Annotated in this window: 77 protein-coding genes and 6 pseudogenes; 45 read left to right on the top strand and 38 right to left on the bottom strand. The window is 67.2% G+C overall.

Going from position 1 to position 88,067, the window contains the following annotated elements:
• From HMPREF2914_RS17885 to HMPREF2914_RS17875, 3 genes are all read left to right on the top strand, one after another.
• Positions 1-1,336, top strand: a 1,336-nt coding sequence (locus tag HMPREF2914_RS17885) for a DUF1302 domain-containing protein (protein WP_070603798.1), incomplete at its 5' end; no start/stop codon positions are given.
• Between the two features lie 60 nt (positions 1,337-1,396).
• On the top strand, positions 1,397-2,764 hold the full coding sequence (locus HMPREF2914_RS17880; protein WP_003103009.1) for a DUF1329 domain-containing protein: 1,368 nt from the start codon (positions 1,397-1,399) through the stop codon (positions 2,762-2,764).
• 333 nt (positions 2,765-3,097) lie between these two features.
• Positions 3,098-5,818 carry a winged helix-turn-helix domain-containing protein gene (locus tag HMPREF2914_RS17875; protein ID WP_070702837.1) on the top strand — a complete coding sequence of 907 codons (2,721 nt, stop codon included), beginning with the start codon at positions 3,098-3,100 and terminating at the stop codon, positions 5,816-5,818.
• 31 nt (positions 5,819-5,849) lie between these two features.
• Here the strand turns inward: HMPREF2914_RS17875 and copA1 are convergent, their stop codons facing one another.
• Entirely contained in the window at positions 5,850-8,228 is a 2,379-nt protein-coding gene (gene copA1, locus HMPREF2914_RS17870) for a copper-translocating P-type ATPase CopA1 (RefSeq protein WP_003132619.1), read from the bottom strand.
• 503 nt (positions 8,229-8,731) lie between these two features.
• Here copA1 and HMPREF2914_RS17865 point away from each other — a divergent pair.
• Both HMPREF2914_RS17865 and HMPREF2914_RS17860 read left to right on the top strand, forming a co-directional pair.
• Positions 8,732-10,123, top strand: coding sequence for a PhoH family protein (locus HMPREF2914_RS17865; protein WP_003093038.1), 1,392 nt, complete (start codon positions 8,732-8,734; stop codon positions 10,121-10,123).
• A 116-nt stretch (positions 10,124-10,239) separates the two neighbouring features.
• Positions 10,240-11,016 (top strand): CHAD domain-containing protein, encoded by a 777-nt coding sequence (locus HMPREF2914_RS17860; RefSeq protein WP_023092466.1) that lies wholly within the window; start codon positions 10,240-10,242, stop codon positions 11,014-11,016.
• Positions 11,017-11,025: 9 nt separating this feature from the next.
• On the opposite strand, the gene HMPREF2914_RS17855 is transcribed toward HMPREF2914_RS17860, so the two are convergent.
• Together HMPREF2914_RS17855 and HMPREF2914_RS17850 are read right to left on the bottom strand one after the other, a co-directional pair.
• Positions 11,026-11,208 (bottom strand): hypothetical protein, encoded by a 183-nt coding sequence (locus HMPREF2914_RS17855; protein WP_003110789.1) that lies wholly within the window; start codon positions 11,206-11,208, stop codon positions 11,026-11,028.
• A gap of 162 nt (positions 11,209-11,370) precedes the next feature.
• Positions 11,371-11,799, bottom strand: coding sequence for an arsenate reductase ArsC (locus HMPREF2914_RS17850; protein WP_003093032.1), 429 nt, complete (start codon positions 11,797-11,799; stop codon positions 11,371-11,373).
• 217 nt (positions 11,800-12,016) lie between these two features.
• On the opposite strand from HMPREF2914_RS17850, the gene moaC reads away from it, so the two are divergent.
• The 10 genes from moaC (at position 12,017) to HMPREF2914_RS17800 (ending at position 21,796) form a co-directional block, all read left to right on the top strand.
• Positions 12,017-12,499 carry a cyclic pyranopterin monophosphate synthase MoaC gene (gene moaC / locus HMPREF2914_RS17845; protein WP_003093030.1) on the top strand — a complete coding sequence of 161 codons (483 nt, stop codon included), beginning with the start codon at positions 12,017-12,019 and terminating at the stop codon, positions 12,497-12,499.
• Positions 12,496-12,747 (top strand): molybdopterin converting factor subunit 1, encoded by a 252-nt coding sequence (gene moaD / locus HMPREF2914_RS17840; RefSeq protein ID WP_023084006.1) that lies wholly within the window; start codon positions 12,496-12,498, stop codon positions 12,745-12,747. Before moaC ends, moaD begins: the two co-directional genes overlap by 4 nt.
• Before the next feature lie 4 nt (positions 12,748-12,751).
• Positions 12,752-13,204, top strand: a complete 453-nt coding sequence (gene moaE, locus HMPREF2914_RS17835; RefSeq protein ID WP_003093025.1) for a molybdopterin synthase catalytic subunit MoaE — start codon at positions 12,752-12,754, stop codon at positions 13,202-13,204.
• A gap of 101 nt (positions 13,205-13,305) precedes the next feature.
• Positions 13,306-13,863 (top strand): molybdenum cofactor biosynthesis protein B, encoded by a 558-nt coding sequence (gene moaB / locus HMPREF2914_RS17830; RefSeq protein WP_003093023.1) that lies wholly within the window; start codon positions 13,306-13,308, stop codon positions 13,861-13,863.
• A complete protein-coding gene (glp, locus tag HMPREF2914_RS17825) occupies positions 13,860-15,083 on the top strand; it encodes a molybdopterin molybdotransferase MoeA (RefSeq protein ID WP_003114306.1) in 1,224 nt (407 codons plus the stop codon). Before moaB ends, glp begins: the two co-directional genes overlap by 4 nt.
• A gap of 113 nt (positions 15,084-15,196) precedes the next feature.
• Positions 15,197-16,192 carry a ubiquinone anaerobic biosynthesis protein UbiU gene (locus HMPREF2914_RS17820; RefSeq protein ID WP_003110917.1) on the top strand — a complete coding sequence of 332 codons (996 nt, stop codon included), beginning with the start codon at positions 15,197-15,199 and terminating at the stop codon, positions 16,190-16,192.
• A gap of 11 nt (positions 16,193-16,203) precedes the next feature.
• Entirely contained in the window at positions 16,204-17,094 is an 891-nt protein-coding gene (locus tag HMPREF2914_RS17815; RefSeq protein ID WP_023092467.1) for a U32 family peptidase, read from the top strand.
• Complete coding sequence (locus HMPREF2914_RS17810; RefSeq protein ID WP_023092468.1) at positions 17,088-17,603, top strand: ubiquinone anaerobic biosynthesis accessory factor UbiT; 516 nt, start codon at positions 17,088-17,090, stop codon at positions 17,601-17,603. The genes HMPREF2914_RS17815 and HMPREF2914_RS17810 overlap by 7 nt, the downstream gene beginning before the upstream one ends.
• A gap of 251 nt (positions 17,604-17,854) precedes the next feature.
• Entirely contained in the window at positions 17,855-19,417 is a 1,563-nt protein-coding gene (locus HMPREF2914_RS17805) for an alkaline phosphatase D family protein (RefSeq protein ID WP_003104245.1), read from the top strand.
• 36 nt (positions 19,418-19,453) lie between these two features.
• Positions 19,454-21,796, top strand: coding sequence for an endonuclease/exonuclease/phosphatase family protein (locus HMPREF2914_RS17800; protein WP_003132624.1), 2,343 nt, complete (start codon positions 19,454-19,456; stop codon positions 21,794-21,796).
• 319 nt (positions 21,797-22,115) lie between these two features.
• On the opposite strand, the gene tsiT is transcribed toward HMPREF2914_RS17800, so the two are convergent.
• From tsiT to HMPREF2914_RS17770, 6 genes are all read right to left on the bottom strand, one after another.
• Positions 22,116-22,835, bottom strand: coding sequence for a type VI secretion system immunity protein TsiT (gene tsiT / locus HMPREF2914_RS17795; RefSeq protein ID WP_003161898.1), 720 nt, complete (start codon positions 22,833-22,835; stop codon positions 22,116-22,118).
• Positions 22,832-23,617, bottom strand: a complete 786-nt coding sequence (gene tseT, locus HMPREF2914_RS31765) for a type VI secretion system effector protein TseT (RefSeq protein WP_003104240.1) — start codon at positions 23,615-23,617, stop codon at positions 22,832-22,834. The genes tsiT and tseT overlap by 4 nt, the downstream gene beginning before the upstream one ends.
• Positions 23,614-23,997 (bottom strand): hypothetical protein, encoded by a 384-nt coding sequence (locus tag HMPREF2914_RS17785; RefSeq protein ID WP_003132626.1) that lies wholly within the window; start codon positions 23,995-23,997, stop codon positions 23,614-23,616. Before HMPREF2914_RS17785 ends, tseT begins: the two co-directional genes overlap by 4 nt.
• Positions 23,990-24,517 carry a DUF4123 domain-containing protein gene (locus HMPREF2914_RS17780; protein WP_003093008.1) on the bottom strand — a complete coding sequence of 176 codons (528 nt, stop codon included), beginning with the start codon at positions 24,515-24,517 and terminating at the stop codon, positions 23,990-23,992. Before HMPREF2914_RS17780 ends, HMPREF2914_RS17785 begins: the two co-directional genes overlap by 8 nt.
• Positions 24,514-24,909, bottom strand: coding sequence for a PAAR domain-containing protein (locus HMPREF2914_RS17775; RefSeq protein WP_003093006.1), 396 nt, complete (start codon positions 24,907-24,909; stop codon positions 24,514-24,516). The genes HMPREF2914_RS17780 and HMPREF2914_RS17775 overlap by 4 nt, the downstream gene beginning before the upstream one ends.
• 384 nt (positions 24,910-25,293) lie before the next feature.
• On the bottom strand, positions 25,294-26,877 hold the full coding sequence (locus tag HMPREF2914_RS17770) for a peptide chain release factor 3 (RefSeq protein WP_003093004.1): 1,584 nt from the start codon (positions 26,875-26,877) through the stop codon (positions 25,294-25,296).
• A gap of 220 nt (positions 26,878-27,097) precedes the next feature.
• Between HMPREF2914_RS17770 and ivy the strand changes: the two genes are divergently transcribed.
• Complete coding sequence (gene ivy, locus HMPREF2914_RS17765) at positions 27,098-27,559, top strand: lysozyme inhibitor Ivy (protein WP_021265075.1); 462 nt, start codon at positions 27,098-27,100, stop codon at positions 27,557-27,559.
• A 95-nt stretch (positions 27,560-27,654) separates the two neighbouring features.
• Here ivy and fecA read toward each other — a convergent pair whose 3' ends face one another.
• The 4 genes from fecA to mdrR1 all read right to left on the bottom strand — a co-directional run bounded on the left by fecA (position 27,655) and on the right by mdrR1 (position 32,545).
• Positions 27,655-30,009 carry a TonB-dependent Fe(3+) dicitrate receptor FecA gene (gene fecA, locus HMPREF2914_RS17760; RefSeq protein ID WP_019484967.1) on the bottom strand — a complete coding sequence of 785 codons (2,355 nt, stop codon included), beginning with the start codon at positions 30,007-30,009 and terminating at the stop codon, positions 27,655-27,657.
• Positions 30,010-30,103: 94 nt separating this feature from the next.
• Positions 30,104-31,057, bottom strand: a complete 954-nt coding sequence (locus tag HMPREF2914_RS17755; RefSeq protein WP_003110908.1) for a FecR domain-containing protein — start codon at positions 31,055-31,057, stop codon at positions 30,104-30,106.
• Positions 31,054-31,563 (bottom strand): sigma-70 family RNA polymerase sigma factor, encoded by a 510-nt coding sequence (locus HMPREF2914_RS17750; RefSeq protein ID WP_003092999.1) that lies wholly within the window; start codon positions 31,561-31,563, stop codon positions 31,054-31,056. Before HMPREF2914_RS17750 ends, HMPREF2914_RS17755 begins: the two co-directional genes overlap by 4 nt.
• A gap of 100 nt (positions 31,564-31,663) precedes the next feature.
• Entirely contained in the window at positions 31,664-32,545 is an 882-nt protein-coding gene (gene mdrR1 / locus HMPREF2914_RS17745) for an efflux pump transcriptional regulator MdrR1 (protein WP_023980194.1), read from the bottom strand.
• 125 nt (positions 32,546-32,670) lie between these two features.
• Between mdrR1 and HMPREF2914_RS17740 the strand changes: the two genes are divergently transcribed.
• A complete protein-coding gene (locus HMPREF2914_RS17740; RefSeq protein WP_003092997.1) occupies positions 32,671-33,573 on the top strand; it encodes a DMT family transporter in 903 nt (300 codons plus the stop codon).
• Between the two features lie 17 nt (positions 33,574-33,590).
• Here HMPREF2914_RS17740 and HMPREF2914_RS17735 read toward each other — a convergent pair whose 3' ends face one another.
• Together HMPREF2914_RS17735 and HMPREF2914_RS17730 are read right to left on the bottom strand one after the other, a co-directional pair.
• Positions 33,591-34,568, bottom strand: a complete 978-nt coding sequence (locus tag HMPREF2914_RS17735; RefSeq protein WP_023092469.1) for a 2-hydroxyacid dehydrogenase — start codon at positions 34,566-34,568, stop codon at positions 33,591-33,593.
• A gap of 94 nt (positions 34,569-34,662) precedes the next feature.
• Positions 34,663-35,616 carry a LysR family transcriptional regulator gene (locus HMPREF2914_RS17730; RefSeq protein ID WP_003092994.1) on the bottom strand — a complete coding sequence of 318 codons (954 nt, stop codon included), beginning with the start codon at positions 35,614-35,616 and terminating at the stop codon, positions 34,663-34,665.
• A gap of 245 nt (positions 35,617-35,861) precedes the next feature.
• Here HMPREF2914_RS17730 and HMPREF2914_RS17725 point away from each other — a divergent pair, with 245 nt between their 5' ends.
• Genes HMPREF2914_RS17725 through HMPREF2914_RS17710 form a run of 4 tightly spaced genes read left to right on the top strand, consistent with a single transcriptional unit; the run spans position 35,862 to position 40,679 of the window.
• Positions 35,862-37,352, top strand: coding sequence for an efflux transporter outer membrane subunit (locus HMPREF2914_RS17725; protein ID WP_003105655.1), 1,491 nt, complete (start codon positions 35,862-35,864; stop codon positions 37,350-37,352).
• The gene (locus tag HMPREF2914_RS17720; RefSeq protein ID WP_003092992.1) at positions 37,349-39,544 is read left to right on the top strand and encodes an FUSC family protein; all 2,196 of its coding nucleotides are present in this window, start codon (positions 37,349-37,351) and stop codon (positions 39,542-39,544) included. The genes HMPREF2914_RS17725 and HMPREF2914_RS17720 overlap by 4 nt, the downstream gene beginning before the upstream one ends.
• Positions 39,534-39,734, top strand: coding sequence for a DUF1656 domain-containing protein (locus HMPREF2914_RS17715; protein ID WP_003082823.1), 201 nt, complete (start codon positions 39,534-39,536; stop codon positions 39,732-39,734). The genes HMPREF2914_RS17720 and HMPREF2914_RS17715 overlap by 11 nt, the downstream gene beginning before the upstream one ends.
• A gap of 36 nt (positions 39,735-39,770) precedes the next feature.
• A complete protein-coding gene (locus tag HMPREF2914_RS17710) occupies positions 39,771-40,679 on the top strand; it encodes an efflux RND transporter periplasmic adaptor subunit (protein WP_003113767.1) in 909 nt (302 codons plus the stop codon).
• Between the two features lie 127 nt (positions 40,680-40,806).
• Here the strand turns inward: HMPREF2914_RS17710 and HMPREF2914_RS17705 are convergent, their stop codons facing one another.
• From HMPREF2914_RS17705 to HMPREF2914_RS17690, 4 genes are read right to left on the bottom strand one after another with little or no spacing between them, the layout of a single operon-like run.
• The gene (locus HMPREF2914_RS17705) at positions 40,807-41,970 is read right to left on the bottom strand and encodes an osmoprotectant ABC transporter ATP-binding protein OsmV (RefSeq protein ID WP_003113768.1); all 1,164 of its coding nucleotides are present in this window, start codon (positions 41,968-41,970) and stop codon (positions 40,807-40,809) included.
• Positions 41,971-41,982: 12 nt separating this feature from the next.
• Positions 41,983-42,645: an ABC transporter permease gene (locus tag HMPREF2914_RS17700; protein WP_003092985.1), complete on the bottom strand. Its 663-nt coding sequence runs from the start codon at positions 42,643-42,645 to the stop codon at positions 41,983-41,985.
• Entirely contained in the window at positions 42,645-43,580 is a 936-nt protein-coding gene (locus tag HMPREF2914_RS17695) for a glycine betaine ABC transporter substrate-binding protein (protein WP_023092470.1), read from the bottom strand. Before HMPREF2914_RS17695 ends, HMPREF2914_RS17700 begins: the two co-directional genes overlap by 1 nt.
• Entirely contained in the window at positions 43,580-44,302 is a 723-nt protein-coding gene (locus HMPREF2914_RS17690) for an ABC transporter permease (RefSeq protein WP_023092471.1), read from the bottom strand. Before HMPREF2914_RS17690 ends, HMPREF2914_RS17695 begins: the two co-directional genes overlap by 1 nt.
• Before the next feature lie 441 nt (positions 44,303-44,743).
• Here HMPREF2914_RS17690 and HMPREF2914_RS17685 point away from each other — a divergent pair, with 441 nt between their 5' ends.
• Positions 44,744-46,018, top strand: a complete 1,275-nt coding sequence (locus tag HMPREF2914_RS17685) for a cation:proton antiporter (RefSeq protein ID WP_003092979.1) — start codon at positions 44,744-44,746, stop codon at positions 46,016-46,018.
• A 58-nt stretch (positions 46,019-46,076) separates the two neighbouring features.
• Here HMPREF2914_RS17685 and HMPREF2914_RS17680 read toward each other — a convergent pair whose 3' ends face one another.
• The 10 genes from HMPREF2914_RS17680 to narX all read right to left on the bottom strand — a co-directional run bounded on the left by HMPREF2914_RS17680 (position 46,077) and on the right by narX (position 53,827).
• Positions 46,077-46,322 (bottom strand): YgjV family protein, encoded by a 246-nt coding sequence (locus HMPREF2914_RS17680; protein ID WP_003092978.1) that lies wholly within the window; start codon positions 46,320-46,322, stop codon positions 46,077-46,079.
• A gap of 30 nt (positions 46,323-46,352) precedes the next feature.
• Positions 46,353-47,252: a TIGR01459 family HAD-type hydrolase gene (locus tag HMPREF2914_RS17675; protein ID WP_019726670.1), complete on the bottom strand. Its 900-nt coding sequence runs from the start codon at positions 47,250-47,252 to the stop codon at positions 46,353-46,355.
• 104 nt (positions 47,253-47,356) lie between these two features.
• Positions 47,357-48,013, bottom strand: coding sequence for a tyrosine phosphatase TpbA (tpbA, locus tag HMPREF2914_RS17670; RefSeq protein WP_003111594.1), 657 nt, complete (start codon positions 48,011-48,013; stop codon positions 47,357-47,359).
• 94 nt (positions 48,014-48,107) lie between these two features.
• Positions 48,108-48,494: a hypothetical protein gene (locus HMPREF2914_RS17665; protein ID WP_009313425.1), complete on the bottom strand. Its 387-nt coding sequence runs from the start codon at positions 48,492-48,494 to the stop codon at positions 48,108-48,110.
• A gap of 20 nt (positions 48,495-48,514) precedes the next feature.
• Positions 48,515-49,345, bottom strand: a complete 831-nt coding sequence (locus HMPREF2914_RS17660; protein ID WP_014604019.1) for an SDR family oxidoreductase — start codon at positions 49,343-49,345, stop codon at positions 48,515-48,517.
• An 87-nt stretch (positions 49,346-49,432) separates the two neighbouring features.
• Entirely contained in the window at positions 49,433-50,182 is a 750-nt protein-coding gene (locus HMPREF2914_RS17655; protein WP_003092974.1) for a class I SAM-dependent methyltransferase, read from the bottom strand.
• 15 nt (positions 50,183-50,197) lie between these two features.
• The gene (locus HMPREF2914_RS17650) at positions 50,198-50,662 is read right to left on the bottom strand and encodes a hypothetical protein (protein ID WP_003092973.1); all 465 of its coding nucleotides are present in this window, start codon (positions 50,660-50,662) and stop codon (positions 50,198-50,200) included.
• Positions 50,663-50,822: 160 nt separating this feature from the next.
• Positions 50,823-51,218, bottom strand: coding sequence for an anaerobic/virulence modulator AnvM (anvM, locus tag HMPREF2914_RS17645; RefSeq protein WP_003092971.1), 396 nt, complete (start codon positions 51,216-51,218; stop codon positions 50,823-50,825).
• Between the two features lie 84 nt (positions 51,219-51,302).
• Positions 51,303-51,962 (bottom strand): two-component system response regulator NarL, encoded by a 660-nt coding sequence (gene narL, locus HMPREF2914_RS17640; protein ID WP_009313427.1) that lies wholly within the window; start codon positions 51,960-51,962, stop codon positions 51,303-51,305.
• Positions 51,959-53,827, bottom strand: coding sequence for a two-component system sensor histidine kinase NarX (narX, locus tag HMPREF2914_RS17635; protein ID WP_003092966.1), 1,869 nt, complete (start codon positions 53,825-53,827; stop codon positions 51,959-51,961). Before narX ends, narL begins: the two co-directional genes overlap by 4 nt.
• Before the next feature lie 174 nt (positions 53,828-54,001).
• On the opposite strand from narX, the gene HMPREF2914_RS17630 reads away from it, so the two are divergent.
• The 8 genes from HMPREF2914_RS17630 to moaA all read left to right on the top strand — a co-directional run bounded on the left by HMPREF2914_RS17630 (position 54,002) and on the right by moaA (position 65,481).
• Positions 54,002-55,297, top strand: a complete 1,296-nt coding sequence (locus tag HMPREF2914_RS17630) for a nitrate/nitrite transporter (RefSeq protein WP_003105298.1) — start codon at positions 54,002-54,004, stop codon at positions 55,295-55,297.
• Between the two features lie 12 nt (positions 55,298-55,309).
• Complete coding sequence (gene narK2 / locus HMPREF2914_RS17625; RefSeq protein WP_003092963.1) at positions 55,310-56,716, top strand: nitrate/nitrite transporter NarK2; 1,407 nt, start codon at positions 55,310-55,312, stop codon at positions 56,714-56,716.
• A 75-nt stretch (positions 56,717-56,791) separates the two neighbouring features.
• A complete protein-coding gene (locus HMPREF2914_RS17620; protein ID WP_023092472.1) occupies positions 56,792-60,577 on the top strand; it encodes a nitrate reductase subunit alpha in 3,786 nt (1,261 codons plus the stop codon).
• Positions 60,578-60,588: 11 nt separating this feature from the next.
• Positions 60,589-62,130 (top strand): nitrate reductase subunit beta, encoded by a 1,542-nt coding sequence (narH, locus tag HMPREF2914_RS17615; RefSeq protein ID WP_003092958.1) that lies wholly within the window; start codon positions 60,589-60,591, stop codon positions 62,128-62,130.
• Positions 62,131-62,135: 5 nt separating this feature from the next.
• Entirely contained in the window at positions 62,136-62,876 is a 741-nt protein-coding gene (narJ, locus tag HMPREF2914_RS17610; RefSeq protein WP_003092956.1) for a nitrate reductase molybdenum cofactor assembly chaperone, read from the top strand.
• A 2-nt stretch (positions 62,877-62,878) separates the two neighbouring features.
• Positions 62,879-63,562 (top strand): respiratory nitrate reductase subunit gamma, encoded by a 684-nt coding sequence (gene narI / locus HMPREF2914_RS17605; RefSeq protein WP_070702836.1) that lies wholly within the window; start codon positions 62,879-62,881, stop codon positions 63,560-63,562.
• Positions 63,563-63,616: 54 nt separating this feature from the next.
• The gene (locus HMPREF2914_RS17600; protein WP_003159377.1) at positions 63,617-64,435 is read left to right on the top strand and encodes a peptidylprolyl isomerase; all 819 of its coding nucleotides are present in this window, start codon (positions 63,617-63,619) and stop codon (positions 64,433-64,435) included.
• Between the two features lie 56 nt (positions 64,436-64,491).
• Positions 64,492-65,481, top strand: a complete 990-nt coding sequence (moaA, locus tag HMPREF2914_RS17595; protein ID WP_003092949.1) for a GTP 3',8-cyclase MoaA — start codon at positions 64,492-64,494, stop codon at positions 65,479-65,481.
• 356 nt (positions 65,482-65,837) lie between these two features.
• On the opposite strand, the pseudogene HMPREF2914_RS17590 reads toward moaA, so the two are convergent.
• The 3 pseudogenes from HMPREF2914_RS17590 to HMPREF2914_RS17580 all read right to left on the bottom strand — a co-directional run.
• Positions 65,838-66,371: pseudogene (locus HMPREF2914_RS17590) on the bottom strand (AAA family ATPase); the annotation flags it as partial.
• Between the two features lie 16 nt (positions 66,372-66,387).
• A pseudogene (locus HMPREF2914_RS17585) lies at positions 66,388-67,961 on the bottom strand (IS481 family transposase); the annotation flags it as partial.
• Positions 67,942-68,516 (bottom strand): annotated as a pseudogene (locus HMPREF2914_RS17580) (recombinase family protein). The pseudogenes HMPREF2914_RS17585 and HMPREF2914_RS17580, both read right to left, overlap by 20 nt.
• A gap of 328 nt (positions 68,517-68,844) precedes the next feature.
• On the opposite strand from HMPREF2914_RS17580, the pseudogene HMPREF2914_RS33015 reads away from it, so the two are divergent.
• From HMPREF2914_RS33015 to HMPREF2914_RS17570, 5 genes and pseudogenes are all read left to right on the top strand, one after another.
• Positions 68,845-69,478, top strand: a pseudogene (locus HMPREF2914_RS33015) (hypothetical protein); the annotation flags it as partial.
• Positions 69,469-70,848 (top strand): annotated as a pseudogene (locus HMPREF2914_RS33185) (S-type pyocin domain-containing protein); the annotation flags it as partial. The pseudogenes HMPREF2914_RS33015 and HMPREF2914_RS33185, both read left to right, overlap by 10 nt.
• Entirely contained in the window at positions 70,831-71,139 is a 309-nt protein-coding gene (locus HMPREF2914_RS33180) for a colicin E5-related ribonuclease (protein WP_171902132.1), read from the top strand. The pseudogene HMPREF2914_RS33185 and the gene HMPREF2914_RS33180, both read left to right, overlap by 18 nt.
• Positions 71,139-71,477 (top strand): hypothetical protein, encoded by a 339-nt coding sequence (locus HMPREF2914_RS31755; RefSeq protein ID WP_011666557.1) that lies wholly within the window; start codon positions 71,139-71,141, stop codon positions 71,475-71,477. The genes HMPREF2914_RS33180 and HMPREF2914_RS31755 overlap by 1 nt, the downstream gene beginning before the upstream one ends.
• 979 nt (positions 71,478-72,456) lie before the next feature.
• Entirely contained in the window at positions 72,457-73,248 is a 792-nt protein-coding gene (locus HMPREF2914_RS17570) for an ABC transporter substrate-binding protein (RefSeq protein ID WP_023092475.1), read from the top strand.
• 23 nt (positions 73,249-73,271) lie between these two features.
• Here HMPREF2914_RS17570 and dauR read toward each other — a convergent pair whose 3' ends face one another.
• From dauR to rhlB, 4 genes are all read right to left on the bottom strand, one after another.
• A complete protein-coding gene (dauR, locus tag HMPREF2914_RS17565) occupies positions 73,272-73,904 on the bottom strand; it encodes a transcriptional regulator DauR (RefSeq protein WP_003092943.1) in 633 nt (210 codons plus the stop codon).
• A gap of 62 nt (positions 73,905-73,966) precedes the next feature.
• On the bottom strand, positions 73,967-75,094 hold the full coding sequence (dauA, locus tag HMPREF2914_RS17560; RefSeq protein WP_023092476.1) for an FAD-dependent catabolic D-arginine dehydrogenase DauA: 1,128 nt from the start codon (positions 75,092-75,094) through the stop codon (positions 73,967-73,969).
• A gap of 22 nt (positions 75,095-75,116) precedes the next feature.
• Positions 75,117-76,064, bottom strand: coding sequence for an NAD(P)H-dependent anabolic L-arginine dehydrogenase DauB (dauB, locus tag HMPREF2914_RS17555; RefSeq protein WP_023092477.1), 948 nt, complete (start codon positions 76,062-76,064; stop codon positions 75,117-75,119).
• 160 nt (positions 76,065-76,224) lie between these two features.
• Positions 76,225-77,748 (bottom strand): ATP-dependent RNA helicase RhlB, encoded by a 1,524-nt coding sequence (rhlB, locus tag HMPREF2914_RS17550; RefSeq protein ID WP_023980190.1) that lies wholly within the window; start codon positions 77,746-77,748, stop codon positions 76,225-76,227.
• Between the two features lie 283 nt (positions 77,749-78,031).
• On the opposite strand from rhlB, the gene HMPREF2914_RS17545 reads away from it, so the two are divergent.
• Positions 78,032-79,930: an acyl-CoA synthetase gene (locus tag HMPREF2914_RS17545; RefSeq protein ID WP_004355692.1), complete on the top strand. Its 1,899-nt coding sequence runs from the start codon at positions 78,032-78,034 to the stop codon at positions 79,928-79,930.
• Positions 79,931-79,945: 15 nt separating this feature from the next.
• On the opposite strand, the gene HMPREF2914_RS17540 is transcribed toward HMPREF2914_RS17545, so the two are convergent.
• On the bottom strand, positions 79,946-80,593 hold the full coding sequence (locus HMPREF2914_RS17540) for an alpha/beta hydrolase (protein ID WP_004355695.1): 648 nt from the start codon (positions 80,591-80,593) through the stop codon (positions 79,946-79,948).
• A 296-nt stretch (positions 80,594-80,889) separates the two neighbouring features.
• On the opposite strand from HMPREF2914_RS17540, the gene HMPREF2914_RS17535 reads away from it, so the two are divergent.
• The 9 genes from HMPREF2914_RS17535 (at position 80,890) to HMPREF2914_RS17495 (ending at position 87,902) form a co-directional block, all read left to right on the top strand.
• The gene (locus HMPREF2914_RS17535) at positions 80,890-81,915 is read left to right on the top strand and encodes an amino acid ABC transporter substrate-binding protein (protein ID WP_023092478.1); all 1,026 of its coding nucleotides are present in this window, start codon (positions 80,890-80,892) and stop codon (positions 81,913-81,915) included.
• Between the two features lie 112 nt (positions 81,916-82,027).
• Positions 82,028-82,744 (top strand): phosphatidylcholine synthase, encoded by a 717-nt coding sequence (pcsA, locus tag HMPREF2914_RS17530; RefSeq protein ID WP_003105024.1) that lies wholly within the window; start codon positions 82,028-82,030, stop codon positions 82,742-82,744.
• A 70-nt stretch (positions 82,745-82,814) separates the two neighbouring features.
• A complete protein-coding gene (locus HMPREF2914_RS17525) occupies positions 82,815-83,297 on the top strand; it encodes a nuclear transport factor 2 family protein (RefSeq protein WP_003092923.1) in 483 nt (160 codons plus the stop codon).
• A 66-nt stretch (positions 83,298-83,363) separates the two neighbouring features.
• Complete coding sequence (locus tag HMPREF2914_RS17520; protein WP_003092922.1) at positions 83,364-84,065, top strand: glutathione S-transferase C-terminal domain-containing protein; 702 nt, start codon at positions 83,364-83,366, stop codon at positions 84,063-84,065.
• Positions 84,058-84,372: a GIY-YIG nuclease family protein gene (locus HMPREF2914_RS17515; protein WP_003119275.1), complete on the top strand. Its 315-nt coding sequence runs from the start codon at positions 84,058-84,060 to the stop codon at positions 84,370-84,372. Before HMPREF2914_RS17520 ends, HMPREF2914_RS17515 begins: the two co-directional genes overlap by 8 nt.
• Positions 84,373-84,400: 28 nt before the next feature.
• A complete protein-coding gene (locus HMPREF2914_RS17510) occupies positions 84,401-85,090 on the top strand; it encodes a CatB-related O-acetyltransferase (protein ID WP_003092917.1) in 690 nt (229 codons plus the stop codon).
• 120 nt (positions 85,091-85,210) lie between these two features.
• Positions 85,211-86,146: a glutathione S-transferase family protein gene (locus HMPREF2914_RS17505; RefSeq protein WP_003092916.1), complete on the top strand. Its 936-nt coding sequence runs from the start codon at positions 85,211-85,213 to the stop codon at positions 86,144-86,146.
• Positions 86,147-86,149: 3 nt separating this feature from the next.
• Positions 86,150-86,902 carry a VIT1/CCC1 transporter family protein gene (locus tag HMPREF2914_RS17500; protein ID WP_023092479.1) on the top strand — a complete coding sequence of 251 codons (753 nt, stop codon included), beginning with the start codon at positions 86,150-86,152 and terminating at the stop codon, positions 86,900-86,902.
• 88 nt (positions 86,903-86,990) lie between these two features.
• Positions 86,991-87,902 carry a hypothetical protein gene (locus tag HMPREF2914_RS17495; RefSeq protein ID WP_003092910.1) on the top strand — a complete coding sequence of 304 codons (912 nt, stop codon included), beginning with the start codon at positions 86,991-86,993 and terminating at the stop codon, positions 87,900-87,902.
• Positions 87,903-87,944: 42 nt separating this feature from the next.
• On the opposite strand, the pseudogene HMPREF2914_RS32420 reads toward HMPREF2914_RS17495, so the two are convergent.
• Positions 87,945-88,067, bottom strand: a pseudogene (locus tag HMPREF2914_RS32420) (nucleoid-associated protein YejK); the annotation flags it as partial.

Genomic DNA, 88,067 nt, shown 5'->3' with positions numbered 1-88,067 from the left:
GGAGATCAAGGAAGGCCTGATCCCGGTGAACATGTTCTACCTGTCGCAGAACCTCACCGACAACCTGTCCGCCGAAGGCTTCTACCAGATCGAGTGGGACCAGACGGTGGTCGACAACTGCGGCACCTTCTTCTCCCAGCCGGACGTGGTGGCCGATGGCTGCGACCAGAACCTGGCGGTGCTGACCAACAACAAGGCGTCCATCAACCTGCTCAACAACGTGCTCGCCGGGGCTGGCCTGAGCGTTACCCCGTCGCCCTGGGACGAGGGCATCCTGGTCCGCCGCGGGCCGGACCGCGACGCTCGCGACAGCGGCCAGTACGGCTTCGCCCTGCGCTACTTCGCCGACGAACTGAACACCGAGTTCGGCGCCTACTACATGAACTACCACAGCCGCCTGCCGATCTTCAGCGGCCAGGGCGCCTCGGCCAGCACCATGGCGGCGATCAATGACCTCGCCACCCGCCTCGCCGCGATCAACCCGGCACTGGCCGCCCAGGCCGCGGCGGCGGCCACCGCCGGCAACTCCAGCTACTTCATCGAGTACCCGGAAGATATCCGCATGTTCGGCCTGAGCTTCTCCACCACGTTGCCCAACGGCACCGCGTGGAGCGGCGAAGTCAGCTACCGGCCCAACGCGCCGGTGCAGCTGAACACCACCGACATCCTCTTCGCCGGCCTCGACCCGGTGAGCATCGGCGGCAACCGCCCCTACGACAACGCCTCGGTGCTGAACGGCCAGGCCGGGCAGGACCTGCACGGCTATCGGCGCAAGGAGATCACCCAACTGCAGACCACCCTGACGCACTTCTTCGACCAGGTGATGGGCGCCGAGCGCCTGACCCTGGTGGGCGAGATCGGCTGGACCCACGTCGGCGGCCTGGAAAGCACCTCCAAGGCACGCTACGGGCGTGACCCGGTCTTCGGACCGGGGCCGCTGCCGGGGACCATCTCCGGCCTGGCCAGCTGCCAGGCGCTGAACGTCAGCACGCTGGGCACCGCCGAAGCGAACAACGTCAGCCGCTACTGCGAGAACGATGGCTATACCACCTCGGACGCATGGGGTTATCGCGCCCGTGCGATCTGGGACTACAACGACGTGTTCATGGGCGTGAACCTCAAGCCCAGTGTGGCCTGGTCGCACGACGTCGATGGCTATTCGCCCGGCCCCGGCGCCAACTTCGAGGAAGGCCGCAAGGCGGTCAGCCTGGGGGTGGACGCGGAGTACCAGAACACCTACACCGCGAGCCTCTCCTACACCAACTTCTTCGACGGCAAGTACACCACCGTGGACGATCGCGACTTCGTCGCGCTCAGCTTCGGCATGAACTTCTGATGTACGCCGGCCCGGTGCGAACCGGGCCGGCGAGCAGGACTTAACGAGGACGACGAGCGAATGAAAACAACGAAGATTCTTCTGCATACCGGTGTACTGGCCCTGAGCCTGCTGGCCACCCAGGTGATGGCGGCGGTATCCGCCGACGAGGCGGCCAAGCTCGGCACCAGCCTGACTCCGTTGGGGGCGGAGAAGGCCGGCAACGCCGACGGCAGCATCCCCGCCTGGGATGGCGGCCTGGCGACCAACGCCGGCAGCGTCGACAGCCGTGGCTTCCTCGCCAACCCCTATGCCAGCGAGCAACCGCTGTTCACCATCACCGCGCAGAACGTCGACCAGTACAAGGACAAGCTGACTCCCGGCCAACTGGCCATGTTCAAGCGCTACCCGGATACCTACAAGATCCCGGTATACAAGACCCACCGCAGCGCCACCGTCCCGGCGGCGGTGCAGGAGGCGGCCAAGCGCAACGCCACCACCACCAAGCTGGTGGAAGGCGGCAACGGCCTGGAGAACTTCGATACCGCCAACCCGTTCCCGATCCCGCAGAACGGCCTGGAGGTGATCTGGAACCACATCACCCGCTATCGCGGCGGCAGCGTCCGGCGCCTGGTGACCCAGGCCACTCCGCAGGTCAACGGCTCCTACCAGCTGGTCTACTTCCAGGATGCCTTCACCTTCCGTACCAACCTGAAGGACTACAACCCGAACAAGCCGAGCAACGTGCTGTTCTACTTCAAACAGCGGGTCACCGCGCCCTCGCGCCTGGCCGGTAACGTGCTGCTGGTCCACGAGACCCTCAACCAGGTCAAGGAGCCGCGCCTGGCGTGGCTCTACAACGCCGGCCAGCGCCGCGTGCGGCGGGCTCCGCAGGTGTCCTACGACGGTCCCGGCACCGCCGCCGACGGCCTGCGCACCTCGGACAACTTCGACATGTACAACGGTGCGCCGGACCGCTACGACTGGAAGCTGGAAGGCAAGAAGGAAATCTACATTCCCTACAACAGCTACAAGCTCGACGATCCGAAGATCAAGTACAGCGAAATCGTCAAGGCCGGCCACATCAACCAGGACCTGACCCGCTACGAGCTGCACCGCGTCTGGCATGTGGTCGCGACCCTGAAGCCGGGCGAGCGGCACATCTACGCCAAGCGTGACTTCTACATCGACGAGGACACCTGGCAGGCCGCCGAGATCGACCATTACGACGGTCGCGGCACCCTGTGGCGCGTGGCCGAGGCGCATGCCGAGCAGTACTACGACAAGCAGGTGCCCTGGTACGCGGTGGAAACCCTCTACGACCTGCTCTCCGGCCGCTACCTGGCGCTGGGCATGAAGAACGAGGAGAAACAGGCCTACGACTTCAACTACAGCGCTTCGGAAAGCGACTACACTCCGGCGGCGTTGCGCCAGGAAGGGGTACGCTGAGAAACGGCGTTCCTAGCCACGAAGAAACCGGCCTTGTGCCGGTTTCTTCGTTTTCGCGGGTGGCGCTGCCGCTCCGGCCGTCAATTCATTACAAAGTGTTTTCCCGCCTCGCCCGCGGATTCCGTCGTCGCCATCCTCCCGGCGGGCACCTGTGTGGCCGGGAAACGTTTGCCGCGCCTGGACCGCGCCGGGAAACCGGTCTTTCCTTGGTTATCGAGCTGAAGCGCCGGTGCGCTATTTCGTCCGAGCCGATGGATAGTGCTTCAAATAGCCATCACTTGTGGTTAGTCTCCGGAGCGTTCACGCCCCATACATAAACCAAGAAACCGGGTGATGACTGACTTCTCGCGTACCTTCTCGGGCACTCCATCCGCCGTCCTGCCGACGGCCAACCGCTTTTTCCGCCCCCCGCTGCCGTCGGCCCATGTGGCGCGCCCGCGTCTTTGCCGTCGACTGCGCGACGGACTGGACGGTCGCCTGCTGCTGATCGCTGCGCCCGCCGGATTCGGCAAGAGTTCCCTGGCCATCGAGTTCTGCGAAAGCCTCGACCCGCGCTGGCAGAGCCTCTGGCTGGGACTGAGCAGCCGCGAGAGCGATCCCGGACGTTTCCTCGAACGCCTGCTCGATGGCTTGCGACAGTACCACCCGACCCTGGGCGAAGAGGCCCTTGGCCTGCTGAAGATGCGCCAGCGCCACCAGCCGTTCGCCTTCGAGACCTGGCTCGACGACCTGCTCGACGAACTCGGCCCCTGCCTGGACCCGCAGCGTCCCCTGCTGCTGGTGCTGGACGACTACCACCTGGCCCAGGGCGCGGTGCTCGACCGCTGCCTGCAATTCCTCCTCAACCACCTGCCCGAAGGCCTGGTGCTGCTGGTCACCAGCCGGCAGCGGCCGGACTGGCACCTGGCGCGCCTGCGCCTGTCGCGGCAATTGCTCGAACTCAGCGAACAGGACCTGCGCCTGACCGCCGAGGAGAGCGGGGCGCTGATGGCCGCCAGCGGCCTCGAACTCGACGAGGACGCGCTGGACGCGCTGCTCGAGCGCAGCGAAGGCTGGGTCGCCGGGCTGCGCCTCTGGCTGCTGGCGCGCGGCGATCCAGAGGAGCAGGTCAGTCCCGGGGTACACGGCGCCGACGAGCTGATCCGCGACTACCTGCTGGAGGAGGTGATCGAGCGGCAGCCGTCCGAGGTCCAGGCGTTCCTCGCCCAGACCGCACGCTTCGAGCGCTTCTGCGCCGAACTCTGCGATACCGTGCGCGAGGCCGGCGACAGCGCGGCGATCCTCGACCACCTGCAGCAGCACCAGGTCTTCCTCGTGCCGCTGGACGAAAACGGCCAGTGGTTCCGCTACCACCACCTGTTCTCCGACCTGCTGCTGGCGCGTCCCTTGCCCGACTTCGGTCCGTCCGCCGGCTCCCTGCACCTGCGCGCCTGCGGCTGGTTCAGCCGCCATGGCCTGCTCGACCAGGCGGTGGAGCAGGCGCTGCGCGCCGGCCAGCCGGACGTGGCGGCGAGCCTGGTGCAGAACCTGTCGGAAGAGCAACTGCTGGCGGAGCAGAACATCGCCACCCTGCTGCGCTGGAAGATGGACCTGCCGGGCAGCCTCCTGGCGAGCACGCCGCGCCTGATCCTGCTGTACGGCTGGGCGCTGGCGCTGGCCTGCCAGCTGGATGCCGCGGAAGAGCTGGCTGGCCAACTGGCGCGTTTCCTGCCGGCGCCGGACGAGTCTGCGCAGCGCGACCTGCTGGCCCAGTGGCAGGCCCTGAGCGGGGTGATCGCGCGCGGCCGCGGCGACATCGACAAGGCCGAGGCGCACTGCCGCGAGGCCTTGCAGGACCTCGCCGGGGAGCGCTATGGCACCCGCCTGCAATGCCTGTCGACGCTGAGCAACCTGGCGGTGACCCGTGGCGACTTCTGGCAGGCGCGCAACTACAACCGCGACGCCCTGGAGTTCGCCCAGCGCTACGGCAACCCGCTGTTCGAGGCACTGGTCCATTACGACCGCGCCCGCGTCCTCCAGGCGCGCGGCGAGGTGGCGCGCGCTGAGGAGGAGGTGCGCCAGGGCCTGGAACGCCTCCAGCACCTGCCGGCGCAACGCCGCTACGCGGTGCGCGGGCGGCTCCTGCTGTACCGCGGCTACCTGCGCAGCCTGGCGCTGCAGCCGGACGAAGCGCGCAAGTGGATCAAGCAGGGAATCGAGGAAACCCGCAGTTGCCGGGATGTCAGCCTGGTGATCGGCTATTGCGTCCTGGCCAGCCTGGAAGGGCGCCTGGGCAACTACGCGGCGGCGTTCGCCCGGCTTGGCGACGTCGAGCGGCTGATGCATGCCTGGGATATCCCGCCGATCTACTACCTGGCGGCGATCACCCTGATCAAGTGCGAACTCTGGCTGGCCCAGGGCCAGACCGAACTGGCCGGCGTCTGGCTACAGCGCCTGGGCGGCACCTACGGCGGGCAGGCGGCCACGCCGCCGGAATGCAGTCCGCTGCTGCCGCTGCATGTGGAGTTGCTCCAGGCCGGCCTGGAGCGCCGCGAAGGACGCCCGGAGGAGGCCGCCCGGCGTCTGGATCGGCTGGCCCGCTCGACGCGGGAGAACGGCGCATTGCTGCCGGCTCGCCTGGCCCTCGGCCAACTGGCCGCGCTGCACCTGGAGCAGGGCCGCGAGCGCGAGGCGCTGGCGACCCTGCAACAAGCCATGGAGGGCGCAGTCGGCGGAGCCTTGCTGCCGCTCCACGAATTGCTCGTGCAGCAGCCGGAATGGTTGCGCGAACAGTTGCAGCGCTTCCCTGCCTGTCCCGGCGCCCAGCGCATGCGCGCGCTGTTGCCGGAGCCGCCCGCCGAGCCCGTGGGCAGTGCGGGCGAGGTGCTCAGCGGGCGCGAACTGGCGGTGCTGGAGCTGATCGCCCAGGGGTTGTCCAACCAGGAGATCAGCGAGCGGCTGTTCATCTCGCTGCATACGGTGAAGAGCCACGCCCGCCATATCAACGACAAGCTCGGCGTCGAGCGCCGCACCCAGGCGGTGGCGCGGGCCAAGCACATGGGGTTGTTGCGCTAGGCGCGCCACCCCATGTGCCTGGCGTGCTGGCTCAGGGCTTCCAGCGTCGCAGGAGCAGGGCGTTGCCGACCACGCTGACGCTGGAGAAGGCCATCGCCGCGCCCGCCACCATCGGGTTGAGCAGGCCGAAGGCCGCCAGCGGGATGCCGATCACGTTGTAGATGAAGGCCCAGAACAGGTTCTGGCGGATCTTCGCGTAGGTCCGCCGCGAGATGTCCAGCGCCGCCGGCACCAGGCGCGGGTCGCCGCGCATCAGGGTGATGCCGGCGGCGTGCATGGCCACGTCGGTGCCGCCACCCATGGCGATGCCGACGTCTGCGGCGGCCAGCGCCGGGGCGTCGTTGATGCCGTCGCCGACCATCGCCACCACCCGGCCCCGGCCTTTCAGCTCGGCGACCGTGGCGGCCTTGTCCGCCGGCAGCACTTCCGCGTGTACGTCGTCGATGCCCAGGGCCTTGGCCACCACCGCCGCGCTGCCGCGGTTGTCGCCGGTGATCAGGTGGCTGTGGATATCCCGTTCGCGCAGGGCCTCCACCGCTTCGGCGGCGCCGTCCTTGAGGCTGTCGCCGAAGGCGAACAGGCCGAGCACGCGTTTCTCCGGAGCCAGTTCCAGCAGCCAGGACAGGGTGCGGCCCTCGGCCTCCCAGTCCGCGGCGGCACTCGCCAGCGCGCCGGGCTTGAGTTCCTGCTCGTCGAGCAGGCGGCGGTTGCCTAGGGCCAGCCGGCGACCCTCGACCTCGCCCTGGATGCCGCGACCGCTGAGGGCCTGGCTGGCGTTCACCGGCGGAACCTCCAGGTCGCGCTCGGCGCAGCGCTCGAGCACGGCCTTGGCCAGCGGGTGCTCGCTGCCGCGTTGCAGGGCGCCGGCGAGCCTGAGCAGTTGCTCCTGGTCGTCGCCGCCGAGGTGGATGATCTGCGGTCGCCCGGAGGTCAGGGTGCCGGTCTTGTCGAAGGCCACGCTGGTGACCGCATGGGCGACTTCCAGGGACTCGGCGTCCTTGATCAGGATGCCGTGGCGTGCGGCCACGCCGGTGCCGGCCATGATCGCGGTCGGGGTGGCCAGGCCGAGGGCGCAGGGGCAGGCGATCACCAGCACCGCCACGGCGTTCACCAGGGCCTGCTCCAGGCCGACCCCGGCGACCAGCCAGGCGCCGAGGGTGACCAGTGCGATGAGGATCACCACCGGGACGAAGACCTGGCTGACCTTGTCCACCAGCTTCTGGATCGGCGCCTTGGCGGCCTGGGCGTCTTCCACCAGGCGGATGATCTTCGCCAGCACCGTTTCCCCGCCGAGCGCGGTGGTGCGCAGGAGCAGGCGGCCTTCGCCGTTGATCGCGCCGCCGGTGACCTTGTCGCCGGGAGCCTTGGGCACCGGCAGGCTCTCGCCGGTGATCAGCGCCTCGTCGGCGTGGCTGCTGCCGTCGAGCACCTCGCCGTCCACCGGGAAGCGTTCGCCGGGACGCACCACCACCTCGTCGCCGAGGCGCAACTCGGCGATCGCCACCTCTTCCTCGCGACCGTCGCGCAGGCGCACCGCGCGCTCCGGGCGCAACGCCTCGAGGGCGCGGATGGCGCTGGCGGTCTGGCGCTTGGCGCGGCTTTCCAGGTACTTGCCGAGGAGGATCAGGGCGATCACTACGGTCGAGGCTTCGAAGTAGAGGTGCGGCATGTGGCCGGGCGGGGCGGTCAGCCAGAGGTAGACGCTGAGGCCGTAGCCGGCGCTGGTGCCGAGGGCGACCAGCAGGTCCATGTTGCCGGCACCGGCTTTCACCGCGCGCCAGGCGGAGACATAGAAGCGCGCGCCGATGACGAACTGCACCGGGGTCGCCAGGAGGAACTGCGCCCACGGCGGCAGCATCCAGTGCAGGCCGGCCCATTCCACCAGCATCGGCAGCACCAGCGGCAACGCCAGCAACAGCGCGGCGATCACCCACCAGCGTTCGCGGCGCAGGCGGCGCTCGGCATCGTCCTGGCGTGGTTGCCCCGCGTCGAGCAGGCGGGCCTTGTAGCCGGCCTGTTCCACCGCCTGCAGCAAGGCCTGGCTGTCCACGGCGCCGAGCAGCTCGAGGTGGGCGCGCTCGCTGGCCAGGTTGACGCTGACCTCGCGTACGCCGGGCACCTTCTTCAGCGCCCGCTCGACCCGGCCGACGCAACTGGCGCAGGTCATGCCCTCGATGGACAGTTCCAGGCTGCGCGCCGGAACCTGGTAGCCGGCCTGCTCGACCGCCGCCACCAGGGCCGGCAGGCTGTCCGCCGGGGCCTGTACGCGGGCCTGCTCGCTGGCCAGGTTGACCGAGGCGGCCGCGACCCCGGGCACTTTCTTCAGGGCTCGTTCGACACGGCCGGCGCAGGACGCGCAAGTCATGCCGCTGACCGGCAGATCGAGCTCGGTTAGCGTGGCGCTGTTCATGAGTCCTCCTTGGAATGGACAGAAGTGGCACCGCAGGCGCCCTGGGGGGCGCCGGTGAGATCTGTCGCCAGGTTCAGCCTTGACATCGTGTCAAGGTCAAGCTCCGGATTCATACAGGAAGGCGGCGCAGGGGGCAGTGGCGGCTTTATGTCGCAGGAGCAGGGGGGAGGGGGAATGGCGCTGGAAAACCGTTGCGGCACGGAAAAGCGGAGGGTTTTCACAGGGGTGGGACCGATAACACTAGACCTCGCGAAGGGCTGCGCCAAGGTATTTCGTCGCTTGCGGAAAAAAAACCTGCTGATGACGAAAAGTACTTTTTACCGTCATATTTTTTGCGGTATTTGTGGAACCGTAGACCGCCGAACCCTGCAGCACAGGTGGCGGCCCCGGCCCTCACCTCTGCTGTCAGGCTCTCCCCACCGGAAGAGAGAAGGCGGCTCGCCCCCCGGCGGAGCGCCGACCCGGCATTCCGTCGCCAGGCCCTTAGCAGAAGGTGATCGCGTATGGATGACCACGGACGTTCCCGCCCCACCCAGCCCACCCTGTACGTCCTCGATACCAATGTCCTGATCCACGATCCGAATGCCCTGTTGAACTTCCAGGAACACCGCGTCGCGATCCCGATGACGGTGCTCGAAGAGCTGGACAAGCTGAAGACCGGAAAGCACACCATCGCCGCCGAGTGCCGCCAGGCCATCCGCCTGATCGACCAGGTACTCGGCGAGGCCACGCCCGAGCAGGTCGAGGGAGGGGTACCGATCCAGCGTGGCAAGAACGGCCCCAGCGGCAGCCTGTCGATCCTCATGAGCAAGCGTGCCGAGCCCATCACCTGGCTGCCGGAGCACCTCAACGACAACAAGATCATCAACCAGTTGGTCGAGCTGAAGAGCCGCCACAGCGGCGTGCGCGTGGTGCTGGTGACCAAGGACATCAACATGCGCCTGAAGGCGCGCGCCTGCGGGGTGGACGCGGAGGACTACCACACCGACCAGCTGATCGACGACGTGGCCCTGCTGTCGCGCGGCTACCATTCCCTCGCCGGCTCTTTCTGGGACCGCGTGAGCAAGGTCGAGACCCGCCAGGACCACGGCCGTACCTGGCATCGCGTGCAGCTCACCGACAACCTGCCGGCGGTGCACATCAACGAGTTCATCGTCGACGAACAGGGCTTCGTCGGCTGGATCAAGGGCATCCAGCAGGACGAGCTGACCATCCTCGACCTGCACCAGGAACCGCTCCTGCACCAGGAAGCCTGGGGCCTGCGGCCACGCGACGTGTACCAGTCGCTGGCGCTGTACGCGCTGCTCGACCCGGACATCCACCTGGTCAACCTGTCCGGTGCCGCCGGTTCCGGCAAGACCATCCTGGCGCTCGCCGCGGCCATCGAGCAGACCATGGTCAGCAAGCGCTACCGGCGCATCATCGCCACCCGCAGCGTGCAGGGCCTGGACGAGGACATTGGCTTCCTGCCCGGCACCGAGGCGGAAAAGATGGAGCCCTGGCTCGGCGCCATCACCGACAACCTCGAAGCGCTGCACATGGACGACGAATGCACCCATGGCAGCGTCGACTACATCCTCAGCAAGGTGCCGTTGCAGTTCAAGTCGCTGAACTACATCCGCGGGCGCAGCTTCCAGCAGAGCCTGATCCTCATCGACGAATGCCAGAACCTCACGCCGCACCAGATGAAGACCATCATCACCCGCGCCGGCAGCGGTTCGAAGGTGATCTGCCTGGGCAACCTGGCGCAGATCGACACGCCCTACCTGTCCGCCACCAGCTCCGGCCTGACCTACCTCACCGAACGCTTCAAGGACTTCCCCCACGGCGTGCACGTGACCCTGCAAGGGGTGCCGCGCTCGGTGCTGGCGGAGTACGCCGAGGCGCATATGTAACCACGCGGCGTCGCAGGCGTTGCGCTGCGCCCGGCCTCGAGCCGGGCGCAGCGGCTGGCGTTCACGGATCTGCAACATGTCCTAGACTTCGGGCCCCAGTTCCGGGAGTCCGCCGTATGGCTTTCGCCGCATCCGTGATTCGCACCGTTTCCGGCCTCGAAGTCGAGGTCATGCATGCCTATGCCAGGATCGTCGAGGGCACCGACCCGGAAGCGCTGCACGATCTGCGCGTCGCCGCCAGGCGCCTGCGCAGCCTGTTGAAACCGTTGCGCCTGGGGGCTCTGGCCGAGGACCTGGATCGCGCGGCGAAAGCCCTCGGGCAGGCCACCAATCCGATCCGCGACATGGAAGTGATGGCGGCCGAGCTGGAGCGCCATGGCCTGCTGATTCCGGCTTCGCTGCGCAGGCAGGCGGTGCTCCGCTGGTATCGGCAGGCAGGGAGCAGTCCACAGATCAAGGATTTGCTGGACGCGCTGGACGCCTGGCCGGACGGTGTCCGGCGGGCGATGACGGAAGGTCGCCTCGACGATCTCGAGGCGGAGGCGAGCAAGCGAATCAGGCACCAGTTGCGCAAGCTGCTGGCGGCGCTCGACGATCCCGGACACGATCTTCACGACATCCGCCTGTTGGTGAAGCGCGCACGTTATTCGCAGGAGGCCTACCCGGACCTCTGCCCCCTGCCGGGAAAGGTGCTCGACACGCTGAAAACGCTACAGACCATGCAGGGGGATTGGCACGACCACCAGCAATGGTGCCTCAGGGCCGAAGAGCAGGCCGACCTGCGCCCCCTGAGCGCGGAATGGCGCAGGTCCGAGGCCGCCGCCCTGGACCGGGCCGAGGAATCCGTTCGGCGCCTTGCCAGGTTGCTGGGGAAAGCCATCGGCCGCACCTGAGCGGGTCGGCTACCTGGCCTGGCGGATTATCCGGGGCTTGGGCGAACCGGGCAGCGCGTGGGGGGCTTCGATCCGCTCGCGCAGTTTGCGCAGATATTCCCGACCTTCCCGTTCGGTATGGAAGGGGATGCGATAGGCGCCGACCTGGACGATCCATCCGCCCTTGGTCGAAGGGTGCATTCGCAGTTGCATGGGGCACCTCCCTGTGGGCCCTGTCCAGCGCTCCCGGCGCGGTATAGGTATTGACCAACGCTAGTCGAGCTTTCTCGACGACGTCATCAAACCTTCATCTACCTGTCAGGACTGGCAGGTCGCCGGGAGGCACGGCGACTGGGGCGTCGCTGGTGGCGCGGCTCAGGAGCGTTCCCCATGGGGGCGGTTCTTCACTGCCAGGAACAGCCGGACCCGGTCGTTCAGCTCCTGCAGGACATGGCTGAATCCTTCCAGGCCTTCCTGGAGGGTCGGGTCGCTGCAGCTCCAGGCGAGGGTCTGGGCGGAGTGCGGCAACTGTGCGAGTTCGTCGGTGTCTTTGTCGCAGAGGTCGATGAGATAGTCGAAGGACTCCCCGGCGAAGGTCTCCAGCGGCTTGCTACTCAACCCTTGGGTCGGGATGCCGGCGTGTTCGAGCACGCTCAGGGTGCGCGGGTCGACGCCAGCGGGGCGCACGCCGGCGCTGAACGCGGCGAAATGTTCGCCGTCGGTGTGCCGCAGGATGGCCTCGGCGATCAGGGAGCGGGCGTCATTGGCGATACAGACGAAGAGTACGCGCAGTCGGTCCGTCATCTTTCCGTTCTCCGGAGCGGGAAGCCTGTTGCGATCTTAGTCCGATCGTCACGGACCGGCAGGGCTGTCAGGAAAATTTCACCGGGTGGTCATTCGCCAACGAGGGCATACCTCTTTCTGTATACAATCATTCCCCTTCAGAATCCGGCCAAACCATCCCCGCTCGCGTCCCAGGGCTTACAATGACTGGCCAGTACCTTCCATCAGGAGCACCCACGTGCTGACCCATCTCGATTCCCAGGGCCGCGCCAACATGGTCGACGTCACGGAAAAGGCCGTGACCTCCCGTGAAGCCACGGCCGAGGCCGTGGTGCGCATGCGCCCGGAAACCCTGCAACTGATCCAGGACGGCGGCCATCCCAAGGGCGACGTCTTCGCCGTGGCGCGGATCGCCGGCATCCAGGCGGCCAAGCGCACCCACGAACTGATCCCGCTGTGCCATCCGCTGCTGCTCACCAGCGTCAAGCTCGAACTGCAGGCCGAGGCGCCGGACGCCGTGCGCATCCGCGCGCGTTGCCGGCTGGCCGGGCAGACCGGCGTGGAGATGGAGGCGCTCACCGCCGCCAGCGTCGCGGCCCTGACCATCTACGACATGTGCAAGGCGGTGGACCGCGGGATGGTCATCGAGCAGGTCCAGTTGCTGGAGAAGCTCGGCGGCAAGAGCGGCCACTACCGCAAAGAGGAGGAAGGGCAGGCATGATCCGCGTGCAGTATTTCGCCCGTTACCGCGAAGCCCTCGGCGTCGACGGCGAGCAGTTGAACTGGGACGCCGGGCTGGCGACCCTCGGCGCCTTGCGCCAGCTCCTGGTGGAGCGCGGCGGGGTCTGGGAGCGTACCCTCGGCGAGCAGAACCTGATGTGCGCGCGCAATCAGGAACTGTGCGGCCTCGACGAGCCGTTGCAGGACGGCGACGAAGTCGCCTTCTTCCCCACCGTCACCGGAGGTTGAACCCATGGCCATCCGCGTCCAGCAGGCCGCTTTCGATCCGGGGCAGGAGCTTAACGCCCTGCATGCGCAGAACGTCGGCATCGGCGCGGTGGTCGGCTTCGTCGGCTACGTGCGCGACTTCAACGACGGTCGCGAGGTCGGCGGGATGTTCCTCGAACATTATCCGGGCATGACCGAGAAGGCCCTCGGCAAGATCGCCGCCGAGGCCGGGCAGCGCTGGCCGCTGCTGCGCCTGGAGATCCTCCACCGCATCGGCCGCCTGGAGCCGGGCGAGCCGATCGTCTTCGTCGGTTGCGCCAGCGCCCACCGGCAGGCGGCGTTCGACGCCTGCAACTTCGTCATGGACTACCTGAAGACCCGCGCGCCGTTCTGGAAGAAGGAAGACACCGCCGAAGGCCCGCGCTGGGTCGAAGGCCGCTGCAGCGACCAGGCCGCCGCGCAGCGCTGGGAGGAGTGACGGCTACCTCCTCGCGCCGCCGGCTTACCTCTTCGGAGGAATAGCCAGCCGGGGGCCCGCGGTTCAGGCTGAGGCATCGCCCGTTCCGAGGACTCCCTTCCATGAGCCACCTGGCCACCTCCACCTTCCAGCCGCTGAACATCGCCATCCTCACCGTCAGCGACACCCGTACCCTGGAAACCGATACTTCCGGCCAGACCCTCGCCGACGCGCTGCTGGCCGCCGGTCATCGCCTGCACCAGCGGAGCCTGAAGACCGATGACATCTACCAGATCCGCGCGGTGGTCTCGGCCTGGATCGCCGACCCCGAGGTACAGGTCGGCCTGATCACCGGCGGCACCGGCTTCACCGCGCGGGACAACACCCCGCAGGCGGTCGGACCGCTGTTCGAGCGCGATGTCGAGGGCTTCGGCGAACTGTTCCGCCAGGTCTCGCAGCGCGAGATCGGCACTTCCACCATCCAGTCGCGGGCGCTGGCCGGGCTCAGCAACGGCACCCTGGTGTGCTGCCTGCCCGGCTCGCCGGGCGCCTGTCGCACCGCCTGGAACGAGATTCTCCTGGCGCAACTGGACAGCCGCACCCGCCCGTGCAATTTCGTCCCGCACCTGAAGACCCCGCCAGCCGTGGCGCCGGTGGCCGGCTGCGGGTGCCGCTCGTGAGCGCTTGCGCCTGCGATGGCGGCCAACTGCGCCCGCTCGACGAGGCGCTGGCCGAACTGCTGGCGCGCGCGCCGCGCCCGCCAGCCTGCGAGAGCCTGGCCCTGGAGCGGGCGCTGGGACGAGTGCTCGGCGAGGACCTGCTGGCGCCGATGGACCTGCCGCATTGGGACAACAGTGCGATGGACGGCTACGCCTTGTGCTCCGCCGACCTGCCGCGCAGCGGCGGCAGCCTGACGGTCGGCGCGCGGATCGCCGCCGGCGACACCCGCGGCATGAGCCTGCCGCTGGGCCAGGCGGCGCGGATCTTCACCGGCGCGCCGCTGCCGACCGGCGCCGACTGCGTGGTGCCGCAGGAACTCTGCGTGGTCGACGGCGAGCGCGTGCAGTTGCCGCCGGTGAGCGCCGGCCAGCATGTGCGCCGGCGCGGCGAGGAGTTGCGTCGCGGCGCGCCGGTGCTGCGTGCCGGACAGCGCTTGCGCCCGCAGGAACTCGGCCTGCTGGCGAGTCTCGGCGTCGCCACGGTCTCGGTGCGTCGGCGCTTGCGCATCGGCCTGCTGAGCAGCGGCGACGAATTGCGCGAGCCCGGCCAGACACTGTTGGCCGGGCAGATCTACAACGCCAACCGTTACTGCATCGGCGCCTTGCTGCGCGGCCTCGGCTTCGAGGTGCACGACGAGGAAGTGCTCGCCGACGAACTGGTGGCCAGCCGCGATGCGCTCAGCCTGGCGGCCTCCGAATGGGACGCGCTGGTCACCAGCGGCGGTGTCTCGGTAGGCGAGGAAGACCACCTCAAGCGCGCCATCGCCGAGCTTGGCGAGGTCAACCTGTGGCGCCTGGCGATCCAGCCGGGCAAGCCGTTCGCCTTCGGCTCCGTGGCCGGCAAGCCCTGGCTGGGGCTGCCCGGCAACCCTGCGGCGGCGCTGGTCACCGCATTGCTGGTGGCGCGTCCGTTCCTGCTTCGCCAGCAGGGACTGTTCGACGTAGTGCCGCGGCCGCTGGCGCTGCCGGCGGCCTTCGACTGGCCGCAACCGCGGGCGCGTCGCCAGTACCTGCGGGCGCGGCTCGATGAACGGGGGCGGGTGGAAATCCACCCGCAGCAGGGCTCGGCGATGCTGCTTGCCGCCAGTTGGGCGGACGGGCTGGCGGTGATCGAGCGCGGCGCCACCCTGGGCGTGGGTGATGCGATCGACTTTCTGCCGTTCTCCGCACTGATGGCCTGAGGCCTTCTTGATCCCGGTCAAGCGCCGACCGGGAGCGTCTTTCTAGAGTGTGGCGCCTGTGCCCCGGGTTGCCCACTGCCGCGGAGCGCGTTTTTCGCCAGAGGAGCAACCCCATGCAACTGGTCTGTCCGGCGGGCAGCCTGCCCGCCTTGAAGTCGGCCCTGCGACAGGGCGCCGATGCCATCTACGTCGGTTTCCGCGACGACACCAACGCCCGCCATTTCGCCGGCCTCAACCTTGACGAACGCCAGTTGCAGGAAGGCCTGCGGCGAGTCCACGAGGCCGGGCGGCAGCTCTACGTAGCGGTCAACACCTATTCCAGCGCGCAGGGCTGGGAGCGCTGGCAGCGCGCGGTGGACCAGGCCGCCGACCTCGGCGTCGATGCGTTGATCGCCGCCGACGTGGCGGTGCTCGGCTATGCCGCGAAACGTTATCCGCGGCTCAATCTGCATCTGTCGGTGCAGGGCTCGGCAACCAATGCCGCGGCCCTGACCCTCTATCACGAACGCTACGGCATCCGTCGCGCGGTCCTGCCTCGCGTGCTATCGCTGGCGCAGGTACGCCAGGTGGCGGCCGGCAGTCCGGTGCCGGTGGAGGTATTCGCCTTCGGCAGCCTGTGCATCATGGCCGAGGGCCGCTGCCACCTGTCCTCCTACGTCACCGGCGAGTCGCCGAACCTCTGCGGCGTCTGTTCGCCGGCCAGGGCGGTGCGCTGGAGCGAGGAACCGGAGGGGTTGACCTCGCGCCTCAACGAAGTGCTCATCGACCGCTACGCCGCCGGCGAGGCGGCCGGCTACCCGACCCTCTGCAAGGGCCGTTTCCTGGTCAATGGCCAGCGCTTCCATGCGCTGGAGGAACCGACCAGCCTGAACACCCTGGACCTGGTCCCGCAACTGGCGGAAATCGGCGTGGCGGCGGTGAAGATCGAAGGCCGCCAGCGCAGCCCGGCCTACGTCGAGCAGGTCACCCGGGTCTGGCGCCAGGCGCTGGACAGCTACGCCAGCGCGCCGGGCGCCTATAGCGTGCAGCCGCAATGGCAGCGCGCGCTGGCCGGACTTTCCGAAGGGCACCAGACCACCCTGGGCGCCTATCACCGTTCCTGGCAGTGAGGACCGCCGCGATGAAACTGAGCCTGGGACCGCTGCTGTTCTACTGGGACAAGCGGCAGATATTCGATTTCTACGCCGAGATGGCCGGCCAGCCGCTCGACGTCATCTACCTCGGCGAGACCGTCTGCGCCAAGCGCCGGGCGCTGTCCCTGAATGACTGGCAGGCGCTGGCCCGCGAGCTGGCGCAGGCGACCCGTGCCGAGTTGGTGCTCTCCGGGCTGGCGCTGATCGAGGCCGCTTCGGAGCTGTCCAGCCTGCGCCGGCTATGCGAGAACGGCGAACTCCGGGTCGAGGCCAACGACATGGCCGCCGTCTATTACCTCAGCCAGCGCGGCGTGCCCTTTGTCGGCGGTCCGGCGCTGAACCTCTACAACGGTCATGCCCTGGCCGAACTGTATTCCTGGGGCATGCGCCGCTGGATTCCGCCGGTGGAAGTCTCCGGCAAGCTGCTGCGCGGGGTGCTCGTCCAGGCTGCGCAGCTGGGCCTGGAGCAATTGCAGACCGAGGTCTTCGCCTACGGTCACCTGCCGCTGGCCTACTCGGCGCGCTGCTTCACCGCGCGGGCGGAGAACCGGCCCAAGGACGACTGTCAGTTCTGCTGCCAGCAGTATCCCGAAGGTATCCCGCTGCTCAGCCAGGAGGGCGAGGCGCTGTTCACCCTCAACGGCATCCAGACCATGTCCGGCAAGGTCAGCAACCTGCTGGCCGACTACCGCTCGCTGGAACATAGCGGCGCCGACCTGCTACGCCTGAGCCCTCGGGCGCAGGGCATGGCCGAGGTGATCGCGGCCTTCGACCGGGTACGCCAGGGTGCCGCTCCGCCGCTCGCCGTGGAAGGCTGCAACGGCTACTGGCACGGCCGGCCGGGGATGCTGCGGGCAGAGGAGGCGGGGCTATGCTGAACCGCCAACGCCTGCTCCTCGGCGTCGCCGGACGCCTGTTGCCGCTGGCGGCGAAGGTTCCGCGCGGGCTCCAGCACCTGGTCCTGCAACGGGTCGCCAACCGGCTGTTCGCCCAGCCGCTGGAGGAGGGCGCCTTCGACCTGCTGGAAGGTCGCTGGCTGCGCCTGGAAGTCAGGGACCTCGGCGTCGGCTGGTGCGTCACCCGGGTGCCCGGCGGCCTGCGCCTGGTCGAACGGCCACGGGCCAGCGTGACCATCCGCGGCGACTGGCGCGACTTCCTGCTGCTGGCCAGCCGGCATGAGGACCCGGATACCCTGTTCTTCCGCCGCCGCCTGGTGATCGAGGGCGACACCGAGCTGGGCCTGGCGGTCAAGAACCTCCTCGACAGCCTCGATCCGGAGCACCTGCCGCCCTGGTTGTGGAACGCCGTGGAACGGGCCGGGCGGGCAGTGCAGGAGGAGCGCGGCGAGGCGTCCCAGGGGCCGGTTCAGGGGGCGCGGGGCGGCTGAGGTCGGTGGAAAGGGGCGTATAGCGACGCCAATGTCGCTGGGCGCGCCCCTCCGATTGGGTGTATTCCCTGAAGCCTGAAACTCACTGAAGCTCTTTTCAGCGAGGCAACGCCCGGTTCGTTGCCGCATGGGCGGCGCGGAGCGAATGGGCGTTTCCCCTGACCAAACGGATAGCCTGTCTGTCCCCGTAACGCCCCTGTCAACTTGCCCCGGTAAACCGGACCTTCGTGAAGCCTGCGGAGAACTCCGGTATGAGTGGGATGGACCTCAAGCGCCGCCGCGTCGTGCAAGGCCTGGGCGCTGGACTGCTGTTGCCGGCGCTGGGCGCGCCGGCGGTGATCGCCTCGCCCAGGGCGCGGCCGAAGCTGACCGATGGCGTGCAATCCGGCGACGTGCAGGGCGACCGCGCGCTGGTCTGGAGCCGCACCGACCGCCCGGCGCGGATGATCGTCGAATGGGACACCCGTAGCGTCTTCAGCGAGCCGCGTCGGCTGGTCTCGCCGGTCACCGACGAGCGCCTCGACTACACCGCGCGCATCGACCTGCGTGGCCTGCCAGCCGACCAGTCGATCTTCTACCGGGTGCGCTTCGAGGATGCCCGCGACGGCAGCCTGAGCAAGCCCTGGTTCGGCCACCTGCGCAGTGCGCCGAGCGAGGCGCGCAATATCCGTTTCGTCTGGAGCGGCGACACCTGCGGGCAAGGTTTCGGGATCAATCCGGATATCGGCGGCATGCGTATCTACGAAGCCATGCGCCGGCGCCAGCCGGATTTCTTCCTGCACAGCGGCGATACCATCTATGCCGATGGGCCGATCCCCGAACGCATCGAGACCGAGAGCGGGCGCATCTGGCGCAACCGGGTGACCGAGGCCAAGAGCAAGGTCGCCGAGACCCTCGACGAGTTCCGCGGCAACTACCGCTACAACCTGCTCGACGACAACCTGCGCCGCTTCAACGCCGAGGTGCCGCAGATCTGGCAATGGGACGACCACGAGACCACCAACAACTGGTCCTCCAGCAAGCAGCTCGACGAGCGCTACCAGGTGAAGGACATCGACGTGCTGGCGGCCCGCGCGCGCCAGGCGTTCCTCGAATACGCGCCGCTGCGCTTCCAGCGCCAGGGGCGCGACGGGCGGATCTACCGCAAGGTCGCCTACGGCCCTTTGCTCGACGTGTTCGTCCTCGACATGCGCAGCTACCGCGGCGGCAACAGCGCCAACCTGCAGGCGCGGCGCAGCGCCGCCACCGATTTCCTCGGCCGTGAACAGTTGCAATGGCTCAAGCGTGAGTTGCGCGGTTCGCGCGCGCAGTGGAAGGTGATCGCCGCCGACATGCCGATTGGCCTCTGCGTGCCCGATGGCAAGGACGCCCAGGGGCGCGACCGCTGGGAGGCCATCGCCAACGGCAACGACGGTGCCGCCCTCGGCCGCGAGCTGGAGATCGCCGACCTGCTGCGCTTCGTCCAGCGCGCCGAGGTGCGAAACACCGTCTGGCTGACCGCCGACGTGCATTACTGCGCTGCCCACCACTACAGCCCGGAGCGCGCCGCGTTCAAGGACTTCGCGCCGTTCTGGGAGTTCGTCGCCGGGCCTCTCAATGCCGGTAGTTTCGGACCCAACGCGCTGGATGGCACGTTCGGCCCGCAGGTGATGTTCCAGAAGGCCCCGCTGGTCCAGAACAGTTCCCCCTTCGCCGGCTACCAGTTCTTCGGCGAGGTGGAGATCGATGCGCAAAGCCGCGCGCTCACCGTCACCCTGCGCGACCTCGACGGCGAGCCGGTGTTTTCCCAGGAACTGCAGCCCGACGGCGCCTGAGCCGCGGCTACCCCATTCCGATAAAGGAGTATCCCGATGCACCCCTTGCGTAACGCCGCCCTGCTGGGCGGCCTGGCCCTGCTGGGCCTGCCGGTGGCCAACGCCGCCGAGCTGATCATCTCCGAGTATGTCGAAGGCAGCGGCAACAACAAGGCGCTGGAGTTCTACAACAGCGGCAGCCAGGTCCTCGACCTCTCCGCCTACCGCGTCGAGTTCTATTTCAACGGCGCCAGCGCGGCGGGCCGCAGCATCGACCTGAGCGGCAGCCTGGCGCCGGGCAAGACCTTCGTCCTCGCCAACGGCGTGGCCGACCCGGCGTTGCTGGCGCTGGCCAGCCAGCGGGTGGAAGGCAGCTGGTTCAATGGCAACGATGCGGTGCTGCTGCGCCGGCGCAGCGGCGAGATCCTCGACAGCCTCGGCCAGGTCGGCTTCAACCCCGGCACGACCTGGGGCAGCGGCGATGTGCAGACCCTTGACCGGAGCCTGGTGCGCAAGGCCGACATCCGCGACGGCGACAGCGATCCCAGCGACGCCTTCGACCCGGCGGCGCAATGGCTGGGCTACCCGCGCGACACCTTCGCCAACCTCGGCCAGCATGGCGCTGGCGAGCCCGGCGGCGGCGAGGAGGCCGGCCTGCGACCGATCCACGAGGTGCAGGGCGCCGGCGCCGAAAGTCCGCTGGTGAACCAGCGGGTCGCCATCGAGGGCGTGGTGGTCGGCGACTTCCAGAACGCCAGCGAGCTGAAGGGCTTCTACGTGCAGCAGGAAGATGCCACGGTGGACGGCGACCCGGCGACCTCCGAAGGCATCTTCGTCTACGACGGCGGCAACGGCAGCGACGTCAAGCTCGGCGACCGCGTCCGGGTGACCGGCCAGGTCCGCGAGTTCAACGGCCTCACCGAACTGGTCGGGCCGCTGCAGGTCAGCGTCCTGGCGAGCGGCGTGGCCTTGCCGACGCCGGCCGGCATCAGCCTGCCGCTGGCCAGCGCCGATGCGCTGGAGCGCTACGAAGGCATGCGCGTGCAGCTCCGCCAGACGCTGACCGTCAACGAGGTCTACAACCTCGGCCGCTACGGCGAGGTCCTGCTGTCCTCCGGCGGCCGCCAGATGACTCCGACCAACGTGGTGGCTCCCGGCGAACAGGCCAAGGCCATGCAGGCGCGCAACGACCTCGACCGGATTCTCCTCGACGACGGCCGCAGCGGGCAGAACCCCGACCCGATCCGCTACCCGGCGCCGGAACTGAGCGCCTACAACAGCCTGCGCGTCGGCGATCGCACCAGCGCCATCGACGGCGTGCTCGACTACTCGGCCGGCAGCTACCGTATCCAGCCGTTGCAGACGCCGACCTTCGAGGCGGCCAATCCGCGTCCGGCCCAGCCGGCGGTGGAAGGGCGCCTGCGGGTGGCCAGCTTCAACGTGCTCAACTACTTCAACGGCGATGGCAAGGGCGGCGGTTTCCCCACCTCGCGCGGAGCCAACACGGTCGAGGAGTTCCAACGGCAGAAAGCGAAGATCGTCGCGGCGATCCTCGCCTCGAAGGCGGACATCGTCGGCCTGATGGAGATCGAGAACGACGGCTACGGCGAGTTCAGCGCCATCGCCGACCTGGTCAACGGCCTCAACGCCAGCCTGCCCCAGGGCCAGCGCTATGCCTTCGTCAACCCGAACCGGGCGAAGCTGGGCAGCGACGAGATTGCCGTGGGGCTGATCTATCGCGGCGACAAGGTCCGCACCTATCGATCCGCGGCGGTGCTCGACAGTTCGGTGAACCCGGAGTTCGACGACACCCGCAACCGTCCGACCCTGGCCCAGACCTTCCAGGAGATCAATGGCGGCGAACGCCTGACCATCGCGGTGAACCACCTGAAGTCGAAGGGCTCGGCCTGCGACGGCGACCCGGACACCGGCGACGGCCAGGGCAACTGCAACCTGACCCGGGCGCGCGCCGCCCAGGCCCTGGTGGACTGGCTGGCGGGCGATCCGACGGGCGCCAAGGAACCTGACCGCCTGATCATCGGCGACCTCAATTCCTATGCCAAGGAAGACCCGGTGAACGTCATCCGCGGCGCCGGCTACACCGACCTGGTGGCACGTCAGGCGGGCGCAGGAAAGGGCTACTCCTACGTGTTCTCCGGGCAGTCCGGCTACCTTGACCACGCCCTCGCCAACGCCAGCCTGGCGCGCCAGGTACGCGGCGCGGTGGAGTGGCACATCAACGCCGACGAGCCCCGGGTGCTGGACTACAACGTCGAGTTCAAGACCCCTCGGCAGCAGGACAGCCTGTACAACGCCGAGCCGTACCGGGCCTCCGACCACGACCCGGTGGTGATCGGTATCGACCTGCGCCGGGTGGCGATGAAGAAGCACCGCAGGTAGGCAGCGGATAGCGCCCGTGGCGTTGGTCGCCATGCAGAAAGGCCACCCGAGGGTGGCCTTTCTGCATGGCACGTGGGCCTGTAGGGCGAATAACCGCTTGCGGTTATCCGCCGTTGCGGCGGGATACCGGCGGATAACGCCGGTGGCGTATTCGCCCCACGGAACGGAGCCCCCTCCAGGGTGCCCTTCCAGTGTGGCACGTGGGCCTGGTAGGGCGAATAACCGCCTGCGGTTATCCGCCGTTGCGGCGGATGCCGGCGGATAACGCCGGTAGCGTATTCGCCCTACGGAACGCAGGCGGCTTTTGCTTCGTACGTCGTCAACCGCGCAGCGGCGGCAGGTAGCCCAGTTCCATCAGCTTGATGTCCGCTTCGCCGACGCGCTCGAAATGTTCGCGACGGGTTTCGTCCATCGGTTCGCGGCCGTTCAGCAGCAGGGTGCCACGGCCGGGAATGTCGACCAGCTCCGTAGCCGCCGGGAAGTCCGTGGCCCTTAGCGGATGCGGGCAGAAGCCGATCCAGCCGATGCTGCGGCGGTCCGGGAAGGTCCGCTGGTGTACGAAATACGTATGCGGAGCGAGCATGCCCCAGGTCGTTTCGGGCCAGATTTCCAGCGCCGCGAGGAAGATCGCGACGAAGGAGGAAGCCGGTGCGTCGAACACCTGCAGCAGGCTGCCGGCATCTTCCAACTGGAGCCTGGTCGAGACGGCCCTGCCGCTGGCCTCGTAGTCCAGCGACAACCCGCCCTTGAGCGGATCCTCCTCGCCGTTCCATAGCACCAGTTCCACCGCCCGGGTGCGTCGGTCACGCGACAGGGCCTTGGCGAGATCCTGGCGGTGCTCGGTGACGTTGTGGCTGAGGGCATCGCGCAGGGAGTCGCCGCACAGGTACCAGTTCTCCAGCACCGGATGGAGGGGCGCGAGGGCATCGAGGAAGCGCTCTATCCGTTGCAGGTGCTGGTCGTCGTCCAGTTCGAGGAGCCGTGCCGGATCGAAGTACAGCTCGAATATGTAGCGCCTGAAAGCCTTGGCGTCCGTCATGCGCAATACCCCGGGTTCTCTTCGCAAAACCTTTTCATCTCTTCCTGTTCCTTCGCGCGGGTTTCCTGGTAGTCGTCGTGCTCGTCCGTTCCCGGCATCGGATTCCAGAATGCCTTCAGGTTGGCCAGTCCCATGCGCAGGTACTCCGCGGCGCAGTACTCGTAGACGATCCGCTGCAGGAAGTGCCATTCGACGAACACCGGCGGGGTCGGTCGGGCCTTGTCGCTGTGGACCTCGGCCTTCTGCAGCAGGTCCGACTTCACCTTGGCCCGCGCCCAGGGCCTGGGCACGCCGAGCAGCGGGACGAACAGGAAGGCGTAGTTGGCCTTCGCCTCCAGCAGGGTGCAGCGCGGCTCGTCGAAGCCGTCCCACCAGGTGCCGCTCCAGAACCATTCGTGGGGAAACGGGAAATTGGTCACCCACTGCTGGTAGCGCGCGGACAGGTCCGACATGCTGTGGCCCTTGCCGTTATTGGCGATGGCCATTTCGCCCCGGGACGGCGGGCACTCCACGCAGTCCTTGTCGCGGCCCTGGCTCTTGCTGCAATCGCGCTCGGCTTCCCGGGTCCGGTCGCGGCTCAGCGTGCCGGTCTCGGTCCTGGGCAGGGTCTGCGGCACCGGCATCGGACGCGGTACCGGCCTGGGCAGCGCGCCGGGGGCCGGTCGCGGCAGCGGGCGCGGCGCCGGCATCGGCAAGTGCGGCCGGGGCGGCGCGGGTAGCTCGAAGGGCAGCCGCGGGCCCATGCGGGGCAGCGGTCGGAAAAGCGCGCCTATGCCGCTCATGCCGGTCTCCCCGAGGTTTCGTACGCGCGCCATTTCTGGCTGGCCAGGCGAAACTCGACGATCCGTTCGTAGTCCTGGAAGCGTTGTTCCGGGCTGTCAGCCAGCGGCCGGCGCATGTGCGCGAGAAACGCCGGCGTGTCCTGGAAGCCGGGGAAGGCCAGGCCGTGCAGGAGAAAGCGTTCGATCGTCCCGGGCTCTTCGATACCCAGCTCCAGCGCCGTCGCGCGCAGCTCGCCGAGTTGCCGGATGGCGGGCAGCAGGCCGCGTCGTTCGAGCCAGGCGGGAGCCTCCCGGCGTACCTCCAGCAGGACCCGCTCGATGACTTCGTCGTCGCGGACCCGCTGCAGGCGATCCAGTTGGCCGGCATCCAGTTCAAGCATCGGCGGTCCGCTCCGTTTCCCGGTCATAGACGAGATAGCCGCCCTGCAGGGGCTGCCAGACCTGCCAACGCTCCAGCGGCGCCATCACTTGCGTCCATTGCCGCGCGGTCATGACCTGCTCCAGCGCCCGGCGCACTTCCGGGCTGTAGTAGCGCAACAGCGCCCGGCGGCCGTCGGGCATGCGGGTGAAGAGCAGCCCGGCGAAGTGTTTCGCGAGGTTTTCGAAGGACGCCCGGCTCCACAGCCAGGAGGTCATGGGCGAGCGGCGGTCCCAGTCGCGCAGCCAGCCGAGGAATTCGCCCGATGACGAAAGCGAGGCGCTGTCCATGAATTCGATCAGGACCGGCCCGGCATGGGCGATTTCGTCCAGCTCGCTCCCGGCCAGCAGCCAGCGCGAGCGGATTTCCCCCGCGGCCTTTTCCAGGCGGGTGTCCAGGGTCAGGTAGCGGGCGCCGTCCGCCAGGGCGAACAGACGGCTGTCCGGCGTAGGCGCCGCGAGCGCCGGCTGGAGCCGGCTCACGGTGCGCCGCCGAGGCTTTCCAGGGGCACCAGGGCCTGGTTGCGGCGTGCCGCCAGCAGCAGGCATTGCAGGCACAGCTTCGGTGGGGCGAGGGCGAGAGCGGGTGCGCCGCCGCCGCTGTTGCCGATCAGCACCGTGCCCGCGCCGCCGACCACCAGGTTGCCGTGGGTGCCGACGCTACCTACCACGGTGGCGGGCTTGCCGTTGATCAGTACGTTGGCGATGACGTTGGCGCTGAGGGTGGCGCCGCAGGCGGTGGCGTCGCCCTGGCGGGCGGCGGACCGATGGTCGAAGAAGACGTCGGGCGAGCCGCCGACGATCGGGTTGCTGCCGTGGCCCGGCAGCGGACACGCGGTCGGATCGCCCAGGCGCGCAGCGGGTTTGCCGCTCATGCTCAAGTCCCTATGAGATAAACCCTGGCACTCTGCCGTGCCACTCGGGGGCGGACAACCTATCTGAACTGCTCAGGAGGCACCTTCGGAAACGGCTTGGGCAACCGCGTCCTTGCCTGGTTGCGCTTGAAGGGATTTCCTACCTGGAAGTCTCGTCACCCGCCTGCGAAAGGCGCAGGCGTACGGAGCGATGGCGCGATGGGGAGGGGAGCCTGGGAGGAGGGAAGGAGGCGTTTCGCGCAGCGTCGCGTTCGCTTTGCCTGCGCAGGGGCTGTCCGCCGATACCGCGCTGGAGCGACGGATAGCCGCGATAGGGTTATCCGCCCTGCGCCGAGACCGCCGCGGGAGGAGACAGGGAGGCTGTTCCTGGCTCCTCCCGTGCGATCAGTGATGCTCGCGCGTCGCGCGGAAGCGGATGTCCGGCCAGCGTTCTTCCATCAGGCTGAGGTTGACGCGGGTCGGCGCCAGGTAGGTGAGGTGCCCGCCGCCGTCCACGGAGAGGTTCTCGAAGGCCTTGTCCTTGAACTCCTTGAGCTTCTTCTCGTCGTCGCACTCGATCCAGCGTGCCGACCAGACGTTGATCGCCTCGTAGGCGCACTCGACCTTGTATTCCTCCTTCAGGCGGCTGGCGACCACGTCGAACTGCAGCACGCCCACCGCACCGAGGATGATGTCGTTGTTGCGCTCGGGGAAGAACACCTGGGTCGCACCTTCCTCGGCCAGTTCCTGCAGGCCCTGGCGCAACTGCTTGGACTTCAGCGGGTCTTTCAGGCGCACGCGGCGGAACAGTTCCGGGGCGAAGTGCGGGATGCCGGTGAAACCGAAGTTCTCGCCTTCGCTGAAGGTGTCGCCGATCTGGATGGTGCCGTGGTTGTGCAGGCCGATGATGTCGCCGGCATAGGCCTCTTCCAGTTGCTCGCGCTCGGAGGAGAAGAAGGTCAGCGCGTCGGCGATCTTCACGTCCTTGCCCAGGCGCACGTGGCGCATCTTCATGCCTTTCTCGTACTTGCCCGAGCAGATGCGCATGAAGGCGATGCGGTCGCGGTGCTTGGGATCCATGTTCGCCTGGATCTTGAACACGAAGCCGGAGAACTTCTCCTCGGTCGGCTCCACGCTGCGTTCGTGGGTGGCGCGCGACAGCGGCTGCGGCGCCCAGTCGACGATGCAGTCGAGGACCTGGTCGACGCCGAAGTTGCCCAGCGCGGTGCCGAAGAACACCGGGGTCATCTCGCCCTTGAGGAAGGCGTCCTTGTCGAATTCGTGGCAGGCGCCCTGCACCAGCTCCAGCTCTTCGACGAAATTGTCGTAGAGATCGCCGAGGTGGGCACGGGCTTCGTCGGAGTCGAGCTTTTCGATGACCTTGGTCTCGATGCGCTCGTGGCCGTGGCCCGGGACGTAGACGATGATCCTGTCGTCGGCCAGGTGGTAGACGCCCTTGAAGTCCTTGTAGCAGCCGATCGGCCAGGTGATCGGCGCGGCCTTGATCTTCAGCACCGCCTCGATCTCGTCGAGCAGCTCGATGGGGTCGCGGATGTCGCGGTCGAGCTTGTTGATGAAGCTGACGATGGGCGTGTCGCGCAGCCGGCAGACTTCCATCAGGGCGATGGTCCGCGGTTCGACGCCCTTGCCGCCGTCGAGCACCATCAGCGCCGAGTCCACCGCGGTCAGGGTGCGGTAGGTGTCTTCGGAGAAGTCTTCGTGGCCGGGGGTGTCGAGCAGGTTGATCATGTGCTCGCGGTAGGGGAACTGCATCACCGAGGTGGTGATGGAGATGCCGCGCTGCTTTTCCATCTCCATCCAGTCGGACGTGGCGTGGCGGTCGGACTTGCGCGACTTCACGGTACCGGCGACGGCGATCGCCTTGCCCATCAGCAGGAGCTTCTCGGTGATGGTGGTCTTACCGGCGTCGGGGTGGGAAATGATCGCGAAGGTACGGCGCTTCGCGACTTCGGCGGCCTGAGTGGTCATGGATGCGTGCCTGCTGGAATCCGTTGGCGTGGGCGCGGGACGGCCCGGAAAAACGCGGGATTATAGCGGTAAAACGCGGCGCGTCGGGATGCCTGTCATCCGGCGATCGATGGAATTGCCGGTGGACAGCGAACTTGTCGCAGTCGTGCCGTTCCAAGCAGCCAGCGGCGGCCACCGCCGGATAGACTGCTTTCATTTCACCCGATCGAAGGAAATCACCATGAACGGAGTATCCAGACTGCTCTCCCTGGCGTTGCTGGGCGCGGCGCTGCACTGGGCGCCGGCGCAGGCCGAGGAGCAGCCGCGGCTGTTCGAACTGCTCGGCCAGCCCGGCTACAAGGCCACCTGGCACGCCATGTTCAAGGGCGAGAGCGACGTGCCGAGATGGGTTTCCGACGCCAGCGGCCCGAGTTCCCCGTCCACCAGCCTGAGCCTGGAGGGCCAGCCCTACGTCCTGGCCAACAGTTGCAAACCCCACGATTGCGGCAACAACCGCCTGCTGGTGGCGTTCCGTGGCGACAAGAGTGCCGCCTACGGGCTGCAGGTGAGCCTGCCGGACGAGCCCGCCGAAGTCATGCAGACGCCGAGCAAGTACGCCACCTATCGCTGGTACGGCGAACCCTCCAGGCAGGTCCGCGAGCTGCTGATGAAACAGTTGGAGAGCGATCCGAACTGGAAGTGACGCCGGGCCTGAGGGGAACCAGGCCCGGCGGCGGGGAGGGCGGATGATCGCTGGCGATCGTCCGCCGTTGCGCCATGCGCTCCCGCGGTCTTCCTTCAGAAACCGACCGAGGCCTGTACGTACAGGGTGCGCGGCTGGCCGACGTAGAGGCCCTTGTTGTTGTCGTCGAACGAGCGGGTGTAGTAGCGGCGATCGAACAGGTTCTTCACCCCCAGGCCGAGCTTGAGGTCGTTCAGTTGCGGGCCGAAGTCGTAGGTGCCGCGCGCGCTCCAGACCATCCAGCCGGCGATCCGCCCGGTGCTGCCGTCGGCGCTTTCGCTCTCGGTGTTGGCGTTGTCGGCGTACTGGCTGGTCTGGAAGCTGCCGTCGAGGTTGTAGCTCCAGGCACCGGTGCGGTAGTTGGCGCCAAGGGTGCCCTTGTGCTTCGAGGAGAACGGCACCTGGTTGCCCTTGTTCGGCCCGTCCTCGCGAATGCTCGCGTCGACGTAGGCGTAGCTGGCATAGACGTCGAAGCCGGAGAGCAGCGGGTCGAGATCGGCCAGGTCGTAGGCGATCGCCGCCTCGATGCCCTTGTGCCGGGTCTTGCCGCGGGCGGTCACGCTGTCGGTCTGCTGGTTGCTCTCGTACTGGTTGTCGAAGTTGATCAGGAAGGCGCCCAGTTCTGCGCGCAGGATGCCGTCGTCGTAGCGGCTGCCGAGTTCCCAGGTGCGGGCCTTCTCCGGCTCGATGTCGCCGCTCTGCACTGCCTTGCCCATCTGGCTGTACTGCACGGTGCCGAACGAGCCCTCGGTGTTGGCGTAGAGGTTCCAGCTCGGCGTGAGGTGGTAGATCACGTTGAGCGCCGGCAGCGAGGCGTTGTAGCGGCCGCTGTCCTTGCTGTTCTTCAGCAGGTTCTTCTGTTCGGAGTCGATCTTCTCGTAGCGGATGCCAGGGGTGATGGTCCAGTTGCCGATGTCGATGCGATCGTCGATGTAGAACGCGTTGGCTTCGGTGCTGCCGCGGGTGTCGCGGTCGTTGCGGCTGCCGGTGCTGGGTAGCTGGCCGCTGTCGGCGCGGGTCCAGTAGCGCAGCTCGTGGCTGGCTTCGTTGACGTAGCGGTGGCCGATGCCCACTTCGTGGCGACTTTCGCCCAGCTCGAAGCCCTGGCTGAAGCGGGTTTCCAGGCCTCGCACCCAGTATTCGCGCGGCGACAGGGTGAGGTTGCGGCCCTGGTCGAGGTAGCCGCTGCGCAGGGTCTTGGTGAAGAAGCCGGTGACGTTGAGCTTCTGGCTGGCGTTGGGGGTGTATTCGTAGCTGGCGCTGGCCAGGGTACGGCGGCCCCAGAACTTGTCGTAGGGACGGGTCGACTGGTACGGATCGTCGCGGTAGGCCGCGGCGCTGAGGCCGCCGGGCATGTCGGCCTCGCCGTCGTAGTACTGGGTCATCGCCGAAAACGCGTGTTCGTCGCTGGGCTGGAAGCGGCCCTTGAGGATCAGGTCGTCGATCCGCGTATCGCTGTGCTCGCGCCAATCGCCGCCGCGGGTGCCGGAGTAGAGCAGGGCGCCGCCGAGGCCGTTGGCGCCGGTGCCGCCGATCAGCACGTTGTGGGTGGTCTTCAGGCCGTCCTGGCTGGAGCTGGGGCTGAGTTCGCTGTGCACGTCGAGCTTGGTGGCGAAGTCCTCGGGGATCGCACGGGTCACGAAGTTGACGATGCCGCCGACGTTCTGCGGCCCGTAGCGCACCGCGCCGCCGCCGCGGACCACGTCCACCGCGTCCATGTTGCCGATGGACACCGGCGCCAGCGACAACTGTGGCTGGCCGTAGGGGGCGAAGGGCACCGGGATGCCGTCCATCAGCACCGTAGAGCGCGACGCCAGGCGCGGGTTGAGGCCGCGAATGCCGAAGTTCAATGCCAGGTCGTGGCTGCCGGTGCCGTTGTTGAGCGGCGCGCTGACCCCGGGAATGCGCTCCAGCACTTCGCGGGTGCTGGCCGCGCCTTGGGCCTGGAACTGCTCGCGGCGGACCACGTCGCGCGCACCGGGATGCTCGAAGACGTCGGCGGCGCTGGCGTCGGCCAGCCAGTCGCCGACCACGGTGAGCGCCTGCAGGTTGGCCGGGTCTTCCACCGGCAGCGCCTCCAGGGTGTAGGCGCCGTCGCCGCGGGCGCGGGCCTCCAGGCCGGAGCCGGCGAGCAGGGCGGCCAGGGCTTCCTCCAGGGTGTACTCGCCGTCCAGCGCCTGGCTGCGTCGCGCGGCGGTCTGTTCCGGGCTGAAGGCGATCAGCACGCCGGCCTGGCGGCCTAGGTGGTTCAGCGCCTGCTCCAGCGGCTCGGCGGGCAGCCGGTAGTACTGGCGGGCATCGGTGCGGATCTCGGCGGCGCAGGCGCTGCCGGCGGAAACCAGGACGGGACCGCCGAGGCAGGCGAGGAGCAGGGCGCGGCTGAGCGGCGACAGGGCGCGTGACGGGGACATGAGGGACACTCCAGTGGATCGTTCGAGGTTGGCTTTCCTCCTCTGTCACGCGAGGTGGGGAAAAAGGCTCAGGTACGCGGAAATATCTTTCCGCTCATTCGCGCGGGTGCACGCCGACCCAGTAGCGGGTGACGCGCCGTACCTCCACGGGCAGCACCGCCGGCAGGGTGGCGAGGATCCGCTCGCTATCGTCCAGCGGATAGCTGCCGGAAATCCGCAGGCCGCCGATGCGCGGGTCGCAGCCCAGCCGGCCGGGGCGGTAGCGCGCGACTTCGGCGAGGAATTCGTCCAGGCGCATGCCGGCGGCCACCAGCATGCCGTCGGTCCAGGCGCCGCTGCCGACCGGCAACGGCTGCGGAACGCCGAGTCGCTCGCGGTCGAAGTCCAGCTGCCGGCCGCTGGGCAGCAGCAGGCCTTGGCCGGCGTGGTTCTCCACCTGCACCGCGCCTTCGTGGACGGCGACGCGGGTGCGTCCGGCGAACTGGCGCACGTCGAACCGGGTGCCCACCGGTCGCAGCCGGCCTTCCGCGCTGTACACGTGCAGCGGGCGCGGGTCGTGGCCGGTGCTGAGCTGGATTTCCCCGCGCAGCAGGAGCAGGCGCCGTTCGCCGGCATCGAAGCGGACATCCACCGCCGTGTCGCTGTTCAGCTCGAGGCGACTGCCGTCGGCCAGGGCCAGGCGCCGGCGTTCGCCGACGCCGGTGGCATAGTCGGCGCTCCAGCGCTGCAGGCTGCCGCTCTCGCGCAGGCCCCAGGCGCTGCCGCCGGCGGCCAGGACCAGCAGCAGGGTCTTCAGCGCGCGCCGGCGTTGCGGCGAATGCGGTGCGTTGATGGCGGCCAGGGCCAGTGGCGTGCCTATCCCGGCCAGGCGCTGGTTGACCGCCTCGATGTGGCGCCAGGCCTGCTCGTGTTCCGGGGCCGCCTGGCGCCAGCGCTGCCAGGCCTGGCGCAGGCGTTCGTCGTCGGCGCCGCCCTGCAGCTCGACCAGCCAGCGCACGGCCTGTTCAGCCACCTGCGGCGGCACCTTGGGTGCGGCGGGCAGGCTCATGGCAGCTCGGCGAAGTAGCAGCGTTGCGCAGCCTTGAGCATGTAGCGCTTGACGCTGCTCAGGGAGATGCCCAGCTGCGTGGCGATCTCGGCGTAGCCCAGGCCGTCGAGTTGGGCCAGCAGGAAGGTCTCCTTGGCCAGCGGCGGCAGGCCGTCGAGCAGACGGTCCAGCTCGACCAGGGTCTCCAGGACGATGGCGCGGGTCTCTTCGCTGGGGACTTCCCGCTCGGGCAGGCTGGCCAGGGCTTCCAGGTAGGCGCGCTCGACGTCCTGGCGGCGGTAGTGGTTGCACAGCACGCGGCGGGCGATGGTGGTGAGGAAAGCGCGCGGTTCGTCGATGCGCGCGGCCTGGCGCGAAACCAGGACCTTGACGAAGGTGTCCTGGGCCAGGTCGGCGGCGTTCTGCGGGCAGCCGAGGCGGCGCCGCAGCCAGCCCGTGAGCCAGTGGTGGTGGTCGCTGTAGAGGGTATGCAACGCGGCCGCGTGGGCGAGGTCGGCGCTCGACACCTGGACATTCCCGGAGCAGAAGGATTAACGAATGATAATAGTTATCATTTTATGCTGCGGGAATGCCTGCCTACAACCGCAGGCTGTCGGCGCCTGGCTTTCAGGAGGCTTTCAGGGCGGCGCGGTACTGCCCCGGGGTGGCGCCATGGGCTTCGCGGAAGCGCCGGTTGAAATGGCTCGGACTGGCGAAGCCGCAGGCCAGCGAGACCTCCTGGAGCGACTGCGCGGAGTACGTCAGCAGGTCGCGGGCCCGCGCCAGGCGTCGTTCCAGCACGTAGCGGTGCGGCGGCAGGCCGAAGGAGACGCGGAACATGCGCGCGAAGTGGTACTCGGAGAGCGCCGCCAGCTCCGCCAGCGACCCCAGTTCCAGCGGCTGCTCCAGGTGGCTTTCGATGTAGTCGGCCAGGCGCCGCCGCACGTGCGCGGCCAGCCCGCCCTGCCAGCGTACGTCGGTACGCCTGCCGCACCCGGTGAGCAGCAGGTGGTCCACCGCCTGGTGGGCGAGGCTGGTGCATAGCAGGCGCTCGCCGGGTTCGTTCCAGTCCTGTCGTTCCAGGGTCCGGCACAGGGCGGCCAGCGGCTCGTCCTGGATGTAGGTGCGCTCCTCCAGTTGCAGGCTGCGCGGTTCGCAATCGAGGGTGCGTACCGCCGCGCCGGCCAGGCGTTCCGGGCTGATGTACAGGTGCATGAAGCCCAGGCCGCGTGTCACCGCCCAGTCGGAGTGGTGTTCGGCCGGCATCACGCAGAAGCGATCGGGGCCGCCATAGAGCCCGGGACGATCGCGGCGGAAGGTCTGCCAGCCGCCCTGCAGGTAGAGCGACAGGGTGTGATGGCCGGGGTCGCTGTAGCCGAGGATCTCCGCTTCGTCGCGGTACCAATGGGCGAGCGCCAGGCCGTCGCTGAGCGTGCTGCTGCGCAGCAGGCGCGCATTGGAGGTCCGGTCGAGGGTGCGGAATACCTGGAAATCGCTGGGTTGGTGCATGCCGGCCATGCTACCCGCGCCCGGACGCTGCCGCGAGAGGCGGCGGATGAAAAGCGCAAGAATGGACAATGGTCGCGCCCGGCCTCGCCCGCAGACTGACGGCATCCTGTCGTTGCGGAGTCGCCATGAATCTTTCGCTGTACCTGCTCACCGTGCTCATCTGGGGCACCACCTGGATCGCCATCAAGCTGCAGATGGGCCCGGTGGCGATCACCCTGTCGATCGCCTACCGCTTCGCCCTGGCGGCGCTGGTGCTGTTCGCCGTGCTGCTGCTCGGCCGCCGCCTGCAAAGGCTGGACGCACGGGGCCAACGCCTGTGCATGGCCCAGGGCGTATGCCTGTTCTGCCTGAATTTCATCTGCTTCTATACCGCCAGCCAGTGGATTCCCAGCGGCCTGGTGGCCGTGGTGTTCTCCACCGCCACCCTGTGGAATGCGCTGAACGCCCGCCTGTGGTTCGGCCAGCGCATCGCGTCGAACGTGATGGCCGGTGGCGGTCTCGGCCTGCTCGGCCTGGGGCTGCTGTTCTGGCCGGAACTGGTGGGTCACCAGGCCACCCCGGAAACCTTCTACGGCCTCGGCCTGGCCCTGCTAGGCACGCTGTGCTTCTCCACCGGCAACATGCTTTCCAGCCTGCAACAGAAGGCCGGCATCCGCCCGCTCACCGGCAATGCCTGGAGCATGCTCTACGGCACCCTGATCCTCCTGGCGCTGTGCCTGTTCCAGGGCGTGCCGCTGAATTTCGACTGGAGCGCGCGCTACGTCGGCTCGCTGCTGTACCTGGCGATCCCCGGCTCGGTGATCGGCTTCACCGCCTACCTGACCCTGGTCGGGCGCATGGGCCCGGATCGCGCCGCCTACTGCACCGTGCTGTTCCCGGTGGTGGCGCTGAACATCTCGGCCTTCGCCGAGGGCTACCGCTGGACCGCACCGGCGCTGGCCGGGCTGGTCCTGGTGATGCTCGGCAACGTCTTGGTGTTCCGCAAGCCGAAGGCGCCGGCGCTGGCCGGGCCGGCGCGCTCGACCTAGCGGAGAGGGAGGCGCGCTCAGCCGCGTCGCCACACCTGCGGATTGACCAGGTCCAGCGGCCGCTCGCCGCGCAGGGCCGCCTCGAAGTTCTGCAGCGCCCGCTCGGCCATGGCCCGGCGGGTCTCGTGGGTGGCCGAGCCGATGTGCGGCAGGGTCACCGCGTTGTCCAGGGCGAACAGCGGCGATTCGGCCAGCGGTTCCTTCTCGTAGACATCCAGGCCGGCGCCGAGGATGCGTTTCTCCCGCAGGGCGGCGACCAGCGCGGCCTCGTCGACCACCTGGCCGCGGGCGACGTTGACCAGGATCGCCGAGGGCTTCATCAGGCCCAGTTCGCGCGCGCCGATCAACCGCCGGGTCTGCGCTCCCAGCGGCACCACCACGCAGACGAAGTCGGCCTCGCCGAGCAGTTCGTCGAAGCCGAGGAAGCGCGCGCCGAGTTCCTGTTCCAGTTCCGGCTTGCGGTTGTTGCCGTGGTAGAGCACCTGCATGCCGAAGCCGAAACGGCCGCGCCGGGCGATGGCCGCGCCGATCCGGCCGAGGCCGAGGATGCCGAGTTTCTTGCCATGCACATCGGTGCCGAACTGCGGGGCATCGACGGTGCGCTTCCAGTTCCCGGCCTTGACCCAGGCGTCCAGCTCGGCGACCCGTCGCGCGGCGCTGATCAGCAGGGCGAAGCCGAGGTCGGCGGTGGTCTCGGTGAGGACGTCGGGCGTGTTGGTGAGAGCGATGCCGCGGCGGTTCAGGTAGTCCAGGTCATAGTTGTCGTAGCCGACCGAGACGCTGGAGATGACTTCCAGCTGCTTCGCCTGTTCCAGTTGCCTGGCGCCGAGCGGCCGGCCGACGCCGATCATGCCGTGGGTATCGGGCAGGGCGGCGGCGTACTGGGCGTCGATGTCGCCCTGTTTCGGTTCGAGCACGCGGACGTTGAACTGGCGTTGCAGGCGTTCGAGATGCTCGGGGGCGAGGCGACTGAAGACGAAGACGTTCTTTTTCATGACGGGACTCTGCAAGCGGGAGCGAAAGCGCCGACCATACCACCGCCATCGAAGCGGCGGGCAGGGGCCCGCCACTGGGCGGGCGATTATCGGCTCAGGAGGGTCTTCCGAGTTCCAGGCCCAGCTCCACCAGCGCCGCTTCGTCGCGCTGGAGCAGGCCGGGCAGGCTTTCCTTGAGGTATTCCACCCAGGTCTTGATCTTCGCGTCGAGATACTGCCGCGAAGGGTACAGCGCATAGACGTTGAGCTGTTGCAGGCGGTGTTGCGGCAGGACCCGCACCAGGGTGCCCTTGCCCAGGTCCTCGATGGCCGAATACACCGGCAGGATGCCGATGCCCAGCCCGGAGCGGATCGCCTCGGTCATGGCGTCGCCGACATTGACCTGGAACGGCGAGGCGCCGATGGAGACCATTTCCTGGCCGTTGGGGCCGTCGAACAGCCAGCGATCCAGCGGCACCACTGGGCTGACCAGCCGTAGGCAGTCGTGGCTGGCCAGCTCCGAAGGCTCGCTCGGCGTGCCGTTCAGGCGCAGGTACTCCGGCGAGGCGCAAAGAATGCTGTAGGTCTCGCCGATGCGCTGGGAAATGAAGCCGGAATCGGGTAGCTCGGAGGCCACCACGATGGCCACGTCGAAGCCCTCGTCGAGCAGGTCCGGCACGCGGTTGGCCATGGTCAGGTCGAAGGTCACGTCGCGGTACTGCTGGCGGTAGCCGGCGATGGCGCGGATCACGTAGTGCTGGCCGATGCCGGTCATCGAATGCAGCTTCAGCTTGCCGGCGGGACGGGCATGGGCATCGCTGGCTTCGGCCTCGGCTTCCTCGACGTAGGCGAGGATCTGCTCGCAGCGCAGCAGGTAGCGCTGGCCGGCCTCGGTGAGGGCGATGCGACGAGTGGTACGGTTGAGCAGGCGGGTGCGCAGGTGCGTCTCGAGGTTGGCCACCGCCCGCGAAACATAGGCGGTGGTGGTGTTGAGCTGCTGGGACGCTGCGGTGAAGCTTCCGGTTTCCGCCACGCAGACGAAGGCTCGCATGTTTTGCAGGGTATCCATCGACGGGGCCTCCTAGGCACGCGCAGAAGTGTGTCAGATTGTTGCGAGGGCGGATTATTTCACATTACGCAATAAACAATCGCACTTGAGCCAGCTTATCAGCAGCCGCCAGCCTCTTAAAATTCATCGGCCCCCGAGCGCACGAACGCTCGAGCGGGTTGAACGGCGCCCGTACCGTTCAAATTCCGTGCTTCGCCCCTCCAGGATCAGACAACGTGCCGCGTGCTCTCAGGAAGGAACTGACCTTGGTCGGCTCCTTCGTCGGTTTTCTCGTCGTTTTCTCCGCAATATCCGGTTGTGTCAGTACAGGCGATATCGCCCCCGAGGCCGCCACGCTCGACGCCAACGCCCTGGCCACCGACCATGCGATCCAGGCTGCCGCCCGCGAGGCCGGCTGGCCGCAGGCGCAGTGGTGGAAGGTGTATGCCGATCCGCAGCTGGACGCCTGGATCGAGAAGGCGCTGGATGGCAATCCAGGCCTGGCGGTAGCCCATGCGCGGGTACGCCAGGCGAAGTCCATGGCCGGGCTGGTGGAGTCCATCGAGTCGCCGCAGATCGAGGGCAAGGGCTCGCTGGTCCGCCACCGCTGGCCGGACGACTATTTCTACGGCCCCGGCGACCTGGCGCGGACCACTTCCTGGAACAACTCCACCGAGATCGGCCTGAACTACAAGCTCGATCTCTGGGGGCGCGACCGCAGCGACAGCGAGCGCGCCGTCGACCTGGCCCACATGGCCGCCGCCGAGGCGCGCCAGGCGCAGCTCGAGCTGGAGGGCAACATCGTGCGCGCCTACGTCCAGCTCTCGTTGCAGTACGCCGAGATGGACATCGCCAAGGCCATGCTGCAACAGCAGCGCGACATCCTCGCCCTGGCCCAGCGTCGCCTGCGCGGCGGCATCGGCACGCATTTCGAGGTCAGCCAGGCGGAAGTGCCGCTGCCCGAGACCGAGCGCCGCATCGAGGTGATCGACGAAGAAATCCAGCTCACCCGCAACCTGCTCGCCGCCCTGGCCGGCAAGGGCCCGGGCGAGGGCCGCACGATCCGCCGGCCAAGCCTGAACCTGGCGGCGCAGCCGAGCCTGCCCAGCGCCTTGCCGGCCGAACTGCTCGGTCGCCGCCCGGATGTGGTCGCCCGCCGCTGGCAGGTCGCCGCCCTGGCCAAGGGCGTGGACGTGGCGCGCGCCGACTTCTACCCCAACGTCGACCTGATGGCCTCGGTCGGCTTCAGTGCCGTCGGCGGCGGCATGCTGGAGTTCTTCCGCAGCGCCAAGTACACCTACAGCGCCGGCCCGGCGGTGACCCTGCCGATCTTCGACGGCGGCCGCCTGCGTTCGCAGTTGGGCGAGGCGGCGGCCGGCTACGACGCGGCGGTGGAGCAATACAACCAGACCCTGGTGGATGCGCTGAAGAACATTTCCGACCAGTTGATCCGCCTGCATTCGGTGGACATCCAGAAGGACTTCGCCGCGCAATCGGTGGCTTCCGCGCAGAAGACCTACGATATCGCCACCCTGGCCTACCAGCGCGGCCTCACCGATTACCTCAACGTGCTCAACGCGCAGACCCGGCTGTTCCAGCAGCAACTGGTCCAGGAGCAGGTGCAGGCCGCCCGGCTGGCCGCCCATGCCAGCCTGCTCACCGCCCTCGGCGGCGGCGTCGGGGCCGGCGCCGATACGCCGGCGCAGCGGAAGCTGGCGCCGGAGAACGTCCCGGTCAGAGCGGTATCTTCGCGATGAGTGGCCGCTCCGCTGGTTTCGCCCTGCCCAGCCGCGACGAGTGGCGGCGCGCGCTGGCCGAGTGGGCGCGCAGCGACGGGGCGACCTGGATCTACGTGTTCAAGGTGCTCTGCGCGGCCTTCCTGACCCTCTGGCTGGCGATGCGCCTGGAGTTGCCGCAACCGAGCACGGCGACCATCACCGTGTTCATCGTCATGCAGCCGCAGAGCGGCCAGGTGTTCGCCAAGAGCTTCTACCGCATCCTCGGCACCCTGGTCGGCCTCAGCGTGATGGTCACCCTGATCGCCCTGTTCGCCCAGGAGCGGGTGCTGTTCCTGCTCAGCTCGGCGATCTGGATCGGTCTCTGCACCGCCGGGGCCGCCCGCTACCGTGACTTCCGCTCCTACGCCTGCGTGCTCGCCGGCTACACCGCGACGCTGATCGGCATCCCCGCCACCAGCCATCCGGAAGGCGCCTTCATGCAGGCGATCTGGCGGGTCCTGGAAATCAGCCTGGCGATTCTCTGCTCGGGCGTGGTCAGCGCGGTGATCATGCCGCAGACCACCAGCGCGGCGATGCGCAATGCGCTGTACGTGCGCTTCGGCCTGTTCGCCGCGTTCGTCCTCGACAGCCTGCGCGGGGTCGGCGGGCGCGAGCGCTTCGAAAGCAGCAACGTGGCCTTCGCCGCCCAGGCCGTGGGCCTGGAGACGATGCGCGCGGCGAGCGCCTTCGAGGATCCGCACATGCGCCTGCGCAATGGCCGGCTGATTCGCCTGAGCAGCGAGTTCATGGCCATGAATACCCGTTTCCACGCCCTCCACCAACTGCTCGAACGCCTGCGCGCGCAGGGCTCCACCCAGGTGCTGGAAGCGTTCGAACCGTGCCTGGAGGAAATCACCGGGCTGCTCGAGGAGATCCGTGGCCGCGCCGTCACCGACCATGACGCCGAGCGCTTCGCCCAGCGCCTCGCCGACTGCCGCGAACGCCTGATGGCGCGTATCCGCCAGGCGCGCGGAGAACTGCTGGCGCGGGAGCCGGGTGAAGAGGCGCGGCTGGACTTCAATACCGCCGCCGAGCTGCTCTACCGTTTCGCCGAGGAAATGCACGACTACGCCCTGACCCATGCCTCGCTGGCCGCCCACCGCCACGAGCGCGAGCAGTGGAAGGACGCCTTCACCGCCAAGGCCAACGCGGTGGCGGCGGCAGTGGCGGGGATGCGCACCGGGTTGATGATCCTGCTGTTCGGCTGCTTCTGGATCTACAGCACCTGGCCCAGCGGCGGCACCTTCGCCCTCAATGCGGTGGCGGTCTCGGCGCTGGCCTCGGCGGCGCCGAACCCGAAGAAGGTCGCCATGCAGATGGCCATCGGCACCATGGCGGCGGCGCTGCTCGGCTTCAGCGAGATGTTCTTCGTCTACCCGCACATCGACGGTTTCCCGCTGCTGTGCCTGGTGCTGGCGCCGGTGTTCGCCCTCGGCGCGTTCATCTCCTCGCGGCCGCAGTGGGCCGGCTACGGTCTCGGCCTGCTGGTGTTCTTCTGCTTCGGTTCGGTGCCGGCGAACCTGACCGTCTACGACCCGGCCCACGTGATCAACGAGTACATCGCCCTGATCCTCTCGATGCTGCTCTCGGCCGCGGCCGCCGCGGTCATTCTGCCGCCCAACAGCGCCTGGCTGTGGAAGCGCCTCGAGCGCGACCTGCGGATGCGCGTGGTGTTCGCCATCAGCGGCAGGAGCAGGGGGCTTGGCTCGGCCTTCGAAAGCGGCACCCGCGACCTGCTGAACCAGGCCTATGGCGTCGCCGCCGGGCGCCCGGACGTGCAGCGCGGCCTGCTGCGCTGGATGTTCCTGGTGCTCGAGGTCGGCCACGCGATCATCGAGCTGCGTCGCGAGCAGGAGCGCCTGCCGGACGAACCCTGCTACGCCGAGGCCATGCCCTGGCGCCAGGCGATCCGCGCCATGGGGCGGGCCCTGATCCGGCTGTTCGTGCGCCCCGGCGCGGAGAACCTGGAGCGCGCCCTGGCGGCCGTCGACCAGGCCATCCACGCGGCCAGGCACACCGACGAACCCTGCGCGCCGCACTTCGACAGCTCGCCGCTACGGCGGGTGCGCAGCTACCTGCACTTCATCCGTTCTTCCTTGCTCGCGCCGACCTCGCCGCTGACCGAACTGGCCGGTCGGACGAGCGGCCAAGGTACCGTCCATGCCTCGTGAAATCGCCATCCATGGGGTCTACATGCCGACCCTGACGCTGTTGTTCGTGATCGCCGCGGCGCTCACCTGGGGGCTCGACCGGATCTTCGCCTCGGTTGGCCTGTATCGCTTCACCTGGCACCCGGCGCTGTTCCGGGTCAGCCTGTTCGCCTGCCTGTACGGCGGCCTGTCCCTGACCATCTACCGCTGAGGCGGTAGCGCACCTCTTCGTTATCGTGAGCCGACCATGACCTTGAAATCCGTAATCAGCCTGCTGGCGACCCTGCTGATCCTGTTGGTCGCCGTATTCATCGGGCGGACCCTGTGGGTCAACTACATGGACACCCCCTGGACCCGCGACGGTCGCGTGCGCGCCGACGTGATCAATGTCGCCGCCGACGTTTCCGGGATCGTCGTCGACGTCCCGGTGCGCGACAACCAGTTGGTGAAGAAAGGCGACCTGCTGATGCAGATCGACCCCGACCACTACCGCATCGCGGTGAAGCAGGCCGAGTCGCTGGTCGCCTCGCGCAAGGCGACCCTGGAGATGCGCCAGCTGAACGCCCGGCGGCGCGCGGAAATGGATGAGATGGTGGTCTCCCGCGAAAGCCGCGACGACGCCCACAACACCGCCGCCGCGGCGATGGCCGACTACGAGCAGGCCAAGGCCCAGCTCGACGCCGCGCGCCTGAACCTGGAGCGCACCCGGGTGGTGGCGCAGGTCGACGGCTACGTCACCAACCTCAACGTGCACCGTGGCGACTACGCGCGGGTCGGCGAGGCGAAGATGGCGGTGATCGACAAGAACTCCTACTGGGTCTACGGCTACTTCGAGGAAACCAAGCTGCCGTACATCCGCGAAGGCGACCCGGTGGACATGCAGCTGATGAGCGGCGAACACCTCAAGGGCCACGTGGAAAGCATCGCCCGCGGCATCTACGACCGCGACAACCCGGAAAGCCGCGAGCTGACCGCCGACGTCAACCCCACTTTCAACTGGGTGCGCCTGGCCCAGCGCGTGCCGGTGCGGGTACACATCGACGAAGTGCCGGACGGCGTGCTGCTTTCGGCGGGGATCACCTGCACGGTGATCGTCAAGCCGCAAGGGCGCGACGACCAGGCCTCGGCGGCGCAGGCGCCGGGGCGGGCCGGTTGAGCGAAAGAGGCATGGAGAAGCCCGGCGGATGCCGGGCTTTTTCGTTTCGGCGGGGCGGAAGAGGGCGCCACTCGCCAGGAACACGCTGCGGTTGGCGGCTGCCGGTGGTGAATATCCACCCGGCGGCCTAGGCTCCGACCTGTTCGGCCGGCGACACGATGAGGCCCTTGCCGCCGCGCGAGCGGCCGGAGCTGAGGTAGTCGGCGATGGATTCCTGGGTGACCTCGCCGAGGAACTGCTGGTCGGGGTCGAGCACCGGCAGCCAGGAGCTGTTGAACTCGTACATCCGCGACAACAGGATGCGCAGGTGCTCGTCGTGGCTGGCGGTGACCCGGAACGGGGTGACGAACGGCGCGCAGGTGCCCTCCTGGCGGCGCAGGTCCTTGCGTCGCACGTAGCCCAGGCCCTTGCCCTGGTCATCCACCACGATCAGGTAGCGCCGGTCGTTCTCGTCCATCAGTTCCAGCGCCTCGGCCACCGGGGTCTGCGGCCGGGCGGTGACCAGGCTGCTGTCGGCGGCGTCTTCGGCGCGCACCAGGAGCAGGCGCTTGAGCGTGCTGTCCTGGCCGGTGAAGGCGCTGACGAACTCGTCCGCCGGGTGCGCCAGCAGGGTGTCCGGGTGGTCGTACTGGAGCAGCCGGCCGCTCTTGAACACCGCCACCTTGTCACCCAGCTTGATGGCTTCGTCGATGTCGTGGCTGACCATGATCACGGTCATGCCGAGCTTGCGCTGCATCTCGAAGAACTCGTTCTGGATCGACTCGCGGTTGATCGGATCGACCGCGCCGAACGGCTCGTCCATCAGCAGCAGCGGCGCGTCCGCCGCCAGCGCGCGGATCACCCCGACGCGCTGCTGCTGGCCGCCGGAGAGTTCGCGCGGGTAGCGTTGCAGGTACTGCTTGGGCTCCAGCTTGACCATGCTCATCAGCTCGCGGGCCTTCTCCTTGCAGCGCGCCTTGTCCCAGCCGAGCAGGCGCGGCACGACCATGATGTTTTCCTCGATGGTCATGTTCGGGAACAGGCCGATCTGCTGGATCACGTAGCCGATGTGGCGGCGCAGGGTGACTTCGTCGAGGTCCGCGGTGTCCTGGCCGTCGATCAGCACGCGGCCGGAGGTCGGCGGGATGATCCGGTTGATCATCTTCAGGGTGGTGGTCTTGCCGCAGCCGGAGGGGCCGAGGAAGACGCAGATCTCGCCTTTCTCCACGGTCAGGCTGACGGAATCGACGGCGCGGAACTCCTTGCCGTTCTTCTGGGTGAAGGTCTTGCTGAGCTTGTCCAGTTCGATCATGTTCGGCTCCTGTCAGTGCGCGCTGGCGCGCAGTCCCTTGGGGGTGAGGATGCGTTGCAGCCATTGCAGCAGCAGGTCGGCGACGATGGCCAGGAGGCTGACCAGTACCGCGCCGACCACCAGCATCGGCATGTTGCTCTGGCTGATGGAAGTGAGGATCAGCACGCCCAGGCCGCCGGCGCCGATCACCGCGGCGATGGTCATCACGCCGATGTTCATCACCACGGCGGTGCGTACGCCGGCGAGGATCACCGGCACCGCGAGGGGAATGTCGACCATCCGCAGGCGTTGCCAGAAGGTCATGCCGATGCCCTTGCCGGCCTCGCGGATGCCCGCTTCGACGCCGGTCAGGGCGAGGTAGGTGTTGCGCAGGATCGGCAGCAGCGAATAGAGGAACACCGCGGTGATCGCCGGCAGCGGCCCGAGGCCCTGGCCGAATACCGAGTAGACCGGCATCAGCAGGCCGAACAGGGCGATCGAGGGGATGGTCAGCATCACCGTGGCGGCGCCCTGCAACGGGCCGGCCAGCCACGTGAAGCGGGTCATCAGCACGCCCAGCGGCACGCCGACGAGGATCGCCAGGCCTACGGCGACCAGTACCAGCAGCAGGTGCTGGAGGGTGAGCTGGCCGACCTGGGACCAGTCGAGATGGGAAAGCACGCTGAAGAAGTCCATTACTGGCTACCTCCCTGGCCGGCCTGGCCGTCGTCGAGCAGGCGGTGTTCGCGGAGGAAGTCGGCGGCGACCTTCTGTGGCGTCTGCTGCTCGATATCGACCCGCGCGTTGAGCGCCTGCATGGTGGCGTCGTCGAGCCGCTCGATGATCGGATCGAACAGCGTGGCGAACTCCGGATGGCGCTGCATGACCTCCTTACGCACCACCGGGGCGGCGTTGTAGAAGGGGAAGTACTGCTTGTCGTCCTTCAGCACGCGCAGCTTGAAATCCTTCAGGCGGCCGTCGGTGGTGTAGACGAGGCCGAGGAACACCTGGCGGTTCTTCAGCGCGGTGTAGACCAGCCCGGCGTCCATCTGGCGGATGTCGTTGCGGGTGAAGTGCAGGCCGTACAGCTCGCTCATGGGGCCGAGGCCGTCGGGGCGGCCGGCGAACTCCGGGTCCATGGCGAACAGGTGGGTGCTCCCGGGCTCGGCCTCCTGCTGTTCGGCGAGCACCCGCGCGAGATCGCTGACGCTCTGGATGCCCAGGCGCTCGGCCTGTTCCTCGGGCATGGCCAGGGCATAGGTGTTGTTGAAGCGGGTCGGCTTCAGCCAGACCAGGCCCTGGGCTTCGTCGAGTTGCTTGACCCGGCGGTAGGAAGCCGCGGCGTCGAGCTTCTCGTCGATGTGGTTGTAGACGATCAGCGACGAGCCGGTGTACTCCCAGACGATATCCAGCTGGCCGCTTTCCTGGGCGGCGCGGGCCAGGGTGCTGCCCAGGCCGGTGGTGACCGTCACGTCGTAGCCGCGCTTCTGCAGGAACTGCGCGGTGATGGCGGTGAGGATGCGCTGCTCGGTGAAGGTCTTGCCGCCGATGCGCAGGGTTTCCGCCTGCGCCAGGCCGGCGGCGAACAGGCCGGCGCAGGCCAGGCAGAGTGAGCGGATCAGTCGGTTCATCAGGCCTCCTTGGCGGTCAGGCCGCGTTCCAGGAACATGCGGCTGAACAGCACCACCAGGGCGTCCAGCAGCAGGGCGAGGAGCGCCGTGCAGGCGGCGCCGAGCAGCAGTTGCTGGTGGTTGTTCAGGTAGATGCCGGGGAAGATCAGGCTGCCCAGGCTGTTGGCGCCGATCAGGAACGCCAGCGGCGCGGAGCCGACGTTCAGCGCCAGGGCCACGCGCACGCCGCCGACGATGATCGGCACCGCGTTCGGCAGTTCCACCCGCAGCAGCACCTGGTTGGGCGTCATGCCGATGCCGGTGGCGGCTTCCTTCAGCGCCGGCGAGACATTGCGCAGGCCCTCGTAGGTGTTGCGCACGATCGGCAGCAGCGAGGCGAGGAACAGGGCGAGGATCGCCGGGCCGTTGCCGATGCCGATGATCGCCAGGGCGATGGCCAGCACCGCCAGCGGCGGGATGGTGTTGCCGACGTTGAACACCTGCATCAGGCGTTCGGCCTGGGCCTGCATGCCGGGACGGCTGAGCAGGATGCCGGCCGGCACGCCGACCAGCAGGGCGGCCGCCATCGAACTGAAGACCAGCACCAGGTGGGCCTGCAAGTAGAACAGCAGGTCGTCGCGGTAGTGGAGGATGGTCGCGGGGGTGATCCAGTGGATCAGCAAGGCCAGTACGGCGGCTGCGGCGCAGAGGCCGAGCAGGGCCTTGCCACAGGTTTTCACCATGGTCGGGACTCCCTTCGGAATGAGCGTTGGCTACGCTGTCGGGCGCTTCGTCGAAGCGCGGAAACAGGCCGGAAATCAAAGGCTTCGGATGGGCACCGAATTGCCGACCCTGAAAGGGTTGACCGTTCGTCGTTCGCGGAGGTTCAACGAAACGGCCATGCTTGTGCCATGACCGGGCCTGGGCAAGCGGCCGCAGCCGCCGTCTCGCCTGGGCTGGCGGCGAACGAAGAAATTTTCCCGGGGGAGCGGGCGAGAAGGGCGTTGCCGCGTCGGCGGCGCGCCATGCACCGTATCGGTGCGCTCGACGCCCAGGGCTTTTCTGCGGTTATGATGCGGGTTCCGAAATTTTCTCGGGCTTTTCCAGACATTCGCACCCCACGGTTCACGGATCGGCCTTTTGGGGTAGGTGTTTTACCTTCTGCTAAGGGAGTACCCCGCGTCATGCTCGATCTCGTCGCGGCATTCATTGCCTTGACCACCTTGCTCACCTACGTGAACTACCGTTTCATCCGCCTGCCGCCGACCATCGGCGTGATGGCCACGGCGCTGGTGTTCTCGCTGATCGTCCAGGGGCTTTCGGAACTGGGTTATCCGATCCTCGAGGTGGAGATGCAGGAAATCATCCGCCGCATCGACTTCTCCGAAGTGCTGATGACCTGGTTCCTGCCCGCGCTGCTGTTCGCCGGCGCACTGCACGTCGACCTCTCCGACCTGCGCAGCTACAAGTGGCCGATCGGCCTGCTGGCCACCGCCGGGGTGCTGATCGCCACTTTCGTCATCGGTGGCCTGGCCTACTACACCTTCCCGCTGTTCGGCTGGCAGGTGGATTTCATCTACTGCCTGCTGTTCGGCGCGCTGATCTCGCCGACCGACCCCATTGCCGTGCTCGGCATCCTCAAGTCCGCCGGCGCGCCGAAACCGCTGGCGACCACCATCGTCGGCGAGTCGCTGTTCAACGACGGCACCGCGGTGGTGGTGTTCGCCATCATCCTCGGCATCCTCCAGCTCGGCGAGGCGCCCACGGTCAGCGCCACGGCGATCCTCTTCGTCCAGGAAGCCATCGGCGGCGTGCTTTTCGGCGCGGTGCTCGGCTACGGCGTGTTCGTGATGATGCGCGGCATCGACCAGTACCAGGTGGAGGTCATGCTGACCCTCGCCCTGGTCATCGGCGGCGCCGCGCTGGCCGCGCGCCTGCACGTATCGGCGCCGATCGCGATGGTGGTGGCCGGGCTGATCATCGGCAACCACGGACGCCACTACGCGATGTCGGACGAGACCCGGCGCTATGTGGACAAGTTCTGGGAGCTGATCGACGAGATCCTCAACGCCCTGCTGTTCGCCCTGATCGGCCTGGAGCTGCTGCTGTTGCCGTTCTCCTGGCTGCACGTGGCGGCGGCCTTCGCCCTCGGCGGCGCGGTGCTGGTCTCGCGCCTGCTCACGGTGGGTCCGGCGATCCTGGTCCTGCGCCGTTTCCGTGGCGCCAACCGGCAGGTACCGGCGGGCACCATCCGCATCCTGGTCTGGGGCGGGCTGCGCGGCGGCGTCTCGGTGGCGCTGGCGCTGTCCCTGCCGCTGGGGCCGGAGCGCGACCTGATCCTCAGCCTGACCTACATCGTGGTGCTGGTATCGATCCTGCTCCAGGGGCTTTCCATCGGCCCGCTGGTGCGTCGTATCTACGCCGGCCAGCCGCTGGAGAAAAGCGAGGGGGCGCACTGAGCGCGGCCTTCGCAAGGCGAGCGCCCGCCGTCATGGCGGGCGTTTTCGTTGGCGGCCATCAGGCGCTGTCCTGTGGCGCTTCGTTGCGATGGGTGCCGCGCAGGTTCATCGCCGCCAGGCAGACCTGCAGCAGGATCAGCGCATAGGCCTGGGCGTACAGGCCCCAGGCGATCCACAGCAGGTTGCTGGCGAGGAACACCCAGAAGCCGACCTTGCGTCGTCGCCGGTGCGCCGACGCCACCAGCCAGGCGGCCACCACCGTGACCAGCATGGCGGGCCATTGCAGGTAGTCCAGCCAATGCATGCGCGCATCCTTTTTCCGACCTTTGAGGGGTCAGACCAGCCCTGGCGCGGCAAAGTGCGGTCGGATCGGATAGCCGTGCAGCAGCGACCTGACCCGTTCCTCGTCGAGCGCCCCGTTGAACTCGGCGCCCAGGGCTTCGCGGTGGATGCCGGTGGCGCCCAGCCAGAGGGTATCGATGCGCGCGGCGAGGGCGCCGGGGACGTCGGTCACCAGCGAGTCGCCGACGAACAGGATGTGCCGCGCGCCGCGCGCTTCCAGTTGCCGCTGGGCGATGCGGAAGGCCGCCGGGTCGGGCTTGCCGTACCAACTGACCTGGCCGCCTTCCTCGCTGAACAGCTCGGCGAGCATGCCCGCGCCGTATACCGTGCGGCCGCCGGAAACCACCACGCGGTCCGGGTTGGCGCAGAGGAACGGCAGGTCGGTGGCGCCGCGCAGGGGCGCGAAGCGCTGTTCCAGTTCTTCCTGGGGAAAGCTGCCGACGCCGACGATCAGCGCCGCCTGGGCGATGTCCTCGACGAAGCGCTCGCGGATTTCCGCCGGCCAGCTCTGCTGGGCCAGGCCGACGCCGGCCAGGTAGATGCCGCCACGCCGGTAGTCGGCGGTTTGCAGCAGGGCGTCGATGGTCAACTGGCCGGAGGTGGTGATGCCGGCGAACCAGTCGCGCTGGATGCCCAGGCGCTCGAGCCCGGCGCTCATTTCCACCACGCTGCTGGACGAGTTGCTGAGGAACCAGACCGGGCGGCCTTCGGCGTGCCGCCGGGCGAGCCAGGCGAGGGCGCCGGGGAACGCCTCGGCGCCGTCCATCACTACGCCCCAGAGATCGAGAAGGAAGCCGTCATAGTCGGCGCAGAGCGCTTCCAGTTGCGCATGGTCGAGCAGGCGGGTGCTGGTGGCGGCGCTGAAGCGCGGGGAGGTCGGGGCATCGCTCATGGGAGTCTCGTCGCGGCTGTCGAAGTGGGCCGCCGCGTGCGGCGGCGAGCCCCAAGGGTGCCAAACTTGCGTGACGGGACCAAGCCTTTCGGCCCTGCGCGTGTTTACGGCCGGTCGAGCGCCTGGGCCATCCACTCGCGCACATGGCAGAGGGCGAAGCGCGATGGGCTGCATTCGCCGTTGGCCATCGCCAGGCGCAGGCCGTCGACGTCGGCGCCGCGCACATAGGCGCTGGCGTCGCGCATGTCGTCCTCGTCGCCGAACCCGCCGCGCTGCATTTCCTCCAGCGCGGCCTGCTTGTCCCAGCCCTGCACGACGATGCGGTACATGGCGGCGAACAGTCCGGTGCGGTTGTTGCCGTGCTTACAGTGCATCAGTACCGGGCCTTCGCGCTCGGCGGCCTGCAACTGGCGGAGGACGCTGAGCACCTCGGCGTCGTCGACCCGGTCGGCGTGGGTCGGCAGGCTGACCACCCGCACCGGAGCCTGGCCCAGCCAGGCGCGGTCGTCGTCCTTGATGAAGCTGACCACCGTCTTCACCTGCAGGCGTTGCAGCAGCGCGACGCTCTGTGCGTTGGGCAGCGCGCTGCGATAGAGGGTGGGGCTCATGCGGTAGAGGTTGATCGACGGGTCGACCGCTTGCGCCCAGGCTGGCGAACGCGGGGCGGCAGTCTCGGCGGCATGCAGCGGGCCGCCGAGCAGGAAGGCGCCGAGCACGGCGGCGAGGAGCAGGCGGAGCCAGGCGAGCGGTGAACGGTGCATGTCGGCCTCGTGCGGTGGGTGGCCAACACTAGGCGAGGGCGGGTCAAGCCGAGCTGAAGAGAATGTGAAGAATTCGTTGAGGCAGCTTCACCCGTCAGCGCAGGAAGAATCCATAGACCCTGCCGGAGAAGAACACCAGCAACAGCGCCGGATAGCACAGGTAGTGCAGCACCACGATGAGCAGTGCCGCCGGGCTGGGATCGCCTTTCAGCGAGGCGAGGCCGACCAGTAGCAGGTAAAGGATCCCGAGCACTCCGCCATACAGGGCGACCAGGCGCAAGCGCTCGCCCCAGGTCGGCCAGCGCCGCTGCGCGCGGGCGAACCACCAGGCCAGGCCGCCGGCGACCAGCGCGGCGATCAGCAGGCTGGCCGGCAGGCCGCCGAAGCGGACCACCCCGCGCAGCAGCACGTTGAGCAGGATCGCCGCGGCGATCCCGGCCAGGGCGTAGTAACGGATGGGTACGGCAAGGCGGTCGCCCATAGCGGTATCTCCTGGCGGTTTCAGAGGCGCGTGTCGAGGCCGAAGCGCTTCTTCAGCAGCCGCTCCAGCAGGCCGCGCGGCATCCAGCGGGCCAGCGCCGGCAGGGCCCGGCTGCCATTGCCGATGCGCACCAGCGGCGGGCGCGGACGGCGCTGCACGGCGGCGAGCAACTGGCGGGCGAAGTCTTCGGCGGGCGTGGGATTGTCCTGGGATGCCGCGGCGCGCGCCTGGATCTGCCGGCGCAACGGCCACCAGGGCGAGCGTTCGTCGACCACGCTGTCCATCTCGCGGCTGGCGCTGGCGCCGAAGTTCGAGGCGATGGCGCCCGGCTGCACTTCCAGCACCTCGACGCCGAACGGTGCCAGTTCCAGGCGCAGGGCATCGCTCAGCGCATGCACCGCGGCCTTGGAGGCGCAGTAGGCGCCGGCGAAGGGCGTGACCAGCACGCCGGAGACGCTGCCGACGTTCACCACCAGGCCGGACTTGCGCCTCAGTAGCGGGAACAGTGCGCGGGTCACGCCGACCACGGCGAACACGTTGGTCTCGAACTGCCGGCGCATGGCGTCGACGCCGCCGTCCAGCAGCGGACCCATGGCGCCGTAGCCGGCGTTGTTGACCAGGACGTCGAGGCCGGCGGCTTCGACTTCCAGCTCCTCGGCCAGACGGGCCAGCGCGGCGGCGTCGTTGACGTCCAGTTGCACCGCCTGGAAGCCGGCCTCGGCCAGGGCGCGCACGTCGTCTTCCTTGCGTGCGCTGGCCCAGACCCGGTAGCCGGCGCGCTGGAAGGCGTCGGCGAGGGCGCGGCCGATGCCGCTGGAGCAGCCGGTGACGAAGGCGACGGGTTGGCTCATGGGGCGGCGTTCCTTGGCTGGGAGTTGGAAGGAGGGCGGCCTACCGTACTGGATTCGCCGGCCGCGGAAAACCGCCCGAAGGCTCGGTCAGGCGTCCTTGCGCGCGATCCGCAGCGCCAGCGGCATGCGAACCCTGCGTGTCGAGGTCGGCTCGCCCCAGAGCGCGGCGACCCGTTGCAGGGCCTGGCGCACGAAAGCGTTGCCCTGCGCCTCGCGGCACAGGCGGCTGGCCGACCAGGTGGCCATGTAGTCGAACAACCGGGCCAGGCTCCATTGTTGCTCGATGACGAAGGCCGGCGCGGGGAGTTCGCCCAGCGGCAGCTCGACATCCCGGTAGGCGTTCCACAGCAGGCGGTTCTGTTGCGCCCAGTACGGGCCGATCGGGCGCAGGTATTCCTCGTCGATGGCGGCATCGATCTGCGCGTCGATGCTGAACCAGCCGTAGCCCCAGGCGGCGAACACGCCGCCGGGACGCAGCACGCGCAGCAGCTCGCGGTTGAAGCGCGAGTGGTCGAACCAGTGCCAGGCCTGGGCTACGCAGACCAGGTCGAAGGCGGCGTCGGGATAGTCGGTGGCTTCGGCGTCCTGCACGCTGTAGCGGATACCCGGATGGACAACGGCGTGTTCGATCTGCTGCGCGCTGGTGTCGCTGGCGAGGACTTCGCCGAAGTGCTGCGCCAGGCCGAGCGCGGCCTGGCCGGTACCGGTGGCGCAGTCCCAGGCGCGCCGGCGCTGGCCGCAGAGCCCGGCGAGATGGCGGTAGAGCGCATCGGGATAACGCGGGCGGGCGCTGGCGTAGGCAGCGGAGCCCTGGTCGAACAGACGGCGGGTTTCCATCGGGTCCTCCCTCGGTCAGTTGCCGAAACGCCCGTCCAGGCGTTCGGCGCGGAATTCCAGGGTGCTGGCGCGATAGCCCGGACGCAGCGGCGGCAGCGGCAGGCAGTCGTGCCAGCTGTCGCCGCCGAGCAGGGCGTTCGGCGCCCGGTAGCGCGGGCTGTCGAAGCTGGTGTCGGCCAGGTTGACGCTGTCGCCGGGGCGGTAGGCGGCGATCCTCCAGCGTAGCTCCAGCAACGGACGGTCGCTGCCGTTCTTCAGCTCGACCGCCAGCGGCCGGTCCACCGGACAGCGTTCCGGCGCATAGCTCAGGCGCAGTTCCTGGCGTTGCAGGTGGCGGCTTTCGTCGTTGTCCTGCCAGATCACCCAGGCCGCCACCAGGCCCAGCCCGGCGAGAGCCGCCAGGGACACCGGCAGGGCCTTGGCCGGGTATCGGACGAGGAGGATGACCCAGGTGAGAACCAGCAGCGCACCGATCAGCATTGAAATGTCCTTTCTTCGAAGCCGAGGGGACATCCTAGCGCACTGCTGCGTATCGCAGGCGGTACGGGCACGCTTACGCGGCGGAGGCGCCGCGATATGCGCGAGGGAGGCCGAAAGGCGGGCGGCAGGCTGGGGATAGCCGCCGCCCCCGGCCGCGCCGTCATTCGCAGCGGCGCTTGCCGCCCGGCGTCAGCAGACGCTCCAGCTCGACGAACAGGCGCTCGGCGTCCTGCGCCTCGCAGTCCTCGCCGTAGCGCTTCTTCAGGCCGTGTTCGCTGAGGGTCAGGTGCAGGGTCGGGACTACCTCGTGGCGCGCCAGGCAGCCTTTCACGCAATGCAGCGGGCAACCGTCGAGGGCCAGGATCGGTCGCCCGGAGCGGGCCCGGCGGACCAGCAGCGGGACGTCGCCGCCGACTCCGGCGATGCAGGACATCTCCGCCAGCCGGGCGCGATCCAGGCGCAGCGCGAGATCGTTGGCCAGTTGCGCCACGTTGGAGCAGCCGGAGCAGGCGTAGACCAGGGGAAGGGGATCGTCGGGGCTGCGTTCGAACATCATGACGGGCGCCTCGTGGAAGGAAGCCGCCAGTATCGACGCAGCGCCGCGGTGGATTTCTTGACCGGAATCAAGCCCGCGCGCGGCTTACACCAGGTCGTTCTCCACCGCCCACACCGCCGCCTCGACCCGCGAACGCATGCCGAGCTTGTGCAGCACCCGCTTGACATGGACCTTCACCGTGCCTTCGGTGATGTCCAGCTTTCGCGCGATCATCTTGTTGCTGTAGCCGTGGGCGATCTGGCGGAGGATCTGCCGTTCGCGCTCGGTCAGCTCGTCGAGGCTCTTCGAGCGGTCGTCGCCCCGCAGGGCCTGGGCGAGGATCTGGGTCAACTGCGGGCTCAGGGTCATCTGTCCGGTGGCGGCCTGGCGGATGTGCTCGAGCAGGCGCTCCGGCTCCATGTCCTTGAGCAGGTAGCCGTCGGCGCCGGCGCGCAGGACGTTGACCACGTCGCCCTTGTCGTCGGACACGGTGAACACCACGATGCGTGCGTCGACTCCGGCCTCGCGCAACGCGCGCAGGGTGTCCAGGCCGTTCATGCCCTTCATGTTCAGGTCCAGCAGGATCATGTCCGGGTCCAGCTCGGCGGCCAGGTGCAGGGCTTCCTCGCCGCTGCCGGCCTCGCCGACCACGCTGAGGTCGTCTTCCAGTTCGAGCAACTGGGCGACGCCCTTGCGCATCATCGGATGGTCGTCCACCAGCAGCAGGCGAACCGGTTCGTCGGCGGTGGCTGGCATGTCCGTCATGGGGTCGGCTCCTTGGCGGCGGAGGGTTGCAGGGCGGTCGGCACGAAGCTGAAGAGCACTCGCGTGCCGTGGGGCGCGCGCGCTTCGAAGCGCAACTGGCTGCCGAGGGTCTGGCCGCGCTCCTGCATGATGGTAAGCCCATAGTGGCCGCTGCGGTTCTGCTGCGGATCAAAGCCGACGCCATCGTCCTCGACGGCGATGCTCACCTGGCCGTCGGCCTGGCTGCTCAGGCGCACCCAGGCCCGTTGCGCCTGCGAATGGCGAACCACGTTGGAGAGCGCCTCGCGGACGATCTGCAGGACGTGGATTTCCTCGTTGGGGCTCAGCGGCACGTGTTGCAGGCGGTTGTCCAGTTCGATCGCCACCTCGCCGCGCTCGCCGAACTCGGCCACGGCGTTCCCCAGCGCGGCTTCCAGGCTCGGCTCGTCGAGGCTGAGGCGGAAGGTGGTGAGCAGTTCGCGCAGTTGCCGGTAGGCGCCGTTGAGGCCTTCGCGCAGTTCGTCGAGGGTGTCCTCGATCTTCTCCGCCGGCGCCTCGCGCTTGAGCAGGGTGCCCAGGCGGCTGACCTGGATCTTCAGGTAGGACAGCGACTGTGCCAGCGAGTCGTGCAGTTCACGGGCGATGGTGCCGCGCTCGGCGAACAGGGCCAGGCGGCTTTCCTGTTCCTGTTGCAGGGACAGGGCGAAGGTGCGGGCGATGTTGTCGCAGAAGGTCTCGATCAGTTGCTGCTGCCAGTTCTCCAGGCGGCCGCTGCGGCTTTCGATGAACAGTTCGCCGAAACGGTGGCCGGCGATGGACAGGGGCTGCATCAGCAATGGCTGGGCCAGGGACGAGGGTTGGTCGCAGGCGCTGGCCTGCTCGCGGCAGCTACCGCAGTCGCCCTGCAGGCAGAAGTCCGCCGGGCGCTCGGTGGTGGTCAGCGAACTGTAGGCGCGCTCGACCCCGTCCTTGTTCAGGCAGAGGGTCACGCGGCCGGCGTCTAGCACTTTCTCCAACTGGTTCAGCAGCGGTTGCAGGGTGCGGCTGTCGTAGGGGTTCTCGCCCAGCCGGCGGGCGCTGGCGTAGAGCAGTTCGAGGCGCTGGTGGCTCTGCGAGAGGGCGCGGGTCTTGTCCTCCACGCGCTCTTCCAGGTCGCCGTAGATGCTCTTCAGCTCGCCGGCCATCTGGTTGAAGCGCTCGCCCAGTTGCGCCAGTTCGTCCTCGCCGCTGTAGGTGACCCGCGCGTCCAGCTCGCCGCGGCCCAGGCGGCGGGCGGTGCTGGTGAGTTCGCGCAGCGGGCCGATGACGTGGTAGCTGAGGTCGTAGAGGGTGACGAACACCACCAGCAGGCTGAGGAACAGGCACAGGCCCTGCACCGTGCTGAGCAGTTGCGAGCGGCGCTCGGCCTTGGCCTGGAGGATGCCGACGAAACGGTCGATGTCGCCGACGTAGGCGTCCAGCACGGCGCGTCCGGGCAGCGCGCGCGGGTCCAGGCGCGCCAGGCCCTCGCGCAGCTCCTGGTGCAGCTGGCGGATCGGGTCGTCGGCGTCCTGGCGTTGCAGCAGGCGGCGGATGTCGCCGCTGTCGAGGCGTTCGCCGAGGGTCCCGAGCAGCGCCTGGCGGCCTTCCAGGCTGGGCTCCAGGGCGACCCGGTAGGTGAGCATGCGCAACGAGCCGGCGTGGTTGATCACCGCGGCGTCCTGGTGCGTGTAGTCGGCGAAGAGCAGGGCGCTGAACATCCCGATCAGCGCCAGCGATACCAGCAGGGTGAGGTAGCAGCCGAAGCGGACTACCAGGGAGCGGCGCAGGATCGGCTTTCCGGCCCTGTCACTACCTCCAAAGAATCTGTCCCGCTGGTCAGCGTCCGGCGCGGTCGCCTTGTTCATGTGAAAAGCCTTTTAAAACAGTGGGTTGCGCAATAATTCAGACCATACCTCTTTCGAGGTAGGGGCGCGCATCTAGGCACGGAACGGCCGGTATTTCATTGATTCCTATCAAATTTGCATAGGAACACCTTCCCTAGGCTCTCGCTGAACGCTGTCCGTGCAGAGAGTTTAGCCATGGCTTCCCTACGTCAGAAACAGTACTCCGTCCTCGGCATGAGTACCTTGTCCTTCGCGGTGAATTTCGCCGTGTGGACGATGTTTTCGATCATCGGCATCCGCATCAAGGACGAGCTTGGCCTGAGCGAATCCCAGTTCGGCCTGATGGTCGCCCTGCCGATCCTCACCGGCTCCCTGGTGCGCCTGCCGCTGGGCCTGATCACCGACCGCTTCGGCGGCCGCATCGTGTTCTTCATCCACATGCTGCTGGTGGCCATCCCGATCTACGGCCTGGCCTTCGCCAGCCAGTACTGGCACTACCTGGTGCTCGGCCTGTTCGTCGGCCTGGCCGGCGGCTCCTTCGCGGTCGGCATCGCCTACACCTCGGCCTGGTTCGAGAAGGAGCGCCAGGGCACCGCGATGGGCATCTTCGGCGCCGGCAACGCCGGCGCGGCGATCACCAACCTGGTGGCGCCGATGATCGTGGTCGCCTTCGGCTGGCGCATGGTGCCGCAGGTCTACTCGGTGGCCATGCTGGTCACCGCCGTGCTGTTCTGGCTGTTCACCTGGACCGATCCGGCGCACCTCAAGGGTGCCGCCGAGGCCAGCCAGCGGCCGACCCTGGCCAAGCAACTGGCGCCGCTCGCCGAGCTGCGCGTCTGGCGCTTCGGCCTGTACTACTTCTTCGTCTTCGGCGGCTTCGTCGCCCTGGCCCTGTGGCTGCCGAAGTACTACATCGCCGAATACGGCCTGGACCTGAAGACCGCATCCTTCATCACCATGCTGTTCACCTTGCCGTCCGGCCTGATCCGCGCCCTCGGCGGCTGGTTCAGCGACCACTACGGCGCGCGCTCGGTGAACTGGGGCGTGTTCTGGGTCTGCCTGGTGTGCCTGTTCTTCCTCTCCTACCCGCAGACCACCATGACCATCCACGGCATCCAGGGCGACCTCAGCCTGGGCATCGGCCTGAACGTCTGGCTGTTCACCTTCCTGGTGTTCGTCGTCGGCATCGCCCAGGGCTTCGGCAAGGCCAGCGTGTACCGGATCATCCACGACTACTACCCGAGCAACATGGGCACCGTCGGCGGCATGGTCGGGGTGATCGGCGGCCTCGGCGGCTTCTGCCTGCCGATCCTGTTCGGCTACGCCGCCGACCACATCGGCGTGCGCTCCTCCTGCTTCATGTTGCTGTTCGGCCTGACCGTGGTCTGCATGGTCTGGATGCACTACGCGATCAAGCAGCAACGCCGCATCGACGGCCAGGCCGCCTCGGCCGACGTCGACCTTCCTCCCACCCTTCCCACCCACTCCTGAGGTAATGCCGTCATGGGCATGATCGCCAATACCCAACTGAAAGCCGCACGGGGACCGCTGCTGCTCGACTGGCGCCCCGAGGACCCCGAGTTCTGGGCGCGCAACGGCAAGCGCATCGCCAGCCGCAACCTGTGGATCTCGATCCCCGCGCTGCTGCTCGCCTTCGCCGTGTGGATGATCTGGAGCACGGTGACCGTGCGCCTGAACAGCGCCGGCTTCGCCTTCAGCAACGACCAGTTGTTCCTGCTCGCGGCGCTGCCGTCGATCTCCGGCGCCACCCTGCGGGTGTTCTATTCGTTCATGGTGCCGATCTTCGGCGGTCGTCGCTGGACCGCCCTGAGCACCGCCTCGATGCTGATCCCGTGCATCTGGCTGGGCTTCGCCGTGCAGGACCCGAGCACCCCGTACTGGGTGTTCGCCCTGATCGCGCTGCTCTGCGGCTTCGGCGGCGGCAACTTCGCCTCGAGCATGTCCAACATCAGCTTCTTCTATCCGAAGAGCCAGCAGGGCACCGCCCTCGGCCTGAATGCCGGGCTCGGCAACCTCGGCGTCTCGGTGATGCAGTTCGCCGTGCCGCTGGCGGTGGCCGGCGGCCTGTTCGGCGCCTTCGGCGGCGAGCCGCAGCAGCTCGGCGACGGCGGTCGCCTGTGGCTGCAGAACGCCGGCTGGATCTGGGTGCCGTTCATCGCCGTGGTATCGGTCGCGGCCTGGTTCGGGATGAACGACATCGCCGACGCCAAGGCCTCGTTCCGCGACCAGGCGGTGATCTTCAAGCGCAAGCACAACTGGCTGATGTGCTGGCTGTACGTGGCCACCTTCGGCTCGTTCATCGGCTTCTCGGCCGGCTTCGCGATGCTCAGCAAGACCCAGTTCCCCGACATCAACCCGCTGCAATACGCCTTCCTCGGTCCGCTGGTGGGCGCCCTCAGCCGGCCCCTGGGCGGCTGGCTGGCGGACAAGTTCGGCGGCGCGCGGATCACCCTGTGGAACTACGCACTGATGATCGGCGGGGTGTTCACGGTGATCGCCTTCCTGCCGGGCGACGGCGGCCAGGGCAACTTCTTCGGCTTCCTTGGCGCCTTCATCCTGCTGTTCTTCTTCGCCGGCATCGGCAACGGTTCCACCTTCCGCATGATCCCGGTGATCTTCCGCAACGAGTGGGCCCGGCGGGTGCGCGACGGCCAGGCCGACGAAGCCGGCGCGGCGCGCAACGCGAGCATGGAGTCGGCCGCGGTGATCGGCTTCTCCGCCGCCATCGGCGCCTTCGGCGGGTTCTTCATCCCGAAGGCGTTCGGCACCTCGCTGCACATGACCGGCAGCGCCGAGGGCGCCCTCTACGTGTTCATCGCCTACTACCTGAGCTGCATCGTCGCCACCTGGTGGTGGTACGCGCGCAAGGGTGCGGAGAGTCCCTGTTGAGTCCGTCGGCAGCAGCCCGCGGCAACCCCTGATTAGCGTTGTAACGCCCGGCACAGACCGGGTGAGGAGATCAAGATGAGTCACCTGCTCGACCGCCTGCAGTTCTTCAAGAAGAAGCAGGGCGAATTCGCCGATGGCCACGGCGAGACCAGCAACGAGAGCCGCGCCTGGGAAGGTGCCTACCGGCAGCGCTGGCAGCACGACAAGATCGTGCGCTCCACCCACGGGGTGAACTGCACCGGCTCCTGCTCCTGGAAGATCTACGTGAAGAACGGCCTGATCACCTGGGAAACCCAGCAGACCGACTACCCGCGCACCCGTCCGGACCTGCCCAACCACGAGCCGCGCGGCTGCCCGCGCGGGGCCAGCTATTCCTGGTACATCTACAGCGCCAACCGCCTGAAGTACCCGAAGGTGCGCAAGCCGTTGCTCAAGCTCTGGCGCGAGGCGCGGGCGCAGCACGGCGACCCGGTGAACGCCTGGGCCAGCATCGTCGAGGACGCCGCCAAGGCGAAGAGCTACAAGAGCCAGCGCGGCCTGGGCGGCTTCGTCCGTTCCAGCTGGGACGAGGTCACCGAGATCATCGCCGCGGCCAACGTCTACACCGCCAAGACCTACGGTCCGGACCGGGTGATCGGCTTCTCGCCGATCCCGGCCATGTCGATGGTCAGCTACGCCGCCGGCGCCCGCTACCTGTCGCTGATCGGCGGGGTCTGCCTGAGCTTCTACGACTGGTACTGCGACCTGCCGCCGGCCAGCCCGCAGATCTGGGGCGAGCAGACCGACGTGCCGGAGTCGGCCGACTGGTACAACTCCAGCTACATCATCGCCTGGGGCTCCAACGTGCCGCAGACGCGGACCCCGGACGCGCACTTCTTCACCGAGGTGCGCTACAAGGGCACCAAGACCGTCTCCATCACCCCGGACTATTCCGAGGTGGCCAAGCTCACCGACCTCTGGCTCAACCCCAAGCAGGGCACCGACGCCGCGCTGGGCATGGCCTTCGGTCACGTGATCCTGAAGGAATTCCACCTCGACCGGCCGAGCGCCTACTTCGTCGACTACTGCCGCCAGTACACCGACATGCCGATGCTGGTGTTGCTGGAAGAACACGCCGGCGGCGCGTTCAAGCCGACCCGCTACCTGCGCGCCGCCGACCTGGCGGACAACCTCGGCCAGGACAACAACCCCGAGTGGAAGACCATCGCCTACGACGAGCGCAGCGGCGGGCTGGTCTCGCCCACCGGCGCCATCGGCTATCGCTGGGGCGAGTCAGGCAAGTGGAACATCGCCGAGCTGGACGGCAGGAGCGGTGACCAGACGCGCCTGCAACTGTCGCTGCTCGATGGCCCGGAACATGCCTGCGAGGTGGCCTTCCCGTATTTCGCCGGGCAGGAGCACCCGCACTTCAAGGGCGTCGCCAACGACGAGGTACTGCTGCGCCGGGTGCCGTTCCGCGAGATCGTCGCGGCGGACGGCAAGCGCCTGCGGGTGGCCACCGTCTACGACCTGCAGATGGCCAACTACAGCATCGACCGCGGCCTGGGCGGCGACAACGTGGCGACCTCCTACGAGGACGCCGACATGCCCTATACCCCGGCCTGGCAGGAGCGCATCACCGGCGTTCCGGCGGCGCGCGCGACGCAGGTCGCCCGCGAGTTCGCCGACAGCGCCGACAAGACCCGCGGTAAGGCGATGGTGATCATCGGCGCGGCGATGAACCACTGGTACCACATGGACATGAACTACCGCGCGGTCATCAACATGCTGATGATGTGCGGCTGCATCGGCCAGAGCGGCGGCGGCTGGGCGCACTATGTCGGCCAGGAGAAGCTGCGCCCGCAGACCGGCTGGGCGCCGCTGGCCTTCGGCCTGGACTGGAGCCGGCCGCCGCGGCAGATGAACGGCACCAGCTTCTTCTACCTGCACAGCTCGCAATGGCGCCACGAGAAGCTGTCGATGCACGAGGTGCTGTCGCCGCTGGCCGACGCCAGCCGCTTCGCCGAACACGCCCTGGACTACAACATCCAGGCCGAACGCCTCGGCTGGCTGCCGTCGGCGCCGCAACTGAACCGCAACCCGCTGCGCATCGCCGCCGAGGCCAAGGCCGCCGGCCTGCCGGTCGCCGACTACGTGGTGCGCGAACTGAAGAGCGGCGGCCTGCGCTTCGCCAGCGAATCGCCGGACGATCCGCAGAACTTCCCGCGCAACATGTTCATCTGGCGCTCCAACCTGCTGGGCTCCTCCGGCAAGGGCCACGAGTACATGCTCAAGTACCTGCTCGGGGCGAAGAACGGGGTGATGAACGATGACCTCGGCAAGGCCGGCGGTCCGCGTCCCACCGAGGTCGACTGGGTCGACGACGGTGCCGAGGGCAAGCTCGACCTGGTCACCACCCTGGACTTCCGCATGTCCTCCACCTGCATGTACTCGGACATCGTCCTGCCGACCGCTACCTGGTACGAGAAGGACGACCTCAACACCTCCGACATGCACCCCTTCATCCATCCGCTGTCGGCGGCCACCGATCCGGCCTGGGAAGCCAAGAGCGACTGGGAGATCTACAAGGCCATCGCCAAGAAGTTCTCCGCCGTCGCCGAAGGCCACCTCGGCGTGGAGCAGGACCTGGTCACGGTGCCGCTGCTGCACGACACCCCCACCGAGCTGGCGCAGCCGTTCGGCGGCGACGGCCATGACTGGAAGAAGGGCGAGTGCGAGCCGATGCCGGGACGCAACCTGCCGACGCTGCACCTGGTCGAGCGCGACTACCCGAACGTCTACCGCAAGTTCACCTCGCTCGGTCCGCTGCTGGACAAGCTGGGCAACGGCGGCAAGGGCATCGGCTGGAACACCGAGAAGGAAGTGAAGCTGGTCGGCGACCTCAACCATCGCGTCGTCGAGAGCGGCGTCAGCCAGGGCCGCCCGCGCATCGACAGCGCCATCGACGCCGCCGAGGTGGTCCTCGCCCTGGCTCCGGAAACCAACGGCCAGGTCGCGGTCAAGGCCTGGGAAGCGCTGTCGAAGATCACCGGCCGCGAGCACGCCCACCTGGCGCTGCCCAAGGAAGACGAGAAGATCCGCTTCCGCGACATCCAGGTGCAGCCGCGCAAGATCATCTCCAGCCCGACCTGGTCCGGCCTCGAGGACGAGCACGTCAGCTACAACGCCGGCTACACCAACGTCCACGAGCTGATCCCGTGGCGCACCATCACCGGTCGCCAGCAGTTCTACCAGGACCACCCGTGGATGCAGGCGTTCGGCGAAGGCTTCGTCAGCTACCGGCCGCCGGTCAACACCCGGACCACCGAGAAGCTGTTGAACAGGAAGCCCAACGGCAACCCGGAGATCACCCTGAACTGGATCACCCCCCACCAGAAATGGGGCATCCACTCCACCTACAGCGACAACCTGCTGATGCTCACCCTGTCGCGCGGCGGTCCGATCATCTGGCTCAGCGAGCACGACGCGGCCAAGGCCGGGATCGTCGATAACGACTGGGTCGAGGTGTTCAACGCCAACGGCGCGGCGACCTGCCGCGCGGTGGTCAGCCAGCGGGTCAAGGACGGCATGGTGATGATGTACCACGCCCAGGAACGCATCGTGAACGTACCCGGCAGCGAGACCACCGGCACCCGTGGCGGCCACCACAACTCGGTGACCCGCGTGGTGCTCAAGCCGACCCACATGATCGGCGGCTACGCCCAGCAGGCCTGGGGCTTCAACTACTACGGCACGGTCGGCTGCAACCGCGACGAGTTCGTCGTGGTGCGCAAGATGAGCAAGGTCGACTGGCTGGACGAACCCCGCCACGGCGGACTCGGCGGCGACGCCCTGCCGCAACCGCTGCCCCAGGACATTTGAGGAGAGACGCCATGAAAATTCGTTCGCAAGTCGGCATGGTGCTGAACCTCGACAAATGCATCGGTTGCCACACCTGCTCGATCACCTGCAAGAACGTCTGGACCAGCCGCGAAGGCATGGAGTACGCCTGGTTCAACAACGTCGAGACCAAGCCCGGGATCGGCTACCCGAAGGAATGGGAAAACCAGGAGAAGTGGAAGGGCGGCTGGGTGCGCGCGGCGGACGGTTCGATCCGCCCGCGCATCGGCGGCAAGTTCCGCGTGCTGGCGAACATCTTCGCCAACCCGGACCTGCCCGAGATCGACGACTACTACGAACCGTTCGACTTCGATTACCAGCACCTGCATACCGCGCCCAAGGCCGAGCACCAGCCGGTGGCGCGCCCGCGCTCGCTGGTCTCCGGGCAGCGCATGGAGAAGATCGAGTGGGGCCCGAACTGGGAGGAGATCCTCGGCACCGAGTTCGCCAAGCGGCGCAAGGACAAGAACTTCGACCAGGTCCAGGCGGACATCTACGGTGAGTACGAGAACACCTTCATGATGTACCTGCCGCGCCTCTGCGAGCACTGCCTGAACCCGGCGTGCGTGGCGTCCTGCCCGAGCGGGGCGATCTACAAGCGCGAGGAGGACGGCATCGTCCTGATCGACCAGGACAAGTGCCGCGGCTGGCGGATGTGCATTTCCGGCTGCCCGTACAAGAAGATCTACTTCAACTGGAAGAGCGGCAAGTCCGAGAAGTGCATCTTCTGCTACCCGCGCATCGAGGCCGGCCAGCCCACCGTCTGCTCGGAGACCTGCGTCGGGCGCATCCGCTACCTCGGCGTGCTGCTCTACGACGCCGACCGCATCCACGAAGTGGCCAGTTGCGAGAACGAGCGCGAGCTGTACGAGAAGCAACTGGAGATCTTCCTCGATCCGTTCGACCCGGCGGTGATCGCCCAGGCGCGCAAGGACGGGGTGGCCGACAGCGTCATCGAGGCGGCGCAGAAGTCGCCGGTGTACAAGCTGGCGATGGACTGGAAGCTGGCCCTGCCGCTGCACCCGGAATACCGCACGCTGCCGATGGTCTGGTACGTGCCGCCGCTGTCGCCGATCCAGAACGCCGCCGCCGAGGGGCACATCGGCAGCGACGGGGTGATCCCGGACGTGGAGTCGCTGCGCATCCCCGTGCAGTACCTGGCCAACCTGCTCACCGCCGGCGACACCGCGCCGGTGCTGCTGGCGCTCAAGCGCCTGCTGGCGATGCGCGCCTACAAGCGCGCCGAGCACGTCGAAGGCCGCCAGGACCTGGAGGTGCTGGCCAAGGTCGGGTTGAGCGTGGAGCAGGTGGAGGAGATGTACCGCTACCTGGCCATCGCCAACTACGAGGATCGCTTCGTGATCCCCAGCGCGCACCGCGAGGAAGCGCTTTCCGATGCCTTCGCCGAGCGTTCCGGCTGCGGCTTCAGCTTCGGCAACGGCTGTTCCGGCGGCAGCAACTCCGCCGTCAACCTGTTCGGCGGCAAGCCGACCAACCGCCGCGACGTGATCCAGGTCGTGCAGATCCAGGAGTGAGCGCCATGAACGATCACAGCCAACTGTTCCGCCTGCTCGCCCTGCTGCTCGACTATCCACGCGCCGAGCTGCGCGAGGAGAGCCTCGGCCTGCATGCGCTGATCCGCACCTGCGAACTGCCGGAAGCGCTGCGCGACGGCCTCGCGGCGCTGCTCAACGAGCTCTGCCAGGGCGACCTGCTGGACGTCCAGGCGCGCTACGACGGTCTCTTCGAGCGCGGCCGCTCGGTCTCGCTGCTGCTCTTCGAGCACGTCCACGGCGAGAGCCGCGACCGTGGCCAGGCGATGGTCGACCTGCTCGACCGCTATACCGGGGCTGGCCTGCAGATCGACGTACCGGAGCTGCCGGACTACCTGCCGCTGTACCTCGAATACCTGTCGCTGCTGCCGTTCGCGGCGGCCAGCGAAGGGCTCGCCGAAGTGGCGCACATCCTCGGCCTGCTGGCGCTGCGCCTGGAGGAACGTGGCAGCGCCTACGCGGCGATTTTCGAGGCGTTGCTGGAACTCGGCGGCGAGCGCCCGGACCTCGGCGCGTTGCGTCGCGACCAGGCCCAGGAACAGCGCGACGACAGCCTGGAGGCCATCGACCGGGCCTGGGAGGAAACCCCGGTGAGCTTCACCGACCCTGCCGGCGGTTGCCCGTCGAGCAGCGGCCGCCGTCCGACGGCGTCCACCGAACAACCATTGCAATGGGTCGCCCAGCCGGTACCGCAGATGCAGTACCGCGCGGCCCGCGAAGGAGTCTGAGCATGTCGACCAATCTTCTGTTCTTCGGGATCTATCCCTATGTCGCGCTGCTGATCTGCCTGGTCGGTAGCTGGGCGCGCTTCGACCTCTCGCAGTACACCTGGAAGGCCGGTTCCAGCCAGATGCTCAGCAAGAAGGGCATGCGGGTATACAGCAACCTGTTCCACGTCGGCGTGCTGTTCATCCTCGCCGGCCACTTCGTCGGCCTGCTGACCCCGGCCTCGGTCTACCACCACCTGATCAGCACCGAGAACAAGCAACTGCTGGCGATGGTCTCCGGCGGCTTCTTCGGCGTGCTCTGCTTCATCGGCCTGAGCGGACTGATCCTGCGCCGCCTGACCGACGCGCGGGTGCGCGCCACCGGCAACGCCTCCGACCTGATGATCCTGCTGGTGCTCTACGCCCAGCTGATCCTCGACCTCTCCACCATCGTCGCCTCGACCCATCACATGGACGGCTCGGTGATGGTGATGCTCGCCGACTGGGCCCAGGCCATCGTCACCCTGCGTCCGCTGGCGGCGGCCGAAGCCATCGCGCCGGTGGGCCTGGTCTACAAGCTGCACGTCGGCCTGGGCCTGACCCTGTTCGTGCTGTTCCCCTTCACCCGCCTGGTGCACATCGTCAGCGCGCCGGTGTGGTACCTGGGCCGGCGCTACCAGATCGTGCGTCAGAAACGTCCTGCCTGAACCCTGGGCGGCCGGCGCATCCGGCGCCGGCCCGCCGAACCGAGGTGATCGATCATGAGTTGCTCCCACTACGAAGAACGCGTCGAGAAGGTCGAACTGCCGCAACTGAAGGTCAACGGCGTGGCCATCGGCGAAGACCTGCTGGCCCGCGAACTGCAATACCACCCGGCGGACAGCTACGCGCTGGCGCTGGAGGCCGCCTGCCGTGCGCTGATCGTCCGCCAGTTGCTCCTGCAACGGGCCGACGCGCTGGGCATCGAGGCCCGCTGCGAAGACGGCGAGACGCCGGAGGAAGCGCGCATCCGCCAATTGCTGGAGGAAGAGGTGCAGGTCCCGGAAGCCGACGAAGACGCCTGCCGGACCTGGTACGCGGCCAATCCGGGACGCCTGCTCGGCCCCTGGCGCCTGCAATTGCGCCATGTGCTGCTGGCCTGCGCGCCGGACGACCTGGAAGGCCGCGAGACGGCGCGCAAGCAGGCCGCGGAGCTGCTCGACGAGTTGCGCGGGCATCCCGAGCGCTTCGTCGACCTGGCCCGGCGTTTCTCCGCCTGTCCGTCGAAGGAGGCGGGCGGCGACCTCGGCTGGATCGAGCCGGGGCAGACCGTTCCCGAATTCGAGAAGCGCCTGCTGCGCCGCGCGCCCGGGCTGCTGGAGCATCCGCTGGAAAGCCGCTATGGCCTGCATGTGGTGGAACTGCTGGGGCGCGAGGGCGGCGAGCCGCTCGACTTCGACGCGGCCCGCGCGCAAATCGCCGCGCACCTGCAAGCGCAAGTGTTGCAGCGGGCCGTGGGGCAGTACATCGGCGTGCTGGCGGGAGACGCCTGCATCGAGGGCTTCGCCTTCGAGGGCGCGGATGGGGCGCTGGTGCAATAGGTTTCGGCGCCGTTGTTTCCCTCTTCCTCCCGCACATCAATCGGAGTACCCAGGACATGACCGACTGGATCGATGGCCAAGGCCGACAGATCGACTACCTGCGCCTGTCGGTCACCGACCGTTGCGACTTCCGCTGTGTCTACTGCATGGCCGAGGACATGCGCTTCCTGCCGCGCCAGCAGGTGCTGACCCTGGAGGAGATCGAGCGGGTCGCCCGGCTGTTCGTCGCCGGCGGCGTGCGCAAGCTGCGCCTGACCGGCGGCGAGCCGCTGGTGCGGCCCGGCATCGTCGGCCTGTGCGAGCGCCTGGCGGCACTGCCGGGGTTGCGCGAACTGTGCATGACCAGCAACGGCTCGCAACTGGTGCGCTACGCCCGGCCGTTGTACGACGCCGGCCTGTCGCGTCTCAACATCAGCCTCGACACCCTCGATCCGCTGCGCTTCCGGGCGATCACCCGCAACGGCGAGCTGGACAAGGTGCTGGCCGGCATCGACGCCGCCCAGGCCGCCGGTTTCCGCCGGATCAAGCTGAACGCGGTGGTGATGAAGGGGCGCAACGCCGATGAGGTGCCGGCGCTGGTGGACTTCGCCATCGCCCGCGGCCTGGATATCAGCTTCATCGAGGAGATGCCGCTTGGCCAGGTCGGCCGCGAACGTGGCGAGAGCTTCTGCTCCAGCGACGAAGTACGCGCGCTGATCGCCCAGCGCCATGCCTTGCTCGACAGCGCCGAGCAGAGCGGCGGGCCGGCGCGCTACGTGCGCCTGGTCGAGCATCCGCAGACACGCATCGGCTTCATCTCGCCGCACTCGCACAACTTCTGCGCCACCTGCAACCGCCTGCGCCTGACCGTCGAGGGCCGCCTGCTGCTGTGCCTCGGCCACGAGCATTCGCTCGACCTGCGCGCGCTGCTGCGCCGCCACCCGCTGCACGACGGGCCGTTGCTGGAAGCGATCGGCGAGGCGCTCCAGCGCAAGCCGGCGCGCCATGAATTCAGCGCCGCCGGCGAGGTGCAGGTGCTGCGCTTCATGAACATGAGCGGCGGCTGAGGCGACTCAGGGCGTAGCCAGCGGGCCTTCGCCAGGGGCCAGGGCGAGGCCGCTCTTCTGGTAGGCCAGCAGGGTCTCGCTGCTGTACAGCTCACCCCAGGAAAACATCACGGCATAACCGTCGCTGGAGCTGCGCGCGATCACATAGCTGTAGCGGCTTGCAGTCGAAAACCGGCGGGCTCGCAATCAGCGCGATTTTGGGCTCAGATTATCTGCGACTGACGGTGGAGGCGGGCTCACATTAATTGCGAGCGAGCTTGCAATCCGTGCGCCGGGCTTGCAATCCGTTACCGCGGGCTCAGGCTCTTTGCGACTGACGCTCATACCTGTAATCCGGCACTTTGCATCTTTTCCTGCAACTCGAAAATGTCGGTGCGGTAACCAATTTCTTCCATCGTGGGGCGGCGCAGATCGTTACACAGCTTGGGATGGCCAGCCAGGACAATGGACAAGCGTCGCCGGCCGCTGTCGTCTTCGGCCAGTTCGAGCAGTCGCTTCAGACCGGTCAAGGTATGGCCATTGAGATCATGGGCTTCATCAACGAACAGGGCCACGGGGCGCTTGCTCTTCTTTACCAGTTCGTACAGTTCGCGATCCCGTTTTTCGATCTGGGTGGGAATGCGTACCTGTTTCTGGGTGGAAAGGTCATAGAAGAGCGCGGCGATGAAGGTGGCCAGCTTGATGTTGTGCTTCTCGATGGCCATCGATCTGGACTCCGTGACTTTCTTTTCCTCTTCCAGCAGGTGCTACAAACGACGCAGCATCACCGTCTTGCCGCTGCCGATCACACCCCACAGGGCGATCAGCCGGCCTTCGAAGATGGCGCCGCGGATGTCTCTCATCAACTGCTGATGATGGGTGGTTTCGAAATAGCCCGCCTGATTCGAGGGGGGCTCAGTCCGTAGCCAGGGTCTCGCTCAGCACCTGGTCGATGAAGGCGCGGTCATCCATTGAAAGCTTGGCCAGCGGCATTGCCAGTTCCTCGGCGATAGCCGGCTTGGCCGCAATGCGGGATTCCTGGGGCTCGAAAACGAAGGGCTGGATGGGGAGCGTCGAGTCAGTAGAACCGGGCTCTAGTCGTACATCTTCCCCGGAAAGCGCCGCGATCGGCAGCCCCAACTGGTCCGCGAGAGATCGGATACGAGCCGAGCGCTCGTCTGCCTTGCTGCGCTTGAAAGCCCGGTAGCGGTGCTGCGGAATGGGGCCGGACACCGGGTAGTGAGGACCGAACCGCTCGCCATCGAACTCGGCATGCAGCTCATCGTCGAACAGCCCCCAGAGCAGCACGACGTAGTCGCCGGCCATCTCTGGCTCAAGCTCGTACGCGGTACCGTCGGTGGTGATTCGGGCATCAGGCCCGACTTTGCGCCGCTCGGGCTCCCGAGCAAAGCGGCAGAACTGATCCCATGAGCACATTTCACGGATCCCCTCTGTTGGCACATGGGTGATCCAGTCCTCGATCCGTGAAAGGGGTTCGGCACGATGTGTCTGCTGGTTGTAGGTGCGCACTAGGTAGCGCAACAGCCACTCGTTGGCCTGGGCTTCGGTTTCCGGCTTGTGGAAGTGGTACAGGGTCTCGTGGGCTTCCTTCACTGTGCGGAAAGGACGTTCGACCTTGCCTTTCGAGCGGGCCGTGGTGCGCGTTCCATCCTTGCTGGCAGGGATGTGTGTCTGCCACTCGATGCCCAGCGCCCGCATGACGCTCTGGAAAACGCGACGCTTGGCCACCGGACCGTTGTCCAGATAGATCAGCTTGGGCCGGCCCTGAAAGGGAAAACTCGGGTCCGCTTTCGGCGCCATCGAGTTGAACAGAAAACGAAGTGCCGTCTCCGCATCCTCACCATAAACGCAGTGGTATTCCTGGTAGGCCACACCGCTGCGGTCATCCACCACGCTGAACAGCATCAGGGTGGGTTCGCCCTTGGCGGGATCGATCCACCGCGGATGCTCAATATGCTTGAGGTCCGACGGCGACATGTCGAACTGCCAACAATCGTTGCTGTGCTCAGCCTGGAACCGAGTTGCGCCTGGCTCCCGGGACAGTTGAGCAGGCCTTAATCGCCAATGTGATAGATATCGGTTGACGGTGGGTCTGTGGAGTACGCCTCTTGGGGCAACAATGAGGCCCCGGTCAGTTTCTACACCGTACTCTTCCAGCAGCTCAATGGCGCGGTGTGTAGATAGATGCCGCCCCTGCTTGTTGGTGGTGCGCAGCTTCAACGCCGCAATCAGTTCGCAGTAGCGCTCCAGTTCCGCCTGGGGCAGGACGCGGGGCTTGCCCTGGTCGGAGCGGTGGGCTGCCTAGGCCTGTGCAGAAGGACCAGGGCGCGATAGACCGTACTGGAGGAAACGCCGTACAGTTCAGCTACAAGGGCCACCTGACGGGCCCGCTCCGGGCTCTTCTTCGGCAAGTGATCCAGGCGCTGCCGCAGTTGCAGCAGCGAATCGACGGGAATGGCCTTACGCCTGCTGGTGGGCATTCCGTTCTGCCTCGGTGATGTAGTTGTAGAGCGTCGAGCGGCCGATTCCCATCATCCGACAGATCTCCACCACGGTGTATTGGCGCTCGTGATAGAGCTTCAGGGCGACTTTGCGCTTGGCGGGATCCAGGCGTTTCTTGCGGCCGCCCAGCCGACCGCGAGCACGTGCTGCAGATAGTCTCGCATGGGTGCATTCACTGATCAGGTTGCGCTCGAACTCGGCTAGCGCGGCAAAGAGGTGGAAAACCAAACGCCCTCCGGTGGATGTGGTGTCGATGTTCTCCTGGAGTCTCTTCAGACCCTCGCCGGCATCCTCCAATTGCTCGACCAGGTAGATCAGGTCCTTGATCGAGCGGCCAAGCCGGTCCAGCCGCCAGACCACCACCGTGTCGCCCCGCTTTAGATTGGCGAGAAGCGCGGCCAGGCCGATTCGATCGGCCTTGGCGCCGCTGCAGTGTCTTCGAACACTCGCTCGCAACCCGCCTTGGCCATCGCATCGCGTTGCAGGTCCAGTAGTTGATCGTCGGTGGAAATGCGCACGTACCCAATCAGTATGATTCGTCCAGAAATGCGCGAAAGGCAGCATAGGTGAATTTTGAAAGCGAGAAATCGTTACTGGACTAAAAGTACGCGGCTTCTGGGGGCGGCCAAGGGGAACGAGGCTGGCGTCCAGAAAACGGTCGTCTGATGGACGCTTCCACGAACGGAGCGATACCGCAAAGGGAAGAATGGAGTGCAACCATCGTAGAGCTTCAAACTGAGATATTGCAGTTGATTGCCGCATCTGGCCGGCCTATTGCCGTGCATTTTCTACCTACTACTGCATCGCTCAAGAAGGTTCTGTAAATATATTGGTTCAACTCTTTCGATAGGAAAGCCATTCATGACAAATAATAGTGCGCCACCACTTGTCGTGACCAGAGGAAATGATAATGGTTACGAGCCTGGGTCGATGGTTATTACGCATGTACAGGCTAGTGGGCTAGACATAATCCAGTACATTCCAGGTCGGTCAAGCTACGGTACTCCACCATTTGTCCCGCCAGGACCAAGCCCGTATGTTGGCCCTGGAATGCAAGAGTACAGGAGGCTAAGAGATACTCTTGATAAGTCCCATTCAGAACTAAAGAAAAACCTGAAGAATAAAACCTTGAAGGAGGTAGATGAACTCAAGAGTGAAGCGGGGTTGCCAGTTAAAGCGGTCAGTGCCAATGACATCCGCGATGAAAAGAGTATCGTTGATGCACTCATGGATGCCAAAGCAAAATCGCTAAAGGCCATTGAGGATCGCCCGGCCAATCTTTATACGGCTTCAGACTTTCCTCAGAAGTCAGAGGCGATGTACCAGAATCAGTTGCTAGCCAGTCGAAAGTTCTATGGAGAGTTCCTTGATCGACATATGAGTGAGCTGGCCAAAGCGTACAGCGCTGATATCTATAAGGCGCAAATCGCTATCTTGAAACAAACGTCTCAAGAACTGGAGAGTAAAGCCCGGTCAATGGAGGCGCAAGCCCAGCAGGTCACTCAACAGCTCGGTGCCGACTTCAACGCGATCACCACTCCGACCGCCACCAAGGTCCAGCAACGTGTGAAAGCAGTGGATGCTAGTCTGTCTCAGGTTTCCACCCAGGTCAGTGGTGCAGTCGCCTCGGCAACCCAGGCGGTGCAGGTCAAGACAGCGCAAGCCCAGCAACAAGCCAACAGCCAGATTTCGTCCAGCCAGAACCTGATCAGCGCGGCATTTCGGAATCAGATTGCCTTGGCAGCACAGGCCAGTGGAGAAGCCCAGGTCACGGCTTTCAACACCAAAGTCAAGCAGATCGTCAACGAAGCCACGGCGTTTTCGACAGCACGAAAACAAGCGCTGGCTCAGTTTGCTGCCAATGCGGCCGCCGAGGTCGAAACCGAGGTCAACAGGCTAACCGCCCAGGTCAAGGCCAGCCCCACCAAGGCGGCTTCGCAAGCTGCACAAGCAACCCTTCGACAATTCACTGAAAGCACCTATGCCAAGGTGAACACCTTTGCCCAGCAGACCGAAGCAGCGCTGCAGGCTAAGGCAAAAGAGGTCTCAGCAGCGGTAGCCGAAGCACAGCGTGCGGCGACCAACGATTTGCAAAAAACAGCCGATGTAGTACCAGATCAGATCATCCAGGCTGCGAACACCTTGGCGATGCCGGCCACCTCTGCGCCGCTGGTTTCGGTGGCCGGGTTTGGTAGTGCGGCAGTGGAGACGGCTCGCCTGGCGGCTTCCCTAACGAATGCTGTCAATCGCCTGGTTCAGATTGCTGGTAGTGGACCCGGCGCATACGTTGCCACCTTCGCGGTGCTGTCGCTGTATTCCGACCAGGCTGGTAAAGACAGTGACAAGGTTCCTGCCGGCGTTCGCAATGCATTGGCACTGGAGGCGTCCGCTCTGGGGCTTCCTGGCACGGCTGATTTGCAAAGCGTCGCCAAGGCAGGTGGCACGGTTGATATGCCGGTACGACTCACGAGTGCTGCACAAGAGAGCCCGAGTGGTAAATCGCAGATTGCCGCGATGTTGACCAACGGTGCAACTGTCCCCAAGGGCGTGCCTGTTCGCGCCGCGACCCTCAATGCTGCGACGGGCCGGTATGAGGTGACGGTTCCCGCAAAGTCCACCGTGCCGAATACACCACCGCTGATCTTGACCTGGACCCCTGCCACCCCTCCAGGAAGCCAGAACCCCTCAAGCACCACTCCGGTCGTACCGCAGCCGGTTCCGGTGTATGAGGGAGCAACGATCACCCCAGTACAGGCCGAGCCGGAGTCCTATCCGGGAGTGCCGTTAGATCTGGACGATCTGATTGTGATCTTCCCGGTGGGCTCGGGGGTTAAGCCAATCTATATAATGTTCAATCATAACCCTCATGATGTTGTTATTGATGATAAGATCAGAGAGCAAATTCCAATTAGAGGGTGGACTGAGGTTGAAATTAGAGATGTTATCGGAAAAGGTGCAACAGGTAGTTCTTCAGATAAGCGTCGGCCTAATAAGACGATAGATGGGCTGGGGCGGAATGACTCTGCAACAGTATATGGAAGTCCTCCTAATGGATATATAGTTGTGAACGATAGGACAGGTGAAGTTATTCAAATTGCAGATCGGAACGATTCCGCATGGGCGGTTGACGGGCGAATCATCTGGAGAAATAAGTAATGATCAATCCTAACTCTGTCGAAATAGTTGACAATGGCCTAGATTTTTTTTCAAAAGAAGGCAATGGGAAGATGTGGCTAACTACGAAGGCAACTCTGGAAGTCGTATCTTTGGCAACTAAAAAAGGGTTGGCAATTTCAAAAATTGAGGGATTCATCTGGCATAAGGATGTAGGGAGGTTCGAGGCAAGACTTGATGCCATATTTGAAGGGCTTGTCAATCCAGTAAAAGTGCCTGATGATGTCAATAATAATAACACTAGAGCGAAAGAGAGTACAGAGGAAGATGCTTCTCTTGGGCATGATGCTTTTATTGTAACAATTGCCTCCAGAAAATAAAGGTGGAACCTTGGGGCTGAGTTGGCTTGCAATCCCTTGCATGGACTACAAACAATATAGGCTCAGCCCCCTTAGGGATGGTCTGAAGTAGCCATGTCTTTCTGGCCGACTTCAGCCCCCGGCGAATTTGAAAGCGGAGAATCGATTAAAAACGATCCGATCACCCACTCATTTCTGTGTTTTTAGCCGCCGCGAGCACCTCGCAGCAGCCATTCCCCCATTACAGACGCGCCTCTGCTTGCGCTTGCCGGCGTACTCGGCGTCGGCAAAGGTCATCTGCTTCATCGGGAAACTCGGGCAACGGGATCGGCGTATTACCGGTATGAGCGTCAGTCGCAAAGAGCGTGAGCCCGCGGTAATGGACTGCAAGCCCACCGCATGGATTGCAAGCTCGCTCGCAATTAATGTGAGCCCGCCTCCACCGTCAGTCGCAGATAATCTGAGCCCAAAATCGCGCTGATTGCGAGCCCGACGGTTTTCGATTGCAAGCCGCTACACATAGCTGCGCCGCGCGTCCGGGTGGCCGGGCATGTCCAGCCCGACCGGGTCCCGTACGTCGCTCAGGCACCCTTCGGTACTCGCGCTCGGCGCCGACCTGGGCGCGCTAGCTGGCGGAGCGCGGTTTGCGACGGGTAGCGAAGCCTTTCAAGGGCGTTGACGAAACGAAAAAATCCCCGCGGCATGAGCGTGACGCGGGGATCCAGGCGTAAATAGAGCCTTAACCGTGATAGCTGAAATGGAGCAAGGGGGTGATGTCTGCGTAGCGGAACACCTCGCGGGTGGCTGTGTATGGCTCAAGACTAAGTCCCGCGGACCGGCGGGCCTATTCCTCGAAGGAGGTAAGGAGGGGTAGCGGAGGAGGGACGGCGATTGACGATGTATACTTTTTGGTCCAGATTGGACGAAAAGTATAAAGGCGGATCACCGTCTGTTTCCCGCCCGGGCCGCGGGCGCACCTTCGTCACCCCTGGAGTCGTCCATGATCAAGTCGCTGAACACCAAGAACCTGCTGGGAGGCCTGCTGCTCGGCGTGCTCGCCAGCGGATCCGCCGTCGCCGCCGATGGCAGCCTGCGAATCGGCATCGAGGCCGCCTACCCGCCGTTTTCCTTCAAGACCGCCGAAGGCGAACTGGCCGGCTTCGACTACGACATCGGCAACGCGCTGTGCGCGCAGATGCAGGTGAAGTGCCAGTGGATCGAGCAGGAGTACGACGGCCTGATTCCCTCGCTGAAAGTTCGCAAGATAGACGCCGCGCTGTCCTCCATCACCATCACCGAGGAGCGCCGGCGCTCGGTGGACTTCACCCACAAGTACTACTTCACGCCGGGCCGCCTGGTGATGAAGGAAGGCGCCCAGCTCGACGACAGCTTCAGCCAGTTGGCCGGCAAGCGCATCGGCGTGCAGCGCGGCGCTACCGCCGACCGCTTCGCCAGTGCGGTGCTGGCCAAGGCCGGTGCCGAAGTGGTGCGCTACACCAGCCAGGACGAGATCTACCTGGACCTGGTGGCCGGCCGCCTCGACGCCACCTTCGCCGACTCCATCCCGTTGCAGACCGGCTTCCTCGATACCCCGCGCGGCAAGGGCTACGCCTTCGTCGGGCCGGAGTTCAAGGACCCGAAATACTTCGGCGAGGGCGCCGGGATCGCGGTGCGCAAGGGGGACGCCGAGCTGGTCGGCAAGCTCAACGCGGCGATCGACGCGATTCGTGCCGACGGGACCTACAAGCGCATCAAGGGCAAGTACTTCAAGAGCGACATCTACGGCGACTGACCGCTCGCCGGCGGCGGCTGCCGTCAGTCGCCGCCTTCCTTCAGCTCCTTGAGGTGCTTGTAGACCGTCGCCCGGCCCATGTTCAGCACGTTGGCCACATAGTTGGCGGCGCTCTTGCCCTTGAACGCGCCCTCGGCGTGCAGGGCCAGGACCAGTTCGCGCTTGTGCTCGCGGGTCAGCAGGTTCAAGCCGAGCTGGCGCTGCCGCAGCCAGCCGTGCAGGAAGGTGTTGATGCGCTCCTGCCAGTCGTCGCGGAACAGCGCGTCCGGTTGCGGGATCAGCTTGCTCGGCGAGAGGAACAGGTCGAGCGCCGCCTTGGCGCTCTCGAACAGGCTGATATTCAGGTTGATGCACAGCACCGCCAGCGGCTGGCCGGCGGCGTCGCGCAGCACGGTGCTGACCGAGCGGATCTTCTGCCCGTCCCAGTTGAGCTTCTCGTAGGGACCGATGTTGCGCTCGTCGCTATCGCCTTCGAGCATGTCTTCCAGCGCCGAGTCGTCGCCGACCTCGCGCTTGGACAGGTTGTTGGCGATGTAGTCGACCCGCTGGCTGCGCAGGTCGTGCAGGACCACTTCGGCGTGGGGGAAGAACAGGGTGGCGATGCCGTCGGCGATCGCCCGGTAGTTCTCCAGGCTGGGGTCTTGGCTCGGGCTCATGCGCAGGAACTCTCGTGGGACGGCGGGCGAGGCGAGTGTGCCGCAAACCCGCCGCCGGGTCATCAGGGGGACAGGCGGCGCGGCGACAGCATCGCCTCGTCCAGGCCGTGCTCGCGCAGGTGCGCCGGCAGCGGCTGGTGGCGGATCAGCGCGGCGCTGGCCTCGCCCATCGCCGCCGAGGTCTGGATACCGTAGCCGCCCTGGGCAGCGACCCAGAAGAAGCCTTCCGCATCGGCGGCGTAGCCGGCCACCAGGTCGCCGTCGGCGACGAACGAGCGCAGCCCTGCCCAGGTGTGTTCCGGGCGGCGAATGGTGAGGGTGGTGGCTTCTTCGATCAGGTACATGCCGGTGGCGATGTCCAGTTGCTCGGGCTGCACGTCGTGGGCCTCGACCGGATCGGCGTTGGCCGGCGAGCCGAGCAACATGCCGGCGTCCGGCTTCAGGTAGAAGGATTCGTCGAGGCTGACCAGCATCGGCCAGTCGTGGCAGTCGATGCCCGGCGGCGGGGCGAAGATGAAGGCCGAGCGGCGCTTGGGCTGCAGGCCCAGCGGGCGGACGCCGGCCAGCCCGGCGATGGCGTCGCACCAGGCGCCCGCGGCGTTGACCAGAACCGCGGCGCGGTAGCTGCCGGCGGCGCAGCGGACTTCCCAGGCGCCGTCGACCCGGCGGATCTCCAGCGCTTCGTGGTTGCACAGGACCTGCCCCTGGTTGCGGCGGATGCCGCGCAGGTAGCCCTGGTGCAGGGCGTCGGTATCGATGTCGGCGCCGGTGGGGTCGTAGGTGGCGCCGAAGACCTTGTCGCGACGCAGCACCGGCACGATCGAGCAGGCCTGTTCCGCGTCCAGCAGGCGCATCTGCGGCACCAGCGCCTTGCCGCTTTCGTATTGACGGCGGAGTTCTTCCGGATCGTCGCTGAAGTCGACCACCATTTCCGGACGCGGGCTGAGCAGCGGATGCTCGCAGAAGCCGGCCGGCGGGTTGTCGAAGAAGGCCCGGCTGGCGGCGGTGAGCGCGCGCACCTGGGGTGTGCCGTAGGCCACCGTGTAGTGCGCGGCGGAGCGGCCGGTGGAGTGGTAGCCGGGCTGCGCCTCGCGCTCCAGCACCACGACCCGGCCGTGGGCCGACAGCCAGTAGCCGGTGGATGCGCCGGCGATGCCGGCACCGATGACGAGGTAATCCGCTTCGATCATGCTGCTCTCCTGCATCGCGCGATCAGCCTGCCTGGCGCAGGCGGTAGAGGGCGTTGGCCAGGGCTACGTCTTCCAGGCCCAGGCCGATCGAGCGGAAGAACGCCGGGCGCCGGTATTCCGGACGTGGCGCCTGGCCGCCGAGCAGCTCGGCGAGATCGCCGCGGATCGCCTCGGGGCTCCAGCCATGCTGTTCGGCGGCGATCAGCATCTCGCCGGCGGAGCCTGGGGTGGTGTGCCGGTAGTCGCAATAGACGTCCATGGCCGCCAGGCTTTCCGCCGGTACCTCATGGGCGCGGGGCGCGTTGGTGCTGATCGAGGTGACCAGCGCCGGGCGCTCGAGTTGGCGCGGGTCGATCACCGCTCGGGCCGAGGAAGTGCAGAGCAGGATCACATCGGCTTCGTCCAGCGCTTCCTCCAGACTGCCGGCGGCTTCGGCGCGCGGGTCGATGGCGCGCAGGCTTTGCAGGCGGCGCTCGTCCAGGCTCGGCGAATGGACTCGCACGCCCTGCCAGTCACGCAGGCCCTTCACGTATTGCAGGTGGGCATGGGCCACCGGTCCGCTGCCGATCAGAGCCAGGCGGCCGGCTTCGGCCGGAGCCAGGGCATCCACCGCCACCGCGGTGGTGGCGGCGGTGCGCGCGGTGGTCAGCCGGGCGGCATCGCAGAGCAGCAAGGGCTGGCCGGTCTGCATCGACATCAGCAGGGTCCAGGCGGTGACCAACGGGCCCTGTTCGCGGACGATGTAGGGCGAAGTCTTGACCCCGTAGACCTGTTCCTGGGCGAGCACGCCGAGGTAGTTGATGAAGTCGCCGCGACCGGCGGGGAACTCCACCAGTTGCTGGGCCGGCTGGAGCGCCTGGCCGGCGGCCAGGTCGAGGAACAGCTGGCGCATGGTCTGGAGGACGTCGATACGGGCGAGCAGTTGCTCGGCTTCGGCCTGCTGGACGATCAGGGGAGTGGCGGCGCTCATGCGATCTCCGGAATGGATGTAAACAATTTGTCCATTCTGGACTTTAAGGTATTGCCGGGCAAGCGCCGACCCGCCTCGATGACCGACGGCGGCACCTGCGTGTCGCAGAAACGAAAAAGGCGAAGCCGGATGGCTTCGCCTTTTTTCTCCACGCCTGCGTTCAGTGCTTGCGCGGTACCGGCTTGAGCAGTTCGGCCGGCGGCATCTCGCAGGTGATCTTGCGGCCCAGCAGTTCTTCGATCGGCGGCAGGGCGAAGGCATCGTCCTCGCCGGCGAAGCTGATCGAGGTGCCCGAGGCGCCGGCGCGGCCGGTACGACCGATACGGTGCACGTAGTCGTCCGGGTCCTCCGGCAGGGTGAAGTTGATCACATGGCTGATGCCGTCGATGTGGATGCCGCGGCCGGCCACGTCGGTTGCTACCAGGACGCGGATCTTGCCTTCGCGGAAGCCTTCCAGGGTGCGGATGCGCTTGTGCTGCGGCACGTCGCCGGACATCTGGGCGGCGCTGATGCCGTCCTTGGTCAGGCGTTCCTCGATGCGGCGGACTTCGTCCTTGCGGTTGGCGAAGACCATCACCCGTTCCCAGTTGTTCTGTGCCACCAGGTTGTACAGCAGCTTGTACTTGTCGCTGCCGGCCACGGCGTAGACATGCTGCTCGACGGTATCGCTGGCGACGTTCTCCGGCTCGATCTCGACGATCGCCGGATCGACGGTCCACTGCTTGGCGAGGTTCATCACGTCGTCGGTGAAGGTCGCCGAGAACAGCAGGGTCTGGCGTTCGCCCTTGTGCGGGGTCTGCCGGATGATCTGCCGGACCTGCGGGATGAAGCCCATGTCGAGCATGCGGTCGGCTTCGTCGAGGACCATCACCTCGACCATGTCCAGGTGCACCTCGCCGCGCTGGTTGAAGTCCAGCAGACGGCCGGGGGTGGCTACCAGGATGTCGCAGAAGCGCGCTTCCAGCTGCTTGAGTTGCTTGTCGAAGTCCATGCCGCCGACGAAGGTCATCACGTTCAGCCCGGTGTACTTGGTCAGCGCCGCGGCGTCCTTGGCGATCTGTACCACCAGTTCGCGGGTCGGGGCGATGATCAGCGCGCGCGGCTCGCCCATGTAGCGCTCTTTCGGCGGCGGGGTCTGCAGCAACTGGGTGATGATCGAGATGAGGAACGCGGCGGTCTTGCCGGTACCGGTCTGGGCGCGGCCGATGGCGTCCTGGCCGCGCAGGGTGAAGCCCAGTACCTGCGCCTGGATCGGCGTGCAGTAGGGGAAGCCGAGGTCATGGATGGCGTGCATCAGGCTCGGGGCGAGGTTGAAGTCGTGGAAGCGGGTCTTGCCTTCCTGCGGTTCGACCACGAAGTCTTCCAGCTTCCAGTTGTCCACCGGCTTCGGCTTGCGTTCGCGGCGCGGCTTGTCGCTGCGCGGCTTGGCGTCCCGGCCTTCTTTGGCGGCGGGTTTGGCGGGCTTTTCGCTTTTCTCGGCCTTTTCAACGGCGCGCGGGGCGCCGGACTCGTTGTCGGCGCGCGGGGCGCGCGGTTTGCGTGGGCGTTTCTCGGTCGGCTTTTCGCCGGTGGGGGCGGTACCTTTCGCGGTAGCGCCGGCAGGGCCTTGCGGGACCGGGGAGGAACCGCTCTGCGGCTGGGTTCCGTCGGCCTTGCCGAAGATTTTCTTGAGTGCTTTGAGCACGGCGATCTCGTAGTGGTTAAGGAATGAACGGGCGCCAGTGTAAAGCATGTTGCCAGCGGGGAGAAATCCATGCTTGGCCGGTCACCTCCAGGCCTGGCCGGACGGGGCCTGGAGGCGGCTGCGCGAAGCTCCCGGGGCAGCCTCCGGGAGGGTTCGTGCGTGCGACCGGCGGCGCGCTACAAAAAGACAACGGTAGGGCGACGACGGGGGTGGCATCTTCGGGACGGTGCCGGAGCGATCCGGCGAGTGTCCGCCCACTCACCAACGGAAGAACAAGAAAACCATGAATCCGTCCCCATCGATCGCCGGGCTGAGCGATATCGAAGCCCTGGAACGCGTGCCGCTGGAACAGCGCGACCTGCCGTCCAGCACCTACGAACTGTTGCAACGCTCGGCCCAGCGCCACGGCCAGCGTATCGCCCTGAGCTGCCTGCTGCATGGCAGCGCCGCCGAAGAACCGTTGCGGATCAGCTATGCCGAGCTGTTCGCCCGCGTCACCCAGACCGCCAACGCCTTGCACCGGCTGGGCCTGGAAAGCCACCAGGCGGTGTCCTTCCTGCTGCCCAACCTGCCGCAGACCCACTACGTGATCTGGGGCGGCGAAGCTGCCGGGATCGTCAATGCGATCAACCCGCTGCTCGAGCCGGAGCACATCGCCGAGCTGATCCGCGCCTCCAACACCCGGGTGCTGGTGACCCTGGCGCCGTTCCCCGGCACCGACCTGTGGCAGAAGGTCGCCGGCCTGCGCGCGCAGCTGCCGGAGCTGTACGCGATCGTCGTGGTCGATCCGGCCAACCTGTTGCCGGCGCCGCAGCGCGAGGCGCTCAAGGCCCAGCGCGGGCCGCTGCCGGAGGGCGTGCTGGACTTCGATACGCTGATCGCCGACTGCCCGGCAGACCGCCTGGAGAGCGGACGGGCGATCCATCCGGACGACGTCGCTTCCTATTTCCACACCGGCGGCACCACCGGCACGCCGAAGCTGGCGCCGCACAGCCACTTCAACGAGGTGGCGATGGCCGAGATCATGGGCCTGAACGCCGACTACGGGGTGGACGACGTGCTGCTCTGCGGCCTGCCGCTGTTCCACGTCAACGGCGTGATGGTTACCGGCCTGGCGCCCTTCCATCGCGGCGCCCAGGTGCTCCTGGCCGGGCCCCAGGGCTACCGCAATCCGACCCTGATCCAGGACTTCTGGAAGCTGGTGGAGCGCTACCGGGTCACCAGCTTCAGTGGTGTGCCGACCATCTACGCGGCGTTGCTGCAGGTCCCCAGCGATGGCCGCGACCTGTCCAGCCTGCGTTTCGCCCTGTGCGGCGCGGCGCCGATGCCGGTGGAGCTGATCCGCCAGTTCGAGGCGCGTACCGGGCTCAAGGTGATCGAAGGCTACGGCCTCACCGAAGGTACCTGCGGCACCAGTTGCAACCCGCGTGGCGGCGAGCGCCGGCCGGGTTCGATCGGCCTGCGCCTACCGTACTGCCAGGTGAAGGTCGCGGTGCTCGACGGCGAGGGCAATTACCTGCGCGATGCCGCGCCGAACGAGGTGGGCAACCTCTGCCTGAAGGGCCCGACGGTGTTCAAGGGCTACCTGCAACAGGACCGGAACCGCGATATCTGGGTCGGCGATGGCTGGTTCAATACCGGCGACCTCGGTCGTATCGACGAGGACGGCTACATCTGGCTCACCGGGCGCAGCAAGGACCTGATCATTCGCGGTGGCCACAACATCGACCCACAGATGATCGAAGAAGCGCTGCACCGGCATCCGGCCGTGGCCCTGGCGGCGGCGGTGGGCAAGCCGGACGCCAAGGCCGGCGAGCTGCCGGTGGTGTATATCCAGCTCAAGCCCGGCGCCAGCGCCAGCGAGGAAGAGCTGCTGGAACACGCCAGCCGCCACGTACCGGAGCGCGCGGCGGTGCCCAAGGATGTCTGGCTGATCGAGAGCATGCCGGTCACCGCGGTGGGCAAGACCTTCAAGCCGGCGCTGCGCCTGGACGCGATCCGCCGGGTGCTGGAGGAGGAAAGCCGGAGGATCGCCGAGGATATCCGCGTGGAGGTGGTCGCCGACGAGCACCACGGCCAGCTCGCCCACCTGCACGTTCCCGCGCTCGACGAAAGACGCCGGGCGGCGCTGGAAGAGCTGCTCGGCGGCTACGCGCTGAACTACCGGCTGCACGCCGTCTGAGAGAAGCTGCGGGCGTCAGAGGCGCTTGCGCAGCCAGGCGCCGATGTCGTGGATTTCCTCCAGGGACACCTCGTGGCCCATCGGGTAGTCGTGCCAGTCCACCTCCACGCCCTGCGCCTGCAAGGCGTCATGGGCCGCGCGGCCGAGCGCCGGGTCGACCACGTCGTCCTGGCTGCCATGCAGGTGCAGGACCGGAATCCGCTTGTGGCGCTCGTCCAGCGCCAGGTCGTCGAAGGTCGGCGCGTAGGTGGATAGCGCCAGCACCCCGCCGAGCGGCTGGGCGTAGCGGCGGAAGGCGGTATGCAGGACCACCGCGCCGCCCTGGGAGAAACCGGCGAGGATGATCCGCTCGGCGGCGATGCCCTTGGCGCGCTGTTCATCGATGAGGGCGATGACCTGGTCGGCGGAGGCGTTCAACTGGTCTTCGTCGATCGCCCGCGCCGGACTGAAGGCAAGGATGTCGTACCAGCTCGGCATGACCCAGCCGCCATTGACCGTCACCGCCTGGCTCGGCGCCTGGGGAAGGATGAAGCGGGTGCTCGGCAGGACCACCTGCAGGGCTTCGGCCACCGGCTTGAAGTCGGTACGGTCGGCGCCCAGGCCGTGCAGCCAGATGATGCAGGCGTCGGCATTCGGGGCATCGAGGATCAGGGGTTCGCTCATAACGGCTCCAGGCAGGGGGCATATGCGTTCGGAATGGGAGGACCATTCGACAACAGGCGCTTTCCCGCTCGCAAGTCGGCCAGATTGTCGCAGATCATGCATTCGCCAATTTCCCGCGGATGCGCTTTGCTAAGGGAAGTGCGCCGGGCACGCCGTTCGTCGCCCGCCGCCGTCGCACCGCCGGCTGCCCCTGCCGGTGCCGCGGCGCTTGCGGTTACAGTGCGGCGACCGGCCCGGGAAGCGACCGGCGCGGGGCCGGCGGTTCACCCAGGGGCGGCGAAGGGAGTGGCGAACAGATGACAATAATGAAAGGTACCTGGCTGCTGCTGGCCGCCGTCTGCCTCGGCGCCAGCGCCACGGCCGAGGCCGGCGCGACGCTGGATGCGGTGAAGCGCAAGGGCTACGTGCAGTGCGGCGTCAGCGACGGCCTGCCGGGGTTCTCCTACGCCGACGCCAAGGGCCGTTTCAAGGGGCTCGACGTCGACATCTGCCGGGCGCTGGCCGCCGCGCTGTTCGGCGACGCCGAGAAGGTGCGCTTCACCCCGCTGTCCGCCACCGAGCGGTTTTCGGCGTTGCAGTCCGGCACGGTCGACCTGCTGTCGCGCAACACCTCATGGACCAGCTCGCGGGATACCGCGCTGGGCATCCACTTCACCGGCGTCACCTATTTCGACGGCCAGGGCTTCCTGGTCAATCGCAAGCTCGGCGTGTCCAGCGCCCGCGAACTGAAGGACACGACGGTGTGCATCCAGTCCGGCACCACCAACGAGCTGAACGTGGCGGACTACTTCCGGGCCCACGGCATCCGCTACAAGGCGGTGCTCGACGACAGCTACGAGAAGAGCGCCCGTGCCCTGGAGGCGGGGCAGTGCGACGTGCTCAGCTCCGACCAGTCGCAGCTCTACGCCCAGCGCCTGAAGCTGGCCAAGCCGGAGCAGTACGTGGTGCTGCCGGAAGTGATCTCCAAGGAGCCGCTCGGCCCGGCCGTGCGGCAGGGCGACGAAGCCTGGTTCAACATCGTCCGCTGGACCCTGTACGGCCTGCTCAACGCGGAGGAGCTGGGGGTCACCTCGAGCAACGTCGAGCGCCAGGTCAGGGACAGCCGCAACCCGGACGTCGCCCGCCTGCTCGGCAGCGAGGGCGACGCTGGCAAGGACTTGCAACTGCCGCGCGACTGGGTGGTGCAGATGGTGCGCCAGGTCGGCAACTATGGCGAGATCTTCGCCCGCAACGTCGGCGACGGCAGCCCGCTGAAGATGCCGCGCGGCCTCAACGCGCAATGGAATCTCGGCGGCCTGCACTATGCGCCGCCGATCCGCTGACCGGCGGGGGCTGGCTGAACTCTCGCCAGCACCGACAATCCGATAACAGACAGACGCACCGGTGCCGGTGCACTATAGAGCGACGCGTCATGCCGAACACCGAACAAGAGAATTGCCCGTGAACCTATCGATGACTCCCATCAACAAAGCCAAGGCCTGGGGCGTCCACGCCGTCACCGCCAGCGGCGTGATCCTGGCCTTGCTGGCCCTGCTCGCGCTGGTCGACAACAAACCCCAGGCCTGCCTGCTCTGGCTCGGCCTGGCCCTGCTGGTGGACGGCCTCGACGGCACCCTGGCGCGCAAGTACGAAGTCAAGGAAATGCTGCCGCATTTCGACGGCTCGGTGCTCGACCTGGTGATCGACTACCTGACCTACGTGTTCATCCCGGCCATCTTCATCTACCGCTACATCCCCCTGCCGGAGCATTTCGAACTGCTGGCGGTGGGCGTGATTCTGGTTTCGTCGCTGTTCTGCTTCTGCAACGTCAACATGAAGAGCACCGACAACTACTTCGTTGGCTTCCCGGCCGCCTGGAACGTGGTGGCGGTGTACTTCTACGTGCTCGACCTGCACCCCTGGGTCAACCTCGCCACGGTGCTGGTGCTGGCTGCCCTGACCCTGACCCGGATGAAGTTCCTCCACCCGTTCCGCGTGCGCCAGTTCATGCCGCTGAACATCGCCGTGACTTTCGTCTGGCTGATCAGCAGCGGTCTGCTGATCGTCCAGCAGCCGGCCGACCTGCCGATCCTGCTCGGCCTGTGGTTCGCCGCCTCGGCCTATTTCGTCGGTATCTGCCTCTGGCGCAGCGCCCGCGAGTGGTTCGGCTGAAACGACCCGGCGCGACGGCGTTCCCGCCTGGGGACGCCTGGCAAGTCCCTATCATCGCAAGGAACCCCGCATGGCCCACCCCAACGCCGAACTGATCGAGCGCTTCTACCAGGCCTTCCAGCGCCTCGACGGCGAGGCCATGGCGGCCTGCTACGCCCCCCAGGCGACCTTCCACGACCCGGCCTTCGGCGAACTGCGCGGGCGCGAGGTGGGCGACATGTGGCGCCTGCTGACCAGCCGGGCGCGGGACTTCCGCCTGGACTACGCGAACGTCCGCGCCGACCAGAACGAGGGGCGTGCGCAATGGGTGGCCCACTACCTGTTCACCCAGACCGGGCGCAGGGTGGAGAATCGCATCGAGGCCCGTTTCCGCTTCGCCGACGGTTTGATCGTCGAGCATCGCGACCAGTTCGACCTGTGGCGCTGGAGCCGCCAGGCGCTTGGCGCCAAGGGCCTGCTGCTGGGCTGGGCGCCGCCGGTGCAGCGGGCGATCCGCGGGCAGGCGCGCAAGGGCCTGGCCGCCTACCAGGCTGCCCATCCGGCGGCCGGCTGAGGCTGTCGGTGGCCGAAGCGCGGATAATCTCCTAAGCTCGCCGCGGACAACCCGCAGGACGCCGCGATGATCACGCTCTTCCAGTTCCCCGCCGCATTCAACGTACCCAATGCCAGTCCCTACTGCCTGAAACTGGAAACCTGGTTGCGCCTGGCCGGCCTGGAGTACCAGGTGAAGGTCGTCAGCGACCCGCGCAAGGCGCCCAAGGGCAAGCTGCCCTACGTGCGTATCGAGGGCGAGGCGATCGGCGACAGCGAGATCGTCATCCGTACCCTCGGCGAGCGCTACGGTGTCACTCTCGACGCCGGCCTGGATGCACGGGGCAAGGGCTGGGCACGGGCGATCACGCGCCTGTGCGACGAACACCTGTACTACCTGATGCTGTATTTCCGCTGGTTCGACGAGGACAGCTGGCGCGTGCTCAAGCCGGTGTTCTTCGGCTCGCTGCCATTCGGCGTGCGCGACGCGGTGGCCTGGGCCATGCGCCGCAAGGTCCGCGCTACCCTCAGGGCGCAGGGACTCGGGGTCCACGGCAGGGACGAACTGCTGGCCTTCGCCCGCGACGACCTCGATGCCCTCGACGGCCTGCTCGGCCAGGTCCCGTACTACGGCGGCGAACATCCGTGCAGCGCCGATGCCGCCGCTTACGGTATCCTCGCCAACCTCATCGAGGCGACCCTGGATACCCCGCTCAGCCATGTGGCGCGAGGCTATCCGCGCCTGGTGGCGTATTGCGAGCGGATGCGGGAGCGGGTCTGGAGTGAGTGAGGCGACGGCCGCCACGGCGGCGATCGGGAAGTGTTGGTCGGTCTACCTGGTGAGGGCGGAAAACGGCGCGTTGTACTGCGGCATCAGCGACGATCCGCTGCGCCGCTTCGACACTCATTGCAGCGGCAAGGGCGCGCGGTTCTTCCATTCCAGCCCCGCCCGCGCGCTGGTCTACGTCGAGGCCTGCGCCAGCAAGGGCGACGCCCTGCGCCGCGAGCGGGCGATCAAGGCCCTGAGCAAGCGCGCCAAGGAGCGCCTGTTGGTCGGCGTACCGGTGTTGCGCGAGGTCGGTGAGCCGGCAATCTAGGACGTTCATCTGCGGTCATGGGGTATTCGTGGGTTATCTGAAGAATCATTGGTGGAAACGCTGGATCCGCCGCCGCGGCTGCAAGCTGGCCGGCGGCCCGGCCAGTGTCGGCAAGCGCACCACGCTGGTGCTCGAGGAGCAGGTCGAACTCGGCCACCTGCGCATCGTCCCGCCGAGGCTGGAGATCGGCGCCTACAGCTATGTGCGCAGCGGCACCGACCTGTCCCTGGTGGCGTCCATCGGGCGTTTCTGCTCGATCGGCTCGGACTGCTTCATCGGCCAGGAAAAACATACCCATCCCAGCGACTGGGTGAGCAGCCACCCCTTCCAGCACACCGGCACCGCGCTGCGCTACGAGCCGGCGCTGAGCTACGCGGAAATCGGCCACGACGTCTGGATCGGGCACAGCGCGATGGTGATGGAAGGGGTCAAGGTCGGGACTGGGGCGATCATCGCCACGCGCGCTGTGGTCACTCGCGACGTGCCGCCCTATGCCATCGTCGCCGGCACCCCGGCGCAGGTGATCCGCTACCGGCATCCGCCGGAGATCATCGAGGGCCTGCTCGCCTCACGCTGGTGGGAGCTGGATAGCGCCTTCCTCACCGGCCTGCCGCTGGACCGTCCCCGGGAGTTCCTCGCCGCCCTGGAGGCGCGCGAGGCGCCGCGTGCGGCGTACCGGCGGATGACCATCACCCGCCAGGGGTGCCGGCTGGATTGAGCGCGCCCATCGCCAGGCCCATCGGGCCAGGCGATGGGGTGCCCTTCATGTCCCGGATTGTCATAGGCGCGTTTTCCCAGCCGCGTTAAGCTGGTGCCTCACATCCGCCCGGAGGCGCCCATGTCAGAGCTGATCCTGCATCACTATCCCACTTCGCCCTTCGCCGAGAAGGCGCGCCTGCTGCTCGGTTTCAAGCAACTGTCCTGGCGCTCGGTGATGATTCCGCCGGTGATGCCCAAGCCGGACCTGGTGGCGCTGACCGGCGGCTATCGGAAGACCCCGGTGTTGCAGGTCGGCGCCGATGTGTATTGCGATACCGCGTTGATCGCCCGTCGCCTGGAGCAGGAAAAGGCGGTCCCGGCGCTGTTCCCCGAAGGCCAGGAGATGGTCGCCGCGAGCTTCGCCCAGTGGGCCGACGCGGTGCTGTTCCAGCACGCGGTAAGCCTGGCGTTCGCCCCGGAGTCCATCGCCGTGCGCTTCGGCAAGCTGCCGCCGGAATTCCTCAAGGCCTTCATGGCCGATCGCAGCCAGCTATTCAGCGGCGGCAGCGCCGGCCGCCTGCCGTTGGAACAGGCGCGCCACCAGTGGCCGGCATTCATGGCGCGACTGGAGCGCCAGTTGTCGCGCGAGGACGGCGACTTCCTGTTCGGCGAAGCGTCCGTCGCCGACTTCGCCGTGGCGCACTGCCTGTGGTTCCTCAAGGGCACGCCGGTCACCGCGCCGCTGGTCGACGACTACCCGCAGGTGCAGGCCTGGTTGGGCCGGGTGCTCGGCTTCGGCCACGGCGCGCCAGCCGAGATGAGTGCGGAGGAAGCCCTGGAGGTGGCTCGCGGCAGCCAGCCCGCGGCATTGCCGGACGAATCCTTCAGCGATCCCAACGGTTTCCTGCCCGGCCAGGCGGTCGCCATCGCCGCCACCGACTACGGTGTCGACGCGGTACAGGGCGAACTGCTCTTCGCCGGCAGCGAGGAACTCATCCTGCGCCGCGAAGACCCGCGGGCGGGTACCGTGCATGTGCATTTCCCGCGCCTGGGCTTTCGCATCGAGGCGCGTTGAGGCATGCCGACGGAGACCCCGTCGCCGCGCCCGGACGCCGATCCGCCGCAGTGCGCGTTGCCCGAGGCGAGGCCGGACCGCGACGCTGGCACCAAGCTGCGCGCCGCGGTGCTCGGCGCCAACGATGGCCTGGTGTCGAACCTGTGCCTGGTGATGGGCGTGGCGGGTGCGAGCATGGCGCATTCGTCCATCGTCCTCACCGGGATGGCCGGACTGGTGTCCGGGGCCTGCTCGATGGCCCTCGGCGAGTGGCTGTCGGTGACCAACGCCCGCGAGATGGCGAGCAAGCGCATCGCCGAGGAAGAACGCTTGCTCAGGCTCTGCCCGGACACCGAGACCCAGGAACTGATCGATATCTTCACCGCCAAGGGGCTGAGCGAGGTATCCGCCCGGCGCGTGGCCCTGCAACTGATGAACGACGGTCGTGGCGCGCTGGACACCTTGTCCCGCGAGGCCCTCGGCATCGATCCGACGGAGTTGGGCGGCAACCCGTGGAACGCGGCGGGTACGTCGTTCCTGCTGTTTTCCCTTGGCGCTCTGGTGCCGGTGGCGCCGTTCCTGTTCCTTGACGGTGCCGCGGCGCTGGTCGCAAGCCTGCTGTTCAGCCTGCTTGCGCTGCTGTTCAGCGGCGCGGTCACCGCCCGTTTCACCGGGCGGCCGCTGGCGTTCTCGGCGTTGCGCCAGGTGCTGGTCGGTACCCTTGCCGCGGCCTTCACCTATGGGTTGGGTACCGCGCTCGGCGTGGGCCTGGGCTGAAAGTCCTTCGCCTGCGGGGGACTCCGTTTTACACTGCGACACCCGGCCGGCGTGGCCGGGAACAGGAAAAACCGACCAGGGAGTGGCCATGAACGCCTACGACATCGAAATCGTCAACGACGCCGCGCACGCCGGCGAAGCCAACCACGGCTGGTGCTTCGGCCTGCCGCCGGGCATCCGTCCGGAGCAGTGGCCGCTGGATCCGGACACCGGCTATCCGCTGATGCACGGCTTCACCCTGCTGCTGCCGGAGGACTACCGGGTGCATGGCCCGGAGATCGTCGCGCTGAGCTTCTTCTCCCTCGCCCCGGACCAGAACGACGGTGGACCGACCAGCGTCGATGGCATTCGCGAGATGCTCATCGATCCGCCCGCGCAACCGCCGGCCGACGCGGAACTGCGGCCGTTCTGGGAGGCCGGGCGCAATAGCCATCCGCGTCTGCATCGGATGGAGGACATCCTTGGCGGCGCCTATGCGTTGATCCTGCTCGACGCCGCTGAATTCAGCGGCGCGCCCTGCCAGCCGCCGGCGCTGCCGGCGGGCAACCCGCTGTTGGCGCAGACCGAGCCGCCGCAGTGGCTGGAGGCTGGTTCGGCGGCCAGCTTCGTGCCGGACTGGGCGGAGGACGACTACTACCTGCTGCGCGCCCTCGGTGGTCGCCCGGCGGCCGGCCACCAGCAGCGCTACCCGCTGCGCTGGACGGCGCGGGCGCAAGACCCCAACGCCGGGGTGGTGCCCAGCGAATACGGCGACGGCGGCTACCAACTGCCGCACTACTGGCTGGACGGCAAGATCGAGCGCGACAACTACCGCGAGCATCCCTGGGTGGAAGGGCACCTGCCGAACCATATCGGCGGCACCATGCGTCCGGTGCAGGGCGTGCCGGAGATGAGTCCCTTCTACGTAGAGTTCGAGGAATACCTGGGCGGCTACAACTTCGGCGGCGGCAACGCCCAGCTCGATTTCCGCGACATGCGCTTCGACTGGGCCTGCGGCTGAGGAGGGAAAGGGAGCGCCGGCGGCGCTCCGGGGCGGCGCGGGTCAGTCCTTGCGCCGCTTGAGCTGGTCCTTCAACTGGGTCGGCAACTGGCGGATGATCAGCATGTCGCGCTCTTCGTCGTATTCCACCTTGGAGCCCAGCAGGTGCGCCTCGAAGCTGATCGA

This window comes from Pseudomonas sp. HMSC067G02 (assembly GCF_001813485.1).
GTDB classification, from domain to species: domain Bacteria; phylum Pseudomonadota; class Gammaproteobacteria; order Pseudomonadales; family Pseudomonadaceae; genus Pseudomonas; species Pseudomonas aeruginosa.
This window is presented reverse-complemented; position numbering and strand designations above follow the sequence as displayed.

Coding starts and splice junctions, on each gene's coding strand:
- HMPREF2914_RS17690 (WP_023092471.1), bottom strand. CDS start 44,302: ATGGTGAAAACCTGTGGCAAGGCCCTGCTCGGCCTCTGCGCCGCAGCC.
- HMPREF2914_RS17755 (WP_003110908.1), bottom strand. CDS start 31,057: ATGAGCCTGCCCGCCGCACCCAAGGTGCCGCCGCAGGTGGCTGAACAG.
- ivy (WP_021265075.1), top strand. CDS start 27,098: ATGAACGGAGTATCCAGACTGCTCTCCCTGGCGTTGCTGGGCGCGGCG.
- narL (WP_009313427.1), bottom strand. CDS start 51,962: ATGACGGACATGCCAGCCACCGCCGACGAACCGGTTCGCCTGCTGCTG.
- moaA (WP_003092949.1), top strand. CDS start 64,492: ATGACCGACTGGATCGATGGCCAAGGCCGACAGATCGACTACCTGCGC.
- HMPREF2914_RS17520 (WP_003092922.1), top strand. CDS start 83,364: ATGATCACGCTCTTCCAGTTCCCCGCCGCATTCAACGTACCCAATGCC.
- HMPREF2914_RS17570 (WP_023092475.1), top strand. CDS start 72,457: ATGATCAAGTCGCTGAACACCAAGAACCTGCTGGGAGGCCTGCTGCTC.
- narH (WP_003092958.1), top strand. CDS start 60,589: ATGAAAATTCGTTCGCAAGTCGGCATGGTGCTGAACCTCGACAAATGC.
- HMPREF2914_RS17660 (WP_014604019.1), bottom strand. CDS start 49,345: ATGAGCCAACCCGTCGCCTTCGTCACCGGCTGCTCCAGCGGCATCGGC.
- HMPREF2914_RS17800 (WP_003132624.1), top strand. CDS start 19,454: ATGCACCCCTTGCGTAACGCCGCCCTGCTGGGCGGCCTGGCCCTGCTG.
- HMPREF2914_RS33180 (WP_171902132.1), top strand. CDS start 70,831: ATGTTCAATCATAACCCTCATGATGTTGTTATTGATGATAAGATCAGA.
- moaE (WP_003093025.1), top strand. CDS start 12,752: ATGGCCATCCGCGTCCAGCAGGCCGCTTTCGATCCGGGGCAGGAGCTT.
- HMPREF2914_RS17700 (WP_003092985.1), bottom strand. CDS start 42,645: ATGGACTTCTTCAGCGTGCTTTCCCATCTCGACTGGTCCCAGGTCGGC.
- narI (WP_070702836.1), top strand. CDS start 62,879: ATGTCGACCAATCTTCTGTTCTTCGGGATCTATCCCTATGTCGCGCTG.
- HMPREF2914_RS17675 (WP_019726670.1), bottom strand. CDS start 47,252: ATGAGCGATGCCCCGACCTCCCCGCGCTTCAGCGCCGCCACCAGCACC.
- HMPREF2914_RS17535 (WP_023092478.1), top strand. CDS start 80,890: ATGACAATAATGAAAGGTACCTGGCTGCTGCTGGCCGCCGTCTGCCTC.
- narJ (WP_003092956.1), top strand. CDS start 62,136: ATGAACGATCACAGCCAACTGTTCCGCCTGCTCGCCCTGCTGCTCGAC.
- HMPREF2914_RS17650 (WP_003092973.1), bottom strand. CDS start 50,662: ATGCTGATCGGTGCGCTGCTGGTTCTCACCTGGGTCATCCTCCTCGTC.
- HMPREF2914_RS17680 (WP_003092978.1), bottom strand. CDS start 46,322: ATGCATTGGCTGGACTACCTGCAATGGCCCGCCATGCTGGTCACGGTG.
- dauB (WP_023092477.1), bottom strand. CDS start 76,064: ATGAGCGCCGCCACTCCCCTGATCGTCCAGCAGGCCGAAGCCGAGCAA.
- HMPREF2914_RS17525 (WP_003092923.1), top strand. CDS start 82,815: ATGGCCCACCCCAACGCCGAACTGATCGAGCGCTTCTACCAGGCCTTC.
- HMPREF2914_RS17545 (WP_004355692.1), top strand. CDS start 78,032: ATGAATCCGTCCCCATCGATCGCCGGGCTGAGCGATATCGAAGCCCTG.
- HMPREF2914_RS17665 (WP_009313425.1), bottom strand. CDS start 48,494: ATGGGCGACCGCCTTGCCGTACCCATCCGTTACTACGCCCTGGCCGGG.
- tpbA (WP_003111594.1), bottom strand. CDS start 48,013: ATGCACCGTTCACCGCTCGCCTGGCTCCGCCTGCTCCTCGCCGCCGTG.
- tsiT (WP_003161898.1), bottom strand. CDS start 22,835: ATGACGGACGCCAAGGCTTTCAGGCGCTACATATTCGAGCTGTACTTC.
- HMPREF2914_RS17805 (WP_003104245.1), top strand. CDS start 17,855: ATGAGTGGGATGGACCTCAAGCGCCGCCGCGTCGTGCAAGGCCTGGGC.
- HMPREF2914_RS17505 (WP_003092916.1), top strand. CDS start 85,211: ATGTCAGAGCTGATCCTGCATCACTATCCCACTTCGCCCTTCGCCGAG.
- HMPREF2914_RS17495 (WP_003092910.1), top strand. CDS start 86,991: ATGAACGCCTACGACATCGAAATCGTCAACGACGCCGCGCACGCCGGC.
- HMPREF2914_RS17820 (WP_003110917.1), top strand. CDS start 15,197: ATGCAACTGGTCTGTCCGGCGGGCAGCCTGCCCGCCTTGAAGTCGGCC.
- HMPREF2914_RS17715 (WP_003082823.1), top strand. CDS start 39,534: ATGCCTCGTGAAATCGCCATCCATGGGGTCTACATGCCGACCCTGACG.
- HMPREF2914_RS17720 (WP_003092992.1), top strand. CDS start 37,349: ATGAGTGGCCGCTCCGCTGGTTTCGCCCTGCCCAGCCGCGACGAGTGG.
- copA1 (WP_003132619.1), bottom strand. CDS start 8,228: ATGAACAGCGCCACGCTAACCGAGCTCGATCTGCCGGTCAGCGGCATG.
- HMPREF2914_RS17705 (WP_003113768.1), bottom strand. CDS start 41,970: ATGATCGAACTGGACAAGCTCAGCAAGACCTTCACCCAGAAGAACGGC.
- HMPREF2914_RS17815 (WP_023092467.1), top strand. CDS start 16,204: ATGAAACTGAGCCTGGGACCGCTGCTGTTCTACTGGGACAAGCGGCAG.
- HMPREF2914_RS17730 (WP_003092994.1), bottom strand. CDS start 35,616: ATGGATACCCTGCAAAACATGCGAGCCTTCGTCTGCGTGGCGGAAACC.
- HMPREF2914_RS17500 (WP_023092479.1), top strand. CDS start 86,150: ATGCCGACGGAGACCCCGTCGCCGCGCCCGGACGCCGATCCGCCGCAG.
- HMPREF2914_RS17600 (WP_003159377.1), top strand. CDS start 63,617: ATGAGTTGCTCCCACTACGAAGAACGCGTCGAGAAGGTCGAACTGCCG.
- HMPREF2914_RS17740 (WP_003092997.1), top strand. CDS start 32,671: ATGAATCTTTCGCTGTACCTGCTCACCGTGCTCATCTGGGGCACCACC.
- narK2 (WP_003092963.1), top strand. CDS start 55,310: ATGGGCATGATCGCCAATACCCAACTGAAAGCCGCACGGGGACCGCTG.
- anvM (WP_003092971.1), bottom strand. CDS start 51,218: ATGATGTTCGAACGCAGCCCCGACGATCCCCTTCCCCTGGTCTACGCC.
- HMPREF2914_RS31755 (WP_011666557.1), top strand. CDS start 71,139: ATGATCAATCCTAACTCTGTCGAAATAGTTGACAATGGCCTAGATTTT.
- HMPREF2914_RS17655 (WP_003092974.1), bottom strand. CDS start 50,182: ATGGAAACCCGCCGTCTGTTCGACCAGGGCTCCGCTGCCTACGCCAGC.
- mdrR1 (WP_023980194.1), bottom strand. CDS start 32,545: ATGCACCAACCCAGCGATTTCCAGGTATTCCGCACCCTCGACCGGACC.
- narX (WP_003092966.1), bottom strand. CDS start 53,827: ATGAACAAGGCGACCGCGCCGGACGCTGACCAGCGGGACAGATTCTTT.
- HMPREF2914_RS17810 (WP_023092468.1), top strand. CDS start 17,088: ATGCTGAACCGCCAACGCCTGCTCCTCGGCGTCGCCGGACGCCTGTTG.
- HMPREF2914_RS17865 (WP_003093038.1), top strand. CDS start 8,732: ATGGATGACCACGGACGTTCCCGCCCCACCCAGCCCACCCTGTACGTC.
- HMPREF2914_RS17850 (WP_003093032.1), bottom strand. CDS start 11,799: ATGACGGACCGACTGCGCGTACTCTTCGTCTGTATCGCCAATGACGCC.
- HMPREF2914_RS17540 (WP_004355695.1), bottom strand. CDS start 80,593: ATGAGCGAACCCCTGATCCTCGATGCCCCGAATGCCGACGCCTGCATC.
- HMPREF2914_RS17630 (WP_003105298.1), top strand. CDS start 54,002: ATGGCTTCCCTACGTCAGAAACAGTACTCCGTCCTCGGCATGAGTACC.
- tseT (WP_003104240.1), bottom strand. CDS start 23,617: ATGAGCGGCATAGGCGCGCTTTTCCGACCGCTGCCCCGCATGGGCCCG.
- fecA (WP_019484967.1), bottom strand. CDS start 30,009: ATGTCCCCGTCACGCGCCCTGTCGCCGCTCAGCCGCGCCCTGCTCCTC.
- HMPREF2914_RS17620 (WP_023092472.1), top strand. CDS start 56,792: ATGAGTCACCTGCTCGACCGCCTGCAGTTCTTCAAGAAGAAGCAGGGC.
- HMPREF2914_RS17735 (WP_023092469.1), bottom strand. CDS start 34,568: ATGAAAAAGAACGTCTTCGTCTTCAGTCGCCTCGCCCCCGAGCATCTC.
- HMPREF2914_RS17785 (WP_003132626.1), bottom strand. CDS start 23,997: ATGCTTGAACTGGATGCCGGCCAACTGGATCGCCTGCAGCGGGTCCGC.
- HMPREF2914_RS17875 (WP_070702837.1), top strand. CDS start 3,098: ATGACTGACTTCTCGCGTACCTTCTCGGGCACTCCATCCGCCGTCCTG.
- HMPREF2914_RS17880 (WP_003103009.1), top strand. CDS start 1,397: ATGAAAACAACGAAGATTCTTCTGCATACCGGTGTACTGGCCCTGAGC.
- HMPREF2914_RS17710 (WP_003113767.1), top strand. CDS start 39,771: ATGACCTTGAAATCCGTAATCAGCCTGCTGGCGACCCTGCTGATCCTG.
- dauR (WP_003092943.1), bottom strand. CDS start 73,904: ATGAGCCCGAGCCAAGACCCCAGCCTGGAGAACTACCGGGCGATCGCC.
- HMPREF2914_RS17860 (WP_023092466.1), top strand. CDS start 10,240: ATGGCTTTCGCCGCATCCGTGATTCGCACCGTTTCCGGCCTCGAAGTC.
- HMPREF2914_RS17775 (WP_003093006.1), bottom strand. CDS start 24,909: ATGAGCGGCAAACCCGCTGCGCGCCTGGGCGATCCGACCGCGTGTCCG.
- HMPREF2914_RS17855 (WP_003110789.1), bottom strand. CDS start 11,208: ATGCAACTGCGAATGCACCCTTCGACCAAGGGCGGATGGATCGTCCAG.
- HMPREF2914_RS17685 (WP_003092979.1), top strand. CDS start 44,744: ATGCTCGATCTCGTCGCGGCATTCATTGCCTTGACCACCTTGCTCACC.
- dauA (WP_023092476.1), bottom strand. CDS start 75,094: ATGATCGAAGCGGATTACCTCGTCATCGGTGCCGGCATCGCCGGCGCA.
- moaD (WP_023084006.1), top strand. CDS start 12,496: ATGATCCGCGTGCAGTATTTCGCCCGTTACCGCGAAGCCCTCGGCGTC.
- HMPREF2914_RS17770 (WP_003093004.1), bottom strand. CDS start 26,877: ATGACCACTCAGGCCGCCGAAGTCGCGAAGCGCCGTACCTTCGCGATC.
- moaB (WP_003093023.1), top strand. CDS start 13,306: ATGAGCCACCTGGCCACCTCCACCTTCCAGCCGCTGAACATCGCCATC.
- HMPREF2914_RS17695 (WP_023092470.1), bottom strand. CDS start 43,580: ATGAACCGACTGATCCGCTCACTCTGCCTGGCCTGCGCCGGCCTGTTC.